This is a genomic window from Sagittula sp. SSi028 (genome assembly GCF_048553715.1).
Taxonomy (GTDB): domain Bacteria; phylum Pseudomonadota; class Alphaproteobacteria; order Rhodobacterales; family Rhodobacteraceae; genus Sagittula.
In genome coordinates, this window is the sequence record NZ_JBLZNC010000002.1 from 391,066 (window position 1) to 505,446 (window position 114,381).

107 protein-coding genes, 3 tRNA genes and 1 other RNA gene (2 of these 111 cut by a window edge) are annotated in these 114,381 nt (G+C 62.0%); 57 read left to right on the forward strand and 54 right to left on the reverse strand.

The features are described 5' to 3' along the window. Positions 1-24, reverse strand: the 5' portion of a protein-coding gene (gene ftsY / locus ACN5AZ_RS05405) for a signal recognition particle-docking protein FtsY (RefSeq protein WP_419427838.1). The gene continues 1,071 nt to the left of window position 1, outside the view; only the first 24 of its 1,095 coding nucleotides appear in the window; its start codon is at positions 22-24; its stop codon lies off the left edge, out of view. 99 nt (positions 25-123) lie between these two features. Between ftsY and ACN5AZ_RS05410 the strand changes: the two genes are divergently transcribed. Further along, on the forward strand, positions 124-1,008 hold the full coding sequence (locus ACN5AZ_RS05410) for a lytic transglycosylase domain-containing protein (RefSeq protein ID WP_419427839.1): 885 nt from the start codon (positions 124-126) through the stop codon (positions 1,006-1,008). 62 nt (positions 1,009-1,070) lie between these two features. On the opposite strand, the gene ACN5AZ_RS05415 is transcribed toward ACN5AZ_RS05410, so the two are convergent. Beyond that, positions 1,071-2,759, reverse strand: coding sequence for an NAD(P)H-dependent oxidoreductase subunit E (locus ACN5AZ_RS05415; protein ID WP_419427840.1), 1,689 nt, complete (start codon positions 2,757-2,759; stop codon positions 1,071-1,073). A 191-nt stretch (positions 2,760-2,950) separates the two neighbouring features. On the opposite strand from ACN5AZ_RS05415, the gene ACN5AZ_RS05420 reads away from it, so the two are divergent. After that, positions 2,951-3,991, forward strand: coding sequence for an alkane 1-monooxygenase (locus ACN5AZ_RS05420; protein ID WP_419427841.1), 1,041 nt, complete (start codon positions 2,951-2,953; stop codon positions 3,989-3,991). After that, a complete protein-coding gene (locus ACN5AZ_RS05425) occupies positions 3,988-4,392 on the forward strand; it encodes a hypothetical protein (RefSeq protein ID WP_419427842.1) in 405 nt (134 codons plus the stop codon). Before ACN5AZ_RS05420 ends, ACN5AZ_RS05425 begins: the two co-directional genes overlap by 4 nt. Here the strand turns inward: ACN5AZ_RS05425 and ACN5AZ_RS05430 are convergent. After that, the gene (locus ACN5AZ_RS05430) at positions 4,389-5,276 is read right to left on the reverse strand and encodes a LysR family transcriptional regulator (protein ID WP_419427843.1); all 888 of its coding nucleotides are present in this window, start codon (positions 5,274-5,276) and stop codon (positions 4,389-4,391) included. The genes ACN5AZ_RS05425 and ACN5AZ_RS05430 overlap by 4 nt on opposite strands. Before the next feature lie 182 nt (positions 5,277-5,458). Here ACN5AZ_RS05430 and ACN5AZ_RS05435 point away from each other — a divergent pair, with 182 nt between their 5' ends. Both ACN5AZ_RS05435 and ACN5AZ_RS05440 read left to right on the forward strand, forming a co-directional pair. Next, entirely contained in the window at positions 5,459-5,665 is a 207-nt protein-coding gene (locus ACN5AZ_RS05435; protein ID WP_419427844.1) for a DUF1127 domain-containing protein, read from the forward strand. Positions 5,666-5,796: 131 nt separating this feature from the next. Then, a complete protein-coding gene (locus ACN5AZ_RS05440; RefSeq protein WP_419427845.1) occupies positions 5,797-6,576 on the forward strand; it encodes a Bax inhibitor-1 family protein in 780 nt (259 codons plus the stop codon). A gap of 145 nt (positions 6,577-6,721) precedes the next feature. Here the strand turns inward: ACN5AZ_RS05440 and rpmG are convergent, their stop codons facing one another. From rpmG to ACN5AZ_RS05480, 8 genes are all read right to left on the reverse strand, one after another. Beyond that, a complete protein-coding gene (rpmG, locus tag ACN5AZ_RS05445; RefSeq protein WP_419427846.1) occupies positions 6,722-6,889 on the reverse strand; it encodes a 50S ribosomal protein L33 in 168 nt (55 codons plus the stop codon). A gap of 134 nt (positions 6,890-7,023) precedes the next feature. After that, an RNA gene (gene rnpB / locus ACN5AZ_RS05450) (RNase P RNA component class A) lies at positions 7,024-7,433 on the reverse strand. A 75-nt stretch (positions 7,434-7,508) separates the two neighbouring features. Continuing rightward, complete coding sequence (locus ACN5AZ_RS05455; protein WP_419427847.1) at positions 7,509-8,219, reverse strand: alpha/beta fold hydrolase; 711 nt, start codon at positions 8,217-8,219, stop codon at positions 7,509-7,511. A 180-nt stretch (positions 8,220-8,399) separates the two neighbouring features. Next, the gene (locus tag ACN5AZ_RS05460) at positions 8,400-9,362 is read right to left on the reverse strand and encodes an ester cyclase (protein WP_419427848.1); all 963 of its coding nucleotides are present in this window, start codon (positions 9,360-9,362) and stop codon (positions 8,400-8,402) included. Between the two features lie 74 nt (positions 9,363-9,436). After that, the gene (locus tag ACN5AZ_RS05465) at positions 9,437-9,862 is read right to left on the reverse strand and encodes a VOC family protein (protein WP_419427849.1); all 426 of its coding nucleotides are present in this window, start codon (positions 9,860-9,862) and stop codon (positions 9,437-9,439) included. Positions 9,863-9,873: 11 nt separating this feature from the next. Then, the gene (locus tag ACN5AZ_RS05470; protein ID WP_419427850.1) at positions 9,874-10,752 is read right to left on the reverse strand and encodes an alpha/beta hydrolase; all 879 of its coding nucleotides are present in this window, start codon (positions 10,750-10,752) and stop codon (positions 9,874-9,876) included. Further along, a complete protein-coding gene (locus ACN5AZ_RS05475) occupies positions 10,749-11,489 on the reverse strand; it encodes an alpha/beta hydrolase (protein WP_419427851.1) in 741 nt (246 codons plus the stop codon). The genes ACN5AZ_RS05470 and ACN5AZ_RS05475 overlap by 4 nt, the downstream gene beginning before the upstream one ends. A 63-nt stretch (positions 11,490-11,552) precedes the next feature. Continuing rightward, entirely contained in the window at positions 11,553-12,800 is a 1,248-nt protein-coding gene (locus ACN5AZ_RS05480; RefSeq protein ID WP_419427852.1) for an MFS transporter, read from the reverse strand. Positions 12,801-12,928: 128 nt separating this feature from the next. Between ACN5AZ_RS05480 and thrS the strand changes: the two genes are divergently transcribed. The 5 genes from thrS (at position 12,929) to ACN5AZ_RS05505 (ending at position 17,745) form a co-directional block, all read left to right on the forward strand. After that, positions 12,929-14,875, forward strand: coding sequence for a threonine--tRNA ligase (thrS, locus tag ACN5AZ_RS05485; RefSeq protein WP_419427853.1), 1,947 nt, complete (start codon positions 12,929-12,931; stop codon positions 14,873-14,875). A 387-nt stretch (positions 14,876-15,262) separates the two neighbouring features. Then, entirely contained in the window at positions 15,263-15,562 is a 300-nt protein-coding gene (locus ACN5AZ_RS05490; RefSeq protein ID WP_419427854.1) for a DUF2282 domain-containing protein, read from the forward strand. A 61-nt stretch (positions 15,563-15,623) separates the two neighbouring features. Next, positions 15,624-16,472 carry a DUF692 domain-containing protein gene (locus tag ACN5AZ_RS05495; RefSeq protein ID WP_419427855.1) on the forward strand — a complete coding sequence of 283 codons (849 nt, stop codon included), beginning with the start codon at positions 15,624-15,626 and terminating at the stop codon, positions 16,470-16,472. After that, complete coding sequence (locus ACN5AZ_RS05500) at positions 16,469-17,203, forward strand: putative DNA-binding domain-containing protein (RefSeq protein ID WP_419427856.1); 735 nt, start codon at positions 16,469-16,471, stop codon at positions 17,201-17,203. The genes ACN5AZ_RS05495 and ACN5AZ_RS05500 overlap by 4 nt, the downstream gene beginning before the upstream one ends. A gap of 8 nt (positions 17,204-17,211) precedes the next feature. Beyond that, on the forward strand, positions 17,212-17,745 hold the full coding sequence (locus tag ACN5AZ_RS05505) for a DoxX family membrane protein (RefSeq protein WP_419427857.1): 534 nt from the start codon (positions 17,212-17,214) through the stop codon (positions 17,743-17,745). Here the strand turns inward: ACN5AZ_RS05505 and ACN5AZ_RS05510 are convergent. Further along, entirely contained in the window at positions 17,739-18,059 is a 321-nt protein-coding gene (locus ACN5AZ_RS05510; RefSeq protein WP_419427858.1) for an arsenate reductase family protein, read from the reverse strand. The two genes, ACN5AZ_RS05505 and ACN5AZ_RS05510, sit on opposite strands and share 7 nt — an antisense overlap. A gap of 262 nt (positions 18,060-18,321) precedes the next feature. On the opposite strand from ACN5AZ_RS05510, the gene ACN5AZ_RS05515 reads away from it, so the two are divergent. Together ACN5AZ_RS05515 and ACN5AZ_RS05520 are read left to right on the forward strand one after the other, a co-directional pair. Further along, complete coding sequence (locus ACN5AZ_RS05515) at positions 18,322-18,528, forward strand: cold-shock protein (RefSeq protein ID WP_419427859.1); 207 nt, start codon at positions 18,322-18,324, stop codon at positions 18,526-18,528. A 113-nt stretch (positions 18,529-18,641) separates the two neighbouring features. Continuing rightward, the gene (locus tag ACN5AZ_RS05520; RefSeq protein WP_419427860.1) at positions 18,642-19,010 is read left to right on the forward strand and encodes a hypothetical protein; all 369 of its coding nucleotides are present in this window, start codon (positions 18,642-18,644) and stop codon (positions 19,008-19,010) included. A 3-nt stretch (positions 19,011-19,013) separates the two neighbouring features. Here the strand turns inward: ACN5AZ_RS05520 and ACN5AZ_RS05525 are convergent, their stop codons facing one another. Continuing rightward, positions 19,014-19,919: a LysR family transcriptional regulator gene (locus ACN5AZ_RS05525; RefSeq protein WP_419427861.1), complete on the reverse strand. Its 906-nt coding sequence runs from the start codon at positions 19,917-19,919 to the stop codon at positions 19,014-19,016. Between the two features lie 125 nt (positions 19,920-20,044). On the opposite strand from ACN5AZ_RS05525, the gene metF reads away from it, so the two are divergent. Further along, a complete protein-coding gene (gene metF / locus ACN5AZ_RS05530) occupies positions 20,045-20,911 on the forward strand; it encodes a methylenetetrahydrofolate reductase [NAD(P)H] (protein WP_419427862.1) in 867 nt (288 codons plus the stop codon). 75 nt (positions 20,912-20,986) lie between these two features. On the opposite strand, the gene ACN5AZ_RS05535 is transcribed toward metF, so the two are convergent. From ACN5AZ_RS05535 to ACN5AZ_RS05550, 4 genes are read right to left on the reverse strand one after another with little or no spacing between them, the layout of a single operon-like run. Further along, positions 20,987-21,832, reverse strand: a complete 846-nt coding sequence (locus tag ACN5AZ_RS05535) for a fumarylacetoacetate hydrolase family protein (protein WP_419427863.1) — start codon at positions 21,830-21,832, stop codon at positions 20,987-20,989. A gap of 26 nt (positions 21,833-21,858) precedes the next feature. Next, positions 21,859-22,536, reverse strand: a complete 678-nt coding sequence (locus ACN5AZ_RS05540; RefSeq protein ID WP_419427864.1) for a GntR family transcriptional regulator — start codon at positions 22,534-22,536, stop codon at positions 21,859-21,861. 2 nt (positions 22,537-22,538) lie between these two features. Then, positions 22,539-23,276 carry an SDR family oxidoreductase gene (locus ACN5AZ_RS05545; protein ID WP_419427865.1) on the reverse strand — a complete coding sequence of 246 codons (738 nt, stop codon included), beginning with the start codon at positions 23,274-23,276 and terminating at the stop codon, positions 22,539-22,541. A gap of 23 nt (positions 23,277-23,299) precedes the next feature. Then, complete coding sequence (locus ACN5AZ_RS05550; RefSeq protein WP_419427866.1) at positions 23,300-25,081, reverse strand: IlvD/Edd family dehydratase; 1,782 nt, start codon at positions 25,079-25,081, stop codon at positions 23,300-23,302. Positions 25,082-25,307: 226 nt separating this feature from the next. Here ACN5AZ_RS05550 and ACN5AZ_RS05555 point away from each other — a divergent pair, with 226 nt between their 5' ends. Beyond that, entirely contained in the window at positions 25,308-26,219 is a 912-nt protein-coding gene (locus tag ACN5AZ_RS05555) for a sugar kinase (RefSeq protein WP_419427867.1), read from the forward strand. A 29-nt stretch (positions 26,220-26,248) separates the two neighbouring features. After that, on the forward strand, positions 26,249-27,004 hold the full coding sequence (locus tag ACN5AZ_RS05560) for an SDR family NAD(P)-dependent oxidoreductase (protein WP_419427868.1): 756 nt from the start codon (positions 26,249-26,251) through the stop codon (positions 27,002-27,004). 56 nt (positions 27,005-27,060) lie between these two features. Here ACN5AZ_RS05560 and ACN5AZ_RS05565 read toward each other — a convergent pair whose 3' ends face one another. From ACN5AZ_RS05565 to ACN5AZ_RS05625, 13 genes are all read right to left on the reverse strand, one after another. After that, positions 27,061-27,999 carry a 2-hydroxyacid dehydrogenase gene (locus tag ACN5AZ_RS05565; RefSeq protein WP_419427869.1) on the reverse strand — a complete coding sequence of 313 codons (939 nt, stop codon included), beginning with the start codon at positions 27,997-27,999 and terminating at the stop codon, positions 27,061-27,063. Next, on the reverse strand, positions 27,996-29,177 hold the full coding sequence (locus tag ACN5AZ_RS05570) for a pyridoxal phosphate-dependent aminotransferase (protein WP_419427870.1): 1,182 nt from the start codon (positions 29,175-29,177) through the stop codon (positions 27,996-27,998). The genes ACN5AZ_RS05565 and ACN5AZ_RS05570 overlap by 4 nt, the downstream gene beginning before the upstream one ends. 76 nt (positions 29,178-29,253) lie before the next feature. Further along, positions 29,254-33,654, reverse strand: a complete 4,401-nt coding sequence (locus tag ACN5AZ_RS05575; protein WP_419427871.1) for a translocation/assembly module TamB domain-containing protein — start codon at positions 33,652-33,654, stop codon at positions 29,254-29,256. Beyond that, the gene (locus ACN5AZ_RS05580) at positions 33,654-35,477 is read right to left on the reverse strand and encodes an autotransporter assembly complex protein TamA (protein WP_419427872.1); all 1,824 of its coding nucleotides are present in this window, start codon (positions 35,475-35,477) and stop codon (positions 33,654-33,656) included. The genes ACN5AZ_RS05575 and ACN5AZ_RS05580 overlap by 1 nt, the downstream gene beginning before the upstream one ends. Before the next feature lie 151 nt (positions 35,478-35,628). Continuing rightward, entirely contained in the window at positions 35,629-36,603 is a 975-nt protein-coding gene (locus ACN5AZ_RS05585; RefSeq protein WP_419427873.1) for a 2-hydroxyacid dehydrogenase, read from the reverse strand. 144 nt (positions 36,604-36,747) lie between these two features. Further along, complete coding sequence (locus tag ACN5AZ_RS05590) at positions 36,748-38,211, reverse strand: mannitol dehydrogenase family protein (RefSeq protein ID WP_419427874.1); 1,464 nt, start codon at positions 38,209-38,211, stop codon at positions 36,748-36,750. 33 nt (positions 38,212-38,244) lie between these two features. Continuing rightward, entirely contained in the window at positions 38,245-39,018 is a 774-nt protein-coding gene (locus ACN5AZ_RS05595) for an L-iditol 2-dehydrogenase (RefSeq protein ID WP_419427875.1), read from the reverse strand. After that, positions 39,015-40,037, reverse strand: coding sequence for an ABC transporter ATP-binding protein (locus ACN5AZ_RS05600; RefSeq protein ID WP_419427876.1), 1,023 nt, complete (start codon positions 40,035-40,037; stop codon positions 39,015-39,017). Before ACN5AZ_RS05600 ends, ACN5AZ_RS05595 begins: the two co-directional genes overlap by 4 nt. Before the next feature lie 13 nt (positions 40,038-40,050). Then, positions 40,051-40,881, reverse strand: a complete 831-nt coding sequence (locus tag ACN5AZ_RS05605) for a carbohydrate ABC transporter permease (RefSeq protein WP_419427877.1) — start codon at positions 40,879-40,881, stop codon at positions 40,051-40,053. 52 nt (positions 40,882-40,933) lie between these two features. Then, positions 40,934-41,800, reverse strand: a complete 867-nt coding sequence (locus ACN5AZ_RS05610; protein ID WP_419427878.1) for a carbohydrate ABC transporter permease — start codon at positions 41,798-41,800, stop codon at positions 40,934-40,936. A 137-nt stretch (positions 41,801-41,937) separates the two neighbouring features. Beyond that, positions 41,938-43,239 carry an ABC transporter substrate-binding protein gene (locus tag ACN5AZ_RS05615; RefSeq protein ID WP_419427879.1) on the reverse strand — a complete coding sequence of 434 codons (1,302 nt, stop codon included), beginning with the start codon at positions 43,237-43,239 and terminating at the stop codon, positions 41,938-41,940. A gap of 143 nt (positions 43,240-43,382) precedes the next feature. After that, entirely contained in the window at positions 43,383-44,408 is a 1,026-nt protein-coding gene (locus ACN5AZ_RS05620) for a LacI family DNA-binding transcriptional regulator (protein WP_419427880.1), read from the reverse strand. Positions 44,409-44,516: 108 nt separating this feature from the next. Next, on the reverse strand, positions 44,517-46,196 hold the full coding sequence (locus ACN5AZ_RS05625; RefSeq protein ID WP_419427881.1) for a thiamine pyrophosphate-dependent enzyme: 1,680 nt from the start codon (positions 46,194-46,196) through the stop codon (positions 44,517-44,519). Positions 46,197-46,336: 140 nt separating this feature from the next. Here ACN5AZ_RS05625 and ACN5AZ_RS05630 point away from each other — a divergent pair, with 140 nt between their 5' ends. The 3 genes from ACN5AZ_RS05630 to ACN5AZ_RS05640 all read left to right on the forward strand — a co-directional run bounded on the left by ACN5AZ_RS05630 (position 46,337) and on the right by ACN5AZ_RS05640 (position 53,758). Continuing rightward, complete coding sequence (locus ACN5AZ_RS05630; RefSeq protein WP_419427882.1) at positions 46,337-47,575, forward strand: metallophosphoesterase family protein; 1,239 nt, start codon at positions 46,337-46,339, stop codon at positions 47,573-47,575. Next, positions 47,575-51,009 carry an AAA family ATPase gene (locus tag ACN5AZ_RS05635; protein WP_419427883.1) on the forward strand — a complete coding sequence of 1,145 codons (3,435 nt, stop codon included), beginning with the start codon at positions 47,575-47,577 and terminating at the stop codon, positions 51,007-51,009. The genes ACN5AZ_RS05630 and ACN5AZ_RS05635 overlap by 1 nt, the downstream gene beginning before the upstream one ends. A 307-nt stretch (positions 51,010-51,316) precedes the next feature. Then, entirely contained in the window at positions 51,317-53,758 is a 2,442-nt protein-coding gene (locus ACN5AZ_RS05640) for a M10 family metallopeptidase (protein WP_419427884.1), read from the forward strand. A 69-nt stretch (positions 53,759-53,827) separates the two neighbouring features. Here the strand turns inward: ACN5AZ_RS05640 and ACN5AZ_RS05645 are convergent, their stop codons facing one another. The 4 genes from ACN5AZ_RS05645 to ACN5AZ_RS05660 form a co-directional block, all read right to left on the reverse strand. Next, entirely contained in the window at positions 53,828-55,084 is a 1,257-nt protein-coding gene (locus ACN5AZ_RS05645) for an aspartate kinase (RefSeq protein ID WP_419427885.1), read from the reverse strand. Positions 55,085-55,193: 109 nt separating this feature from the next. Continuing rightward, on the reverse strand, positions 55,194-55,838 hold the full coding sequence (locus ACN5AZ_RS05650) for an SDR family oxidoreductase (RefSeq protein WP_419427886.1): 645 nt from the start codon (positions 55,836-55,838) through the stop codon (positions 55,194-55,196). Between the two features lie 57 nt (positions 55,839-55,895). Next, complete coding sequence (locus ACN5AZ_RS05655) at positions 55,896-56,327, reverse strand: DUF1178 family protein (protein WP_419427887.1); 432 nt, start codon at positions 56,325-56,327, stop codon at positions 55,896-55,898. A 47-nt stretch (positions 56,328-56,374) separates the two neighbouring features. Further along, entirely contained in the window at positions 56,375-57,565 is a 1,191-nt protein-coding gene (locus ACN5AZ_RS05660; RefSeq protein ID WP_419427888.1) for a 3-deoxy-D-manno-octulosonic acid transferase, read from the reverse strand. Positions 57,566-57,773: 208 nt separating this feature from the next. Between ACN5AZ_RS05660 and ptsP the strand changes: the two genes are divergently transcribed. Then, complete coding sequence (gene ptsP, locus ACN5AZ_RS05665; RefSeq protein WP_419427889.1) at positions 57,774-60,014, forward strand: phosphoenolpyruvate--protein phosphotransferase; 2,241 nt, start codon at positions 57,774-57,776, stop codon at positions 60,012-60,014. Positions 60,015-60,346: 332 nt separating this feature from the next. Here the strand turns inward: ptsP and ACN5AZ_RS05670 are convergent, their stop codons facing one another. Both ACN5AZ_RS05670 and ACN5AZ_RS05675 read right to left on the reverse strand, forming a co-directional pair. Further along, positions 60,347-61,108, reverse strand: coding sequence for an EcsC family protein (locus ACN5AZ_RS05670; protein ID WP_419427890.1), 762 nt, complete (start codon positions 61,106-61,108; stop codon positions 60,347-60,349). A 43-nt stretch (positions 61,109-61,151) separates the two neighbouring features. Continuing rightward, positions 61,152-61,637, reverse strand: coding sequence for a GNAT family N-acetyltransferase (locus ACN5AZ_RS05675; protein ID WP_419427983.1), 486 nt, complete (start codon positions 61,635-61,637; stop codon positions 61,152-61,154). 129 nt (positions 61,638-61,766) lie between these two features. Here ACN5AZ_RS05675 and ACN5AZ_RS05680 point away from each other — a divergent pair, with 129 nt between their 5' ends. Beyond that, positions 61,767-62,372, forward strand: coding sequence for a flavin reductase family protein (locus ACN5AZ_RS05680; protein WP_419427984.1), 606 nt, complete (start codon positions 61,767-61,769; stop codon positions 62,370-62,372). Between the two features lie 62 nt (positions 62,373-62,434). Here the strand turns inward: ACN5AZ_RS05680 and ACN5AZ_RS05685 are convergent, their stop codons facing one another. Continuing rightward, positions 62,435-64,039, reverse strand: a complete 1,605-nt coding sequence (locus ACN5AZ_RS05685; protein ID WP_419427891.1) for a SulP family inorganic anion transporter — start codon at positions 64,037-64,039, stop codon at positions 62,435-62,437. 227 nt (positions 64,040-64,266) lie between these two features. On the opposite strand from ACN5AZ_RS05685, the gene ACN5AZ_RS05690 reads away from it, so the two are divergent. The 4 genes from ACN5AZ_RS05690 to ACN5AZ_RS05705 all read left to right on the forward strand — a co-directional run bounded on the left by ACN5AZ_RS05690 (position 64,267) and on the right by ACN5AZ_RS05705 (position 67,280). After that, positions 64,267-65,007 (forward strand): sulfite exporter TauE/SafE family protein, encoded by a 741-nt coding sequence (locus ACN5AZ_RS05690; protein ID WP_419427892.1) that lies wholly within the window; start codon positions 64,267-64,269, stop codon positions 65,005-65,007. 66 nt (positions 65,008-65,073) lie between these two features. Beyond that, complete coding sequence (locus tag ACN5AZ_RS05695) at positions 65,074-65,943, forward strand: S-methyl-5'-thioadenosine phosphorylase (RefSeq protein WP_419427893.1); 870 nt, start codon at positions 65,074-65,076, stop codon at positions 65,941-65,943. Between the two features lie 42 nt (positions 65,944-65,985). Continuing rightward, complete coding sequence (locus ACN5AZ_RS05700; RefSeq protein WP_419427894.1) at positions 65,986-66,651, forward strand: DUF2927 domain-containing protein; 666 nt, start codon at positions 65,986-65,988, stop codon at positions 66,649-66,651. Positions 66,652-66,656: 5 nt separating this feature from the next. After that, a complete protein-coding gene (locus ACN5AZ_RS05705; RefSeq protein ID WP_419427895.1) occupies positions 66,657-67,280 on the forward strand; it encodes a LysE family translocator in 624 nt (207 codons plus the stop codon). A 30-nt stretch (positions 67,281-67,310) separates the two neighbouring features. On the opposite strand, the gene ACN5AZ_RS05710 is transcribed toward ACN5AZ_RS05705, so the two are convergent. Next, positions 67,311-67,484 (reverse strand): hypothetical protein, encoded by a 174-nt coding sequence (locus ACN5AZ_RS05710; protein ID WP_419427896.1) that lies wholly within the window; start codon positions 67,482-67,484, stop codon positions 67,311-67,313. 274 nt (positions 67,485-67,758) lie between these two features. Between ACN5AZ_RS05710 and ACN5AZ_RS05715 the strand changes: the two genes are divergently transcribed. Further along, positions 67,759-68,298: an adenine phosphoribosyltransferase gene (locus tag ACN5AZ_RS05715; protein ID WP_419427897.1), complete on the forward strand. Its 540-nt coding sequence runs from the start codon at positions 67,759-67,761 to the stop codon at positions 68,296-68,298. Between the two features lie 68 nt (positions 68,299-68,366). On the opposite strand, the gene phaZ is transcribed toward ACN5AZ_RS05715, so the two are convergent. Further along, positions 68,367-69,638, reverse strand: coding sequence for a polyhydroxyalkanoate depolymerase (gene phaZ, locus ACN5AZ_RS05720; RefSeq protein WP_419427898.1), 1,272 nt, complete (start codon positions 69,636-69,638; stop codon positions 68,367-68,369). 132 nt (positions 69,639-69,770) lie between these two features. Here phaZ and ACN5AZ_RS05725 point away from each other — a divergent pair, with 132 nt between their 5' ends. Continuing rightward, positions 69,771-71,582 (forward strand): PHA/PHB synthase family protein, encoded by a 1,812-nt coding sequence (locus ACN5AZ_RS05725; protein WP_419427899.1) that lies wholly within the window; start codon positions 69,771-69,773, stop codon positions 71,580-71,582. Between the two features lie 129 nt (positions 71,583-71,711). Then, positions 71,712-72,161, forward strand: a complete 450-nt coding sequence (locus ACN5AZ_RS05730) for a phasin family protein (RefSeq protein ID WP_419427900.1) — start codon at positions 71,712-71,714, stop codon at positions 72,159-72,161. A 191-nt stretch (positions 72,162-72,352) separates the two neighbouring features. Here ACN5AZ_RS05730 and ACN5AZ_RS05735 read toward each other — a convergent pair whose 3' ends face one another. The 6 genes from ACN5AZ_RS05735 to topA form a co-directional block, all read right to left on the reverse strand. Next, entirely contained in the window at positions 72,353-74,674 is a 2,322-nt protein-coding gene (locus ACN5AZ_RS05735) for a mechanosensitive ion channel domain-containing protein (protein WP_419427901.1), read from the reverse strand. Positions 74,675-74,812: 138 nt separating this feature from the next. Further along, complete coding sequence (locus tag ACN5AZ_RS05740; protein WP_419427902.1) at positions 74,813-75,436, reverse strand: CoA transferase subunit B; 624 nt, start codon at positions 75,434-75,436, stop codon at positions 74,813-74,815. Continuing rightward, positions 75,436-76,140 (reverse strand): CoA transferase subunit A, encoded by a 705-nt coding sequence (locus ACN5AZ_RS05745; protein ID WP_419427903.1) that lies wholly within the window; start codon positions 76,138-76,140, stop codon positions 75,436-75,438. The genes ACN5AZ_RS05740 and ACN5AZ_RS05745 overlap by 1 nt, the downstream gene beginning before the upstream one ends. Positions 76,141-76,256: 116 nt before the next feature. Beyond that, the gene (locus ACN5AZ_RS05750; RefSeq protein ID WP_419427904.1) at positions 76,257-76,760 is read right to left on the reverse strand and encodes a superoxide dismutase family protein; all 504 of its coding nucleotides are present in this window, start codon (positions 76,758-76,760) and stop codon (positions 76,257-76,259) included. 90 nt (positions 76,761-76,850) lie between these two features. Continuing rightward, positions 76,851-77,396, reverse strand: coding sequence for a L,D-transpeptidase (locus ACN5AZ_RS05755; protein WP_419427905.1), 546 nt, complete (start codon positions 77,394-77,396; stop codon positions 76,851-76,853). A 152-nt stretch (positions 77,397-77,548) separates the two neighbouring features. Further along, the gene (gene topA / locus ACN5AZ_RS05760; RefSeq protein ID WP_419427906.1) at positions 77,549-80,212 is read right to left on the reverse strand and encodes a type I DNA topoisomerase; all 2,664 of its coding nucleotides are present in this window, start codon (positions 80,210-80,212) and stop codon (positions 77,549-77,551) included. 178 nt (positions 80,213-80,390) lie between these two features. Between topA and ACN5AZ_RS05765 the strand changes: the two genes are divergently transcribed. Continuing rightward, on the forward strand, positions 80,391-80,798 hold the full coding sequence (locus tag ACN5AZ_RS05765; RefSeq protein ID WP_419427907.1) for a hypothetical protein: 408 nt from the start codon (positions 80,391-80,393) through the stop codon (positions 80,796-80,798). A 5-nt stretch (positions 80,799-80,803) separates the two neighbouring features. Here the strand turns inward: ACN5AZ_RS05765 and dprA are convergent, their stop codons facing one another. Next, entirely contained in the window at positions 80,804-81,970 is a 1,167-nt protein-coding gene (gene dprA, locus ACN5AZ_RS05770) for a DNA-processing protein DprA (protein WP_419427908.1), read from the reverse strand. 97 nt (positions 81,971-82,067) lie between these two features. Beyond that, positions 82,068-83,489: a metalloprotease TldD gene (tldD, locus tag ACN5AZ_RS05775; protein ID WP_419427985.1), complete on the reverse strand. Its 1,422-nt coding sequence runs from the start codon at positions 83,487-83,489 to the stop codon at positions 82,068-82,070. A 218-nt stretch (positions 83,490-83,707) separates the two neighbouring features. On the opposite strand from tldD, the gene coxB reads away from it, so the two are divergent. The 11 genes from coxB (at position 83,708) to ACN5AZ_RS05830 (ending at position 93,700) form a co-directional block, all read left to right on the forward strand. After that, a complete protein-coding gene (gene coxB / locus ACN5AZ_RS05780; RefSeq protein ID WP_419427909.1) occupies positions 83,708-84,619 on the forward strand; it encodes a cytochrome c oxidase subunit II in 912 nt (303 codons plus the stop codon). A 79-nt stretch (positions 84,620-84,698) separates the two neighbouring features. Further along, the gene (cyoE, locus tag ACN5AZ_RS05785) at positions 84,699-85,634 is read left to right on the forward strand and encodes a heme o synthase (protein ID WP_419427910.1); all 936 of its coding nucleotides are present in this window, start codon (positions 84,699-84,701) and stop codon (positions 85,632-85,634) included. Next, complete coding sequence (locus ACN5AZ_RS05790) at positions 85,634-85,828, forward strand: hypothetical protein (RefSeq protein ID WP_419427911.1); 195 nt, start codon at positions 85,634-85,636, stop codon at positions 85,826-85,828. The genes cyoE and ACN5AZ_RS05790 overlap by 1 nt, the downstream gene beginning before the upstream one ends. Continuing rightward, positions 85,818-86,405: a cytochrome c oxidase assembly protein gene (locus tag ACN5AZ_RS05795; RefSeq protein ID WP_419427912.1), complete on the forward strand. Its 588-nt coding sequence runs from the start codon at positions 85,818-85,820 to the stop codon at positions 86,403-86,405. Before ACN5AZ_RS05790 ends, ACN5AZ_RS05795 begins: the two co-directional genes overlap by 11 nt. Positions 86,406-86,425: 20 nt before the next feature. Beyond that, positions 86,426-87,265, forward strand: coding sequence for a cytochrome c oxidase subunit 3 (locus ACN5AZ_RS05800; RefSeq protein ID WP_419427913.1), 840 nt, complete (start codon positions 86,426-86,428; stop codon positions 87,263-87,265). A 118-nt stretch (positions 87,266-87,383) separates the two neighbouring features. Continuing rightward, entirely contained in the window at positions 87,384-88,058 is a 675-nt protein-coding gene (locus ACN5AZ_RS05805; RefSeq protein ID WP_419427914.1) for an SURF1 family protein, read from the forward strand. Next, the gene (gene thrC / locus ACN5AZ_RS05810) at positions 88,058-89,446 is read left to right on the forward strand and encodes a threonine synthase (protein ID WP_419427915.1); all 1,389 of its coding nucleotides are present in this window, start codon (positions 88,058-88,060) and stop codon (positions 89,444-89,446) included. Before ACN5AZ_RS05805 ends, thrC begins: the two co-directional genes overlap by 1 nt. After that, positions 89,443-90,705 carry a M16 family metallopeptidase gene (locus ACN5AZ_RS05815; RefSeq protein WP_419427916.1) on the forward strand — a complete coding sequence of 421 codons (1,263 nt, stop codon included), beginning with the start codon at positions 89,443-89,445 and terminating at the stop codon, positions 90,703-90,705. Before thrC ends, ACN5AZ_RS05815 begins: the two co-directional genes overlap by 4 nt. Further along, entirely contained in the window at positions 90,705-91,289 is a 585-nt protein-coding gene (locus ACN5AZ_RS05820; RefSeq protein ID WP_419427986.1) for a GNAT family N-acetyltransferase, read from the forward strand. The genes ACN5AZ_RS05815 and ACN5AZ_RS05820 overlap by 1 nt, the downstream gene beginning before the upstream one ends. 123 nt (positions 91,290-91,412) lie before the next feature. Continuing rightward, a complete protein-coding gene (locus ACN5AZ_RS05825) occupies positions 91,413-92,231 on the forward strand; it encodes an MBL fold metallo-hydrolase (RefSeq protein ID WP_419427917.1) in 819 nt (272 codons plus the stop codon). A gap of 38 nt (positions 92,232-92,269) precedes the next feature. Continuing rightward, entirely contained in the window at positions 92,270-93,700 is a 1,431-nt protein-coding gene (locus ACN5AZ_RS05830; RefSeq protein ID WP_419427918.1) for an FAD-binding oxidoreductase, read from the forward strand. On the opposite strand, the gene ACN5AZ_RS05835 is transcribed toward ACN5AZ_RS05830, so the two are convergent. Further along, complete coding sequence (locus tag ACN5AZ_RS05835; RefSeq protein WP_419427919.1) at positions 93,701-94,477, reverse strand: lytic transglycosylase domain-containing protein; 777 nt, start codon at positions 94,475-94,477, stop codon at positions 93,701-93,703. Positions 94,478-94,888: 411 nt separating this feature from the next. Here ACN5AZ_RS05835 and ACN5AZ_RS05840 point away from each other — a divergent pair, with 411 nt between their 5' ends. The 17 genes from ACN5AZ_RS05840 (at position 94,889) to ACN5AZ_RS05920 (ending at position 108,481) form a co-directional block, all read left to right on the forward strand. Next, positions 94,889-95,095, forward strand: coding sequence for a hypothetical protein (locus ACN5AZ_RS05840; RefSeq protein ID WP_419427920.1), 207 nt, complete (start codon positions 94,889-94,891; stop codon positions 95,093-95,095). Between the two features lie 121 nt (positions 95,096-95,216). Then, a complete protein-coding gene (locus ACN5AZ_RS05845) occupies positions 95,217-95,423 on the forward strand; it encodes a hypothetical protein (RefSeq protein WP_419427921.1) in 207 nt (68 codons plus the stop codon). 97 nt (positions 95,424-95,520) lie between these two features. Next, positions 95,521-95,700: a Flp family type IVb pilin gene (locus ACN5AZ_RS05850; RefSeq protein ID WP_419427922.1), complete on the forward strand. Its 180-nt coding sequence runs from the start codon at positions 95,521-95,523 to the stop codon at positions 95,698-95,700. Positions 95,701-95,854: 154 nt separating this feature from the next. Beyond that, entirely contained in the window at positions 95,855-96,703 is an 849-nt protein-coding gene (gene cpaB / locus ACN5AZ_RS05855; protein ID WP_419427923.1) for a Flp pilus assembly protein CpaB, read from the forward strand. Positions 96,704-96,889: 186 nt separating this feature from the next. Then, positions 96,890-98,314, forward strand: coding sequence for a type II and III secretion system protein family protein (locus ACN5AZ_RS05860; protein ID WP_419427924.1), 1,425 nt, complete (start codon positions 96,890-96,892; stop codon positions 98,312-98,314). Positions 98,315-98,318: 4 nt separating this feature from the next. Then, positions 98,319-98,999, forward strand: a complete 681-nt coding sequence (locus tag ACN5AZ_RS05865; RefSeq protein ID WP_419427925.1) for an OmpA family protein — start codon at positions 98,319-98,321, stop codon at positions 98,997-98,999. A 286-nt stretch (positions 99,000-99,285) separates the two neighbouring features. After that, positions 99,286-100,521, forward strand: a complete 1,236-nt coding sequence (locus ACN5AZ_RS05870; protein WP_419427926.1) for an AAA family ATPase — start codon at positions 99,286-99,288, stop codon at positions 100,519-100,521. A 17-nt stretch (positions 100,522-100,538) separates the two neighbouring features. After that, positions 100,539-101,975, forward strand: coding sequence for a CpaF family protein (locus tag ACN5AZ_RS05875; RefSeq protein ID WP_419427927.1), 1,437 nt, complete (start codon positions 100,539-100,541; stop codon positions 101,973-101,975). Between the two features lie 24 nt (positions 101,976-101,999). Further along, positions 102,000-102,965 (forward strand): type II secretion system F family protein, encoded by a 966-nt coding sequence (locus ACN5AZ_RS05880; RefSeq protein ID WP_419427928.1) that lies wholly within the window; start codon positions 102,000-102,002, stop codon positions 102,963-102,965. Positions 102,966-102,982: 17 nt separating this feature from the next. Beyond that, complete coding sequence (locus tag ACN5AZ_RS05885) at positions 102,983-103,954, forward strand: type II secretion system F family protein (protein ID WP_419427929.1); 972 nt, start codon at positions 102,983-102,985, stop codon at positions 103,952-103,954. 142 nt (positions 103,955-104,096) lie between these two features. Continuing rightward, positions 104,097-104,684 (forward strand): tetratricopeptide repeat protein, encoded by a 588-nt coding sequence (locus ACN5AZ_RS05890; RefSeq protein ID WP_419427930.1) that lies wholly within the window; start codon positions 104,097-104,099, stop codon positions 104,682-104,684. A gap of 109 nt (positions 104,685-104,793) precedes the next feature. Further along, positions 104,794-105,648, forward strand: coding sequence for a tetratricopeptide repeat protein (locus ACN5AZ_RS05895; protein WP_419427931.1), 855 nt, complete (start codon positions 104,794-104,796; stop codon positions 105,646-105,648). Positions 105,649-105,655: 7 nt separating this feature from the next. After that, the gene (locus ACN5AZ_RS05900; RefSeq protein WP_419427932.1) at positions 105,656-106,159 is read left to right on the forward strand and encodes a prepilin peptidase; all 504 of its coding nucleotides are present in this window, start codon (positions 105,656-105,658) and stop codon (positions 106,157-106,159) included. A gap of 85 nt (positions 106,160-106,244) precedes the next feature. Next, positions 106,245-107,558 (forward strand): ATPase, encoded by a 1,314-nt coding sequence (locus ACN5AZ_RS05905; protein ID WP_419427933.1) that lies wholly within the window; start codon positions 106,245-106,247, stop codon positions 107,556-107,558. A 180-nt stretch (positions 107,559-107,738) separates the two neighbouring features. Then, positions 107,739-107,815 (forward strand) — tRNA-Met (locus ACN5AZ_RS05910). 313 nt (positions 107,816-108,128) lie between these two features. Further along, positions 108,129-108,350 (forward strand): hypothetical protein, encoded by a 222-nt coding sequence (locus tag ACN5AZ_RS05915; protein WP_419427934.1) that lies wholly within the window; start codon positions 108,129-108,131, stop codon positions 108,348-108,350. Then, a complete protein-coding gene (locus ACN5AZ_RS05920) occupies positions 108,347-108,481 on the forward strand; it encodes a hypothetical protein (protein ID WP_419427935.1) in 135 nt (44 codons plus the stop codon). The genes ACN5AZ_RS05915 and ACN5AZ_RS05920 overlap by 4 nt, the downstream gene beginning before the upstream one ends. Positions 108,482-108,552: 71 nt before the next feature. Here the strand turns inward: ACN5AZ_RS05920 and ACN5AZ_RS05925 are convergent. The 6 genes from ACN5AZ_RS05925 to ACN5AZ_RS05950 form a co-directional block, all read right to left on the reverse strand. Further along, positions 108,553-108,627 (reverse strand) — tRNA-Glu (locus ACN5AZ_RS05925). Between the two features lie 71 nt (positions 108,628-108,698). Beyond that, positions 108,699-108,773: transfer RNA gene (locus ACN5AZ_RS05930), tRNA-Glu, on the reverse strand. A 160-nt stretch (positions 108,774-108,933) separates the two neighbouring features. Further along, the gene (gene recJ, locus ACN5AZ_RS05935; RefSeq protein ID WP_419427936.1) at positions 108,934-110,679 is read right to left on the reverse strand and encodes a single-stranded-DNA-specific exonuclease RecJ; all 1,746 of its coding nucleotides are present in this window, start codon (positions 110,677-110,679) and stop codon (positions 108,934-108,936) included. A 372-nt stretch (positions 110,680-111,051) separates the two neighbouring features. After that, positions 111,052-112,023, reverse strand: a complete 972-nt coding sequence (gene glpX, locus ACN5AZ_RS05940) for a class II fructose-bisphosphatase (protein ID WP_419427937.1) — start codon at positions 112,021-112,023, stop codon at positions 111,052-111,054. 219 nt (positions 112,024-112,242) lie between these two features. Next, positions 112,243-113,529 (reverse strand): homoserine dehydrogenase, encoded by a 1,287-nt coding sequence (locus tag ACN5AZ_RS05945; RefSeq protein ID WP_419427938.1) that lies wholly within the window; start codon positions 113,527-113,529, stop codon positions 112,243-112,245. 92 nt (positions 113,530-113,621) lie between these two features. Continuing rightward, positions 113,622-113,960: a hypothetical protein gene (locus tag ACN5AZ_RS05950; RefSeq protein ID WP_419427939.1), complete on the reverse strand. Its 339-nt coding sequence runs from the start codon at positions 113,958-113,960 to the stop codon at positions 113,622-113,624. A 100-nt stretch (positions 113,961-114,060) separates the two neighbouring features. On the opposite strand from ACN5AZ_RS05950, the gene ACN5AZ_RS05955 reads away from it, so the two are divergent. Next, positions 114,061-114,381: the 5' portion of a TetR/AcrR family transcriptional regulator gene (locus ACN5AZ_RS05955; protein WP_419427940.1), read on the forward strand. The gene runs 267 nt beyond the window's last position; the window shows 321 of its 588 coding nt (coding positions 1-321); the start codon lies at positions 114,061-114,063; its stop codon lies beyond the right edge, outside the window.

The window sequence follows — 114,381 nt, forward strand, 5'->3', positions numbered from 1 at the left end:
TTTCAGCTTCCCGAAAAAGGACATGGCCGCGGCTCCGACAAATTGTTTTTCCTCACCTAATACGCGCAGCCCCCTAATGAAAGTCTCAGTTGACGCTGCGGGCTGCGCAGGTCTTATAGGCATATGTTCCGGTGGGTGTTGATCGTTTGGGTCTGTCTTGCGGCGGCGCCCGTGCGCGCCGAGCCGGGAACCCTGTGTTCCAGCGGCACCCACGGGCAGGTTCAATGTATCCGCCCGTCGCACTTTGTCTTCGACACCTGTCAGGCGCTGGAGTATTTCGCCCGCCACAACGGTTTGGACCCGGGCTTTTTCACGCGGCTGATCTGGCAGGAAAGCCGGTTTGACCCCAATGCGCTTAGCCATGCGAACGCTATGGGCATTGCGCAATTCATCGCCTCCACCGCGCGGCTGCGCGGGCTGCACGATCCCTACAACCCAGCCGAAGCTCTGGAATTCTCTGCAGAATACTTGGGCGAGATGAGCCGAAAATACGGCAATGTCGGTCTCGCCGCAGTGGGCTACAACGGGGGGGAACGCCGCGCCGAAGGGTTGATCGCGAAAACTGGCGGGCTGGCGCGCGAAACGGTTAACTACGTGCGCATCATCACCGGACTAAGCGCAGAGACATGGCGCGACACACCGCCAGAAGCACATGATTTCCGGCTTGATGGGGATGTGCCGTTTCAGCAGGCCTGCCATGCCCTTGCCCGCGACCGCCGCCTGACAGCCTTTCCCGACCCCGAGCCCGTCCTGCCCGATTGGGGCGTGCAAGTGGCCTTTGGTGTGACGCGCGACGCAGCGCTGTCGAAATTCCGCAGCGCCACGCGCGCCTGTCGCACAGCGATCGGCGGCGAGGACCCGTTTCTCGTCTGGGAGAAAAGCCGCGCCAGCCCGCGCGGCGGATACTATATGGCGCGCCTCGGCCGCAGCAGCCGTGACGCCGCGTGGCGGCTGTGCAGCCAGCTAAAACGCAGTGGATGCGTCTGCGCTGTGTATCGCACAGATTAACGTTATGCGATTATTTCCCCCGACCTTGGCATCTGTGAGCGGGGAAAATTACACAAAACCGATTATTCGATCTCTTCAGGGAAATGTCGCATGGTCAGGCGGATCGGGTTTGGCGCCGCCTGACCCAAGCCGCAAATCGATGCGTCCGCCATCGCGGTGCACAGCTCTTCAAGCAGCGGTTGATCCCATGACGGCGCGCTCATCAGCTTCACCGCCTTTTCACAGCCGACGCGGCAGGGCGTGCACTGACCACAGCTTTCATCCTCGAAGAAACGCAGCATGTTCAGCGCCGCATCCCGCGCGGAATCCTGATCCGACAAGACCACGACTGCCGCCGATCCGATAAAGGTGTCTTCCTCCTGCAAGACATCAAAATCCAAGGGAATATCGGCTTTCGACGCAGGCAAAAGACCAGAGGACGGACCACCGGGTTGGTAGGCCTTAAAGCTATGTCCCGCAGCCATGCCACCCGCCGCCGCGATCAGATCGGTGATCGTCGAGCCTGCTGGCAACTGGTACATCCCCGGGCTGCGCACACGTCCTGATACCGAAAAAGACCGCAGCCCACGCCGCCCGTTCTTTTCGACCGAAGACAGGATTTCCGGCCCTTCGCGGCAGACCTTACAGACCCAGTACAAGGTTTCGACATTGTGGACCAAGGTGGGGCGGCCAAACACGCCAACCTGCGCAACATAGGGCGGGCGATGGCGTGGAATGCCGCGCTTGCCTTCGATGGATTCGATCATCGCGCTTTCCTCGCCGCAGATATAGGCCCCGGCCCCGCGTCGCAGATCGATATAGCCCGCAGACACATGACCTGCGACCTCCAACGCGCTGATTTCACGACGTAAAAGCGCGATGATGGCGGGGTATTCGTCGCGCATGTAGATGAACACACGCTCCGCCTCGACCGCCCAGGCCGCAATCAGCATTCCCTCAAGAAAAACATGAGGTTCCCGCTCAAGGTGCACGCGATCTTTGAAGGTGCCGGGCTCGCCCTCGTCCCCGTTGACCGCCAGATAGCGCGGCCCGTCTGCTGCACGCACAAAGCCCCACTTCTTGCCGGAGGGAAACCCCGCCCCACCCAAGCCGCGCAGACCCGAGGAGAGAACACGATCCTGCACCTCCTCCCAATTGCCATCGGCGCGCAAAGCCGCCAGCGTCTGGTAACCACCCTCCGCCTCATAGGCGGCCAGCCCTTGGTAGTCGGGCATATCAGGATGGGTGTGCCCTGCGGCAATCGCGGCGTGGGTTTTGGCCTCCGTCGCGTTTAGAATGTGGTGGTGGCCCAGTTCCAGAACCGGTGCGCTGTCACAACGCCCCATGCAGGGTGCGCGCAGCACCCGCACCTCAGCCGGGTCCAAGCCCTGCTCCAACGCCGCTTGAAGCTGCTGCGATCCTGCAAGCTCACACGACAGGCTGTCACACACGCGAATCGTCAGGGCGGGTGGCGGTCTCTCGCCTTCCTTGACCACGTCAAAATGCGCATAAAAAGTTGCGACCTCGTAAACCTCGGCCATGGACAGGCGCATCTCCTCGGCCAAGGCGCGCAGATGCGCGGCGGACAGATGGCCATAGGTGTCCTGTATCAGATGCAGATGTTCGATCAGCATGTCGCGGCTGAGCGGACGCCCCTCCAGCAGGGCGCGGACCTCGGCCAGCGCCGTATCGTCCAACTGGCGTCCCTTTGGTGTTCCGCGCCCTTTGCCCGGAGCCGTTTTCCACACACCTTTGCGCTGATCCAGTGCCATGCCTTGCCTCTTGCCGTTGGACGTGAGGTCACCCTAGCCGCCAATGCCGTGATTGCGCAGAGGAAAAGCGACGTCTTGCGACAAAGCAACGCCTATCCGCCGCGTCGAAAACAGCCGATGCGTGACGAAAGGTTCCGATACGCGCTAAACTGTTGTCGCCCGCATCAAGCCCGCATCAAGAAGGTCTCCGCATGGTCCGCTTTACATTGGCAAGCTTTGGCATGGTTGCGCTGCTCGCGTTGGCGATTGCGCTGGGGGGTGGGTTCGCATGGGCTGCGCTGTGCTACATCACCGTGTTCACCTATTTTATGGACAAACTCGGGGCTTTGGTCGCCCCTGACCGGCCCGGGTCGGAATTCCCTGCCGGTGACGGGCTGGCGGTTGCATTGGGGATGGTCCATTTTCCGCTGCTGTTCGGCGGCGTGGCGGCGCTGACGCTTGGCCCTGCGGCATTGCCTGAAAAACTGGCACTGTTTTTCGCGCTGGCGCTGTTTTTGGGACAGGTCAGCAACTCTAACGCTCATGAGCTGATCCATCGCCCCAATCGCTGGATGCGGCGCCTTGGGGTCGCGGTCTACGGATCGGTGCTGTTCGGCTTTCATGCGTCGGCGCATCCGCGCGTGCATCATATCTTTGCCGCCACCCCGCGTGACCCCAATTCAGCCCCCTTGGGACAAGGGTTTTGGCGGTTCGCACAGCGGGCATGGCGTGGCGCGCTGGTCGAGGGCTACCGCGCTGAGCGCAAGCTGCGCCCCACGGGCCCGACGCCCTATTCCGCCTATGCGGCTTTGGCCGCCGCGTCGCTGGCAGGGGCCGCCATGATCGGTGGCCTGCCCGCGGTTGCTGTGTTCTTCGCGCTGGCGGTCTATGCGCAGTTGCAACTGCTGCTGTCGGATTACGTCCAGCACTACGGGCTGCAGCGGCGCGAGATCACGCCGGGGCGCTTTGAACCCTTCGGCCCACAGCACAGCTGGAACGCACCGCATGGGTTTTCCTCGGCGCTGATGCTGAATGCCCCGCGCCATTCCGATCACCACAGCCGCCCCATGCGCCCCTATCCGGCGCTGGAACTGGACTGCGAGACCATGCCGATGTTGCCACATTCCGTGCCGGTTATGGCTGTGGTTGCGCTGATCCCGCCGGTGTGGCGGCGGATCATGGACCACCGCGCCCGCCGTTGGGCCAACGCCCCCCTTGCCGATCCCCGCGAATCTGCCAAGGTTGCGTCATGACCTCACTTCGCGCCCTTTCCGTGTTTGCCTTGCTCGCGCTGCCCGTTCAGGCGGCCGAGCCCATGTCCGCGCAGGAATTCGACGCCTATGTCACGGGCAAAACGCTGCATTACGGGCTGGGGGGCGACGCCTACGGGGTCGAGGAATACCTTTCCAACCGCCGCGTGCGCTGGTCCTTCATGGACGGCGACTGCAAGGATGGCAGCTGGTACGAAGCCGCTGACGGGCAAATCTGCTTTGTCTACGAGGACAGCCCAGAGGCCCCGCAATGCTGGCTGTTCTACCGCGAAGGATCGCGGCTGCGCGCAGTGTTCGAGGGCGACACCAGCGCCACCGTGCTTTACGAGGCTGAACAGAACACAGAGCCGATGCTGTGCTACGGGCCGAAAATCGGCGTCTAGACAGTCTCGCGCAGCCGTTCGCGCGGCGTGTTTTCCGCCCCCGCCTGCATCATCCCCTGCCGGATGTAATCGCACAGGATCTGGGTGATGCCTTTCTTGCCTTTGCCTTCATACAAGTTAATCAGCTGCGCCCCCAGCGGCGGCAGCATGTCGTCCTCGATGTAGTCGACAAAGGCCGGCACATGGCCGTGTAATCGCGCCGACACGGCCAGATCCGCGCTGACGGTGGCATCCACGGTCATATCGCTGTCGGAATCGACCGCCAGCTCCCACGGCAGGTCCGCCCCATCCAGCGCGCCCAGAACATGTTCACGAAACCCGCAGGACCGGCAAAAGGCCACCCGAAGGGGGCGCGCCTTTAACGCCTGCCCGTTCAGCGCGCCAACCCAGCGCAGCGGCACCTCCAGCAGGGTTTCGCCACCCTCCCCCACCTGTGGTTCAGTGGTCAGGATCACATCCACCAGACCACGGGCGAACTGCGCCTTGAGCGATTTGGTAAACGAGCTGATCAGACGCACTTTGACACGGGGATGTGTGCGGCCCATGCGCTGCAACACCTGCGGAATCACCGGGTAGACAATATCGGTCGGCACGCCCAGCACGATCTCCCCCTCCCATTCCTGACAGGTCAGCCGTGTGTAGATCTCATCATTGAGTTCAACCATGCGCTGCGCATACCCCAGCAACTGCGCCCCCGCCGGGGTCAGCGTGACACCGCGCCCCGCACGATCCAGCAACTGCAGCCCCAGCATATCTTCGAGCCGTTTCAACTGCATCGACACCGCAGATTGCGTCAGGTTCAGGAAACCTGCTGCCCGTGTCACACCGCCAGCTTCGGCCACCGCAACAAAGGACCGCAGCACGGTAATATCCAGATTGCGCATTCATCACCTCCTGTGATGCGACCCCTCAAGAACATTCACTTTTAGAATGTCAGCCTAGCGCCTACATATCAACCACGGAAATGATATCCGGCAGGATCGCACAAATTTTGATGATAACGTCGAAAATTTAAGCATTCCCGCCCCACCACGAAACGACCGACCACGAAGAAAGGAAGAGAACGATGCTTTTGTCCGTTTCCCCCGTCATGCACCCCTCGCCCCGCCGTTCGTCCCAACTGTGGACACGGCTGACAACATGGACAGAAACCGCCCACCAGCGCGCGATGCTGCGCAATCTTGATGCGACGGCTCTGCGCGATATGGGGATCGACCCCGAGGCCGCACTGGCCGAGGCACGTCGCCCATTTTGGGATACAGCCGCCCGTTGATGCGACGGAAACGCATCTGTCGCGTTTTCGACACGGGTTAATCTTGAAAAAACCTGCCTCTTTGACAATATCAGAAACAACATCTCTGGGACGCCCTGTCCCGGGGCGGTTGGTTCTAATCGGAGGCTTTAATGGCTGAATTTGACACAATCGGGGTCCGGGGCGTATCCGGCTCCCGCGCGGCCCAGATTGACGAGGGTCTGCGCGCACATATGAATAAGGTCTACGGCACAATGTCCGTAGGCATGCTGATCACTGCGCTGGCGGCATGGGCGATCTCTGGCCTGTCTGTCACCTCGGTGCCAAATGAATATCAGATCGGCGCTGACCGCTATTTGACCGAAATCGGTTACATGCTGTACGTCTCGCCCCTGAAATGGGTGCTGATGTTCTCACCGCTGGCGTTCGTCCTTTTTGGCTGGGGCGCGTTGATGCGTCGCGGCTCCGCTGCTGCGGTGCAACTGGGCTTCTTCGCCTTTGCTGCAGTGATGGGCATCTCCATGGGCACGATCTTTATGATCTACACGCCCTACTCCATCGCGCAGACGTTCCTTGTAACGGCCGCCGCCTTTGCGGGTCTGTCGCTCTATGGCTACACGACAAAGCGTAACCTGTCCGGTCTTGGCACCTTCTTCATGATGGGTGTGATCGGTCTGCTGATCGCGATGGTCGTGAACCTGTTCCTGCAGTCGCCCGTCATGATGATGGCGATCTCCGCGATTGGTGTGGTGTTGTTTGCCGGTCTGACCGCATTCTACACCCAAGACATCAAGAACACCTATGTTGCCCACGCGGCGCATGGCGATCAGGAATGGTTGGACAAGGCGGCCTTTGACGGCGCGCTGAGCCTGTACATCTCCTTCCTGAACATGTTCCAGTTCCTGCTGATGTTCATGGGTCAACAAGAATAAGACTGCCCCGCAGCTTATCCTATCCAAGGGCCGGTCCACGCGACCGGCCCTTTTTCGTTGCCAAGGCACGCACCCGCACCCGGCAAACAAAAACGGGGCCGTGCAGCGCACGACCCCGTTTCACGGTCCAGTCAGGACAGCAAGATTACTTGATCTTGCCTTCCTTGTATTCAACGTGCTTGCGCGCGACCGGGTCGTACTTACGCACAACCATCTTTTCGGTCATCGTCTTGCCGTTCTTTTTGGTCACGTAGAAGTGGCCGGTGCCTGCGGTCGAGTTCAGGCGGATCTTGATCGTGGCTGGTTTTGCCATTGGTAAGTCTCCCGGGGTTGTCCCTAGCAACGCCGGGGGAGCGCCCCGCGCGTGAAATAAGATATGAAGCCTGCCTTTTACTGTCCGCGCCACCAGAGTCAACTGCCCTGACCGCGAATGTGACGCGAAATTAAATGTGCGGAGGACCTATAAGCCGGATTTTGTTCCCCACCGCCCGAAAGCGGCGGTTCGACGACCATTCCTCTGGGCCATATGTTGCCACATGGCTCTAGCTGCCAACCCGGATCTCTCGGGCCAAGACAGCCCTGCCCCGATATCCCCGAAAGGATCAGTCGGGCGCGAGATCCCTACACGGCATTGCTCCCGGTGGGGCTTGCCAAGCGGGCGATGTTGCCATCCCCCCGGTGGGCTCTTACCCCACCGTTTCACCCTTACCCGCTGGCGAACCAACGGGCGGTCTGTTTTCTGTGGCGCTTTCCGTCAGGTTGCCCTGCCCGGGTGTTACCCGGCACCGATGTCCTGGTGAGTCCGGACTTTCCTCTCGGGGTGTGTGACCACCCAAAGCGGCCGTCCAGCCCTCCGCGCGCCTGACATAGAAAGCCCGCCGCACAAGGGCAATCCCCAAAGCAGCCCGTGTCGGTGAAATTCCCGCAGGCGGTCAGCGCAGCATCAGCGGCATAGCCAGCCAGTCGCGCAGGGCCTGCGCCGTGTCTTCGGGCTGTTCCAGCAGTGCGAAATGCGCCGCGTTCTCGATCACCCGAAGGGCGGCATTGGGAATAAGTTCTGCCATGAACTGATGGCGCTTGACCGGCAGTTGACGGTTCTCGGCACCGCAGATCACCATGGTGGGCACAGTAATGCGCCGCAAAGTGCCCTGCTGGTCGCGCCTGCGTTGCAGCGCGCGCGTCTGGCGGATCAGCACCTCGATGCCCATGCCCTGTGCCATGTCGCGGATCAGCCCCGCGACCTCGCCACGCCAAGGGCCCGACACCAGATCATCCAGATGCAGCGCCTCGGTGATGGCGCTGTCGAACTTGCCCGCTTTGGCGCGGATCAGCAGGGGGTCGCGCTCCGCCGCCTGCTGCGGCGTGTCCGGCAGCGGAGAGCTGTCGAGCAGACATAGGCGCGTCAGCCTGTCGGGCGCACGGCGCAGGATTTCCAACGCAACGACGCCGCCCAGACCGCAGCCCGCCAAGGCAAAGCGTTTCGGCAGCTGGTCCAGCAGGTTAGAGGCGATTTCCTCGACCCGTTCGCCGCCTGTGATCGGGGCCACGGTCACCGCATACTTGCGAGAAAGATCGGACAATTGCGGCCCGAACAGGCGCGCGTCACACAACATTTCGGGCAAAAATACGATCGGTTCAGGCATGCGTGATGCTCTCGATCATGGCTGCTTGACCCGTCACTGCTTTCCCCACTTCGGCACCCTGAATGGCGCGTCTTTGGCGGGCAAACTATCATATGCCGCAGCGGGCGAAAGGGGGAAGCCCCGCGGCACCTGCAGCTTTTTGCGCTTTGCGCCTTTGCTGGCGGGGCGTTGTCCAGATTTTCAGCCGGTCTCGGCAAGGATTTGCATCCAGACGGCGACGGCATCGAACAGCACCCATTCACGGCGCAACCCGTCAGGGCCGAATTCGGCCTGAGCGATCCCCGCAACATGGACCCGCGCCTGTGTCGGCGCCCCGAACCAGCCCCAGCCCGCGTGCTGTCCGGTCAGGGACCAGCGCAGGGCGGCGCGCGGCGGCATGGCGGGCGTCTCCTGCCCCATCTGATGGTGAATCCTGAAGTCCGCGTCCGGAAAAGCCTGTCGCACGGACTGCCAGAACCCTATCGCGGCGCGCACCCCATGCGCCTCGGCCCCGCCGGGGCTGACCTGCAGAACACCGGCGGCATAGTGTTGCTCGGCCCTTGAGTTGTCGCCGGACATGACGCGCCCGAGCAAGTCGCCATAGGCCCCGCCCCAGCTGATATCGTTGCCGCGTCCGGTGTAGGGGCCGGGCACATCCGTTTCAGGACAATAGGCGGGATCATCCTGCGCCGCATCCTCCAGCCGTGCCTGTGCCAGCCGTTGGACATCCAGCCCCGCCTGTCGCGCGATATCTGCGGTATCGACCACCTGCCACGCATCGCTGACCCGCTGGGCCTTGGCGAACTGGTCGACCATGCTCCGGTAGCGCAACATCCGCCCCGTGGCTGGCCCCAAAGGCCCGTCCCGCAGGTGCCGCCCTGCCACCACGACCCGACAGGATGCGGCAAAGCCGCGCCGCTCTGACCCGGTGGCGATGACATCCTCGACCATGACCCGGCGATCCGGCAGGGCAGACAGATCCCCTTGCCCCATCTGCCACACGTCCTGCGGCCCTTGGGCGATGCCGCGCGCGTCGCGGTAAATCACCGCCGGATGGAAAAACCTGTCACGGACAGCAGGTGGCGCATGCAGCGCCCAGACGGACGCCACCCCCTTGCGCATATAGTCGGGAAAATCTTTGTAACCTGCGTCTTCGGCCTGCATGGCTGCTCCACCACATTCGGATCGTGGTAAAGGCATCGGTCAAAATGGTGGACAAAGCGTAACCAGCGCTTTGGTTAATACCCCGCCCAGCGAAAATGCCCCTCGGGCGAAAGCGCTGAAAACGGGTTATGAGCCACCTCCCAGATATGCCCCTCCGGGTCTTCGAAGTAGCCGATATGGCCACCCCAGAACACATCATGCGCCTCCCTCAGGATCGTGGCCCCCGCAGCCTTGGCAGTGTCGAGGGTCTGGGCCACCTCGCCCCGCTGACGCACGTTATAGGCGTAGGTGGCAGAGCCTGTGCCCAGCCGGTCCACAGGCACCCCCATATCGCGGGCCAGATCGGCAATCGGATACAGGCCCAGCGCCTGTCCGATCAGATCAAAGACGACAATCCCCTCCTCTGACGGAACACGCTGCCAGCCCAGCGCCTCGTAGAAAGCGGCCGCTGCCGCGACATCATGGCATCCCAAGGTGATCAGGCTGATGCGCTGTTCCATGGCAGATCCTTTCAGTGCGGCAAACCCGCGACCCATTGCAGTATCTCGCGCGCGAGCCCGTGAGTGCGCGAGGGCGACATGGCATCCCCCGCAATAACGTGATGGTCGGGGTCATCGCCTTGCTGGGTCACCACCGGCAAAACGCGGGCCGCAGCGCCCCATTTCTGTGCCACGATGCGCGTTTCCACGTGATCGATCAACCTGTCGCGATCATCAAAGGCAAACAGAACCGGCGTTTTGATACGACTATGGTCGATGCGGCGCGACGCCTGTACCGCTTGCGCCATGGGCAGCACCGCTTGCGTCGGGTAACGCGTCGTCCAGTAGCGCGCATGCGCGTCGTTGCGCGGCGTGAACCCTCGCGTGCGCCCTGCCGCCAGCGGCAGCCAGTAGCGCGCCAAAGGCCAGTTCAGCAGCCGCGCCTTGCGGTCACGCAAGCCATAGTTCGGAGAGATCATGACCGCGCCAGCCACCTGCTGTTCCGCCAATGCCAGCGTCAGCAAGGGGCAGCCGGTCGAGCATCCCATGACCAAAACCTGCTCGCCCACGCGTTGGCCGATGGCCAGCGCCTCGGCCACATCATCGCGCCAGCCGCTCAGCGTGGCCTCTGCCATGGCCGGACCGGTGCGCCCGTGGCCTTGCAGACGGGTGAACACCAGATTGGCCCCCAGCCCGCCCGCTACCAGATCGGGCAGCGGGCGCAGCTCTTCGGAGCTGGCGGAAAACCCGTGGACGTAGACCACTGCCCACGGCGCGCGCGTCTCTGGCGCGTCGTGCCAGATCACACGTTTGGCCACGCCGGGGCGTATGTCGGGCACGGCGGCCTCCACCCCGGCCAGATAGGAGTCAATCCCACCCGACAGGCGCGCGGGATCAAACCGCCGCGTCATTTGGCGACAGCCGTGATCGCGTCTTCGATCATGGTCAGGCAGGCGGGCGTGGAAAAGCGGTGATCCGCACCTTTGACCAGCGTCAGCGTAACATCCGGCCCCTCGATATGGTCGAGCAGCGCCAGCGCGGTCTCGCGCGAGACGGCCTCGTCCTCGGTGCCCTGCAGCAGCCGCACCGGACCACGGACGCGCAGGGCCGACCGCAGCACAAGATGCTTGCGCCCGTCCTCGATCAGCTTGCGGGTGACCACATAAGGGTCTTCATACGCCGACGGCATCAGCAGCTTGCCCTTTTCCATGACGGTGCGGCGCTCGTCTTCGGAGAAGCCGGCCCAAAACCCGTCCTCGGTAAAATCGGGGGCCGCGGCGATGCCAACAAATCCCACGACTTGGGTCAGACGGCGCAACAGGATGCTGCCGATCCAGCCCCCCATGGAAGATCCGACCAGAACCACGGGCCCCTCTGTCACATGGCGAATGACAGCCTCTGCATCGGCGGCCCAATCCCCGATGCAGCCGTCCTCGAACACGCCGCCGGATTGGCCGTGGCCGGCATAGTCGAGCCGCAGGAAGGCGCGACCCTGCGCCTCGGCCCATGCCTCAAGATGCACGGCCTTTGTGCCTTCCATGTCGGATCGGTAGCCGGACAGGAACACCACACAAGGCCCTGCCCCTTTGGTGAAGGCATAGGCAATCGAATCGCCACGCGGGCCGGTGATAAATTCAGTCTGGGCCATGGGTCCTCTCCGTTCGTCGCGGCCACCATAGCCGCGTGATCGGCGGTTCCAAGCCCCCTTTGGTCAGCCGCCTTCGACCTCGTCCAGCCCCAGCGCCAGCATCCCGCCGAGAACCGACAGCACCGCAAATCCCGCCAAGGCTGCCTGCGGCCCGATAAAGGCCAGCGCCCCACCAAGCGCACCCACCACCAAAAGCAGCGTGCCGATCAGGGTGTTGGCCAGCGCGGCATAAGACGAACGGTGATCTTCCGGCGCCATGTCCACCAGATAGGTGGACCGCCCCTGCCGCACGCCCTTGTAGGCAATCATCAGGCCAAACAGGGTCAGCGGTATCACCCAGATCGGCTCTGCCAGTCCGGCCAGATCCAGCGCCACCGCCAGCGCCATAAAGGCCGCCGCGATAAAGCCAGAGAGCGCCAGCACCCAACGCGACGACCGGTCCGCCAGCCGCCCCCAAATATAGGAGGACACAAAGGAGGCCGAGGCAGAGGCCACCAGCATCGCCCCCAGACCGCTCAGCGCTGCATCCCCACCGCCAAGCAGCACAAAATACGGCGGCGCAAGCGCCGTCACCGTCAATGCGCCCCGCGTATATATGAAGCGGCGGAATTGCTTATCCTCGCGCAGCGGGGTCAGATTGATGCCGCCCTGATCGCCGTCCACAGCTGATGGTTTTTCCTCGAGACGGGAAAAGAGCAGCGCTGCAACGCCCCAAAGCGCCGCTGCCAGCGCGATGGCCGCAATAACGGGCCCTTGCTCTTGGCCGGGGCCAAAGATCAGGAAGGCGGCAAAGGCCAGAACCGCCAGCGATGCCGCCGTGGCAGCGGTGCCTGTCACCGCGCCGCGCCGCTGGTTCGGGACTGTCTTGCCCAGAATATCCTTGTAGCTGACCGAACACAGCGCCCGGCTGACCGCCAGAACCGCCAAGGCTGCGGCAATGACCACACCGGCCAGCCACCCCTCCAACAGCAAAGCCGCGATTGCAATGACCGCCGCCATCAGCCCCTGCCCCGCCGACCCAGTGACCCAGGCCCATTTGCGATGCGTCATTGATTCGACACGGCCCGCCAGAATGATCTGTGGCAACAGCGCCCCCGCCTCGCGGATGGGGACGAACAATCCGGTGATGGCTGTCGGCACGCCGATGGCCCCGCCCAACCAGCTCAGCACCAGTTTGGGATCAATCAGACCGTCCGCGACCTTTGTCATACTCAGGCTGATCATATGGCGCAGGCCGTTGCGGGCCTCGGTTTCGGGGGCGTCCTCTGCCCCTGTCAATTCGTCGTAAACCTCGGTCACGGTATTGGTCATATGCGTCTTGCCCCTTGCGCATGCGTCTGCGGTTGACAGCCTCCATTCGCGGCGGCATTCAGGCGCAACACACCATAACCCGCAACCGGGCGTTCCGTGGGCGCCAAACCGACGAGGAGACGAGGCCGATGGCCCAGATTTCCCTGACTTTCCCAGATGGCTCGAAACGCGACTATGACAAGGGCATCACCCCTGCAGAGGTCGCCGCGAGCATTTCCAAATCGCTTGGCAAAAAGGCCATTTCCGCACAGGTGGACGGCCAGCATTTCGATCTGCAATGGCCGATCGAGACCGATGCGTCTATTGCGATCAATACCTTGGCCGATGACGCGCCCGCGCTGGAACTGATCCGGCACGACCTTGCCCATATCATGGCGCGCGCGGTTCAGGAGATCTGGCCGGACGTCAAAGTCACCATTGGTCCCGTCATCAAAGACGGCTGGTATTACGATTTCGACCGCGCAGAGCCCTTCACCCCCGAAGATCTGGGCGCGATCGAAAAGAAGATGAAAGAGATCATGAACAAACGCGATCCTGTCCGCACCGAGGTCTGGGAGCGTGATGTTGCGATCAAATACTACGAAGACCGGGGCGAGCCCTATAAGGTCGAGCTGATCGAAAGCATCCCCGGCAATGAGCCGCTGCGCATGTACTGGCATGGCGACTGGCAGGATCTGTGCCGCGGTCCGCACCTGCAGCACACGGGCCAGGTGCCGGGAGACGCGTTCAAACTGATGTCGGTGGCGGGTGCCTATTGGCGCGGCGACAGCGACCGTGCCATGCTGCAACGCATCTACGGCGTGGCCTTCAAGAACAAGGAAGACCTGCGCAAGCACCTCAACATGCTGGAAGAGGCCGCCAAACGCGACCACCGCAAGCTGGGCCGTGAGATGGACCTGTTCCACATGCAGGAGGAAGCACCGGGCCAGATCTTCTGGCACCCCAATGGCTGGACCATCTACACCGAGCTGCAGGACTACATGCGGCGCGCCCAGCGCCGTGGCGGCTATGTCGAGGTCAACACCCCGCAGGTCGTCGACCGCAAGCTGTGGGAAAAATCCGGCCACTGGGACAAGTATCAGGAAAACATGTTCATCGTCGAAGTTGACGAGGAACATGCCCGCGAAAAGGCGGTGAACGCGCTCAAGCCGATGAACTGCCCCTGCCATGTGGAGATCTTCAAGGTCGGGCTGAAATCCTACCGCGATCTGCCGCTGCGCATGGCGGAATTCGGCTCTTGCGCGCGGTACGAGCCTTCGGGCGCGTTGCACGGCATCATGCGGGTGCGCGGCTTTACGCAGGATGACGCGCATATCTTTGCGACCGAGGATCAGATCGCCTCGGAATGTCAGAAGTTCATCGACTTTTTGTCCAGCGTCTATCGTGACCTTGGCTTTGAAAAATTCGATATCCTGTTCTCGGACCGCCCCGAGACCCGCGCCGGTTCGGACGAGGTCTGGGACAAGGCCGAAGGCGCGCTGCTGGATGCGACCCGCGCCGCCGGGATCGAGCCGATCATGAACCCCGGCGAAGGGGCGTTCTACGGACCCAAGCTGGAATTCTCGCTGACCGACGCCATTGGCCGTGTCTGGCAGTGTGGCACCTTCCAAGTCGATTTCGTGCTGCCCGAACGGCTGGACGCAACCTACATCGGGCAGGATGGTGCAAAGCACCGCCCTGTGATGCTGCACCGTGCCTGCCTTGGATCGTTCGAACGCTTCATCGGCATCCTGATCGAGGAACACGCGGGCAAACTGCCCTTCTGGCTGGCACCGCGTCAGGTCGTGGTGGCGTCGATCACCTCCGAGGCGGATGATTACGTCCACGAGGTCGTGGCGCAATTGCAGGCCGCCGGTGTCCGCGCCGAGGCCGACATTCGCAACGAAAAGATCAACTACAAGGTCCGTGAGCACAGCCTTGGCAAGGTGCCGGTGATCTTGGCCGTGGGTCATCGAGAGGTCGAGGAACGCACCGTCTCGGTCCGGCGTCTGGGCGAAAAACAGACATCGGTTCAACCGCTGGCCGAACTTGTGCCTCAACTGGCCCATGATGCCACAGCGCCTGACCTGCGCTGAAACTTTCGTTAAAATGACATGTAAGGGCGTCCTGATCGGGGCGCCCTTCGTCGTTTCTGCCTGCCGAAGAACAGCCATGCATCTGTAACAATGCTGACGTTCCGCGTGAACATAGCGCGTGTTACTATCGTCGTCCGGTCAACCTTGTAACAAATGAGCGATTCTAGCGGCCTCTTTTGAACGTGTTTTTAACGTCTACTAGCGATTAACCCTCTGTATCCTAAAGGGGTTCAAAGGATTTCCTTGTTTCAGCCCCGGATCGGATTCTGACAGAGCTGTGACCCACGGCTCCGTGACTGGAACCCGCGCCGCCCGCGGGGCAACTTTGGTTCACCACCAGCAGGGGACGCTGGCGGCATCGCCAATACGTCTGAGGAGACACTTAAAATGACCGCACGCATCAAAACCGCTGCCCTGATGGGCGCATTCGCAGCACTGACCACCGCTTCCGGCGCACACGCCGCAGGTCAGGAAAAGTGCTTTGGCATCTCTTTGGCCGGTGAGAACGGCTGCGCCGCAGGCCCCGGCACCACCTGCGCCGGCACCTCGACCGTGGATTATCAGGGCAACGCCTGGACGCTGGTCGACGCGGGCACCTGTGCCGACATCGAACTGCCCGCGATGGCAGACGGCACACCGCGCATGGGCTCGCTCGAAGAGCTGGACCGCGACCTCCCCGAGGCGTGATCGACATTCGGATCGGGGGTGATCACGCCCCCGACCCACCAGACCCGACCGGAGGGGCACCATGTTTGACCAGACCAATCACCTGCCCGCAGCACCCGGCATCGGCTACAAGCCGCAGCATTACAGCGATCTGGTGACCGATCCCGGCCCGGTCCGCTGGCTGGAAATCCATGCGGAAAACTACATGGGGGCCGGTGGCCGCCCCTTGGCGCAACTGCGCGCGCTGGCAGAGCGGTTTCCAATGTCCGTTCATGGCGTCGGCCTGTCCATCGGGGGCGAGGCGCCGCTGGACCGCGAGCATCTCGCCCGCCTGAAACACCTGCTTGGCTGGCTGCAACCGGCAAGCTTTTCGGAACATCTTGCATGGTCGACCCATGACGGGGCCTTTCTGAACGATCTGCTGCCCCTGCCCTACACGGCACAAACGCTTGGGCAGGTCTGTGACCACATCGATCAGGTGCAATCCACACTCGGCTGCCAGATGTTGCTGGAAAACCCGTCTTCTTATCTGGCCTTCACGCAAAGCACGTGGGAGGAGCCGGAGTTTCTACGCGAAATCGCCCGCCGCACCGGCTGTGGCCTGCTGCTCGATGTAAACAATGTGTTTGTGTCGGCCACAAATCTGGGCTTCTCGCCGCAGGGCTACATTGATGCCTTTGCACTGGAAAAGGTGGGCGAGGTCCACCTTGCCGGGCATGAGGCCGATACCGACGACCATGGCGCACCTTTGTTGATCGACAGCCATGGTAAACCCGTTGCCGATCCGGTTTGGGCGCTGTTCGACTACACCCTGGCCCGCTCCGGCCCGCGCCCTGCCTTGATCGAATGGGACAATGACGTACCGGACTGGCCCGTCCTCGCGGCAGAGGCACAGCGCGCCGCAACCGCGCTTAGCACGGTGCAGCCATGAACGCGCAATTCACAAAAGCGGTTCTTACGCCAGACGCCAATCTGCCGGATGGCTTGACCGATGGCGCAGGCCGTCCCGCCGGACGCCGTTTTGCCGTCTACCGCAACAATGTCGCGGTCTCGCTGCGCGAGGCGCTGGAAACCGGCTTTCCCGCTGTGTGCAGCCTGCTCGGGGCGGAAAACTTTGCCAATGTCGCGCGCATGTTCCTGCATGATAATCCGCCGGATGATCCGCGTATGATGTTCTACGGCAAGGGGTTTCCGGATTTCCTCGGCGCGCTGCCGGCCCTGTCGCACTTGGGCTATCTGGGGGACGTCGCCCGGCTGGAACTGGCGTTGCGCGACAGCTATCACGCCGCCGACGCCGACCCGATCCCGGACCACGCGCTGCAGGCTTTGACGCCCGAGGACATGCCCCGCATTCAACTGCGCCTTGCCCCGTCTTTGCGGCTTCTGTCCTCACCTTGGCCCGTGGTGCAAATCTGGCAACGCGCGTTGAACCCACAGGCACCAAAGCCCGCGCCCGTGGCAGAGGATGTGTTGATAACGCGCCCTGCCTACGACCCGCAACCGCATGCGCTGCCCTCGGGCGCTGCACATTTCATCCACAGCCTCGCCCAAGCTGCGACGCTAGAAGACGCGCTGGACCCAATGGCAGAGGATTTCGACCCCTCACCGATCCTTGCGCTGTTGCACCGCGACGCCGCCATCACCCAACTGACCCTGAAATGAGCCCTGCCATGATCGCACTCTATACCTCTGTCACCCGCCAACTGGACCGCATCGACCTGTCCTTGATGGCCCGCATTGTTTTTGCCGCGACGTTGGCGGGATATTTCTGGAAAAGCGCGGCGACCAAACTGTTTGACCGCAATGAGACAGGCCTTGCGGACCTGCTGTCGCTGAACCCCAATGTCTATGCGCAGATCTTTCCCAAGGCGTTCGAGGCCGCTGGTTACGATCCCTCTGCCCTGTCCGGTTTTCACGCGCTGATCGCATGGGCCGGTACGCTCGCAGAATATGTTCTGCCTCTGCTGATCATCATCGGATTGCTGACGCGTTTGGCCGCTTTGGGCATGATCGGCTTCGTGATCGTGCAGACCGCCACCGACATCTGGGGACATGGCGCGACCGCCGGTGCCTTGTTCGATGGCCGCTACCAGTTGCTGGACGAACGTAGCCTGTGGATTGCGCTGTTCCTTGTTCTGGTCTTCAAGGGCGGCGGGCTTTTGTCCATTGACCGCGCCGCCGCCAAACGGTTGTCCGCTTACTGAGCCGTCAGGGCCGCTTGCGTGGCCTTGTCCCAGCCCAGATACAGGCTGTCGCCGTCGGCAATGAGCGGCCGTTTCATCAAGGTCGGATGCGCTGCGATCAAATCCAGCGGCGCACCGGCCCTCGCGGCCTCGTCCAGAGCGCGCCATGTGGTGGACCGAGTGTTCAGCAGCTTGTCGCCAAATTGGTCGTATGCCGCCTGCAACAGAGCTGTCGGGACGCCATCCGTGCGGACATCGACAAACTCTGCACGCCCGTCCAACGCCTTTAACGCTTTGCGGCAAGTATCGCAGGTCTTCAGCCCATACAGTTTCATTCCAGTCTCCTTGGTGGTCTGCCGCGCATGTCTGCCCCGCTATCCGGCAAACCGCGTAAAAATTCACGGACAGCTTGAACCACGCGGCAGTTTTTCTTGCAAATGTTACATAAGGTCGCTCCAATTTAGGGGTGGTATTTGAGGAACCGCGCATCCGGCCCGATTATTTCCGGGCACTCCGGCGCCAGAGGCGAATATCGCGGGGATGCCTCCCCCTATTGGTTCGAGGCGGCAGATAGACTTGGAAAGGAGCACGGGAATTATGCCCAGCGGCACCGTGAAATGGTTCAACACCACCAAAGGCTACGGCTTTATCGCCCCCGAGGAAGGCGGCAAGGACGTTTTTGTTCACATCTCGGCGGTCGAACGGTCGGGATTGACGGGCTTGGCCGATAATCAAAAGGTCGCCTATGAGTTGCGCGAAGGGCGCGATGGCCGCACCATGGCATCGGACCTGCAGCTTTTGTAACGGCCCTTGCGCACCGGGCTGCTGCCGGGGCGCGGTGACACAAAATTAAAGCTTCTCCCTGATCGTGCTGTCGAACGGGGCGCCGCCTTGCACCCCGGTGTGGGAGCGTCGACATGCCGGTTCTGGGATCAAACGTTATTGCGGGCACGGTGGGCCTGTCTTTCATGGGCGCGCTGGTGGTCGGCGCACAGTTTCTACCGCCGCTGACACAGCCGGACCCTGTGGCCTTCCCCGAGTTCAGCCAGTTTCGCGCCTTGACCGGCGACAACGCCGGCCTGGTCGAGGCGCGCAGCGGTTCTGGGCGCGGCGCGATCATCGACCCCGGCAGATTTTGTCGCGACACCATGCGCGGCGTGGATTGCGGCTGTTTCCGTGATGCCGCGATCGAGGTTCTGTCCGGCGGTCAACGACGCGCCGCCGGATGGCAATACGCCAACGACTGGCAGCTTGCGCAGGTCCAAGCAGAGCAAAGCTGCCGCTAGGGATCAGGCCGATTGCAGGCGCCGTGCCTCTTGCCCCGCCAGCGCGATCAGCTTTTGCATATAGGGCTTGTCCAGATCCTCGCGGCGCACAGCGGCATAGAGACGACGGGTCAGCCCCTCCTCAGTGATCTGGCGCGTCACATAATCAGAGGAATATTTGACCTCGCGCACCACCCAATCGGGCAGCACCGATACACCGCGATTGGACGCAACCAGCAACAAAATCACCGCCGTCAGTTCGACCTGCCGGATGGAGGCAGGTTCAACCTTGGCGGGGGTCAACAACTGGCTGAAAATATCCAGCCGTGCGCGGTCAACCGGATAGGTGATCAAGGTCTGCCCGCGAAAATCGGCGGCCTCGATATACTCTTTTGCCGCCAATGGATGCTGGCTGGAGGCGACAAACACCGGAGCGTAATCAAACAGCGGCACGAACTCGACGCCCGGCAGATCCTCCGGATCCGAGGAGATCACCACATCAACCTCTTCTTTCATCAAGGCTGGCAAGGCGTCGAAGGCCAGACCGGGCCGAATATCGACGTCCACGTCGTTGAATTCGCGACGGAACCCCTCGAGCACCGGAAACAGCCATTCAAAACAGGCGTGACATTCGATCGCGATATGCAGCCGCCCCGCATGACCTGCGCGCAGCCCCATGAATTCGTCCTGCAGCGCTTCGACCTGCGGCAAAACCTGTTCAGCCAGCCGCAGCAGACGCAGCCCCGCCGCCGACAAGGTCATCGGTTTCGACCGGCGCACAAACAATTCCACACCGGCCTGATCCTCCAGCCCCTTGATTTGGTGGCTCAGCGCGCTCTGTGTGATGTTCAGGACATCCGCCGCCTTGGCCACACCGCCATAATCGTGGATCGCCTTGATGGTGCGCAGGTGGCGGAATTCGATATGCATGTTCGCCTCATGTTGAACTTGAGTTTTATGAGTTTGCCTCAATATGCATGCCGTGCCATATAGAGTACAAGACGCAAATGCCCCCGCGAGTGTCGCAAATGCACTCCGATCCGAAAGAGACCGATATGACCCGCCCCGAGATCAGCCTTGAATTCTTTCCGCCGAAAAACATCGAAGGCACCTTTCGCCTTTGGGATTCGGTGCAGGTTCTGGCCCCGCTGGCCCCGCGCTTTGTGTCGGTGACCTATGGCGCGGGCGGCACCACCCGCGATCTGACCCGCGATGTGGTGGCCACGATCCACAAACATTCCGGCCTGCGCACGGCGGCGCATCTGACCTGTGTCGATGCCACCAAAGAGGAAACCCTGCAAGTCGCGCGCGATTTTGCAAAGGTCGGCGTGTCCGACATTGTGGCCCTGCGCGGCGACCCACCCAAAGGGTCGGACGGTTTCACCCCCCATCCCGAAGGGTTCAACAACTCGGTTGAGCTGATCAGCGCGCTTGCCGACACTGGCGATTTCACCATTCGCGTTGGTGCCTACCCGGACATTCACCCCGAAGCAGCCAGCGCACAGGCGGACATCGACTGGCTGAAGCGCAAGATCGACGCCGGCGCGTCCGAAGCGCTGACGCAGTTTTTCTTTGAATCCGAGACGTTTTTCCGTTTCCGGGATGCATGCGCCAAGGCGGGGATCGACCAATACGTCACCCCCGGCATCCTGCCGATTGAAAACTGGAAAGGCGCGCGCCGCTTTGCCGAAGGCTGCGGCACCAAGATCCCCGCATGGGTCATCGACGCCTTCGAGGCGGCCGAGCGTGACGGGCGCACGGACCTGTTGGCCACGGCGATCTGCACCGAGCTGTGTGACGAGCTGATCGAGGGCGGCGTGGACAAGCTGCATTTCTACACGCTCAACCGCCCGGAGCTGACCCGCGACGTATGTTTCGCGCTGGGGGTCACGCCGGAAACCACGCTGGAACGCGTGGCCTGATACCATAGCAATACCACTCACGGAAAACGCCCCGACACATCCTGTGCGGGGCGTTTTGCTGTGTGGCACTGGCGGTTACTCGGCGGCGACGGCCTCTTGGCGCTGGGTGCCCAGACCTTCGATGGACACTTCCATAACGTCGCCGGGTTTGAGGAAGCGCTGGGGCTTCATGCCCATGCCCACGCCCGCCGGAGTGCCTGTGGCGATGATATCGCCCGGCTTCAGCTTCATGAACTGGCTCATGTGCGAGATGATTTGCACCACGCTAAAGATCATGTCGTCTGTGGATTCGTCCTGCACCGTGGTGCCGTTCAGCTTCAGCGACACGCGCAGATCCTGCGGGTTTGGCACCTCGTCGGCGGTGACCAGCCACGGGCCTGTCGGGCCAAAGGTCGGGGCGGACTTGCCCTTGACCCATTGGCCACCGCGTTCAATCTGGAAGCTGCGTTCGGACATGTCATTCACAACGCAGTAGCCTGCGACGTAATCCAGCGCGTCCTCCTCGGAGACGTAAAGCGCCTCTTTGCCGATGACGACACCCAGCTCGACCTCCCAGTCGGATTTCTCGGAGCCACGCGGGATGATGACGGCATCGTTCGGCCCGGACAGTGCCGAGGTGGCCTTGTTGAACAGGATCGGCTCTGCCGGCTTGTCCATGCCGGTTTCTTCGGCGTGTTTGGCGTAGTTCAGACCGATGCAGTAGAAATTCGGCACCGACGCCAGACAGGCGCCAATGCGGCCCGGCTCGGACACAACGGGCAGGCTGTCCACATCGATGCTGCGCAGTTTGGCCAGTGCGTCCAACGACACGGTCTCGCCCGCGAAGTCGGTGACATGGGCGGACAGGTCACGCACCGCCCCCGTATCATCCAGCATTCCCGGCTTTTCCTGACCTTGCGGTCCGTAGCGTAGCAATTTCATGTCTCTCTCCCTTGGGTTCGGTGAAATCAGCGGGCGCTGTCCGGCCCGGTGGTCTGTGAGGCGCGCGCCTTGAAATAGTCACGCACATTGTCGTGCAGCCGCTCCAGATGGGCGGCCAGTGTGGCATCCACCCGATCCGCATCGCGCGCGCGCAGGCCCGCGACGATCTCGGCATGTTGTTGCAGAACGCGGTCGCGCGCCTTTTTGCGGGTGGCGGACAGGAAACGCGCCCGCCAAAGCCGCGCCACAAGCGCGCGATGCGTTTCTGCCAGAACCGGGTTGTGCGCGGCCTCGGCGATGGCGCGGTGAAAGCGCATATCCATCTCGAACAGGTCCAGCTCGTCAGCGCGGTCGTAGTCCTGTTCCATCTGTCGGGCCAGCGCGGCAATGCCTTCGATGTCTTCGCAGGTGGCCCGCGCACAGGCCAGACGGGCCGACAGACGTTCCAGCCCGCTCATGACCTCGATGTTATGGGCGATGTCCGCGAAACTCGGGTCAGCCACAACCGGCGAGCGCGCAGGCCGCAGCAGCAACAGCCCCTCTTGCGCGAGAATGCGGATCGCTTCGCGCATGGGGGTGCGGCTGACGCCCAAGGCGCTGGCATGGTCGCGCTCCTTCACAGGGGCGCCGGGGGCCAATGTGCCGCGCAGGATGTCGCGCCGCAGGTGGTTGGCCAGCTGTTCCGACAGCGTCGCGTCCGTCATCGTCATCCGCGTCCGATATAGGGCATGTTGGTGGCCATGACGGTCATAAACTGGACGTTGGCCTCGGGCGGCAGGCTGGCCATGTGCCAGACCGCGTCCGACACATGCGAGACATCCATCACCGGCTCAACCGCCATGGACCCGTCGGCCTGCGGCATGCCGGTCGTCATGGATTGCGCCATCTCGGTCAGCGCGTTGCCCACGTCGATCTGTCCGCAGGCGATGCCAAAGGGACGCCCATCCAACGAGATCGACCGCGTCAGCCCCGTAATGGCATGTTTCGACGTGGTATAGGGCGCAGAGCCCCAGCGCGGCACATCCGACGACACAGAGCCATTGTTGATGATCCGCCCGCCCTGGGGCGACTGGGCGCGCATCTGGCGAAAGGCCGCGCGCGCGCATAAAAACGCGCCCGTCACATTGATGTCGATGCAGCGCTTCCAGTCGTCTGTGGGTATCTCGTCGATGGTTGCGCCAAAGGCCGACACACCGGCGTTGTTGAACAACACATCGACGCGCCCCCAGACCCCCGCCAGCTTGGCAAAGGCTGCATCGACCGCCGCCTCGTCCGCCACATCGCAAGGGATCACCAGCGCAGCGTCATGGCCCTGCGCCACGTCTTCGAGCGGGGCTTTGCGCCGCCCCAACAGGCCGACGCGCCAGCCTTCGGACAAAAAGCGCTGCGCACAGGCGCGCCCGATCCCGCTTCCCGCGCCGGTGATGACGATGGTTTTGTCCATGGAGCCCTCCCCCCCTCTCAGGCCTAGTGATTGTCGCGCGGCAGAACGTGACGGATCTTTTGATAGGCGGTGGCCAGCTCCAGACAGCCGCCCTCGGCCAACTGCCCCACATGCTGGCGGTAGATTTCCTGCCACGGGGTCTGGTTGACGATCTCCGGCGGGGTCCATGCGTCGATGCGCGCCTGCCATTCTTCGGGCGCAACAAGCGCGTCCATCCGGCTGGCGTTCAGGTCCAGCCGCACGCGGTCGCCCGTCTGCAAGTAGGCCAGCCCGCCCCCGACCATCGCCTCGGGCGAGGCATTCAGGATCGACGGGCTTTCGGAGGTGCCCGACTGCCGCCCGTCCCCCACCGTGGGCAGGTGGTTGATGCCCGCGCGGATCAGCGCATCCGGTGGCTGCATGTTCACCACCTCGGCAGAGCCGGGATAGCCGACGCAGCCCACGTTGCGGATGAACAGGATACAGCTTTCATCAATCTCCAACGCGGGATCGTTGATGCGGTCGTGATAATCTTCGGGGCCTTCGAACACGATGGCGCGGGCCTCATGCACCCCTTCGTTGCCCGGATGCGACAGGAAGCGGGCGCGAAAATCCTCGGAGATGACCGAGGTCTTCATCAAGGCGGATTCGAACAGATTGCCTGACAGCACCTTGAATCCGGCCTGTTTGCGCATGGGCTGGTCATAGGTCTTGATCACATCGGTGTCGCGGCTTTCCCAGGTGGCAAGGTTCGCCCCCATGGTCTGGCCCGTGGCGGTCATGGCACCGTCGTGAATGCGGCCCGCTTTGCGCAGCTCGCCCATGACGGCGGGGACACCGCCCGCGCGGAAGAAGGACTCGCCCAGATACTCGCCTGCGGGCTGCATGTTCACCAGCAAGGGCACGTCGTAGCCGATGGTTTCCCAATCCTTGACGTCCAACGGCACACCGGCATGACGCGCAATCGCCTGCAGATGCGGCGGCGCGTTGGTCGACCCGCCAATGGCCGCATTCACCACAATCGCGTTCTCAAACGCCTCGCGCGTCAGAATATCCGAAGGCTTCAGATCCTCCCACGCCATTTCAACGATGCGTTTGCCGGTCTCATAGGCCATGGCCATCCGTTCGCGGAACGGGGCGGGAATCGCCGAATTGCCCGTCAACGACATGCCAAGCGCCTCCGCCATGGCATTCATGGTCGAGGCTGTCCCCATCGTGTTGCAATGGCCCAGCGACGGCGCCGAAGAGCATACGCGCGACATGAATTCATCATAGTCGATCTTGCCCTCCGCCAGCAGGCGGCGGCTTTCCCAAACGATGGACCCGCTGCCTGCGCGTTTTCCCTTCCACCAGCCGTCCAGCATCGGCCCGCCATTCAGCGCCAGCGCGGGCAAGTCCACCGTGGCCGCCCCCATCAGCATGGCGGGGGTCGTCTTGTCACAGCCTGTGGTCAGCACCACCGCGTCGATCGGGTAGCCGTGCAGCACCTCCACCAGCGACAGATACGCCAGATTACGGTCCAGCGCGGCGGTCGGGCGCTTGCCGGTTTCCTGAATGGGATGGACCGGAAATTCCATCGGGATGCCACCGGCCGCGCGGATGCCCGCCTTGATCCGGTCCATCAAAAAGACGTGGATCTTGTTGCACGGCGCCAGATCGCTGCCGGTGTTGGCGATGCCGATCACGGGGCGTTCGGACTGCAGCTCTTCGCGGGTGTATTCCTGATTCTGGTAGCGTTCCAGATACAGGGCCGTCATTCCCGGATTGTTCGGGTTATCGAACCATTCCTGGCTGCGGAACCGCCGTCCGGCGCGCGTGTCGGTCATCTGTCCTCCTGCCCCGGGGGGCCTTGGTTGCCCTGTAAATTCGGGCCTGTGCCGGTCCCGAATCCGGCCATTTCCTATGTGCTAGCGCATTTGGTATACCAAATGCCACCCCCGCGATATGAGGCGATCCGGTTGACAACCCCCTCGTGGGGCGGGCATGTCCAAAATGGTATACCATTCTGGGGCCCGTGCCGCGCCCCGTTCTGTTTCGCGCGAAGAGGTTGATATGACATCATTTTTGTCACTGGGTGAGATTATGGTCGAGCTTGCCCCGGCACAGGGCGGCCTGATGCGCCAAGGCTACGCCGGGGATACGTTCAACACGGCATGGTACGCGCGCCGTCTGTTGGACGATGCTTGGACCGTGTCCTACGGCACGGTGATTGGCGAGGATGCCGTGTCAGACGCCATGGCCGATTTCATCGCAGCCGAAGGCGTGGCCACCGATGCGCTGGCCCGCCACCCTGACCGGACCGTCGGGCTCTATATGATCTCTTTGCAAAATGGCGAGCGCAGCTTTTCCTACTGGCGCGGACAGGCTGCCGCACGCACGCTGGGCGATGATCCCGCACGGCTGCGCGCCATGCTGAGTGGGCGCAGCTATATCCATTTCTCGGGGATCACGCTTGCCATTCTGCCGCCGGAAGCGCGCCAAAGCTTTTGCGACGCCCTGGCAGAGGCACGGGCCAACGGGGCGCATGTCAGCTTTGACACCAACCTGCGCCCGCGCCTTTGGGAAAGCCGCGATGCCATGATCGCGGGCCTGACCCTCGGGGCCTCTGTCGCGGATACGGTGCTGCCCTCTTTCGATGAAGAAGAAACCATCTTCCCCGACCAATCGCCGCAGGACACCATCAGCCGCTACGCCAAGGGCGGTGCCACATGCGTTGTGGTCAAGAATGGCTCTGGCGCGGTGCAGGCCTGGTCCGCGGATGAGGGGCATCTGGAAATCGCGCCCCCCGTGGTGACACAGGTGGTCGACAGCACCGCTGCCGGCGACAGCTTTGCCGCCGGGTTTCTGGCCGCCCGCGCCACGGGTGCCTCGCTGCAATCGGCCACGCAGGCGGCATCGCTGCTCGCCTCCGAAGTGATCCAGAAACGCGGCGCGCTGGCGCATGATCTGTTCACCGACACCTGACCCGCGCCATAAGCCCCAAAAGGACCCACATGCCCGAATTCGCCCTATACCCCAGCCTGCAAGGCAAGACCGTGTTCATCACCGGAGGCGCCTCCGGCATCGGCGCCGAAATGGTCACCGCTTTTGCCGCCCAAGGCGCCAAGGTCGGCTTTGTCGATTTTGATGCCGACACCGCCGAGGCACTGGTGGCGGCAACGGACGGCACCGTCGCTTTTGAATTCTGCGACCTGCGCGACATCGATGCCCTGCGCACCGCATTCGCCAAACTGGCCGACCGCCTCGGACCGGCCACCGCGCTGGTCAACAACGCCGCCCGTGACGACCGCCATGGCTGGCAAGACGTGACACCGGAATATTGGGACGAGCGGTTCTCAACGAACCTGCGGCATATGTTTTTCGCCATGCAGGCAGTGGTGCCCGGCATGATCGAGGCGGGCGGCGGATCGATCATCAACCTCGGGTCGAACTCGTGGTGGGAGAAGGTGCCCGGCATGCCCGCCTATACGGCGGCGAAATCCGCTGTACACGGGTTGACCCGAAGCTCTGCCAAAGAGTTCGGCGCCCACCGCATCCGCGTCAACGCCGTGGTCCCCGGCTGGGTGATGACCGAGCGCCAGAAAGAGTTGTGGGCCACGCCCGAAAAGCTGGAAGATCACCTGAAGGGCCAATGCCTGCCGGATCTGATCGAGCCGGTCTATCTGGCACGGATGGTTCTGTTCCTTGCCTCCGATGACAGCGCCATGTGCACCGCCAGTAATTTTATGGTCGACGGCGGGTCTATCTAAGGACGGGTGGCGGCGGGGCACAGCCCCGCCGTGCCCCCAGCACCACGAAACAGCACTCACCCCACCGGGGTCAGCAGCGGCTCCCCCGCGAGGAATGCCGCGATGTTGGCGCACTGCAGCTCTGACATGGCCCGTCGCGTGGCCACAGTGGCCGATCCCTGATGCGGCTGCAGCAGCACATTCGACAGGCCCAGAAAGCGCGCATCAATCTGCGGCTCGTTCAAAAACACATCCAACGCGGCCCCCGCCAGCCCACCGCTTTCCAGCAGATCCAGCATCGCCGCCTCATCCACCGTGGTGCCGCGCGAGATGTTCACCACCACCCCATCGGGGCCAAGCGCTGTCAGCGCGCGGCGGTCCACGTGGTTCACCGTATCCGGGCCGCCAACCAAGGCGATCACCAGCCAGTCGACCTTGGCCGCCATATCCGCAACAGAGCTGTGATACTCCCAGCCCGGCGTGTCCTTTTGTGACCGTGAGGTATAATGGATGTCCATTTTAAAGGCCGCCAGCCGGTCCGCGATTTCGCGCCCGATACGACCCAGCCCGACAATGCCCACCGATGCGCCGGACAGCTTGCGCGCCAACGGCAGGCCTCGCTTGCCCCACTCCCCACTGGCGACCAGATCATGGCCCTGCACCATCTGGCGTGCCCATCCCAGCATCAGCCCGACGGTCAGATCGGCCACATCATCGTTGAGCACATCCGGCGTGTTGGTGACCGCAATCCCCCGCTCGGACGCAGCACCCACATCGATCGCATCATAGCCCACGCCAAAATTCGCAATCAGGCCGAGCGCCGGCAACGCCTCCATCGCCTGCGCATCAAAGGGCGCATGCCCCTTATAAGCCACCGCGCATACAGCATTGCGGGCTTGGGCATCGCAGGTGCCAATCGCATCGGGGCCAGAGACCTCGACCACCGGGGCGAGCGCCCTGATCCGGGCGCGCTCCTCCGCGTCAAAGCCGTCGCCCACAATCATGATATGTGTCATGTCCGGTCCTCCAGAACCTCTGTGATCCGCTGCAGGGCCGCGCGGATGTTGTCTTCGGAATTGGCGTAGGAGAGACGCAGATAGCCCTCTCCCATTGCGCCAAAACTGGTGCCCGCCACGGTGGCCACACCGGCGTGTTCGAGCAACAGCGTTTGCGCCTCCATCGCGCGCAGGCCGGTTCCCGAGATATTGGCAAAGGCATAGAACGCCCCGCCGGGGTCAATGCAACTGACACCGGGGATCGCGTTCAGCCCGTCGACGATCACCTGCCTGCGCGCATCGAACGCGGCATTCATGTCCTCCACGGCGGTCTGCGGCCCCTCCAGCGCGGCGATGCCTGCGGCTTGCGTGGCGGCATTCACACAAGAATGGTCGTTGACGCAAAGCCGGGTGGCATGGTCGACCAGACCTTCGGGCCAGACCGCAAAGCCCAGCCGCCAGCCCGTCATGGCATAGCGTTTCGACCACCCGTCCAGCACGATCAGCCGGTCGCGGATCTCGGGATAAGACAGCAGGCTGGTGTGGCTGCGCCCGCCATAGAGCATGGTCGAGTAGATCTCGTCCGACAGGATGGCCACCTGCGGATGCGCCGCCAGTCCGGCCACCAACCGGTCGATCTCGGCCTTGGGGGTGACACCGCCTGTGGGGTTGGCGGGCGAATTGATGATGATCAGCCGCGTGCGTGGCGTGATCTGGGCCAGCACTTCGTCTGCGGAGAAGCCAAATCCGTTCTCTTCGCGCAAAGCCATGGCGACGGGGGTCGCCCCGCTGTAGCGGATCAGCGACTCATAGATCGGAAAGCCGGGATCGGGGTAGATGATCTCTGCCCCCGCTTCGCCAAACATGGTGATGGCAAAGAACATCGTGGGCTTGCCGCCGGGGACAATCACCACGTGATCGGGGTTCACCTGAGTGCCGTGACGGCGGTGCAGATCGGCGGCCACTGCCGCGCGCAGGTCCGGCGTGCCGTTGGCGGGCGTATAGCCATGCGCCCCGTCGCGCAGCGCGCGCACAGCCGCCTCGACCACATGGTCAGGCGTGGCAAAATCCGGCTGGCCGATGCCCAGATTGATGATGTCCCGCCCCTGTGCGGCCAGCTCTGCCGCACGCGCCAGCACCACAAAGGCCGATTCCGTTCCCAGCCGCGACATCGACGCGGCAAGCTTGAGTTCCGTCATATCCCCTCCTCCAAGGCTTGTCGCATTTGGTATACCAAAGCCGGAGGTGTGCAACCCGAAGGTGCCGGAACGGGAGTCAGTAATCCTTTTCGAAGAACACCCCGAGGCCGCTGTCCCCATCCGACCCCACGCGCCCGCGCACTGTCACATTGGGCGTCAGCGTCAGGTTCAGGTTGACCTCGCTGCCGCCATCGGCCCCCACGGTCACATCGGTATAGACATTGTCGCTGAGGTATTTGCCAACGCTGGCCTCGACCGTGCCGTCGTCATTGGTGCCAATGTCCAGATCATCGACCCCCAGATCGGAGCGAATGCTGTCCTGAATGCCCAAGCCCCCCTGCCCCGACAAGGTGCGGATCGCCGCGGCCAACTGGACCGCTTGCAGCGGCGACAGGTTGGTCACCGACGTGCCGAACAAGAAAAATGCCAGCGCTTCGTCTTCGGGCATATCAGGGGAGGCGGTGACCTCCAGCTCGGGTTCCGTGACCTCACCGCTCAGCGAGATGGTGATCGTGGTGTCCTCGACCTCTGTCGTGGCGGCGAAATTGACAATCGGGGTGAAGCTGCCGCGCATGGACACGCTGCCTTCGGTCAGGTCCAGCCTGCGCCCCAGCAGATCCAGCCGACCACGCACCAGATCGAATTGCCCCACCGGAACGATATCCGCCGTGGTGCCCGTCAGACGCAGCGACCCGCCCAGTTCGGCATCCAGCCCGCGCCCGCGCACAAAGATCCGGCTTGGTGCGTTTACCTGCACATCCAGCGGATAAGGGCGCGAGGTGCTGGCGGTGGCCTGCGTGTCAGCGGTCTGTTCCAGCCCCGCAAACAGCAAGGTCTGGCGCACATCGGCGGGCATGTCCTCGTGTCGCAAACCGTCCAGCGCGGAATAGCTGGGGCCGATGCTGGGCACGCTGACATCGACCTGTCCCAGATCGATCTGGCCCGCAATCCGCGCACCGCCGGTCAGCGGACCTTCGACGGTGATGCGGCCGTCGGCGGTGGTCTCGAACAGGTCGTCCTGCCGCAGTACCGCGTCATCCAGCGTGATCACCAGATTGGCCCCGTAGGGATCAGACAACACGACAGGCCCCGTTGCCGCCACGCGTCCGCCGCTGGCCAGTTCACCCCGCATATCGATTTCGGCCCGCCCGCCGGACAGGGTCACACCGCCCGTCAGATCGTTCACCGCCTGATCCAGCGCCGTTGCAGAGAACCGCGCGCCCGAGGTCGACAACCGCCCGCTGACATTTTCCAGCGCGGGTGCGCCGTTGACGGCCACATCGACGTTCAACAACCCCTCGACCACGTTCGGCGCCAACCGCCCGTTGGCAAGCGCCAGCGGGGCCGTTCCCGTCACGCCAAGGTTCATGGTGGCAAAGTTCTGCGCCACGGTGCCGTTGACCTGCGCACCAATCCCGCCGGGACCGGAGCCATCAAGATCAACCCGCCAGTCGCCGCCCGAATGCGCCGCAGTGCCGGACACCCGCAGCGTGCCGGGCAAATCACGCACCAGCCGTTCCAGCCCCGCCACCGACAGTTGCAGCGACAGGTTGGATGCGTTCGATGCCAGTTGGCCGCTCACCGATCCGTCGATGGACGCGCCATCCACGGTCAGACGTTCGATGCGCAGCGCCCCGCCCGCATCGCGTTGGACATTCAGGGCCACGTCCGTCCGACCCGCCAGAAACGGATCGAGCGACGCATTGCCGATGCCCAATCCCTGTGCTGTCAGATTGCCCGAGACAGCCACAGGCCCATCGGGCTGCACCACATTCACAGCCGTGTCGAAACTGGCAGAGCCGGACAGCGACTGCCCCGACAGACCATTGAACACCGACAGGCGCGGCAGGTTGCCCTGCGCCTGCCCATCGATCTGCAACTGTCCGTCGCGCAGGCCCGCCACCGTTCCGGTGAACCCCGCCTCCAGCGGACCGGAGACCGCCAGTTGCTGCACGTCAATCACACCCTCCGCATCGCGTGTGGCGTCAATGTTCACCCGTGTCGTGCCCGCCAGCAGGCTGTCCGCAGCAGGCACCGACAGACGCAGCCCCTGCCCCGTCACACTCCCGCGCAGGTCCAGCGGACCGTCCAGAACCTGGCCCGACGCCGCAAGATCGGCATCGACAGAGCCCGACAGAGCGCGCCCCGCCAGACCGGACAGCGGCTGCAGCCGCACATCATTCACCAGCAAACGCCCATCTACGGCAAGATCCTCGACCCCGGTGCCGGACACCGTGCCGTCGAGCGTGATCTCTCCCCCGCCGTCACGATCATAGCCGAGGTTTTCCAGAACAAAGACGCCATCCGTCCCGCGCCGCAGATCAAAGCCCAGATCTGTGGCGTTCTCCAACAGCGGGTCGATGGCATCCAGACCGACCGATACATCCACACCGCGTGCGCTGACCTCTGCATCAAATTGCTGGGCGCCGATGCGGCCCTCGCCCTCGACCCGCAACAGCGCAGCCCCCGCCAGTGACCGCCCCGCCAGATCGGAAAACGCGGACAGGCGCCCCACATCCGCGACCAGCAGACCATCCACCGCCGGACCGTTTTCCGCAGATGGATTCACCGTCCCGTCGTAGGTCAGATCGGCCACCTCGGGGATCGTGCCATCAAGGTTGATGCGCCATAGATCGCCCTCCTGGACCGCCTTCAGCGACAGATCGGTCTGCGCCTCGACACCCGGGAAATAGATCGTGCTGTCGCGCAGGGCGATGTCCAGATCCGCCTGCCCCGCACCGCTGGCCAATTGGGCGGTGCCATCGATGCGCGCCGCCTGAGTGACGATGCGCAGCAGCTCCGCATAAAGACCCGTATCATCGCGCCGTGCCTCCAGCCGTGCGGTGCCGACGCCTTCCAACAGCGGATCAACCCGTTCGATGCCGGTTTCCAAAGCCCGCGTCGTACCATCAAGAACAATGTCGAAGGCGCCGGTCAGCGGTGCGGCCTCGCCCGTCAGAGACAGTTCCGCCGCCCCGTCCAGCGCCACACCGGCCAATGTGGCAAAGCGCGACAGGTTATCGGCTTTCACCACCAGATCGGGGATCACCCGCAGGTCCATTGCCTCCAGCCCGTCGAGCGTGACCTGACCTGTCAGACCATAGTCCCCGCCGGTCAGATCGATATCGCGCAGGATCAGCGGCGTGGCCGATTGCCAGTCAAAGCCCAGCTGCCCGCGCAGCGCGGGACCTACGGCCTCGGCCAAGGCGGGATCGTCCAGCGCGATCCCCTGCAACTGCAGATCCAGATCACCGCTGACGGCCTGCGTGTCGCGCAGGATCTCGCCCGCGCCGCTCAGCACCACGCGGTCCATCTCGCCAAGGTTATCGCGGTCCAGCCCGTCGACCTCGGCGCGCAGGGTCCAGCCGTTGCCCGCGCTGGCGTCAAAGGTGCCTGCCAGCGTGGCGGCCTGCACGCGGGTGTCGCCACCGCCAAAAGGCAGCACAACCGTTTCGCCCGACGGCGGGGTAATCTCGCCCGTCAGGTCCAGTTGTTCAGGCCAGCCGTCAGCGCCGATGCGCGCATACCCGTTGAGCAACAGCGCATCCGATTGCAAGCGCAGCTCGTTCAGCTCCACCTCGCCTGTGGCATCGCGCAACACCTCGGCCACCAGTGCCACGTCGTCGCCCAGAAACTCGTCATATTGGCTGTCGACCAAGGCCGCCAGATCGCCGCCGATATCCAACCGGAACCGGTTCGTGCCTGCATCACCATCGGCGCGCAGGATGATATCACCGCTGATACGCTCCTGCCCGTCCGTGGCCAGCGTCAGCGCGGCCTCGAAATCATCCAGCGGCGCCTCACCTTTTAAGGTAAGGGCCATCGACGGGGCATCAGGCACCTGCAGCGCTGTGACCACCAGACCGCCCTCCGGCTCTGTCACCTCAAGGTCCAGACCCAGAACGCGGCTGTCGTTGGCGTAGCTGCCATCCAGCGCGATGGTGCCGCCACGGTCCAGCCGCTCGATCTCCAGTTGCGCCGCCCCCTCGCCGCCCGCCAGCGAGGCGGAGCCCGTGACCGACAAAACCGCCGCTTCGCCGATCACCGGCGCGCCCAATGTAACCTCTGCCACGCTGAGCTGTTCAAGGATCAGGGCCACCGGCAGATCCGGCAGGGCAAAGCTGCTCTTGGCCTCAGGGGTCGGGGTTTCCTCGGGGGCGTTGGGCAGACGCGGCAGGGATAGCGACTGCATCGAGATTTCCTCGATATCGACGCGGCCACGCGCCAGTGCGCTGCGGTTCCATTGCAGGCCGACATCCTCGGCCTCCAACCAGATGCCCTGCGGGTCGGCAATGGTGATCCGATCCACCGTCGCCCGCGACGACAAGGCGCCCGCGAAGCCTTCGAGCCGAACAGTCATGTTGTCGTTCGACAGCGCGTCTTCAAGCAGTCCTTGGATAAAGCCGCGGTCGTCATCATCCTGTGCCGCCGCCGCCAAAGGCCACAGCACGCACAGGCAAAGTAGTAGCTTACGCATTAGAATGCCTGCCCGATCCCGATATAGATTTGTACGCCATCGCCCGTGTCGCCTGACACCGGCCCCGCCAGATCAACGCGTAGCGGTCCGACCGGCGTGTCATAGCGCACGCCCAGCCCCGCGCCCGCGTGCCATGACCCGCTGTCATCGTAAAAGCTTTCCGGACCGATGTAGCCGGTGTCGTAAAAGGCAACGACGCCGATCTTGTCTGTGATCCCCGCGCGCAATTCCCCCGACAGGCCGATAAAGCTGCGCCCGCCCAGTTCGACCCCGTTGTCGTAGGTCGCATCGAGCGATTCATAGGGCTGCCCGCGCACGGTGCCGCCCCCGCCAGAGTAGAACAGATAATCCGGCGGCGCGCTTGCCCCGTCCGGACCGCTCAGCGCGCCAAGCTGGAACCGCAGCGCGGCGACCAGCCGGTCATCGTCGAGAAACCCACGATAGCCGCGCGCGTCCAGCATGAAGCGAAACCCGTTTTCCGCCCCCGAAGGCGCATCCGAAGACACGCGGAACGGCTCTGCGTCGATGCGGATATAGCCGCCCTCTGTGGCATCCAGCGCCACATCGCGCGTGTCCCACGTCAGCGCCGTGGGCATCGCAAACACATCCAGCGTCCGCGTCGGTTCATTGGGCAGATACAGGTCCGTGACTTCTGAACGCGACAGGGTAAAGCCCAGCTCGCCGGTCAGCGTGTCCGAGAATTCCTGACTGACACCGATCCCGAATTCCAAAGTGTCCGAGACATAATCCGGCTCATCCTCGCGCGAGATCGACGCGGTAGCATAAAATGACGTATCCGCGCCGTAGACCGCAGGCTTTTCAAACCGTGCCGACAGTTCATAGTCGGGTTTGATATCGTCGGAAGTGCTGCCCAGATGGCTGGCCTCGCCCTCGATGCGGAACCGCTCCGCCCCGCCAAAGACGTTGCGGTGCAGCCAGAAGCCCGACAGGGTCAGCCCGTCGGAAGATGACACTTCGACACCGGCACCGATCCGACGCGGTTTGCGGTCAGTAACATCGACCAGAATATCCAGCGTCTCGCCCTCTGTCGGGCTTTCCTCAAGCGTGACAGAGCGAAAGGTGCCGACTTCGCGCAGACGTTCGGCCGCCTTGTCGACCGCATCGGGGTCAAACACCTCGCCCTGCGGGATCCCCGCGATCTGGCGGATGCGCGGCGCCTTGACCGCGCTTTCGGTGGTGACAATGACCTCGCCAAAGCGGTAGCGCCGACCGGGGTCCAGCCGCACATCCACATCCAGCAGCTTTTCTGCATGACGGGCCGTGATCTGCTGGCTTTCGATGCCCGCCTCGGCGTGACCCGCGGCGCGCCAGCCGTCCACCGCATTTTGCGCGGCAGATCGCACCACAGGGGCCAGCGCGCGTTCGCCGCTGGCAAAGCCTTCGGTGGGGTCTGTGTCGGGGGCCCCGGGGGCGACACGGGCCAGACCAAAGCGGAACTTTTGCCCCGTCTCGACCCGCACAACCACACGCCCGATCGTGTCAGGCGCATCAAAGGGCGGAATGCTCGCCGCCTCTTGTCCATCGACGGAAATTCGCACCACGGGGCCGTAATAACCTTGGGAATACAGCGCCTCGACCAGTTGGGTATAATCGCCGCGCGCCGCCGCCAGAATGTCTTGCGGGCCTGTGTCTTCCTCGCTGGACAGGCCCGCAAGAAGCGACACGGCCTCAAGGTTGGCACGCAACTCTTCCGAAGCATCGGCATTGTACTGAAAATCCACTGCGTCAAAGGCATATGCGGGCAAGGACCCCAGACAACTCAGGGCGACCGTGCCCAAGACCATAAACCGCTTCACCCGCATTACGTCCCCCAAGACCTGCCTGCCTTTATTCTTCGTCCCGAATCCTAGAGCAGTTTCGCCCCAGAGACAGGACGAAAACCGCGATTCGGCAGAAATACGCGCAGAATTGTGATCAAAGATGCAGGACGCGCTGACCTACACTCCCCTTGCGTCACCTGACAGCGTTCGGCGGGGTGGTGCCGTCAAAATAGGCCAAAACATTGTCCATCGCGCAATGGCCCATCGCCTCGCGCGTCTCGGTCGTGGCGCTGCCCAGATGCGGCAGCAAAACAAGGTTCGGACAATCCAGCAGCACAGGGTTCAAATTTGGCTCGCCCTCGAACACATCCAGCCCCGCGCCGCCCAGATGGCCTGCTTTGATCGACGCGACCAAGGCGGTCTCGTCAACCACCTCTCCCCGCGCGGTGTTGATCACAAACGCCCCCGGCTGCATCGCTTCCAAGGCTGTCGCACCGATCAGATGACGGTTCTCTGCCCCGCCGGGGCAATGCAGCGACAGGGCGTCCACGCGCGGCAGCAAAGCGGCCAGATCGGCCACCTGTTCCGCGCCAAATTCGTCCAACACGTCCTGCGGCACGGCAGAGCGGTTCTGCACGAGGATTTTCATCCCGAACCCGTGGTGCGCGCGGCGGGCCATTTCGCGCCCGATGCGGCCAAAGCCCACGATGCCAAGCGTCATGCCCGACACTTTGCGCCCCACCAGATGGGTTGGACGCCAGCCGGTCCAAGCCCCGGCGCGGACCTCACGCTCGCCCTCGCCCGCGCGGCGGGCCACGGTCAGCAACAGCGTCATGGCAATGTCGGCGGTACAATCGCTCAGCACATCGGGCGTGTTCGTGACCGTCATACCCGCCGCCTGTGCGGCGGCCAGATCGATATGGGACACCCCCACCCCGTAGTTCGCCAACAGTTTACAGCGTGGGGCGTCGAGCCCTGCGAACACCTCCGCGCCCAGCGGGTCGGTCACGGTGGGCAGCACCGCATCATGGGTCTGCATCGCGTCACACAATGCCGCCGCATCCATCGGCTGGTCGCTGTCGTTGAATGTCACGTCAAAGCGCGCCGCCAGCGCCTGTTCGACGGCCTCGGGCCATTTGCGGGTGATCAGGATCTTGGGTCGGGACATATCAGGCCTATCGCGGTGTTCATTTGCCGCGCACCTTAACAGCCTGTTCCATAACGAAAAGCCCAAGCCGCCCAAGAATGACGAACGCGCGCCCCGCAAAATGACGGGGCGCGCGTATCCACTGGCCTAAGGTGCTTTCGCGGATCAGCGGGACAGATATGCCCGCAGAGTGGCCCGCGCGCCATCACGCCACAGCGCCGTCAACCAGTGTTCAAAGGCCTGTGCAAAGGCCGCGTTGTCGCCCAGATCATCGTAGACGTGGCGCTGCGCCAGCCATTTCGACGGATCGTCCTTGGCCTGCATTGCGGCCTCGGTCAGATCGGACCAGACCGGATCGTTGGGTTCGATATCGGTGCCATCTTCACGCTGCCCGATACACATGCGCGCCCAGAGCGCCTCGACCAATGCAAGACCGTCCAGCGTGCCACCGGCAGCAATGGCATCGCGCAGGATCGGCAGGACAAAGCCCACATGGCGCGACGACCCGTCAAAGGCCACACGGCGCGTGGTGTCATGGATCATCGGGTTGGAGAACCGCCGCGCGATCAGCTTGGCGTAATCCTGCGGGTCCATATTCGGCACTGCGTGGACGTAGGGCACGATGCACTCGGCCTCGACCTTGGCAAAGAAGGCACTCACGTCATCATCCTGCATGCAGGAGGCGATGGTCGGCAGGGACAGGACCTCGCCCGCGTTGGCCAGCACCTGATGGCCCGCATTCAGAATGCGGATCTTCATGGTCTCGTAGCTGTGCACATCGTCGGTAAAGGTCGCGCCTGCGTCTTCCCAAGCGGGACGCCCGGCGCAGAATGCGTCCTCGATCACCCACTGGCGGAAATTCTCATGGGTGACGGGGGCGGCATCTTCGATCCCCAATGCCTGCGCTGCCTCGATTTCCTTCGGGCCGGTCGCGGGAACGATGCAGTCCACCATGGAATTGGGGAAGGTGCAGTTGGTGTCGATCCAGTCTGCCAGTTCGGGATCAACGTGGCGCGCCAATCCCACAATCGTCTGCCGCAGGATGTCACCGTTGCCCTGCAGGTTGTCACAGCTTTGCAGCGTGAAGGGGCCGGTGCCTGCTGCCCGCCGCGCCCGCAGCGCCGCGATGATCGCGCCAAAGGCGGTGCGCGGCGTGTCCGGATGCGCCACATCGTGGCGGATGTCATCATGATCCGCGTCAAAGGCCCCGCTGGCGGTGACGTAATAGCCGCCCTCGGTGACAGTCAGCGCCACGATGCGGATCTGCGCATCCGACATGGCGGCGATCAGCGGGCCGTTGCCCTCGGCGATCTCGATATAGTCGATCATCGCGCCGGTGACTTCGGCGGAGGTGCCAGCCGGATCCAGTTCGATCAGCGTGGTCAGGCAATCCTGCGCCCGCAGCCGGTCCCGCATGGCCGCATCATAGGGGCGCACACCGGCCCCAAGGATCGCCCAGTCCTGCGCCTGCCCCGCTTGCATCAAACGGTGCAGATACCACGCCTGATGGGCCCGGTGGAAATTACCAAGACCAATGTGCACGATGCCCGGCGTCAGGGCCGTGCGGTCGTAGGTTGGGCGCGCAATGCCCTCGGGCAGATCGGCCAATGTGGCGTTCGAGAGTTTCATATCGCTATCCTTTGCGGACCTGTGACAGGCCCGTCAGCTCATCCAGTTGCCGCCGTCGACGTTATACGTCTGGGCGACGATGTATTCCGCGTCGTCCGAGGCCAGAAAGACCGCCATTCCGGTCAGATCCTCTGCCGTGCCCATGCGGCCATAGGGAACAGCCGCGCCGACTTCGCGCTTCTTCTGCCCGGGGGCTTTGCCCTCGTATTTGGCAAAGAAGGCATCGACCCCGTCCCAGTGTTCGCCATCCACCACACCCGGCGCGATGGCGTTCACGCCTATTCCGTGTTCGATCAGGTTCAGCCCGGCCGACTGCGTCAGCGAGATGATCGCCGCCTTTGACGCGCAGTAGACCCCGACGAGCGCTTCGCCCCGCCGCCCTGCCTGACTTGCCATATTGATGATGCGCCCGCGAATGCCGCGGTCGATCATGTGCCTGGCCACCGCCTGCAAGGTGAACAGCGCCCCGCCGACATTGATCGCCATCACCCGGTCGTAATCCGCCCGGGTGATCTCGGTGATGGGCGCGGCGGTAAAAATCGCCGCGTTGTTGATCAAGATGTCGATCTGGCCCAGCCGGTCGACCGTCTCGGCCACGCCGGCGTCAATGCTCGCCTGATCCGTGACGTCGAGGCGCACCGCAATCGCGGCCTCGCCGATATCCGCCGCTGCCTGTTGGGCACGGTCCATATCGATATCGGCGATGGCCACACGGGCCCCTTCGGCCACATAGGCGCGGGCAAAGGCCAGACCGATGCCGCGTGCGGCTCCGGTGATCAGCGCCGTTTTGCCCGCAAGCCGTGTCATGCCAGCGCCGGTTCGTCCGCCAGACGCAGGCCATCCGCACCGAAGCGGTGGATCACATCAGAGCGCGGCGTCAGGTAGATCTTGTCACCATGGTTCAGGGACACTTCGCCATCCGCACGCACTGTGATCGTTTCCGCCAGGCCCGTTTCATGGATGTGGAAGAACGTGTCAGAGCCGAGGTGTTCGGCCACACCGACCACACCGGACCACAGACCGCTTTCGGCGGAGACATCGATATGCTCGGGGCGCACGCCGATGGTGTGGGCGTTGTACTTGGCGGCCTCGGGGCCTTCGATCAGGTTCATCTTGGGCGAGCCGATGAAGCCCGCAACAAAGGTGTTGCGCGGTGCGCGGTACAGCTCCAGCGGAGAGCCGACCTGTTCGATGTTCCCTGCCCGCAGCACGACGATCTTGTCAGCCATTGTCATGGCTTCGACCTGATCGTGCGTCACGTAGATCATGGTGGTGTTCAGACGCTTGTGCAGCTCCGAGATTTCCAGACGCATGCCCACACGCAGTGCCGCGTCGAGGTTGGACAGCGGTTCGTCGAACAAGAAGGCGCTGGGTTCACGCACAATCGCACGACCAATGGCGACACGCTGGCGCTGACCACCGGACAGCTGGCCCGGTTTGCGGTCCAGATAATCCGTCAGGTTCAGCGCCTCTGCCGCCTTGGCGATGCGCAGGTCCTGTTCGGTCTGGTCCATGCCCGCCATCTTCATCGGGAAGGCGATGTTCTTGCGCACCGACATATGCGGATACAGCGCGTAAGACTGGAACACCATGGCCAGACCGCGTTTTGCGGGCGGCAGTTTGGTGGCGTCGTTGCCATCGATGATGATCTGGCCTTCGGTGATGTCCTCAAGGCCCGCGATCAGGCGCAGCAGCGTGGACTTACCACAGCCCGAAGGGCCGACGAACACGGTGAATTCCCCGTCTTCGATGGTCAAGTCCAGTGGCGGAATGACCTCGGCGTCTCCGAAACGTTTGACGACTTTGTCGAGTACGATGCGACCCATAAGTCTCTCTCCCTTATTTCACCGCGCCGAAGGTCAGGCCGCGGACAAGTTGTTTCTGGCTGAACCAGCCAAGAATGAGGATCGGCGCAATGGCCATGGTGGACGCCGCCGACAGCTTTGCAAAGAACAGCCCCTCGGGGGAGGAATAGCTGGCGATAAAGGCGGTGAGCGGGGCCGCCTTGGCCGCGGTCAGGTTCAGCGTCCAGAAGGCTTCGTTCCACGCAAGGATCAGGTTCAGCAGAACCGTCGAGGCGATCCCCGGCAGCGCCATCGGCGTCAGCACATAGAGGATTTCCTCTTTCAGCGTGGCACCGTCCATCCGCGCGGCTTCAAGGATCTCGCCGGGAATTTCGCGGAAGTAGGTGTAGAGCATCCACACGATGATCGGCAGGTTGATCAGCATCAGGACAATCACAAGACCCAGCTTGGTGTCGAGGATGCCGAATTTGATGAAGATCAGGTAGATCGGGTACAGAACACCCACCGCCGGCAGCATCTTGGTCGAGAGCATCCACAGCAGGATGTCCTTGGTCCGCTTGCCGGGCACAAACGCCATCGACCAGGCCGCAGGCACCGCGATGATCACGCCCAGCAGCGTCGAGCCGCCTGCAATCACAATCGAGTTCCACAGGAAGCGACCGTAGTTCGAACGCTCCAGCACGACGGCATAGTTTTCCAGCGTCCAGTCAAAGAACAAGAACAGCGGCGGGTCGTTGATGGCCTGCGCCTCGGTCTTGAACGAGGTGAGAATGGTCCAGAGGATCGGGAAGAAGATCAGCAGACCGATCGCCCAGGCGATGGCGGTGTTGATCGCCTTGCGTTGTGTTGTCACAGCACGGGCCATGGGTCAGCTCCTTTCGCGTGTCTGGGGGTGGTGGGACGGGGGGTGGCGGGGATCAGTTGTCAAGGTTCTTCCCCACGATACGCATCAGGAAGACCGCGATGATGTTGGCCAGAATGATGGCATAGACACCGCCCGCCGAGCCCAGTCCGACGTTCTGGCTTTCAAGAACGCGCTGGTAGATCAGGTAGGTCAGGGTTTTGGTGCCGAAGGAGCCGCCAGTGGTAACAAAGATCTCGGCGAAGATGCCCAGCAAGAAGATGGTCTGGATCAGGATGACCACCGAAATTGCGCGGCTCAAGTGCGGCAGGATGATGTACCAGAAGCGTTTGAGAATCGGCGCGCCGTCCATCTCGGAGGCTTCGAGCTGCTCACTGTCCAGCGACTGGATCGCGGTCAGCAGGATCAGCGTCGCAAAGGGCAGCCACTGCCAGGACACGATCAGAATGATCGATTGCATCGAGGCCTCGGACAGCCATGAAATCGGCTCTGCCCCGAAGAATTTCCAAAGGTGGGCCAGAACGCCGTTCACGGGATCCATGAACATGTTCTTCCACACCAGCGCCGACACGGTCGGCATAACAAAGAACGGTGCGATCACCAGAATGCGGACGGGCCCCTGCCCCCACATCGGCTGATCCAGCAGCATTGCAATCAGCACGCCCAGAATAGTTGTGATGACGAGCACGCCCCCAACGATCAGCAGGGTGGCCTGAACCGACGGCCAGAAGGCCGAAGAGGACACAAATCGGGTGAAGTTGTCGAAGCCGGTCCAGCCCAGATCCCCACCGCGCAGCGGAAGATACTTCCGGAACGAGAAATAAAGGGTCATGGTGAGCGGGACGAGCATCCATCCGAGCAGCAGGATAACGGCGGGGGCCATCATCAGCCGGGCGGCGGAACGCGAATGCTGGGTTGCCATTGGGTCCTCCATCAAGACAGCCCATGCTGTCCCGGTCGGTGGTCTTTAAAATTGTCGGAGCGGAGTGCCATGCACGCAAAGGGTGCCGGCGGATATGCGAAGGGGCGGCACAACAGGCCGCCCCCTGCAATTAGGTCTTAGTAGCCTGCGGCTTCGATGGCGTCGGTGGTGATCGCCTGAGCCTTTTCCAGTGCTTCTTCAGCGGACTGCTGGCCTGCCAGCGCTGCCGAGAATTCCTGACCCACTTCGGTCGCAAAGCCTGCGAATTCGGGGATCGCGACGAACTGGACGCCCTGGTAGGGAACCGGATCAACCGACGGGTTGAGCGGGTCTGCCGAGTTGATGGCGTTCAGGGTCATCTTGGCAAAGGGGACTTCCTGATACTCGGGTGTTTCGTACAGCGAGGTGCGTGCACCCGGAGGAACGTTGGCCCAACCTTCTTTTTCAGCAACCATGGCGATGTACTCTTTCGAGGTCGCCCACTTGATGAATTCCTTGGCTGCTTCTTCGTTGTCGGTGCCCGCCGGGATGCCCAGCGCCCATGCCCACAGCCAGTTGCCCTTCTTGTCGACGCCTTCGGAGTTCGGCGCCAGAGCAAAGCCGACTTTGTCAGCCACGGTGGAATCGTCGGGGTTGGTCACGAAGGACGCCGCAACAGTCGCGTCGATCCACATGCCGCATTTGCCCTGCTGGAACAGCGACAGGTTTTCGTTGAAACCGTTGGTCGATGCGCCCGGAGGGCCGTAGTTGTTCATCAGGTCGAGGTAGAAGTCCAGCGTGGACGCCCATGCTTCGCCGTCGAACTGGGGCTGCCAGTTTTCGTCGAACCAGCGCGCGCCAAAGGAGTTGGACATCGCGGTCAGGAACGCCATGTTCTCGCCCCAGCCGGCTTTGCCGCGCAGACAGATGCCGTAGGTTTCTGCGTCCTTGTCGGTCATCGCCGCAGCAGCTTCTTTGATGAACTGCCATGTGGGCTCTTCGGGCATGTCCAGACCGGCTGCTTCCATCAGGTCGGTGCGGTACATGATCATGGACGATTCACCGTAGAACGGTGCTGCGTACAGGGTGCCGTCCAACGACAGGCCGTCGCGCATGGCAGGCAGGATATCGTCGGCGTCGTATTCTTCGCCCAGATCGTCCAGGGCGACCAGCCAGTCGTTCTTGGCCCAGATCGGGGTTTCGTACATGCCGATGGTCATCACGTCGAAGGCGCCGCCTTTGGTGGTGATGTCGGTGGTCACGCGCTGACGCAGCACGTTTTCTTCCAGAGTAACCCACTCGACCTCGTGACCGGTCTTTTCTGTGAAGTCAGCGGTCAAACCCTGCATGCGGATCATGTCGCCGTTGTTCACGGTCGCGATGGTGATGGTGTCAGCGGATGCTGCGGTCGATACAAGCGCGAGCGCTGTCGCCGCACGAAGTGCGCCTTTAAGGTACATCTTGCTCCTCCCTATTGGTTCAGATGTGACACCGAAACCGTACCTCTGGAATGAGCGCGACGTCAATTATTTTTTTACGCGCGGCAACTTTTTCATTTTCACTCGCAGCATTAAATGGGGCTTTGCGGGCAGTTTTCTTTCGCTCAGGCGGATTCCCGCATCACGAGACGCCCGTCGAAGACCTTGGCAGCATAGGGAAAATCATCCCCCTCTATCGCGCGAAAAAGCGTATCAACCGCCTCGCGCGAGACGCTGTCATAGTCCTGAGCGATGGTGGTCAATGGCGGGCATGTATAGCGCGAGAACGGATGGTCATCCTGTCCCGCGACCCGAATCGCACAATCATCGTCACGACCGACCTTAAGCCCCAGCTCGTAACAGGCGGTTAAAAATCCGATGGCCAGACGGTCGTTGGAGCACAGAACCGTATTGGTCTTCATCTCGCCCGACATCAGAACACGGTGGCCACCGCGTCGGCCGATCTCTTCGAAATGCCAGCCGTCGCCTTCGACGCTAAGCACCTGTGGCGTCTGGCCCAGCGCATGCATGGCCTCGGTATAGCTATGGCGGCGTTTGCGTGCGTTGGGGTTGGCGGGGTTGGCCATCTCGAAGAAACAGGGCGGCTCGCCGGTGCGGCACAAATAATCGACGATCAGACGCGTCAGCTGCGGATTGTCCGACCCGACAAAGGCCCGCCCCGTATCCGGCAGGATACTGTCGAACAGCACAGTGGGCACCTCCTGCGCGAAGGCGCGGATTTTCTCGCTATCGGACGACCGCCCCAACGGTGCCAGCAGCGCACCGGCCGGCTTCAGCGCCAGCAAACTGTCCAGAATGGCGTTCTCTGTCTCTTGCTCGCCATGGGCGGAAAAGATCGTCGGGCTGTAACCCATGTCCACGCAGCGCTGTTCGATGTTACGTGCGAATTCCGCAAACACCGGATCGGCCAGATAGGGCACCAGAATGCCCACGGTCTTGGTCTGTTTGCGATTTTGGTTAATGGCAAAGATGTTGGGCCGGTAATCGTAGGTTTCCAACGCGGCCTCGATCTTGGCACGGGTCGAGGCGCGCACACTGTCGGGGTCGTTGAAATACTTGGACACCGTCGGGCGGGAGATGCCACTGAGCGCGGCGAACTCCTCCATGTTTCTGATCCTCACCTGAGCCATTGGCACACGTCCTCCCTCGCGCCTTTGCGACGCGCCTTTTTCTTATCGCGTGCGGTACCGTTACTTGTCGCGCGCCAAAAATCAACTTTCTTTGGGGAAAGCGCGGCGTTAATTGCTGCTTTGACGGGCAGTTTCGCGCAGGCTGCTGAGCGTTGCACGGGGGCTGATCGCCTCTGCCGAGATGTCCAGATCCAGCACCGCACCGGTCGTCGAGGCCTGCGCCGCAGCAAAGGCATCGGCAAAATCCTCGGTCCGTTCGACCCGCTGCGCGTAATAGCCGTAAGCCTTTGCCAGCGCAACAAAATCCGGCGATACCATATCCGTGCCAGACACCCGCCCGGGATAGTGGCGTTCCTGATGCGCGCGGATGGTGCCATAGATCCCGTTGTTCAGGATCAACACGATCGGCTGCGCCCCGGCTTGCGCGGCCGTGGCAAGTTCCTGCAACGTCATCTGGAAATCACCGTCTCCGGCAAAGCACACCACTGTGCGGTCGGGGTGGGCGATCTTGGCGGCAATCGCGGCGGGCAGCCCATAGCCCATGGCCCCCGATTGCGGCGCAAGCAGCCGCTGCCCTGCCCCGTAGCGAAAGAAATACCCCGGCCAAATGGCGAAATTGCCTGCGCCATTTGTCAGGACCGCATCCTTTGGCAGCACCTTTTGCAAATGCGCGATCACCTGCGTCATATCCACCGGCGACGGCTGTGGTGGCAGATCGAACCCCGCTTTGTAGGCCACGCGCGCCTTGCGGAACCAACCGTCATCCCGCCGGTCCAGCGGACCGCCTTCGACCATTGTCATGGCAAAGTCGGACGGGTCCGCGTGAATGCCCAAAGCAGGCTGGTAGATCTTGCCCAGCTCCGCATCGCTGGCGTGCACATGGATCAGGGTCTGGCGTGGTGTCGGCACCTGCAGCAGGCTGTATCCGCCGGTGGAATTCTCGCCAAAGCGCACGCCGATCCCCAAAATAACATCCGCCTCGCGGATCAGCTTCGCGGTTGAGGGCCACATGCCGACACCCGCATGCCCGGCAAAAGCCTCCGAGTGATTGTCGAACTGGTCGATGTAGCGAAAGACGCCCACGGCGGGGATCTGGTTTTCCTCGGCAAAGGTCTGCAGCGCGGCGCGGCCCTCATCGCTCCAGTTGCTGCCACCGAACAGGATCAGGGGGCGCTTTGCCGCCTCCAACAGATCACGGGCATCGTTTTCGGCGGCGATGTTGACCGCAGGGGCCGCGATGCGCGCAGGACCGGCCAGCGCCGGGATATCCGTCACCTGTGACAGCACATCCTCTGGCAGGGCCACCACCACCGGCCCCGGACGCCCCGAGGTCGCAACCGTCCAAGCGCGACCGACAATTTCCGGGATACGGTCGGTTTGGTCGATTTCCACCGCCCATTTCGCCATGCTGCCGAACACGGCTTTGTAGTCGATCTCCTGAAAGGCCTCGCGCCCCTTCATGTCCGTGGCCACCTGCCCGACAAACACCAGCATGGGCACCGAATCCTGCATCGCGGTGTGAATGCCGATCGAGGCATTGGTCACCCCCGGCCCGCGTGTGACCAGACAGATGCCGGGCTGCCCCGTCAGCTTGCCCCAGGCGGCGGCCATGAAACCGGCCCCGCCTTCGTTGCGACACAGCACGAAATCAAACGCCCCAGCGGTGTCGTGCATCGCATCCAGCACCGCCAGATAGCTTTCACCGGGCACGCCAAAGGCCTTGCGCGCGCCGAGATTGACCAGACATTCCACCAATAGCTGTCCGCCGTGCCGCTGTGTCGCGCTCATGTCTGATCCCTCCGGTTGTGATGTGCGCCACCTTCTGCCCATCAAGGGCAAAGCGCAACGGGCGAAAATGCACCCCCGAAGTCACCGCCGTTGCACCCCGCCGCAGGCCGCGCCATAGTCGCCGCAAGCAGGAGCGCATTTTGATAAAACTCATTCATACCGCAGACATACACTTGGATTCGCCGCTGAAATCTCTGGCGCTCAAGGACGAGGCATTGCGCGAGCGGGTGCAGGCCGCAACCCGCACAGCCCTGCGCCGTATCGTAGACTGCGCGCTTTCAGAACAGGTCGCAGCCGTGCTGATCGCGGGCGATCTGTTTGACGGCGCGGAACGCAGCGCACGCACCGCTGCTTATCTGACGTCCGAGCTGGACCGACTGCGCGCGGCGGACATTCGGGTCTACTATATCAAAGGCAATCACGACGCGGAGAACCCGATCACGGGGGAGACCGCCCTGCCCGACAATGTGCATGTGTTCACAGGCCACGGCGGCAAGGACGAATTGGCCGACGGACTGTGGATTCACGGCGTTAGTTTCTCCAACCGGCATGCGCCTGACAGCCTGCTGCCAAAATTCTCCGCTCCCGTGGCGGGGGCAGTCAACATTGGCATGCTGCACACTTCGTTGGCTGGCGCTGCAGGCCATGACGTCTACGCGCCCTGCACCCTGTCCGATCTGACGTCGAGCGGCTTTGACTATTGGGCGCTGGGGCACGTCCACAAACGCAACATACATGCCACGGCGCCTTGGGTCGTCATGCCCGGCTGCCCACAGGGCCGCGACATCGGCGAGGCAGGCCCGCGATCAGCCACCTTGATCACCATTGATGACGGTCGCATCGACACCACCGAGATCCACACATCGGCGGTGGAGTTCACCGCCCTGCGCGTCGACGTCTCTGGGTGTCCAAATAGCGATGCGCTGCGCGACCACCTGCGCCATGCGGTGCAGGATCACGCAGCGGACCTTACCTCTGACACCGGCATTGCGCGCATCACACTGCAGGGGCAGACAGAACTGCATTGGGACATCCTGCGCGACCGCGATCTGTGGACCGAAACACTGTCCCAACTGTGTCGCAGCACAGACAGGCTGTGGCTGGAAAAGACCAAATTCGACCTGCAACCGCCAAGCCAGCAGGCCGAGGCGCAGGCCACTGCCACGGCAGAGCTTGCCACGCTGATGCAGCAGATCGCCGCCGAGCCCGCCATGGTTGCCGCCTTTCAATCGGACATGCAGTCGCTGCTTGACGACTTGTCCGCCGCACGGCGCGAGGCGCTGATGCCCGATGATGCCAGCACGCAGCAATTGGTGCAGGATCTGGCGCGCGACGGGGCGGACCGCGTTCTGGCCCGCATGAAAGGGGCGGACATCTGATGCGCCTACGCCAGCTTTCCCTTGATCTGTTTGGAAAATTCACCGGCCACAGCTATGATTTTGGCGACGGGGCCAGCGGGGATTTCCACATCATCTACGGCCCGAACGAGGCCGGCAAAACCACCACAATGGAAGCGGCGCTGCGTCTGCTTTACGGGTTTCCGCGCAGCGACCCCTATGATTTCCAGCACCAGCGCAAGAACCTGCGCCTGTCCGGCGTGCTTGATCTTGATGGCCGCGATCTGACGCTGACACGGGTGACCGGCAAAAACGCCCTGACCGATTCCAACGGCGCCCCCCTGCCCGAGCAGACCCTTGCCAGCCATCTCGGCGGTCTGAGCGAGAAAGACTACCGCGCCCTTCTGTGTCTGGATGACGAGACCATCGAAACCGGGGGCGAGGAGATCGCCGCCGCCAAGGGCGATATCGGGCGGCTGTTGTTTTCGGCCGCGGCGGGGATTGCAGATCTTAGCCATGTGCTGACCGATATGCGCAAACAGGCGGACACTTTGCACCGCAAACGCGCCAGCACCACCGAAATGGCGCGGCTGAAAAAGGAAATCGCCGAGATCGACCGCCGCATTCGCGACAGCGACACCTCGGCGGCCAGCCTGCGCAAGCTGCGCCAGACCCATGCCACCGCCCAAACCACCGAGGCACAGGCCCGCCAGACGCGGGATGCGTTGCACCGCGAGGTGGCGCAGATCGACAGCCTGCGCCGTGCCCTGCCGCTCATGACAGAAGGCGACGGGCTTGATGCGGCGCTGGCGGGCAAGGATGCCTTTCCCGACCGGCTGAGTTTTGACCCCGAGCGGCTTATAAAACTGGCCAGCGCACAGGCCCGCGCGGAGGCGGATCTGGACCGGCTGGGACAAGCCTTGGCCGAGGCACAAGAGGCGCGTGACGGGCTGCACATCGACCCACAGGCCGCAGAGCTTGCCGATCGGTTGGCCGCCCTGACCGAGTTGCGCGGCCGTTACCTATCAGCGGTGCCTGATCTGCCCAAACGCCGAGCCGCGCGCGATGCCGCCGTCGCACAGATGGCGCTGCTGGCCCGTGACCTTGGGGCGGCGGGGGACTGCGATCCGACGTCATTGGTGTTGGGCTCCGCCGATCTGGGCCGTCTCGACGCTGCGCGCGACCGACTGAGGCAGGCCCGCCGCGACCTGCACACCGCCGCCGACGAAACGACCGCCAGCCAAAGCGCGCTGGATCAGGCGCGTTCCGTCGTGGACGGCTTGGCCACGCAGGCCCCTGCCGGCAGCGCGGTAGCGGATATTCTGGACCGTCACGACGCAGACAGGCTTGCCCCCGCCTATGCCAGCGCTCGCGCCCAGTTGCGCTCGGGGCGTGATACGGTGGCAGAGGCGCTCGCCGCGCTTGGGCGCGGGGCCTGCCGCTTTGATAAGCTGCCCGATGCGCCGATGCCCCTGTCCAGCGCCGAGACGCTGGTCGCCCAGCGCGAGGATCTGGCACAGCGCGCCGCCCGCGCCCGCGATACGCAGTTGGGACAAAGCGATCTGGCAGAGCGTCTGGCCGCGCGCGCCGCGCAATATCACCAACGCGGCACCGTATCGGATGCCGATGCCACGCAGGCGCAGGCAGAGCGTGACCGCGCATGGCAGGCCCATCTTGCCGCGCTGACAGCGACCACTGCCGACGCTTTTGCCAAGACATTGGAGCGCACCGATCAGCTGGCGCAGGCGCGACTGGCGCAGGCGCAGGATCTGGCAGAGCTGCGCAAGACCGAGCTGGATCGCGCAGAGGCCCTGACCGCAGCGCGCCAAGCCACCCGTCAGGCGGAGGAGCTGGACCGCCAGATTGCAGCAATCGACGAGACCGTGGCCGAGGCCTGCGTCGCCGTGGGCCTGCCCGCGCTGTCCCCTGCCGCCTTTGCCGATTGGCTGCGCGATCTAGAGGCCGCCGCCGCCGCGTCGCGCACAGCAGACCGGGCAGCAGCAGAGCTCGCCCCGGCTCTCGCCCGGGCAGAGACATTGCGCCAGGACCTGCTTGCGCATTTGCCACAAGAAGACCCTGACTTTGAGGCCGCACTTGATCACGCCCGCACCTTGGCCCGCGACGCCAGTCGCGAGGCCGGTCAACGGCGCGAGGCAGAGGCCACCATGCGCCGCGCCACAGAGGATCTGGCCACCCGTGAAACCCGCGAAACGCAGGCGGAGCGGGCATTAACGCAGGCGCTGGAGGAATGGCGCGCGCTGGTCGGGGCCCTGTTTGACGGGCGCATCCCCCCCGACGGGCTGGAGCCGGACCTGACCCCCCTGCGCGGCTTGCGCGAACAAGAGACCACCCGCGCCTTGGAAGACCGCCGCATCACCGCCATGCAGGACGACCAGACGCAATTCGCAACCGCTGTGTCAGACCTCGCACGTCAACACGCCCTGACCGAAGACGGCGATGATCTGGCGGTCCATGCCGCGCTGGAAGACCGCGCCCGCAGTGCCACAGAGGCACTGCGCCAACGCGAAGAACTGACACGGCGCATCACCACGCTGCAGGACGACATAACGAAAGCCCGCGCGCTTCGAACGCAGGTAGACCATGATCTGAAGGCCTTGGCCCATGGGCTGCCGGGTGTGCCGCAGCCGCCCACGCTGGACGCCCTGCGCATCGCAGAAACCCGCGCGCGCGAGGTTATCGCCCAACGCGCCCGCCGCGCCGAAATTGATCGGGCGCTGACCACGGAACTGGGCACCAGTGATCGTGACGATTTACGGGCCATGTTGGACGGCCGTCAGATGCCCGAACTGGATGCGCAACTTGCAGCGGTGCGCGCGGACCTTGCTGCGGCCGAGGCGCAGCTTGAACAGGCAATCGCGGATCGTTCGGCTGCAGCGCGCGATCTGGCCGCCATCACCAGTGACGCCGATATTGCCCGACTGGTCGAACACCGCAGCACGTTGGAGCTGCAACTGGAAGAGGCGGCGCTGGATTATCTGCAGATGGACTTCGGCCTGCGCCTTGCCGAAGAGGCCATCCGCCGTTACCGCGACAGCCACCGCAGCGGTATGATGGACGCCACGCAAAGCGCCTTTGCCGCGCTTACAAATGGCGCCTACACCCGCCTCGTGCCGCAAACCCAAGGCACGACAGAGGTGCTGCAGGTCATCGACGCCCAAGGGGCCGCGAAACAGGTGGCCGATCTGTCCAAAGGGACGCGGTTCCAGCTGTATCTGGCCCTGCGCGCCGCCGCCTACGAACAGCTCGCCGCCAGCGGCACGGTGCTGCCGTTCTTTTGCGACGATATCTTCGAGACCTTTGACGAGGACCGCACCCGCGCGGCCTGTCGCCTGATGGAACGGATCGGTCACAGCGGTCAGGCTATCTACCTCACCCACCATCGTCACGTGGTCGACATCGCCCAAGAGGTGTGCAGCACACCGCCTCAGGTCCATTACATTCAAGGCGCTCCTTGAGCATCTTGGTCGGAGGGCGCGGCCCAGACAGGCCATGCCCTGCTAAGCCACAGATTTAATGCGAATTTTAGGAACCCCGGCGTCACGGATGGAAACATCCCCGCAGGGCGCGCCGATACTGTGCGCGAACTATGACCAATGCCGCAGACAGGCTGCATTCCGGTCAAATCGGCTTCTAAATTTCTAGGCAGAGGTTACCTCGACCGGTCAAAGCACCGTGTTTTCAGGATGCGAAAAGCACCGCCAATCCGATCAGAAGGGTCGTTCCCCAAACGAATTGTCGCGCCTGCAGGGGCGCGTCCGACTGATGAGCCCGACCATGTGCTTTTTGTGCCAATCCCGCGACCCGAACCTGACCAGCTACGACAGCCACCTTGGCGATGCGGCCTCCGAACAGGTCAATCAGGTGTCTGCAAGCCTGCCCAGCTACACGCTGGATCAGGCCGCCTATCAGCTGACCCATGGCTATTGGGCTGCGACCGGTCGCGATTGGCGGGCCTTTGATGTCGACACCGGCGATACGCTGACCTTTAATATCACCGGGTTGGATTCCACAGGACGCGCCACCGCGCTGGACGCTTTTGCCGCGTGGGAGGCCGCCTCCGGTCTGCGCTTCGAGCTGTCAAGCTCCAGCAGTGCGGATATCATGCTGGGGGACGATTACGGCGGGGCCTATGCCTACTCCTATGTGGCGGGCAATACGATCACCCAATCGCATATCAACGTGAATGCAGGCTGGCAGGCCTACGGCGGCTACTACCTGCAAACCTATATCCATGAAATTGGCCATGCGCTGGGGCTTGGCCATGCGGGCAACTACAACGGCGGTGCGGATTTCGGATCGGACGCCCATTATCAACAGGACAGCTGGCAGTATTCGGTGATGTCCTATTTCGGCCAGTGGGAAAATCCCTACACCGATGCCTCGACCAACTATGTCGGCACATTGCAAATGGCCGATATGGTCGCGATCACCGCATTGTATGGCACGGCCACGAATGTGAACACGGGCGATACGGTCTATGGCGATGGCACCTCGCTGACGCAGACGGGCATGGATCTGTCCACCTCATGGGCTGTGACGCTGAACGATTCTGGTGGGACCGACACGATTGATCTGGCCAGCCGGAACAAGGCACAGCGGCTGGACCTGCGGGCCGAGCAGTTTTCAGACATCAACGGCGAGACCGGCAACCTTGGCATCGCGCGCGGCACCGTTATCGAAAACGCCATAACCGGCAGCCGCGCCGATCACGTGACAGGCAATGCGGGCGACAACCATATCCAGACCGATGGTGGCGATGATACGGTCATAGCCTCCACCGGCAATGACACGCTGGACGGCGGCTCGGGCCAAGACCATGTGGAAATGTGGGGAAATTTTTCCGACTTCGGGATTGCGACAGCAACCAGCCTGACCCTCACCACCAACGAGTCACAAACCACCCTGCACAACATCGAGACGGTTGGCTTCGTCGACGGGACTGCGGTGGTGGAGCAGACCGCTGCACAGACCGTTCTGCGCTTTACCCGATCCGGCGACAGCCATGTCAGCGTGCAAGTCACGGTGGATGTGGGGGATGCAACAGAATGGGCCACGCAAACCGATCATTTCGACAGGGACGGCACGCATTTGACCCGCGTGACCGCCTATGACGACGGGCGGATCGAGACCGAAGACATGACCGCCCCCTCGGATCCCGAGCCCAGCACAGAGACATTGACCGACGACAGCGGAACCGAGGATTGGACCAGTTGGACCCGCACATGGGATGCAGAGGGCAACCTGACCTCCAGCATCAAAACCATGGATGACGGATACAGGGTATCTACAAACTATGTGGATGGGGTCGCACGGAGCACGACAACCGAAGATCTGGCCGATCTCAGGGGCTGGGACCGTCAGGTGCAGGCGTTTGACGACACCGGCCAATTGACCACCACAGAAACAACCTGGGATGACGGGCGGTTCATGACCGATACCTTCGCCCAAGGCAAACTGAGCCAGCGCACCATCGAGGATCTGGCCGATTCTCACGCGTGGGAATCCTATACAGACACCTTTGCCAGTGACGGCAGCCTCAGCGCGCGGCTCATGAATTTCGACGTCGGCTATCAGGTGGAACGCCATTATGAGAACGGCCAACGCACCAGCACCACGGTGCGCGATGTCGACGATACAATCGGCTGGTCCTCCTATACCGACTATTTCGACGACACAGGGCAACGGGTGCGGCAGTTTGTGACGCGCGATGACGGCATGGGCGTCGAAAGCATGTTCGACAGCCACCGCCTGAGCAGCCGAACCTTGCATGACGAGATGGACGCCGCCGTCTGGCAAACCGCCACGAATTATTTCGACGCTGCACGTAACGTGGTCCGGCAGGTGCAGCTTCTCGACGATGGGCGTGGCGTTGATATCGGCTACACCGACGGGCAACGGACCGAAACCACGGTCAGCGATCTTGCGGATGATTTTGCATGGACCAGCTATTCCGATCACTTCGATCTTGATGGCGCATTGATCCGCAAAACCATATCGCGCGACGATGGGCGAGAGGTCGAAACCCTGTTCGAGGACGGCATCAGAACAGAGATGACCGTGGTCGATGGCGCCGACCTATACAGCTGGCAAAGCTACACAAACCACTATTCCGACACGGGCGACATGCTGCGCAGGGTGATCACAACAGATGATGGTGAGGAAATCACCGTCCTGTTCAGTGAACCCGTGAGCGACATCGCCTGACCGGACGGACAACGCAAAACGCCCGCACATCATTGCGCGGGCGTTCTGAATAACATCATTGGGCCAGTATCAGGCTTTTTCCAACTCAAAGGCGTCGTGCAGCGCCTGAACGGCAAGCTCCATATACTTGCGTTCGATCAGAACCGAAATCTTGATCTCGGACGTGGTGATGACCTGAATGTTGATGTTTTCGTCTGACAGGACCTTGAACATCTTGGCGGCCACACCTGCGGCAGAGCGCATGCCGATCCCGACGACCGACACTTTGGCGACCTCGGTTTCCGCTTCCATGCTTTCGTATTTCAGCGTGCCCGCCGCCTGCGCATCTGCCAGCGCCTTTTCCGCGCGTTTGACCTGATTGACCGGGCAGGAGAACGTCATATCGGTCACGCCGCCTGCGTGGCCCTTGTAGTTCTCTTCGGACACGTTCTGTACGATCATGTCGACGTTGACGCCCGCATCGGCGAGGGTGCCAAAGATTGCCGCCGCGATGCCGGGACGGTCCTCGATGGTGACGAGGGTCATCTTGGCCTCGTCCCGCGAATAGGCCACACCGGCCACAACATTGGATTCCATGATATCCTCCTCGTCGCAAACCAGCGTGCCGGCCTCGTCGGATTGTTCTTCAAAGCTGCTCAGAACGCGCAGTTTCACCTTGTAGCGCATGGCCAGTTCGACCGAACGGGTCTGCAGGACCTTTGCCCCAAGCGAGGCCAGTTCCAGCATCTCCTCAAAGGAAATCCGGTCCAGCTTGCGCGCCTTTTCACAGATGCGCGGATCGGTGGTGTAGACCCCGTCCACATCCGTATAGATGTCGCAGCGTTCCGCACCAAAGGCCGCGGCAAACGCCACTGCCGTCGTGTCAGAGCCGCCACGTCCCAACGTGGTGATCCGCCCCTCGGGCGAAATCCCCTGAAAGCCCGCGACAACCGCGACACGCATCCCCTCGCCGAATTTGGCGGTGATGTTGTCGGTCGGAATATCCTCGATGCGGGCATTGGCATGGGCCGAGGTGGTCAGAACCGGCACTTGCCAGCCCTGCCAGCTGCGCGCGGGCACGTCCATTTCCTGCAGGGTCAGCGCCATCAGGCCAGCCGTGACGTTTTCGCCCGACGAGACGACCGCATCATATTCGCGGGCGTCGAACAGGGGCGATGTCTCTTCGACATAGCCGACCAGCTTGTTGGTTTCGCCGGACATGGCAGAGACGATGACGATCACGTCATAGCCTTTGGCAACTTCGACACCGACGCGCTTGGCAGCGCGGCGGATGCGGTCCAACGTGGCGACAGATGTGCCGCCGAATTTCATCACGAGAACGGGCATGGCCTCCCTTTCCTTGGGTCGGATGGGGCTTTACGCCGAGGGATGCGGCTGCGCAAGGGTCAACCGCATTTGGTATACCAATTTCACGACGTCAAAATGCCCCCACCCGTCAATAAGGATGGGGGGTGCCGTCGTATGTCTCGAAACAGCCGGTATTTTCCAGCGAAAGCTCTGTCACGCGGGCCACCAGACCTTCGGCCGATTGCTCCGGCGTGATCTCGGCGCTGTCGCCGCCCATATCGGTTTGCACCCAGCCGGGGTGATAGATGCCCACAGCGATGCCTTGGTCCTTGAGGTCCGTGGCCAGATTGCGACCAAGGTTCAGAACCGCCGCCTTGGACGCGCGGTAGATATAGTTCTTGCCCGGCGCGCGGGTGTCCGACGCCATCTGAGAGCTGATGATCCCGATGCGTGGCGCGTCAGACAGTTTCAGATTGGGCAGCAGCGCCTCGATCGTCAGGAACACGCCGGTCACATTTACGGCAAATCCCTTGGCCCACATGTCGGCGTCATAATCGTCACCGATGGTCATGCCCTTATCGAGAAACACACCGGCATTGCAGACAAGCGCATCCAGCGGCTGGCCCTCTAGCCGCTTTGCCAAGGCCTGAACCGAGGCCGTGTCGGTTACGTCGAGCGGCAGCAGCCCTTCCTCGTCACGCGCGGTGCCTTGCACCTCGTTACCCGCCTCGGCAAAGGCATGGCGCATCGCCGCGCCGATGCCACGGTTTGCACCTGTAATCAGAACTTTCATTCGCGTCTCCTGTCGCAGTTGCAACAGAGGTTAGAACGATTGCTCCGGTCGGAAAGGTTAATTGGTTTTGCGCGTCGGCACGAAGGGCAAGGGCGCGATCTGGATGCCGTCGTCGATCAGGGCCTTGGCCTCTTCGGGCTTGGCCTCGCCCCAGATCGCACGTTCGGGGGCGTCGCCGCTGTGCATTTTGCGCGCCTCGGTGGTGAAGTTCCGCCCGACGTAGTCGGTGTTTTGTTCCACATGCGCTTTCAACGCGGCCAACGCCTGTTGTGCCGGGTCTGCTGCGGGTTCTGAAAGCGGTGCAGGTTTTGCTGCGGCTGTGTCGCCGTGGTTCACACGAGGGGCCATCAGCGCCTTTTCCACCTCGGCAGAGCCGCACACGGCGCAGGCCACATGCCCCGCCGCCCGCAGCTTGTCGTAGGCTGCAGCGGATTGGAACCAGCTGTCGAAGCTGTGTCCCTGATCGCATTTCAAGGCAAATTGGATCATTCCAAACCCTCAATCGTCCCTTTAATCTAAGTTTATTACCGCCGCGTTCAAGCGTTTGGCAGATGTGTCAAAATCTGCTGGCACAGCGCATCTGGCGACACATCCGTGTGCAGCGCGGCCTGTGCGGCGGCCCCCACGACGGATTGGCGACGGCTGCTTTGCAGGTCAAGCAAGCCACGCGCCAAATCCTCGGCATCTGTGATGTCGACCGACGCGCCCGCCGCGCGCAGCCGCCCAAAGGCCGCGCGAAAGTTGCGCACATCCCCGCCATGCAGCAATGCCGCGCCGAAGGCTGCCGGTTCATAGGGCGTGTGCCCGCCGCGATCCGTCAGCGTGCCACCAATGAACACACGCCCGCAGGAGGCGTACCACAGCGCCATTTCTCCCATCGTATCGGCCAGATAGACCTCGCCAACCGTGGGATCATCACCACGTGACCGCTGCCCGACGCTCAGGCCCGCCGCCTCGATCTGGCGGCGAATGTCATCGGCCCTGCGCGGGTGGCGCGGAGCCAGAACCAGTCGCAGGTCAGGTTCTTCAAGCTTGGCAATCAACTGCGCCGATAGGACGGTCTCTTCCTCTCCGGCATGGGTCGACGCCGCAAGCCAAGTGGCGCTGCGGTCAAGACCCGCGACCGGGGTGACCTGCGGAGGCGTGTAAAAGGCCTTGAGATCCACGACCGGCCCCATGGCCTGCGCCGATGCGCCCAGCGCGCGGAGCCTGTCCGCTGACCCCTGATCCTGCGCCGACACAAAGGCCAGCCGCCCGAGGATACGCCGTGCCAGTCCCGGCAGCTTGCCCCAGCCGCGCGCAGTGCCCTCGCTCATGCGCGCACCGATCACCATCACTGGTCCGGGGCAGGACAGAATGCGATGGGGCCAAAGCTCTGCTTCCAGCGTAAGATGCGCTGTGACGCGCCAGTCACGCATGACACGGCGCGTGACCCAGGCCAGATCGACCGGCGCCACATGCGCCTCCACCCCGTGCAACCCCCACTCGGCCACCATCCGGCAGCCCGTGTCGGAATTGGTCGTCACCAACCAGCGCTGCTTGGGACGTGCGGCGACCAGACGCTCCAGCACCGGCCGGAAGGAGGACAGCTCGCCGTTCGAGGCCCCGTGCAGCCAGATATGCCCCCCCTGCCCGCCTGAAGGCTGCGGCACACGCAGGCGCGCGCGCCCGTGCCGGAACACGACCAGCAGCGCAAACAGGCTGAGCAGGCATCGGTAAAGCAGCATAATTCCGGTCCAAGTCTTTGCGGCGAAGTACGCGGCACCGCCGCTTTAGGCAAGCCTGACACCGTCTTGCGACAAACAGGATGCAAAAGATGCGGCAACGACTCTACCCATGCGGGAAAAATCACCCATCAATGGCCGAAAGCCGTTTCCAAATGCCGCCGGATTGCTCTATCCCTGCGGACTGTAGCTGAAGGAATTTCCGTACACCATGTCGCCCAATACAGAATCGGAAAGCCGCAAGCTTCTTGGCAGGCTGCGCGACACGATGGCCGAAGACGCTGCCGGACAGGCACGTCTGGACAAGATCACCCATCTGACAGCCGACAGCATGGGCACCGAAGTCTGCTCCATCTACCTGTTCCGCGATCCCGAAACGCTGGAACTGTGCGCGACCCAAGGTCTGAATGAGGCCGCCGTGCACCAGACCCGCATGAAGCTGGGTGAGGGTCTGGTGGGCCGCGTCGCCCGCAGCGGCAAGATGGTGAACGCCGCCGATGCCCCCTCGGCACGCGGGTTCCGCTACATGCCGGAGACCGGCGAAGAGATCTATTCCAGCTTTCTGGGTGTGCCGATCCAGCGGCTGGGCGAAAAGCTGGGCGTGCTGGTCGTCCAGTCCAAAGAGGCGCGCGAATTCTCCGAAGACGAGGTCTATGCCCTCGAAGTGGTGGCGATGGTTCTGGCGGAAATGGCAGAACTCGGCGCCTTTGTCGGGGAAGGTGCTGCGCTGAAGCAACGCCACACCCAAGCGGTTTTGTTCCGTGGGGCGACCGGACAGGAAGGCACCGCCATGGGGCAGGCCTGGCTGCACGAGCCGCGCGTGGTGGTCACCAATCTGGTGGCCGACGATCCCGACACCGAACGCACCCGCCTGCAAGAAGCGGTGGGCGAGCTGCGGGTGTCTGTGGACGAGATGGTCGCCCGCGCGGTCGGCGATCAGGATCAGGTCGACGTTCTCGAAGCCTACCGGATGTTTGCCAACTCCAAAGGCTGGCTCAAGCGGATGGAAGAGGACATCGACCGTGGTTTGTCCGCCGAGGCCGCTGTCGAAAAAGAACAATCGCAGGCCCGTGCCCGCATGGCGCAAGTGACCGATGGCTACCTGCGTGAACGGCTGTCGGACCTTGATGACCTGTCCAACCGCCTGCTGCGCATCCTCACCGGACAGGGCCGCGAAACCGGTGCGGCCATGCCGGACAATCCGATCCTGATTGCCCGCAACATCGGCCCCGGCGAACTGCTGGAATATGGCCGCTCGCTCAAGGGCGTGGTGCTGGAAGAGGGATCGGTTGGATCGCACGCGGCCATCGTGGCGCGTGCCTTGGCCATTCCGCTGGTCATCCATGCGGAGCGGATCACCAACGAAACCCTGAACGGCGATCTGGTGCTGGTGGATGGCGATCAGGGGATCGTCCATCTGCGCCCCGATGACACCGTGGTCAGCGCCTTCCGCGACAAAATCGCGATGCAGGCCAAGGCGCAGGAACGCTATGCGGTTTTGCGCGATCAGGACTGCGTCACGGCAGATGGCTGCAGGGTCAATCTGCATATGAACGCCGGTCTTATGGCAGACCTGCCGTCGCTGGAGAATTCCGGTGCAGAGGGCGTGGGCCTGTTCCGTACGGAGCTGCAGTTCCTCGTGCGCAACCAGATGCCACGACGGATGGAGCTTGCCTCGCTTTATGCGCGGGTTCTGGACGCGGCCAAGGGCAAGCGCGTGGTGTTTCGCACGCTGGACATCGGGTCGGACAAGGTCCTGCCCTATATGAAGCCACAGGAGGAACCCAACCCCGCGTTGGGCTGGCGCGCGATCCGTGTCGCGCTGGACCGCCCCGGCGTGATGCGCATGCAGCTACAAGCCCTGATGCGGGCAGCGGACGGGCGCGCCTTGTCGATCATGTTCCCTTTCATCGCCCAGTACGAGGAATACGCCCGCGCCCGCGCCGAAGTGGACACCGTGTTGGCCCGCGAGAAACGTTTGGGCCATATCGTGCCCGAGCGGCTGGAAATCGGCTGCATGCTGGAAACACCCTCGCTGGCCTTCGCGCCGGACCGGTTCTTTAAAGAAGTGGAGTTCCTGTCGATTGGCGGCAACGATCTTAAACAGTTTTTCTTTGCCGCCGACCGCGAGAACGAACGCGTGCGCCGCCGCTACGATTCGCTTAACACCTCGTTTCTGACCTTCCTCGAAGGGATCGTTGCCCGCTGCGAGGCGACCTCCACCGCGTTGTCGTTTTGTGGCGAGGATGCAGGCCGCCCCGTCGAGGCACTGTGCCTTGCCGCCATCGGGGTGCGCACGCTGTCCATGCGTCCGGCGTCTATCGGTCCGGTGAAATCGCTGCTGATGCGCTATTCTCTTGGCGACGTGCGCCGCGTGATCGACGAATCCCGCTCGCGCGGCGACCAATCGGTCCGCGAAGCGGTCATGGAATTTTTGCGCGCACACGCTTGATCCAAATGTGACCGGCATGTCTGGAACGGACGGTGGCGATTACGGAAAAAGCGCTCCGACCCGGGCGTTTTGCGCCGGATCGGAGCGCTTAAGTACTGCCGACTTTTAGATGTCCCCTACCTTCTGGTCAGAGACGCTGACCGCACTTCTGCGCGGCAGCAGCCCCACCCCAAGCAGGTCCCACCCTATTTCAGTGGCCTGTCGCGTAGCATTCAGGGGCGGGCGCCATTCGGGGTCTTCTGCACCCCGCGTGGCCAAAGATTTACGCCTCAGCCCCTAAGAAGAAGTTACCGAAAATATGAAATTCAATTTTCTAACTTTGACAGAACATGTCAGAGACGGGTGACTTTGGACCGCGCCAAAGCCTCGCGCAGACCTTCGAGCAGTTCTTCGCGCGGGGTGTTGCTATCTTCGGCCAGACGCAGCAGTCCGAAATGCACATGCGCCATGTCCTGATAGTACGAGGTATAGGCGTAGTTCACCGCAGCCCCCGCCGCAGCCCCCAGCACAGGCACTGTTTGCGTGGCCAGCTTCTGCCCCAGAACCGTGGCCACACGCGGGGCCACACGTGCGATCAGCGCATTCACGCTGGCCCCGGTGATCGACACCCGCGCGGCCAGAAACCCCAGATCCGCCCCGTCGTCCTCGGACAGGGGACCAGAGGTGGCGAACACCATCAGGCATTCCTTCATCACGTCGGGATCATCAGGATCGAAACCATGCTCCTTGGCGATGGCCAGCATGGCCCGCATCAGCACGGTCACCGTGACAGGCATTTCCGCCAAGGCCGAAGGCAGGCCACCCACGCCACCGGCGGCCCCCATCGCCGTGGTCAGCGCCGTGCTGAACCAGCCCTTCTGATCGGGCACCACGCCGCGCGATTTGTTCGCCGCCATCAAGGCCGAGCTCAGCGCCCGTTCCGCCACGAATTCCAGACGGTCCTTGACGCTATCGGGGAGCTTTTCCAGCAGGTTTTCCGCCTGACCGCCCACGATATTCAACAACTGCATGCCGACAGAGCTGGCGGATGTGTAGCGGTCCGCCAGAGCACGAAGCTGGGCGTCCACGGGAACAACGGGCGTGATTTCGGTCATCTGCGATCCTCCTGATCTACAGATGGCCACCCGCGCGCCACAGTCAAGCGGCGCGCTCAACCTCTCCGCGCAGATCCGCCCAAGCGCCGGGCACCAGTTCCAGCCCTAAAATGCGCGCGGGGTTGGTCGGCGGCGGCATGTCAACGCCGCTCAACTGGGCAAAGCCAAAGCGTTCGTAATAAGGCGGATCGCCCACCAACAGCACCCGCGCATGGCCCAGATCCGCAGCAATACCCAAGGTCTCTCGCATCAAAAGACCGCCCAGACCTGCGCCTTGTGTCACCGGATGCACTGCAATCGGCCCGAGCAGCAGAACCGGCTCTGCCCCGATACGCACCGGCCAATACCGGATCGCCGCAACCAAGGCCCCCGTGCCATCGCGCGCCACCCGACACAGAGGGGCGACAGGCTCCACCCCGTCGCGCAACCGGTACGAGGACAACGCCGTCCGCCCGGGCGCAAAGGCCTTGTCATAAAGCGCCTCGACCTCCCACCAGTCATCCGCTTGTTCCACCGCCGTTGTGTACAAGGCCGCCTGCCCCCGTTTCGGATAAATCCACCCCAGTGATGCCGCCTGACCGCTTTGCGACAGAAAACGTGCATCCATGCCTTAAACCGCCTATCACTCTGGAAAATGCACTGCAAACAGGAGCCTGCCTTGTTCTACCGCCCCGAAACCGGTCACGGCTTGCCGCACAACCCGTTCAACGCCATTGTCACCCCCCGCCCCATCGGCTGGATTTCGACACGAGGGGCCGACGGGCAGGACAATCTGGCCCCCTATTCGTTCTTCAATGCAGTGGCCTATTTCCCGCCGCAGGTGATGTTTGCCTCCACCTCGGCAAAGCCCGACCGGGGCGACACCAAGGATTCCGTGGCACAGATCCGCGACACCGGCGTCTTCTGCGTCAATATCGTGGAATATGCCGCGCGCGATGCGATGAATGCGACCTCTGCCCCCTTTCCTGCGGGGACCGATGAATTCGCCGAAGCGGGCATCGCCAAGGCGGATTGCGACACCATCGACTGCCCGCGCGTGGCGGATGCGCCCGCCAATCTGGAATGCAAGCTGACCCAGATCGTGCAATTGCCCGGCGAGGCCAATTTCGCCGTCTTCGGTGAAGTCACCGGCGTGCATATGCGTGACGATTGCCTTGTTGACGGGATCTTTGACGTGCGCACATACCGGCCTCTGTCGCGGATGGGCTATCAGGACTACACCTCTATCAGCGAGGTTTTCTCGCTCAAACGTCCCGGCACCTGATCGCGGCACGAAAAAGGGGCGGTCCTCAGCGCCCCTTTCCTGTTCCAACATATGCTGCGCGCTTAGTGACCGCCAAGGATCCCCGTGCGCACGTTGTAATCCACAGCCAACTCGTAGGTCGGGTCATCCGCCGAATCCACCATGAGATGGCCCGCCTTTGATAGCAACCGGTGGCAGTCACGGGACAGATGGCGCAACTGGATCTGCTTGCCCTGCGCTTCGTATTTTGCGGCGACCGCCTCGATCGCCTGCAGCGCGGATTGATCCACCACACGGCTGTCGGCGAAATCCACCACGACCAGCGACGGGTCCCCTGCGGTGTCGAACATCTCGACAAAGCCGTCGGAGGAGCCAAAGAACAACGGCCCCTGCACCTGATAGACCTTGGCCCCTTCGGGGGTGGTGTATGTTTTCGCGTGGATGCGGCGCGCATTGTTCCACGCATAGGCCAGCGCGGAAACGATCACACCCACGACAACCGCGACCGCAAGGTCCGCGTAGACCGTCACAACGGTCACCAGCACGATCACAAAGGCATCGATCAGCGGCACCTTGGACATGATACGAAGGCTGTTCCATGCGAATGTCCCGATCACCACCATGAACATCACCCCCACCAGCGCGGCCAGCGGGATCAGCTCGATCAGCGGCGATGCGACAAGGATGAAGGACAGCAAAAACAGCGCCGCAGCGATGCCCGCGATGCGGGTGCGGCCGCCGGATTTCACGTTGATCATCGACTGGCCGATCATGGCACAGCCGCCCATACCGCCGAAAAAGCCGGTGACCACATTGGCCGCGCCCTGCGCCATACATTCCTGCGAGGCACCGCCGCGCTGGCCTGTCATCTCGCCCACAAGGTTCAGCGTCAGCAGCGATTCAATCAGACCGATGGCGGCAAGGATCACCGCATAGGGCAGGATGATCTGGAAGGTCTCCATGTTCAAAGGGACGGCGGGAATGTGGAACGCCGGAAAGCCCCCTTCGATCGAGGCCATATCCGCCACACGCGGCGTATCAAGCCCGAAGACAATGACCACCACGGCGGTGATCGCGATGCCGGCCAGCGGCGCAGGCACCAGATTGGTCAGCTTGGGCAGGCCCCAGATCACGGCCATGGTCAGCGCGACCAGCCCCAGCATCAACATCAAAGGCAGGCCCGACAGGTATTCCGCGCCGCCTGTGGACGGGTCGCGGAACTGCGTCAGCTGTGCGAGGAAAATGACAATCGCCAGACCGTTCACAAACCCCAGCATCACCGGATGCGGCACCAGCCGGATGAATTTACCCCACTGCAAGGCCCCTGCAATCAGCTGCAAAATCCCCATCAGCACGACGGTTGCGAACAGGTATTCCACGCCATGCTCGGCCACCAGTGCTACCATGACCACCGCCAGCGCGCCGGTCGCCCCCGAGATCATGCCGGGCCGCCCACCAAGGATCGCGGTGATCAGACCGACCATGAAGGCCGCGTAAAGCCCCACCAGCGGGTGCACCCCTGCAACAAAGGCAAAGGCCACCGCCTCGGGAACCAGCGCCAGTGCCACAGTCAACCCCGACAGGATGTCGGTCTTGATCTGGCCGGGGGTCAACGCGGTGGTGGGCGACACCCGCAGATCGGGCATTGTGATACTGTCGGCGTAGCGCGCCAGAACGGTTCGTTTCATAGAAGTCCTTTCTTGTGCAGCAAGAAGGCGCGGATCGGGGCGTGGAATCGTCCCAAAGCCAGCAAAGCCGCATTTGGTGCCGCCATAGCGAAAACCTTGCCAAAGTGCACGGCTTTCCTAGCTTTAGCGCCCAAGGTGTTGCAAATCGTGCCGTTGCGGCGGACACATTTGCAGCCGGGGGCTTTGGCCTGCCATAGGTTTGAACATATCTGAAAGGCCGCGACGACATGCTTGAAATCATCTTGCTTTACGTGGCGGCGCTGGTCGTGGGCTTTTCAAAGGGAGGGCTGGCGTCAGCCGCGGCCATCGCGGTTCCGATGCTGTCGCTGTTCATGAATCCGGTTACAGCCGCCGCCACGTTGTTGCCCGTGTTTGTCGCCACCGACTGGATCGGCGTCTGGCTGTATCGCAAGCATTACTCCCGCCGCAATCTGACGATCCTTGTGCCTGCCATCTTGCTGGGCGTGGCGATTGCCACCGTGATCACGCCTTACACGCCGGAGTGGGCCTTGTTGCTGTTCACCGGCGCCATCGGACTTTGGTATGTGGGGCGCAACTGGCTGCGCCGCGCGCCCGCCCCTCAGACGCAGGCCGATGTGGGCGCGGGGGTGTTCTGGGGCACGATCACTGGCATCGCGAGCTTTATCACCCATTCCGGCGCGCCGCCTGCGCAGGCGTATCTTCTGCCGCAAAAGCTGCCCAAGCTGGAATTTGCAGGCACCATTGCCATTGCCTTTGCCATCGGCAATCTGGTCAAACTGCCCGCCTATTGGTCCATCGGACAGTTCGACGGGCTGCGCTGGGGGTTGATCGCGGGGCTGTGCGTCGCGGGCATCATAGGCACCTTCGGGGGCCGCTGGCTGACCGCCCGCCTGCCCGACGCGCTGTATAAGCGGGTGATCGAAGTGCTGTTGTTTGTTTTGTCACTTGTGTTGCTCGTCAAGGGGGGCAGCGCACTGTGGGGCTAGCCCCTGACCTTGAACGCACGCGATATCGGTTGTTTACTAAAGCCGATCCAAGCAGCGAGGCCCGCCATGACAAAGACGATGATCGCCGTGATTGGCGGTAGCGGACTGTACCAGATCGACGGGCTTGAAGATGCGCGCTGGCAAAGCGTGGACACCCCTTGGGGAAGCCCGTCGGACGAGATCCTGACCGGACGGTTGAATGGCGTGGAGATGGCGTTCCTGCCGCGTCACGGGCGTGGACACGTACATTCGCCAACCACCGTCCCCTATCGCGCCAATATCGACGCCTTGAAACGGCTGGGGGCCACGGATGTCATTGCCGTCTCCGCCTGCGGCTCTTTCCGCGAAAGCATGGCGCCGGGGGATTTTGTCATCGTTGACGACTTCATCGACCGTACCTTTGCGCGTGAGAAATCGTTCTTTGGAACCGGCTGCGTGGCGCATGTATCGGTGGCCCATCCCACCTGCCCGCGTCTGGGCGCGGCCTGCTTTGACGCGGCACAGGCGGCAGGGATCACTGTTCATCGCGGCGGCACCTATCTGGCCATGGAAGGGCCGCAGTTTTCCACCCGCGCGGAATCGCGCATGTACCGGTCGTGGGGCTGTGATGTGATCGGCATGACCAACATGCCGGAGGCCAAGCTCGCCCGCGAGGCAGAGCTTTGCTACGCCTCTGTCGCGATGGTCACGGATTACGACAGTTGGCATCCGGACCATGACGCGGTGGATATCATGGACATTATCCGCATCCTCAACGGCAATGCCGACAAGGCGCGCGCCATGCTGCGCGGCCTGCCCGAACGGCTGGGCGTGAACCGCGCCCCCTGCCCTCATGGCTGTGACCGCGCGCTGGAGACCGCCCTGATGACGGCGCCTGACAAACGTGACCCCGCGCTGATGGCACGTCTTGATGCGGTGGCAGGTCGCGTCCTATAGCACCGCAGCATGAGGGCGCTGTTTTACATCCGATGGTTTTGCATGGCTCTGACCATGGTTTGCATGCTGCCCGCGACCCGCACGCAGGCGGCACAGGATTTCGTCGTCACCCAAGGCCGGTTGAGCGACACGGATTTCTATCGTCTGGTGGCCTGCGCCGCCCCGCCCGGAGAAGCCTGCGCGCGCGCAATGCTGCACTGGCCTGCGGACCGCCCCGTCACGCTAGAGATCGCATCGATGGACCGCGCCTTTTTGGGGGGCAAGGCAAAACGCGCCGAAGCTGCGCTGGTCCGTGCGGTCCAATACATCAATGATGCGGGCGCAGGTATTCAGGTCGCCCCGGTCCGAGACGGACAACCTGCGGACATCACGATCCATTTCCTCGACACCGACGGGCGGGCGCCGCTTGCTGGCACCGGGATCGAAGGCGCGGACGGGCTGACCGTGACCGGCGCGCGGGTCATCGTCTGGTCACGCAGTGACACGCGTGAAATCCAGCGCGCCACCATCCTGTTCGGGACGCGGCTGCACATCCGCCACTACGAATCCGCCATGCTTGAGGAAGTCACACAGGCGCTGGGCCTGTTGACCGACATTCGCAATCCCGTCTACGAAGGCGTCTCGATCTTCAGCCAAGACAGCAATGATACCAAACAGTTCTCGTCTCAGGATCTGATGGCCCTGCGCCGACATTACCCGCCGGAGTGAATGCGATGGACCTTTTGACCTGGGCCGGTTTTGTGGGGGCCTCAATCGCCTTGCTGATGATCCCCGGCCCGACCGTGTTGCTGGTCCTGTCCTACGCTTTGTCCAAAGGCCGCGCGGTGGCTGTGGCGTCGGCCACGGGGGTGGCCTTGGGGGATTTCATCGCCATGAGCCTGTCTCTGGCGGGACTTGGCGCGCTGGTTGCCGCATCGGCGGCGCTTTTTACCCTGTTGAAATGGGTGGGCGCGGTCTACCTGATCTGGCTGGGTGTGAAACTGATCCGCTCCGCCCCACAGCCGGGCGCCGAGCTGCCGCAGACCCAGATCAGCGGGAAAGCCGTGTTCTGGCACAATGCTGCGGTCACTGCGCTGAATCCCAAAAGCATCGCCTTTTTCATCGCCTTTGTCCCCCAGTTTGTGAACACGGGCGCACCGCTGCTGCCGCAGTTTGCGATCCTTGTGGTGACGTTCGTAAGTCTGGCTGCGGCGAATGCGCTCGCCTATGCGCTGGCGGCTGACCGGCTCAGGGGCTGGATCACCCGTCCCGCGGCCTTGACGTGGATCACCCGTGCCGGTGGTGCCACGCTGATTGCGATGGGGGCGCTGACAGCCACGCTGCGCCGTGCGACATGAATCACGCGGAACCATATCCGCGCGATCACGTTAGCCCTTGTCTTTATGCTCTTTCAGGAAGTCGCGAATAAACCTGCGCACCTCGCGCGAGGCGGAGGTGTCCAGATCCTTGCACAGGGCCACAAAGGCGTCGCGATCCTCGCGATCAAGGCGCAGCACCAGCTGACTGTCCTTGTTGTTTTTCTTTTTGTTGTCCTTGCCCACGGCGATCTCTGGTCTAGTTCACTCTTTGTTAGTGCATTGTATATACATTGCACAGTAGTTTTGTATATCGGAGACATAAACCATGACACCGTTTTTCGCAAAGTCCCTGTTCCTGAACGACCGGCTGGACGGCAACCGCCCCAAACTGTCGTGGATTGCGCGCCGCTTTTACACCAGCCGCCGCCGCAACCGCGGCTAAACTCAAGCCACCGCTTGCGAAGAGACCGCCCACAGGCTACCGCTTGGGCGGTTTTTCTTTGCCCGGAGGCCCAACATGCCCCCCCGTCCCCAGATCGAGGACTACATCCGCGCCATTCACGATTTCCCGCACGAGGGGATCGTTTTTCGCGACGTCACTACACTCTTTGCCGACCCGCGCGGCTTTCGCATGGCCATCGACCAGTTGCTGCACCCCTATGCGGGTGTGCGCTTTGACAAGGTCGTGGGCCTTGAGGCGCGCGGCTTTATCTTGGGGGGCGCGGTCGCCCACCAACTGTCCGCCGGTTTCGTGCCCGTGCGCAAAAAGGGCAAGCTGCCCGGCAAAACGATCGAACAAAGCTACAAGCTGGAATACGGCGAAGCGACGGTCGAACTACACGACGACGCCATTCTGGCAGGTGAAAAAATCCTGCTGGTCGATGATCTTCTGGCGACCGGCGGCACCGCCGAAGCCGGCATTTCGCTGGTGGAACGGCTGGGCGGCGAAGTCATCGGCTGCGCCTTCATCGTGGACCTCCCCGATCTGGGCGGTCGAAAGCGGCTGGAAGATATGGGGATGGAGGTACATGCCCTCGTCTCCTACGCAGGCGCGTAATCCCGACAGATACAAAAACGGCGCGGGCCTTCTCAGGTCCGCGCCGTTTTACGTTTAGCATTAAAGCCTTAGCTGAGTGAGACCACGTTCCCGCCCTCGGCTGTGGCGTCACCGCTGTTCTCATCGATGAAGTTCAACACAAGCGGGCGGATATTGTTGCGCCAGCTTTTGCCCGCAAAGATCCCGTAGTGACCTGCGCCCGGCTCCACATGCGAGGCCTTCTTGCTGTCCGGCAGCCCCGAACACAGTGCAAGCGCCGCGATACATTGCCCCGGCGCGGTGATGTCATCCTTGGCCCCTTCGACGGTTTTGACAGCCACATTGGTGATGGCGGCCATGTCGACCTTATGCCCTTTGACGACAAATTCGTTCTTCGCAATTTCGCAGTTCTTGAAGATCCGCTCGACCGTGGACAGGTAGAATTCGGCGGGCATGTCCATGACGGCAAGGTATTCGTCATAGAACCGGTTGTGGGCGTCGTGATCCGATGCCTCGCCCCGGCTGACGCGCATGATCTGGTCCTGAAACGCCGTCCCGTGACGATCCGAATTCATCGACATGAACGAGGCGAGTTGCAGCAGCCCTGGATAAACCATGCGGCCCACTCCGGGATATTTGAATCCGACGCGCTGGATCATCGTCTCTTCAAGCTGGCCCATGGTGACGCGGTGCCCGAAATCGGTAACGTCGGTTGCCACGGCATTGGGATCAATCGGCCCGCCGATCAGCGTCAACGTGCGCGGCTGCGCCTCTGGCTCAAGCTCGGCAAGGTAGGCGGTTGCGGCCAGCGTCAGCGGCGCGGGCTGGCACACGGCAATCACATGCGAATCCGGCCCGAGATGGCGCATAAAGTCCATCAGATAGAGCGTATAATCCTCGATATCGAAGGAGCCCGCCGAGACAGGGATGTCACGCGCGTTGTGCCAGTCGGTGATATACACCTCGGCATCGGGAATCAGCGACAGCACGGTGGACCGCAGAAGCGTCGCGTAATGGCCCGACATCGGCGCAACCAGCAAGATCTTGCGCGGCTGCGGCGCGCGTCCCATCACATCGAAATGGATCAAATCGCCGAAATCTTTTTCGACGACGGTTTTGATCTCGACGAGGTGGTCCTTGCCGTCGGGACAGGTGATCGACCGAATCCCCCAGTCAGGCTTGACGATCATACGCTCGAACGTGCGCTCCGTGACCTCGCCCCAGGCGGCCATCCATTGCAGCGCAGGGTTGGGCATCGCGGCAAAGACAGGGTAGGACGCCATCGTGCGCGCCGTCGCCCCAAGCCATTGGTTCGTATTGCGCATCGTTTCCATAAGATCGTAGGTCAACATGTAGCGCATGACTGCCACTCCTATTATCATGGGACCATTGCACCGTGTTTCGTCTGCAGTGGTCCGGCACAGCCTGCCGCACATCCGCAAGACGCGAAGGGCATATGCTGCGAGTGCAAAGCATAAGGGGGGGAGAGTTAAATGACAACAAATACGGTGGTGCCGAGCGAAAACCGCGAAAAGCTCGAGGCGAATTTGAAACGTATCGACGAGCTGTCGCAACGGCTTATCAACGCTTTGACCGCACGACATCCGACCCCGAACGCGCTGAATGCCCCCGACAGCACGTTATATGCCAAGGCCGCGCAGGCCTATATGCACGAATGGATCACCAATCCCGCCAAGCTGATCGAACAGCAAGTGGGCTATTGGGGGAAAACCGTCACCCATTTCATAGAGGCGCAGCAGGCGCTGGCCGCAGGCAAGCTGGAGGCCCCCGCCCCCAAGCCGCAAACCGGCCGCCCGGACAAACGGTTCCAGAACCCGCTGTGGGAGACCCATCCCTATTTCAACTACATCAAGGAACAATACCTGATTAACGCCGAGGCGATCCGCGGCGCGGTCGATCTGATCGAAGACCTCGACCCCATCGAGAAAAAGCGCCTGTCGTATTTCAGCAAACAGATCGTGGATATGTTTGCGCCGACGAATTTCCTTGCGACCAACCCTGACGCGCTGATGCGCGCGGTCGAGACCGAGGGGGAAAGCCTTGTCAAAGGGCTGGAGAACCTCGTCGCCGATCTGGAAGCGAACAATGGCGAGATGATCGTGCGGCTGGTGGATGAGGGCGCCTTTGAGGTTGGCGGCAACATTGCCACGGCCGAAGGCGACGTGGTCTTTCGCAACAAGATGATGGAGATCATCCAGTACAAAGCCACCACCGAGACGGTGCATGAAACGCCCATCGTCCTGTTCCCGCCGTGGATCAACAAATTCTACATCCTCGACTTGAAGCCCAAGAACTCGCTTATCCGCTGGATCGTGGATCAAGGGTACACGCTGTTCGTCGTCTCCTGGGTCAATCCCGATCATGGTTACCGCGACACGGGCATGGAACATTATGTCGAGGACGGTTTCCTCAAGGCGATCGAGGTCGCCAAGGACATCTGTGATGTCCCGAAGGTCAACGCCGTGGGCTATTGTATCGCCGGAACCACCCTGTCGATCACGCTTGCTCTGATGAAAAAGCGCGGTGACAAATCCGTCAAATCCGCGACGTTTTTCACCGCGCTGACGGACTTCAGCGATCAGGGGGAATTTACCCCCTTCTTGCAGGAAGACTTTGCCGAGGGCATCGAACAGGAAATCACCCAAGAGGGCATCCTGCCCCATTTCATCATGGCGCGGACCTTTTCGTTTTTGCGGTCCAACGATCTGATCTACGGCCCCGCCATCCGGTCCTATATGCTGGGAGAGACCCCGCCCGCGTTCGATTTGCTGTACTGGAACGGCGATGGCGCGAACCTGCCCGGCAAGATGTTCACCCAGTATCTGCGCGGTCTGTGCCAGCGTAACGAATTTGCCGAAGGCCGGTACGAGCTTTGCGGCGAAACGCTTTCGGTGAAGGACGTGGACGTGCCGTTGATGTCGATTGCAACCGAAACCGACCATATAGCGGCGGCGCGGGACGTCTATCGCGGTGTTCAGATGATGGGATCGAAGTCCAAGACCTTTGTTCTTGGGCAGTCGGGTCACATCGCGGGGATCGTCAACCCGCCGGGCAAGGATAAATACGGCCACTACCTGAACGACAACCTGAGCGAGAGCTTTGACGACTGGAAGGCCCACGCCGAATACCATGTGGGGTCGTGGTGGCCCCATTGGGAAAAGTGGCTTAAGAAACGGTCCGGGAAGAAAGTCCCTGCACGCATAGCGGGTGATTCTGGCTACGACGTGCTGGAAGCAGCACCGGGATCTTACGTTAGGTTAAAAGCTGCCAAACAATTTCAGTGACTTGGCCTTGTCTCTTTGCTGCAGCGCAGAAAAAACTTGAAATGCTGCGTCGCAGCATTCATATTATTGGCAGACGCTGAGACACGGGGTGGGCCCGCTGCGCAGCGGAGAGACAAGGAACTCACTACAATGGCACAGACCCAAGATTTCACCGCGATGATGAAAGACATGATGGGCGCATTCCCCGTCGACACCAAAGCGATGGAAGATGCGTTCAAAACCACCGCATCCATGAACGAAAAGCTTTCCGCCGTGGCGCTGGAAGCGGCTGAAAAGTCCACCGAGCTGTCCGCTGCATGGACCAAGGAAACGCTGACCAAGCTGTCCGCGATGACCTCCGCCAAGTCCGAGCCCGCAGATTACGCCAAAGCGATGACCGATTTCGCATCCGCTCAGGCCGAAACCGCAGCCGAGAACATGGCCGCTTTCGCCGAGATCGCGAAAAAGGTCCAGATGGACACCGTGGAACTGATGATGGCCGCCGGTAAGGACATCTCGGAAGACATGACCGCCGCAGCCAAGAAAGCGTCGGAAGAGATGACCGCATCCGTGAAGAAAGCCACCGAAGCGGCGAAATAATACCGCGCCTCATCTGAGGCACGGAAAACAGCTTTGCGCCCTCTCCTCCCATTTGGCGCAAAATCCTGAGGCGGTCACTTCGGTGGCCGCCTCTTCTGCTTTACGCACTGGCTCGGGTGACAAAGTCTCCGACCTTTAAAAGAAAACCGCCGCAAAGCACGGGGCCTGCGGCGGTTTCTTGTCAGTGGTGATCAGCGCCCGTCATCACCGGGCGGTTCGTCATCGGGGTCTTTCTCGATATCACGGGCAGCACCGCTGTCTTTGGCCGGTGGCTCTGCCTTGACCTCGATCACCTCTTTGGGCGCTTCTTCGATGCGAATGGGCGCTGCCGGCGCGCGACCTTGTTTGTCCTCGCCAAAGTAGATCGTCTGATGCGGGAACGGGATGTCGATGCCACGCTCGTCAAAGATCCGCTTGAGGATCTCGTTATAGGCGCGGCCCAGCCCCCATTGCGTGCCGGGCACGGTTTTGATCCGCGCGCGCACCACCAGCTCGGACGCGCCAAAGCTGTTGAGACCGAACCACTGCAGATCCTCAAGGATATTCTTGCCGTGGTCGGGATGGTTGCGCAGTTCTTCAAAGCCATCGAACATCGCCTGTTTCGCGTCATCGATATTCTCGCGGTAAGCAATGCCCATATCCGTGACGCAATAGGCAAATTCACGCATGTAGTTGGACACCATATCAACCGAAGAAAACGGAATGATATGGAACGCGCCGTGCAAATCGCGCAGCGACACAGAGCGGATCGTCAGACGTTCAACGGTGCCCGTCGTCCCCCCTGCTGTCACCACATCACCGACATTCATGGCGTTTTCCAGCTGGATGAATACGCCGGTGATAATGTCCTGCACCAGCTTTTGCGCGCCAAAACCAATGGCCAGACCCAGCACACCGGCAGAGGCGATCAGCGGCGCGATGTCGATGCCGACCTCGGACAGCACAAACATCAAGGTGATCACCACCAGCACAATCGTCACCGCATTGCGCAGCAGCGACAACAAGGTGCTTTCACGCGCGGTCGGCACCGATCCGAATTCCGGGTTCAGCCGGAAATCCACCCAAGAGTTCACCGCCAGCCAAACAAGGAAAGAGAACAGCAAGATGAACAGGATCGACACGATCGTGCCCGTCATTTGCACACCAACCTGGCTTTCCATCCAGCCTTGGGCGTCGACGATGCCCACTGTGCTGAGCGTGAACAACACCACCGCGGCAAAGATCAGCAGCTTCACCGCTGTCAGAACCCGCGGCACAAAGGCGTTCAGCCGCCGCTCCAGAAGCGGCAACCGTTCGGACACGCCAGAGGGGACGTGGATGCCCCGCGCGACGATCCGGCTGACAATGTTCGACACGATGAAGGCCACGACAATGGCGCCCAGCACCTTTGCCGATGCGCCCAGCATCGGGAACAGGACACCACCGGGGCGCGCCAGCACCACCGCCAGCAGCACAGCAAGATAGACCAGCGCGGCCACATACCAGTTGCGCGCCAGCACACGCACAAAATGCCCCGCCTCTGCCATGCGGTTGCCCAGCAGCCAGTCCGCCACGGGCTTGCGGTAGCGGATCACCTGCACCATCACGATAAGGATCGCCAAGGCCGAGATCACCGTCGATACGCCGCGACCCGTCATGAAATTGACGTTCTGGTTGATGATCGGCACCACCAAAAGCTGGCCGTAGCCCAGCAAACTGATGATAAACGCGCTCCACCGGTTCAGCTTGCGCGCACCTGCGTCGGGCATGGGAATGGGGCGCAGCTCTGACGTTGTGGGCGACAGGATCGCGCGGGTGACCATCTTCACCGTTTCAACAATCAAAAACGCGTTCAGATACAGCGATTGACGGATGCCGATTTCGCCCACCGAGCCAAAAACCAACAGCGCCAGCAGATAGCCAACGCCCCATGCGATCACGACCACCACCGCGTCGATCAGCACCGATCCGATGATAATCATGGCCGTCTGCATCGGGCCGCGTTCATGTGCAGCCGACCCCATCCGGCGGTACAGCTGCTTGGAGGTCACGCGCAGCAGATTGTAGATCACAACCGTTGTGATGATCACCAGCGCCAGTTCACGCAAGGAATCCCAGATCACTTGCGGATCGATGGAGGTAGCATCGCTCAGCACACGTGGCGCGCGTTCGAGATGCTGCCAAAAGCCTGCCAAAGTCGTGCCGACCTGCTCCGCCGCGTTCTGGGTGGCCCGCGCCACACGCCTGCTGATCGAGACTTCCTCTTCGGCGGCGACCTCGGCGGCCTCGGACGGCAGATCCTCGGCGGTGCCTTCCCCTACACGGGTCAGCGCCTCGATCAACGCTTCGCGCGTGCTTTCATCGCTGAGCAAATCCGCAAGGGCGCTGGCCTGTTCCGCGCTCAACGCACTGTCGGCGGCCTCCGTGGCTGTGGTGCTAGCGGTCTCTTGTGCCTGCGCCGCGAGAGGCGTCATGGTCAAGACCATCAATCCCAGAATAAAGGCGGAGAGCGCCCGCCAAACATACAATCTCATCGCTTCTTCCGTAACTTGTTCTTAACACATTGACCTAGCGCCATTGCCCGAACGTCAAGCCATGCACATGCAGGGCTGTGAACGCGAACGGCGACCCCTATAGGGTCGCCGCAGCCGGTTCATCTTTGACGTGCAGGATCAGACGATGGTCGCCTCGGTCGCGGCGCGCAGCTCTTCCTCGGTCACACCATCGGCGGTTTCCACGATCTTCAACCCGCCCTCGACCACGTCGAGCACCCCGAGATTTGTGATGATGCGGTCCACCACACCCTTGCCGGTCAGTGGCAGGGTACATTCTTTCAACAGCTTCGATTCGCCGTGCTTGTTCTGGTGATCCATCACGACGATGACCTTGCCGACACCGGCCACCAGATCCATCGCGCCGCCCATGCCTTTGACCAGCTTGCCCGGGATCATCCAGTTTGCCAGATCGCCGTTTTCCGCGACCTCCATAGCCCCCAGAATGGCCGCAGCGATCTTGCCACCGCGGATCATCCCGAAGGACGTCGCGCTGTCAAAGTAGGACGTGCGGTTCAACTCGGTGATCGTCTGCTTGCCCGCATTGATCAGGTCGGGGTCTTCTTCCCCCTCAAAGGGAAACGGCCCCATGCCCAGCATGCCGTTTTCCGACTGCAGGGTGATGTCCTTGTCACCGACATAGTTCGCCACCAGCGTCGGGATACCGATGCCGAGGTTGACATACATTCCGTCGTCGAGCTCTTGCGCCGCGCGCGCGGCCATTTGGTTGCGATCCCAAGGCATTATGCGTCCTCCCGCGTGCGCACGGTGCGCTGTTCGATGCGTTTCTCGTGATCGCCCTGGATCAGGCGGTGCACGTAGATGCCGGGCAGATGAATGTGATCGGGGTCCAGTGCGCCGGGTTCGACGATCTCCTCGACCTCCATCACGCAGACCTTGCCGCACATGGCCGCTGGCGGGTTGAAGTTGCGCGCGGTCTTGCGGAAAATCGCGTTGCCGGTGGTGTCGGCCTTCCACGCCTTGACGATGGACAGATCGGCAAAGATCCCCTCTTCAAGGATATAGTCCTGACCGTTCCAGGATTTCACATCCTTGCCTTCCGCGATCACGGTGCCTACGCCGGTTTTGGTGTAGAAGCCCGGAATGCCCGCGCCACCGGCGCGCATGCGCTCGGCCAGCGTGCCTTGGGGGTTGAATTCCAGCTCAAGCTCGCCGGACAGATACTGGCGCATGAATTCCGCGTTCTCGCCCACATAGGACGACATCATCTTTTTGACCTGACGGGTGGCCAGCAGCTTGCCCAGACCAAAGCCATCGACACCGGCATTGTTCGACGCAACGGTCAGATCCTTCACCCCGCTGTCCGCGATGGCATCGATCAGCAGCTCTGGAATGCCGCACAGCCCGAAGCCGCCCGCTGCGATCAGCATGCCGTCTGTCAGCAAACCGTCGAGCGCCTCCTGTGCGGAGCCGTAGACTTTCTTCATGGAACCCTCCCTGAATGACGTTGCGAAAGTTTTCGCCGCTCTGCAGCGTAGAGTCAACGCGGGCCAAGCCTCTGCGCCTGATACAAAAAGTGACAGGCGCAGAGGCATATGGTGGCTTAGCCGCCCAAGATCCCGCAGGCGACACGGTCCCCTGCCCCGCCAATCGGCTGCGTCAGGTGATCATCCGCGTTCTCGTGGATGATAAAGGCCGCGCCGTCCTCATCCAGCAGGGTCTCCAACGTGACGAGGGATGTAAAGGCCTCCATCTCGCCGATACCGTCGGAGGCCACGAAAAGGTTGGGCAGATCGCCCATTTCGGGGCCATCGGGGTTCAGCAGCCCATGACCGCCCTCGATTTTGCCCACATGCCCGCCAGAGGTGGTAAAGCCTTCGGACGGATCACAGGTGCCTTCGGCATGCAGATGCAGCCCGTGTTTGCCGGGTTCAAGCCCCTCGACCCGTAGGTGGATCAGCAGGCCGTTGGGCCCTTCGGTCAGGGTCGCCTCGCCGATGGGCGCGCCCTCCAGACCGATGATGTCGCTGGTCACGGGGGCGGCGGTTTGGGCTGTAGCAGCCGTGGCGCACAGCAGGCCAAGGGCAGTAAGTGCGGCGCGTGTCATGAGTGGTCTCCTTTGATGGTGCGCCAAAACAAAGGCGCACCGGATCAACTCCGGCGCGCCTTGTTTGTTCACAAGATCATAGGCTTAGGCTTAAATCAGCCGAACCTGCGCCCCGATGGGGACCAGCTCGAACAGCTCGGCAATCTTTTCGTTGTACAGACCAATGCAGCCGTCCGACGACCGTCGCCCGATCTTGCGTGTGTCATGGGTGCCGTGGATCAGATAGGCGGGCCAATCAAAATACAGCGCATGGGTGCCCAGCGGATTGTCAGGCGCACCGCCCGCGACCGGCTTCCAATCGGGGAACCGCTCCATCTGGCTGGCGGTCGGCGTCCAACTGGGTCCGACCTTTTTGCGCACGATCTCTGTATAGCCGCGTTTCGTCAGTTCGTCGGTTTTTGGCACCGATGTCGGGTAAATCCGGTAGTCCGACCCATCCCCCGACCAGAAATGCAAGGCGCGGCTTTCGGTGTCGCAGACAATCGACGCCTTGCCCAACTGGCTGAAGTGGTCGCGCCAGTCCTGCATGGCGAAGCTGGATACGTTGCGGCGGATGTCGGTGGCGCGCGCTGTGGCAGGCACAACCAAGGCGGCGGCAGCCCCGGTGATGATCAGTTGACGACGAGAAAGTGTCATTTTGCCCCTCATTGCTTGAAAGCTGTTGAGGGTTAGATGCGTGCGTCACGCATCAAAGGAAAATCACAGCTCCGAGATCACCCGCGTGAGTGCAAGGAAGCCACGCAAACGGGCCGAAAACCGCCACCGTCCACACGGTGACGGCCCTTTGTTTAGTCCTTGGCGGCCGGCTTTTTAGCCGGTGCTTTCTTGGCCGTGGTCTTTTTCGCTGCGGTTTTCTTGGCGGCAGGCTTCTTGGCAGCTTTCTTGCCGCCCTTTTTACCTGTCTTTTCCGCAATCAAAGCCAGCGCTTCGTCCATCGTCAGCTTTTCGGGATCGGCATCTTTGGGCAGCGTGGCGTTCACCTTTTCCCATTTGACGTAAGCGCCGTATTTGCCGTCATAGACCGCAATCTTGCCGCCATCGGGGTGATCCCCGACCTCTGCCAGAACCTTGGCCGCACCGCGACGCCCGCGCCCCGGATTGGCCCGTTTGTCCGCCAACATTTCGACTGCAAGGTTCATGCCGGTCTCGAAAACCTCCTGCAATTCCTTGAGGTTGACGTAGACCGGTTTCTCTTCGTCGGGCAGCTGGTGCATGATGTACGGCCCCCACGGACCCAGCGCGGCCTTGATGACGCCCCCCTCCGGGTGCATGCCGATTTCACGCGGCAAGGTCAGCAGCGTTACCGCCTTTTCCAGCGTCATCTCGTCAGGCGCCCAGCCCGGCAAAGGCTTTTTGGACCGGTCCATCGGCAGGTTCGAGCGATGCGGTTTTTCCTTTGATCCCGGCACCTGTTCGCCGCGCTGAAGATAAGGGCCGTACTGGCCGAACTTCAGCCAGATCTGGTCGCCTTGGTCCTCGCCCAGCAAAATATCGTCGGCACCATCGCCGGTGATCGGACGGGTGTAGGTGCATTCGGGGTAGTTGCCGCAGCCGACAAAGCCACCGCTGCGCGAGGTTTTCAGATGCAACTGACCTGCGCCACAGCGCGGGCAGACACGCGGATCGGTGCCATCCTCGCGCGGGGGGTAAAGCTGCGGGGCCAGTGCCTCGTCCAGCACGTCCAGCACCTCGGAGATCCGCAGATCAGAGGTCTCTGAAATCGCGGCAGAGAAATCACGCCAGAAGCGGTTCAGCACCTCCTTGTAGTCCAGATCACCGGCGCTGACATCGTCGAGCTGGTTTTCCAAGGCAGCTGTGAAATCGTATTCCACGTAGCGTTTGAAGAAGTTCTGCAAGAAGATCGTAACAATCCGCCCCTTATCTTCGGGGATCAGACGGTTCTGTTCCTTGCGGACATAATCGCGGTCTTGAATGGTGCTGATGACGCTGGCGTAGGTCGAGGGGCGGCCAATGCCCAGCTCTTCCATCCGTTTGACCAGCGTGGCCTCGGTGTAGCGCGGTGGCGGCTGGGTAAAACTTTGCTGCCCCACCACGGCGCCCTCGGCGGCCTTGACCACCTTGGCGTCGCCCTTGGGCAGGCTCGCGGCGCCGCCCAGTTTGGCAGGCTCCCCCTGCATGACCTGCGGCAAACGGCGATCATCGTCCGACCCGCTTTCGACGTCGTCGCGGCCTTCCTCATAGACCTTCAAAAAGCCGTCGAATGTGATGACCTGACCCGTCGCGCGCAGACCGACCTGCGCATCGTCAGAGCCGATTTCGACCGTGGTGCGTTCCAGCTTGGCCGATTCCATCTGGCAGGCCAAGGTCCGCTTCCAGATCAGATCGTACAGCTTGCGCTGGTCCGCATCACGCAGTTGCAGCTTTTCCGCGTCCGCCGCCATGTCGGTGGGGCGGATACATTCGTGCGCTTCCTGTGCGTTCTTGGCCTTGTTCTTATAAATACGAGCCTTTTCGGGCACATAGGCCTTGCCATAACGCGCCTCGATCGCGGCCCGGGCAGAGGTCACGGCCTCCGGCGCCATGTCGATCCCGTCGGTCCGCATGTAGGTGATATGGCCCGCCTCATACAGGCGTTGCGCCGTGCTCATGCATTGTTTGGCACCCATGCCGAATTTGCGGCTGGCCTCTTGCTGAAGGGTCGAGGTCATGAACGGCGCCGATGGATTGCGCGTGGCGGGCTTGGCTTCCACGCTGGTCACGCTCAAGGCACGTGATGTCACAGCCTGCACGGCAAGCTCCGCCGCTTCCTGCGTGGGAATGTCGTACCGGTCGAGCTTTTGGCCCCCCAGTACTGTCAGGCGCGCCTCATATTCCTGACCGCGCGGGGTCACCATCTGGGCGCGGACCTGCCAGTATTCACGCGGGTTGAATGCCTCGATCTCGGTTTCGCGTTCGACCACAAGCCGCAGACATACCGATTGCACCCGACCGGCCGAGCGCGCGCCGGGCAGTTTGCGCCACAGCACCGGCGACAGGTTGAAGCCCACAAGATAATCCAGCGCACGGCGCGCCAGATATGCCTCGACCAGCGGCGCGTCGATCTCGCGCGGGTTTTTCATCGCCTCGGTGACGGCCTGTTTGGTGATCGCGTTAAAGGTCACACGGCTGACATGGGTCGATTTCTTGATAGACCGCCGCTTTGTCAGCGCCTCTTTGAGGTGCCATGAAATCGCCTCGCCTTCGCGATCAGGGTCAGTCGCGAGGATCAGTTCGTCATCGGTTTTCAGCGCTTCGGCGATGGCTGCGACGTGTTTGCGCGAATCGTTCGGCACCTCCCACGTCATGTCGAATTCATGCTCGGGGTCGACCGATCCATCTTTGCGCGGCAAATCCCGAACATGCCCGTAAGAGGCGAGAACCGTATAGTCGGACCCCAGATACTTGTTGATGGTCTTGGCCTTGGCCGGGGATTCGACGACAACGACGGGCATCTGGTTGTGCTACCTCTACTGTTAACTCTGCAAACCACCCGGCAGGCGGTTTGCGGCGCTTGATGTGGGGTTTAAGGGGGTGTTGTCAATGACATGACTTGCGCCCCACGCGCCGTCCCCACAGACTGCCCATATTTATAGCCTTGTCCATGGACCTCTTATGCGACCCTTCATTCTTGTGCTTTTTTTGATCTGTGCCCTGCCTTTGCATGCATGGCACAGCCCCGCCCGCGGCACGGCAGACCGCGCCGATCTGATGGATGCAATGCGCCCCCATATCGAATGGATTTTCGGGGCGCCCATTGTATTTGTCGTTTCCGACCTGCGGGTCGACGGCGATGCAGCCTTTGCCATCCTGACCCCGCAACGCCCCGATGGCCGCCCGCTCACGCGCAATGATCTGCGGCACCCTGCGCCCGACGGCGAGAACCCTTTCGACTATGACGGTGCGTCGGTTCAGGCGCTGCTGAAGCGGTCCGGCGACACATGGGTCGCGGTGCATTGGGCCATCGGCGCGACCGACGTCTGGTGGTTCTGGGACGGCTATTGCAGCGATTGGTCGGGGGTGCTGACCGAATTGTGCTAAAGGCATTACCTTTTGGTAATCAGAGAGAGGAACCCGCCGGGCTGGCGTTTGACTTGACCCTCCAGCTCAAGCTCCGTCAACACGGAGGCGATGTCACCCGCGCCGGAGCCGATGTCGCGCATCAGCTGATCCTCGGCCGTGGGGGACGGGCCGAGCCGGTCCAGAATTTGCCGGTGCAAGGACGCAACGCGGCGCAGGTTAGGGCGCGGCGCAGGCTCTTCCATCGCGGTGGGCGCAGGTGGCGGTAAATCAAAGCTGCCCTGATCTGGCCCCTCCAGCGGTGGCAGGGCTTCCAAGACATCATCCGCGTGGCGTACCAGACGGGCGCCATCACGGATCAACAGATTGCATCCGGCGGCGCGGGCATCCAGCGGATGGCCCGGCACGGCAAGCACCTCTCTCCCCTGATCCAGCGCACCGCGTGCGGTGATGAGCGACCCTGATTTGGCGGCTGCCTCCACCACTACAACGGCCCGCGACATACCTGACACGATGCGATTGCGGGTCGGGAAATGACGCGCCATCGGCTGCATCCCAATGGGCTGTTCGGACAGAAGCGCCCCGCCCTGTTCCACAATATCTTCCGCCAGTTTGGCGTTTTCTGATGGGTAGATCACATCGACACCGCCCGCGAACACCGCCACGGTGCCTTGCCCCAAAGCCGCCTCATGCGCGGCGGTATCGATGCCGCGCGCCAGCCCCGACACGATGCAATAGCCATTGGCCGCAAGATCGCGCCCCAGACTGCGCGCCATGCGCCCCCCCAAGGACGACGCATTCCGAGCACCAACCAGGGCAATCATGGGACGGTTCAATATCCCGGCATCCCCGCGCACCCAAAGCAGCGGAGGCGCGTCCGGCAGTTCCGCCAGATCTGCGGGATACTCCGCTGCGCCCCGTGCGATCAGACGGGCGCCTGCCTGCTGGCCTGCGCGCAGCTCTGCCTCTGCTACCGATTGCGGGCAGGCCTCGTAATCCTTGACCCCGGCGGTGCGCGCCACCTCCGGCAGTGCAGCCAAAGCGGTGCGTGCATCACCGTGTTCGGCCATCAGCCGCCAGAATGTCGTGGGACCCACCCTGCGAGAGCGCAAGAGGCGGAGCCAGTCCACACAGATATCTTCCGTGGTGGGTGGGAGTGGGGGGTGAGTGGAAGAGTAGCTGTCGTCGCGCATCCTGTCCCCGCCGTCTTGCACGAACAGCTATAGCGCGAGACAGGTTAATCAGCGGTAAACCGTTCCGCGCGATTTTGCGCTAACTTCCACGCAACACTCAGGTGCCGGAACCGCCAACCGTCAGCCCGCCGATCATCACCGTCGGCTGGCCCACACCCACTGGAACCCACTGCCCCTGCTTGCCACAGTTGCCCATACCCGGGTCCAGCGCCATGTCGTTGCCAATGGCGCGGATGCCGTTCAGCGCAGTCGCCCCGTCGCCAATCAGAGTCGCCCCTTTGACCGGCGCACCAATCTTGCCGTCTTTGACGCGGTAGGCCTCGGTACAGGAGAACACGAACTTGCCGTTTGTCGTGTCCACCTGCCCGCCGCCGAAACCAACGGCCCAGATCCCGTCTTTCAGATCGGCCACGATGTCCGCCGGATCGCTGTCACCGCCCAGCATGTAGGTGTTGGTCATGCGCGGCATCGGAATATGGGCATAGCTTTCGCGCCGCCCGTTGCCCGTCGGCGCAACCCCCATCAGCCGCGCATTCTGGCGGTCCTGCATGTAGCCCACCAGCTTGCCATCCTCGATCAGGACATTCTTACCCGAAGGCGTGCCTTCGTCATCAATGGTGATGGAGCCGCGCCGATCCGGGATCGTGCCGTCATCCAGCACGGTCACCCCTTTGGACGCGATCTGCTGCCCCATCAAACCGGCAAAGACCGACGCCCCCTTGCGGTTCGCATCGCCTTCCAGCCCGTGGCCAATGGCCTCGTGCAGCAGAATACCGGGCCAGCCGGGCCCCAACACAATATCCATGACACCGGCAGGCGCCGGCTCCGCCTCAAGGTTGACGAGCGCAATGCGCAGCGCCTCGCGCGTTTTGCCCTGCCAGTCCTGCGGCGCAAGCAAGCCGTCCAATGTGACGCGTCCGCCGCCACCTGCGGTGCCCGCCTCGCGGCGGCCCTGATCCTCTACGATGACAGAGACATTGACCCGCGTCATCGGACGCACATCTGTCATCAGCCCCCCTTCGGGACGCAGAATGGCGACCTCTTGCAGGGAGGCGGAAATTGTCGCGGTCACCTGCACCACACGCGGGTCCAGCGCGCGGGCAAAGGCATCGATTTCCTTCAGCGTATCGACCTTGACCGGAAAGCTCGCGCCCTCGATCGGATCGGCGTCCGTGTACAATGTCCGATTCGTCCCCGCAGGCGGGGGTGCCATCACCCCGCCACCGGACCCGATGGCCAGCCGCGCCGTCTCGGACATCCGTTTCAGCGCCTGTTCAGAAATATCGGTCGAATGCGCATAGCCCGCGACCTCGCCCCGCACGGCGCGCAAACCAAATCCTTCGGATGCGTCATAACTTGCAGTTTTTATGCGCCCATCATCCAGAACCAGCGATTCAGACCGACGCCGTTCCAGGAAAAGCTCGCCATCTTCGGCCCCTAGCAGCGTTTCACGCAGCTGGGCCAAGGTGCGATCCAGGTCCAAAAGTGTCTCGAAAGGGCGAAAAGTTGCGTCAGGCATCTGGACCTCGGAGTTGATCTGGATCAAAAAAGCGGCGCTTTGCCGCAAGTGCCATGCTTCCACGGGTGGACAGAATATGGTTTCTAGGCCGGCAGAACGCAACGGTATGTCATGAGGAAGAGGTCGGGACTGCAATTCTGGACCTCAACCTCATGTATCCATTGGAAATTTCCGGGTCGGCGGGCCCGTGTGCAACTCGAATCGATCAGGGTAGAGACATGAACCTCAAGACGATGATGACGGGCCTCGCGGGTGCCCTTGTCGCCGCGCCGGCGCTGGCGCAGGACCTGCCGGTCATTGGCCGGCCCGAACAAGGCGGCCTTGGCTTCCAGCCTGCGGCGACCGAACTGGCCCGTGATCTGCAGTGGCTCGACGGTATGATCAACGTGATCATCATCGCGATCTGCCTGTTTGTGATCGGCCTGCTTGCCTTCGTTTTCATTCGCTATAACCAGAAAGCGAACAAGACACCGGCGACCTTCACACATAACTCCCCGATCGAGGTGGCATGGACCATCGGCCCGATCGTGATCCTTGTGTTCATCGGTGCCTTCTCGCTGCCGGTGCTGTTCAAACAGCAGGAGATCCCCGAGGGTGACATCACCATCAAGGTCACAGGCTACCAGTGGTACTGGGGCTATGAATATGTCGGCGAAGATCTGGCCTACGACAGCTACATGATCGGTGCGCCCGGTGCGGACCTGAGCTACATGGGCGACGATGTGCCCGCAGCCACCGCTGACTACCGCCTGAACGACGGCATCGTCGACCAGCTCGAAGCGGTCGGTCTGTCGCGCGACGAATGGCTGCTGGCCACTGACACTGCCGTGGTTGTCCCGGTTGGCGCAACCGTGGTCATGCAGGTCACCGGTGCAGACGTGATCCACTCCTGGACCATCCCCGCCTTCGGCGTGAAACAGGACGCCGTTCCCGGCCGTCTGGCAGAGCTGTGGTTCGAGGCAGAGCAGGAAGGCATCTACTTTGGCCAGTGTTCCGAGCTTTGTGGCATCGCGCACGCCTACATGCCGATCACCGTCAAGGTCGTCAGCCAAGAGGCGTATGACGCATGGTTGGCCAACTCGGTCGAAGCGGGCTGGTACACAGACGTCCGCGACGTCCTGACCAACTGATCCTTGATCTGAAAAGACAACGACGCGGCGATCCCCTCGCCGCGTCACCCCATGTGACCCAGCGACCGAAAGCCCGGACATGAGCGACGCAAGCTTTGACACTGACATGACCAACACGCAGGACGCAGAATTCGGCGATTATTTCGCGCTGCTCAAACCGCGTGTTATGACGCTGGTGGTGTTCACGGCATTCGTCGGCCTGCTGGCGGCGCCGGTGGCGATTCACCCCTTTCTCGGCTTCTGTGCCGTGCTCTTCATTGCATTGGGCGGCGGAGCTTCCGGCGCTTTGAACATGTGGTATGACAGCGACATCGACGCCGTCATGAAGCGCACCGCAAAGCGGCCCATTCCCGCAGGAAAGGTCACCCGTGAAGAAGCGCTGGCCTTTGGCCTCACGCTGTCGGTGTTTGCCGTGGTCTTCCTTGGCCTCGCGACAAACTGGCTGGCTGGCGGGCTTCTCGCCTTCACCATTTTCTTTTACGCCGTGATCTACACCATGTGGCTGAAGCGCGCGACGCCGCAGAACATCGTGATCGGCGGCGCGGCTGGTGCCTTCCCTCCGATGATCGGCTGGGCGGCGGCCACGGGCGAAATCTCCACCGCGTCGGTGCTTATGTTCTGCCTGACCTTCCTGTGGACCCCGCCGCATTTCTGGGCGCTGGCGCTGTTTGTGCGGATGGATTACGACAACGCCACCGTGCCGATGTTGACTGTCACCCACGGGCGTAAATCCACGCGCAACCACATTCTGGTCTACACCATCCTGCTGGCGGTCTTTGCGATTGGCCTTGGCTTTACGCAAGTGGGCGGACCCGTCTATCTCGCCACCGCCATCGTTCTGAATGCCTTATTCCTGAAAGGCGCCGTCCAGATCTGGCGCCGGGATGAGGACGCCTCTGAAGCGGATAACTTCAAGGTGGAAAGATCTTTCTTCAAACTCTCTTTGCTTTACCTCTTTGCGCATTTCGGCGCGATCTTGGTAGACACCGGCCTGAGCCGGTTCGGAGTACTCTAATGGCGATCACCAAAGAACATGAGCTGCACAAGCGGCGCCGGTCCCGCAACGTGGGGCTTGGCCTGACGCTGGTGGCCTTTATCGCGATCGTTTTTGGCATGACCATGGTCAAGGTCAGCCGCGGCGATTTCGCCATGCAGCCCACCGCGAATTCCACCGTTATTGGTCAGGAGGCTCCGGAAGATGGCAATTGACCCGAAGATGAAAACCCTCGCCCAGACGGTTGGGGTCGTGGTGACGATGGGTGCGCTCGCCTGGGCGTCGGTGCCGTTTTACGACTGGTTCTGCCGTGTCACGGGCTTTGGCGGCACGCCATCGATTGCCGATGCGTCCGGGTCTGAAATTCTCGACCGCACGATTACCGTGAAATTCGACGCATCGCGTGAACGCGGCATGCCGTGGGAGTTCAAACCCGCGCAGACAGAAATGACGGTGCGAATCGGCGAAGAGGGGCTGGCCTTCTACGAGGCCTACAACCCCACTGACCGTCCGGTAGCCGGTCAGGCCGCTTATAATGTGGCTCCCTATCAGGCCGGCGCATACTTTAACAAAATTGAATGCTTCTGCTTTACCGAGCAGGTGCTTCAACCGGGGGAACGGGTGCAAATGCCCGTGAGCTTCTTTGTCGATCCTGAAATCGTCGAAGACAGCGATGCCAAATATGCCAAGCATATCACCCTGTCCTACACTTTCTACGAGATCGATTTGCCCGAAAACGTGCAAGCCGCGCTCGACACTGCTAATGACGATGCTAAGGCATCCGTGAACTAACGCCTGAACGAGGGAACGCCATGGCGCATGCAAAAAATCATGACTATCACATCCTGAGCCCAAGCATCTGGCCGCTTCTGTCGTCGGTGTTTGCGTTCATCATGTTGTTCGGCGCTGTCGTCTGGATGGCAGGGAACGTAACCATTCTGTTCGGAGCGCTCAGCTTCAGCGGACCGTGGATGTTCCTGATCGGTTTTGTCGGCACACTTTACGTGATGTTCGGCTGGTGGGCCGAAACCATCAAGGAAAACGGCATCGGGGATCACACGCCGGTCGCGCTGATCGGCCTGCGCTACGGCTTCATCCTGTTCATCATGTCCGAAGCCATGTTCTTCTTCGCGTGGTTCTGGTCTTTCTTCAAACACGCGCTGTACCCGATGCACCCGGAGGGCCTGTCCCCCGCGGTTGACGGCCAGTGGCCGCCTGCCGGCATCGAAACCTTTGACCCGTGGCACCTGCCGCTGATCAACACGCTGATCCTGCTGTGCTCCGGTGCGGCGGCGACTTGGGCGCACCATGCGCTGGTTCACGGCAACAAGCGTGACGAGATCAAACAGGGTCTGATCATCGCCGTCGTTCTCGGCCTGATCTTCACCGTGTTCCAGGCCTATGAATACAGCCACGCGGCTTTCGGCTTCTCCGGCAACATCTACGGCGCCAACTTCTTTATGGCGACCGGCTTCCACGGCTTCCACGTTGTGGTGGGCACCATCTTCCTGTTCATCTGCCTGATCCGCGTGATGAAGGGACACTTCACCCCCGAAAACCACCTCGGGTTCGAAGCGGCCGCATGGTACTGGCACTTCGTTGACGTGGTCTGGCTGTTCCTGTTCGCAGCCGTCTACATCTGGGGCGGCTGACCGTAGGTCGGGGCTTTGCCCCGACGCGACCAGACGCCACGGGGTCTTGCACCCCGCGCCACAAACGGTAAACCAAGGCGCGCCCACCGGCGCGCCTTTTTCCGTTAACGGAGCCCGCATGTCACGTTTCCTTGCCCCTGCCCTGATTGGCCTGCTTGGCGCTGCCACCCTCGCGTGGCTGGGCACTTGGCAGATTCAGCGTCTCGACTGGAAGCAGGGCATCCTTGATGAGATCGAAACCACCATCACAGCTGCCCCCCAACCCCTGCCCGTCATGATCGACCCGGAAGCACAGCGATACATGCCGCTGGAGCTGTCGGGCACCGTCGGGTCCGAGGCGCTTTATGTTCTGGTGTCGCAAAAACACATCGGCGCAGGTTGGCGCGTGATCTCTGCTTTTGAAACCGATGACGGGCGGCGCGTGCTGCTCGACCGTGGCTTCACCCCGATCGAGGCGAAAGACAGCCCGCTGTATCAGGGGAATGCAACTGTGATCGGGAACCTGCACTGGCCCGATGACCGCAACCCCTCCACGCCGGAAAACGATGCCGACGACAACACGTGGTTTGCCCGCGATCTCGGACAGATGGCGGAGGCGCTGCAAACGGAACCCCTGCTGGTGGTGGCGCGCCAAGTGACGCCCCCCGACGCGCAGATCACCCCCCTGCCCGTCGACACATCCAGCATTCCAAATGATCACCTGCAATACGCCATCACATGGTATTCCCTCGGGGTTGTGTGGCTGTTGATGACCGGCGTCTGGATACGCCGCATTGCGAAAGGCAACGACTGATGCGCTATATCTCTACCCGTGGACAGGCCCCCTCCCTGACCTTTGAAGAGGCGATGCTGTCCGGTCTGGCCCGTGACGGCGGACTCTATGTGCCCGAAACAATTCCCCAGATGTCGGTGGAGGACATCCGCGCCCTGCAGGGATTGAGCTACGAGGAATGCGCCTTTCGCATCATGCGGCCCTTCGTGGGCGATGGCTTCACCGACGAGGTCTTTGCCGATCTGATCGCAAAGGCCTATGCCGGTTTTGGTCACAACGCGCGCGCGCCGCTGGTGCAGCTTGCGCCGAACCATTTCTTGCTGGAACTGTTCCACGGTCCGACCCTGGCGTTCAAAGACTTTGCCATGCAGTTGATCGGCCAGCTGTTCCAAGAGGCGCTGGAACGTCGCGGCGAACGGGTCACCATCGTCGGCGCGACCTCAGGTGATACCGGATCGGCCGCCATCGAAGCCTTCAAGGGCCTCGACAATGTCGATGTCTTCATCCTCTTTCCGCATGGCCGCGTGTCCGAGGTGCAGCGCCGCCAGATGACCACCCCGTCCGAGGGGAACGTTCACGCGCTGGCGATGGACGGTCATTTCGACGACTGTCAGGCGCGGCTCAAGGATATGTTCAACCATTTTGAATTCCGCGACTCTGTGCGGCTTGCCGGTGTGAACTCGATCAACTGGGCGCGTGTTCTGGCGCAGGTTGTCTATTACTTCTCTTCTGCGGTCAGCCTCGGCGCGCCGGATCGCAAGGTCAGCTTTACCGTGCCCACGGGCAACTTTGGCGACATCTTCGCGGGCTACATTGCCAAGCGTATGGGCCTGCCCATCGACCGGCTGGTGGTTGCGACCAACCAGAACGATATTCTGCACCGCTGCCTGACCGGCGGCGACTACCAGACCTCCGACGTGCATCCTTCGATCTCGCCTTCGATGGACATTCAGGTAAGCAGCAACTTTGAACGCGCTTTGTTCGATGCCTATGATCGCGATGGCTCTGCCGTGGCGCAGCTTATGGATGAGCTGAAGGCCGGTGGTTTCACCGTCAGCCAAGGCGCGCTGCAGGCGCTGCGCGAACATTTCGACAGCGGCCGTGTGTCCGAGGACGAAACCCTCGCCACGATCCGGCAGGCGCAGGAAACCATGGGCGAGTTGCTGTGCCCGCATTCCGCCATTGGGGTGCGTGTGGCTGAAACCCTGCGCGCCTCTGACACGCCGATGATCACGCTGGCCACGGCGCATCCGGCGAAATTCCCCGACGCGGTTGAACAGGCCAGCGGCATTCGCCCCCCCCTTCCAAACCGGATGGCGGACCTGTATGAGCGTCCGGAACGGGTGACGCGGGTGGCAAATGACCTCGGCGCACTCGAGTCTCTCATTCAGGAGCGCATTACCAAGTGACTGTTCAACTCACCACGCTGCCCAACGGCCTTCGGGTCGTGACCGAACATATGCCATCCATGGAATCCGCCGCTCTCGGGCTGTGGATCACCGCCGGAGGCCGGCACGAGCGTGAGGAGCAAAACGGCATTGCGCATTTCCTTGAACACATGGCGTTCAAGGGCACCGCCAAACGCAGTGCGTTACAAATCGCGGAACAGATCGAGGATGTGGGCGGCTATATCAACGCCTACACCTCGCGCGAGGTGACGGCCTATTACGCCCGTGTGCTGAAGGCGGACACAGAGCTGGCCGTGGATGTTCTGGCCGATATCCTGTTGAATCCCGTCTTCGACCAGCGCGAGATCGAAACCGAACGTCATGTGATCTTGCAAGAGATCGGACAGGCGGCTGACACGCCTGATGATGTGATTTTCGACTGGTTGCAGGAAAAGGCCTATCCCGACCAGCCCATCGGGCGCACCATTCTGGGCGAGGCCGCCCGCGTCCAGCAATTCGGGCGCAGCGATCTGGAAACCTTTGTTCAGGAACATTACGGCCCCGGCCAGATGATCCTGTCTGCCGCCGGTGCTGTGGATCACGACGCATTGGTGAAACAGGCCGAACGGTTGTTTGGCGACCGCGCACCGCGCGAAAGCCGCGTCTACGACACCGCGACATTCCACGGTGGCGAGGCCCGCCGCAGCAAGGATCTGGAACAGGCGCATATGGCGCTGGCGTTTGAGGCGCCGGGTTACCGCGACAAAGGGTTCTACACCGCACAGATCTACGCGATTGCGCTGGGGGGCGGCATGTCGTCTCGTCTGTTTCAGGAAATCCGTGAAAAGCGCGGCCTGTGCTACACGATCTTTGCCCAGTCCGGTGCCTATGCGGACACCGGCATGACCACGATCTATGCCGGCACATCGGGTGCAGAGCTGCCAGAACTGATGGACCTGACGCTTGACGAGATGAAGCGCGCTGCCGAAGACATGTCCGATGCCGAGATCGAGCGCGCCCGCGCCCAGATGAAAGCGGGCCTGTTGATGGGGCTGGAAAGCCCGTCGTCGCGCGCCGAACGCATGGCCCGCATGGTGCAGATCTGGGGCGAGGTTCCCGCCATCGAAACAACAGTCGCCCGAATTGATGCGATCACCCGTGACCGTGTTCTGGCCTTTGCCGAACAGCAGGCTGTGGATGCGGCAGCGGCGCTGGCGCTATATGGTCCGGTCGACAAGGCCCCCACGCTGGAGGATCTGTCCGCACGGCGGGCCGCGTGATGATTGCCTTCCGGCGTAAATTCCGGATCGAGACAGAGCGGCTGACGCTGCGTCCGCCAATGCATGCGGATTACCCCGGCTGGTCGTCGCTGCGCGCTGAAAGCCGGGATTTCCTCACCCCGTGGGAGCCAAGCTGGTCGCAGGACCATCTATCGCGCAAGGCATTTACCAACCGCGTCTACTGGGCGTCTCGTTCGATCAACGCCGGTACAGCCGTGCCGCTGTTTCTGGTCCGCCGCGAAGACGAGGCGCTGTTGGGCGCGATCACCCTGGACAATATCCGGCGCGGCCCAGCACAGGCGGGCACCCTGGGCTATTGGACCGGCCAGCGCCACGCGCGCAAAGGCTATATGGCGGAGGCGATTGCCGCCGTCAGCCACCACGCTTTTGAAAAGCTGGGGCTGTCGCGGCTCGAAGCAGCCTGCCTGCCGGAAAACGCCGCCTCGCGCGGGTTGCTGGAACGGTCCGGTTTCAAATACGAGGGCGTCGCGCAAAGCTATCTGCAGATCAACGGGCGCTGGCGCACTCATGTTCTATACGCCAGTTTGCGCATGGATCGGCGCGGACGCACCGACATCGGCTAAGCCGCGCGTGAAACGCATTCTTTGCGGGCAGCACCCTTTTGTGATCGCCTTTTGGTCTAACCGGCGTTTTGGATTTTGCGGGAATGCGGCTAACGTGACCTGACATATTGTCAGGAGCCTGCCATGCCGCGACTACTCACTGCCTTGATTGCCTGCCTTTTGCTGCCTGCGACAGCCGAGGCCCAGCAACGCCGATTGTCCCATTGCATTGCCATCGCCGATGCCGCGCCGGGGCTGCAATACCTTCACAAAGCGTCTTGGCAGGCCCCTGTCCCCGACGAACACGTCCGGCTGCATTACATCACCCACGCGAGCTTTCTGTTGCAGACAGAGGGCGGGATGAATGCGGTGACCGATTTCACCGGCTACATCGGCAATGTTGATATGATCCCCGATGTGGTCACGATGAACCACGCCCATTCGACCCATTGGACCGCCAACCCCGATCCCGCCATCCCGCATGTGCTGCGCGGATGGGGGGAGCCTTTTGGCAGCGGGATCACCCATCATCTCGATCTCGATGAGATGCTTGTGCGCAATGTGTCCACCGATATCCGGTCAGGCACCAGCGTCGAGGAAGACGGCAATTCAATCTTTGTGTTCGAGGTCGCGGGCCTGTGCATCGGGCATCTGGGGCATTTGCATCATATGCCCAACGACGAACAGTTCGCAGCCCTTGGCCGGTTGGACGTGGTGATGGTGGCTGTGGACGGGGGGCGCACCCTGCCCCTGTCGGAGGTGATCCCCCTGCTGGAACGGCTGCGCTCTTCGGTGGTGGTGCCGATGCACTGGTTTTCGGATTACGGGCTGGAGCGCTTTATCGATCAGGTGTCCGACAGCTTTGCCATCGACCGGCGCGATGGGCCCAGTATGGAAATCAGCCTGCGCACCTTGCCCCGCGAACCCACTGTTGTGGTGCTGCGACCCTCTTACCTGCGCTAGACCCTTGCATCCTGCGGGGGCCGGTCTAAGCCTAACCCATGACCTATGACCAGCCCCCTGCCCTACACCCTGCCGATGCCGCCTTTGCCGACAGCCTGTCCGCGCAATTGCCGCAGGATACGATCCGCAAAACCGAGCCGCGGCATATCGAGGAACCCCGCGGCCGCTGGCAGGGGTCATCGCAATTCATCGCCCTGCCGCGCAACACTGCGGATGTGGCGACGATCCTGCGGGCCTGTCACGATGCGCGCGTCGGCGTGGTGCCCCTCGGCGGCGGCACAGGGCTGGTCGGTGGGCAAATCGCTCCTGACGGCGCCCCGCTCCTGTTGTCGCTGGAACGTATGACGGCCATTCGGGACATCCGCCCGTCCGAGAACGCCATGACCGTCGAAGCAGGCGCCATCCTTGTGGATGTGCAAGAGGCGGCGCAGGACGTGCAACGCCTATTCCCTTTGTCGCTGGCCTCGCAAGGGTCGGCGCGGATCGGCGGGCTTTTGTCCACCAACGCAGGGGGCATCAACACGCTGCGCTACGGCAATGCCCGCGATCTGGTGCTGGGGCTAGAGGCGGTGCTGCCCGACGGTCAGATCTGGCACGGCCTTAAACGCCTGCGCAAGGACAACACCGGCTATGATCTGCGCCACCTTTTGATCGGCGCAGAGGGCACCTTGGGCGTGATCACTGCCGCCTCGCTGAAACTGTTTGCGCGCCCCGCCGCAACCGGAACCGCCTTCCTTGCCACGCCCTCGCCCACGAGCGCGCTGCAACTTTTGGGCTTGGCGCGTGATATGTTGGGCGACAGCGTCTCCGCCTTTGAACTGATCCACCGGCAGGGCTTCGACTTTCTGTCGGAAACCCTGCCCGACATTCGCCAACCTTGGGACACCCCGCCGGAGTGGAGCATTCTGATCGAATTGGGCACAGGCCCCGCCATAGACCCCGCGCGCGCGCTGGAGGATCTTTTTGCCGCGGCCTTGGAACAGGGTCTGTCCGACGACGGCGTGATTGCCCAATCCGCACAGCAATCGCAGGCGTTCTGGGACGTGCGCGAACATATCCCCGAGGCGAACCGCCGCATCGGTGCCGTGTCGAGCCACGACATCTCGCTGCCTCTGGACGAGATCGCGGGCTTTATCCCACAGGCCAAGGCCGCGCTTGCCAAGATCGGGGATTTCCGGATCAACTGCTTTGGCCACCTTGGCGACGGCAATCTGCACTTCAACGTCTTTCCGCAACGTGGCGGACGCCGAGAGGATCACGCCCACCTGCGCGAGGCCATCAAAACCTGCGTGCATGACATCACTCATGCTCTGGGCGGGTCGGTCAGCGCCGAACACGGGGTCGGTCGGCTCAAGACCGGCGATCTCGAACGCTACGGGGATCGGGCAAAACTGTCCGCGATGCGGGCGATCAAAGGGGCGCTTGACCCTCATGGCATCATGAACCCGGGCGCGGTGATCCCACGCTGATTACTGCGAGACGCGGAACACGCAGCCGTCAGACACCAGTTCGGGCGGCGTCAGGCACAGACCGCGCGCCACATCAAAGGCAGCCAGCACTTTTGGCACGTAATCCCGTGTTTCCGCGAAATTCGGCACACCGCCGTGGGTGCCGATCGAATTCTCGCCCGCATTATATCCGGCAAGAACAAGGATCGGATCGCCGTCGAATTTCTCCATCAGGAAGTCGAGGAATTTGATCCCGCCGCGGATGTTCTGATCGGGGTCGAGCGAATCTGTAACGCCAAAGCGGCTGGCGGTATCCGGCATCAACTGCATCAGCCCTTGCGCGCCCGCATGGCTTTCGGCGGCGGGGCGTCCGCCCGATTCCACATAGATCACCGCAAGCGCCAAGGCGGGCGAGACGCGGGTGCCCACGGTCTCGCGCAGCAGACGGCGCCCGTGTGCGGCGGCGATATCCTGTATATCCTGCAGGCGCGGCGCGGCCACGCGGTTACCGCCCGGTCCTTTGCCCAGCGAGGCAATCGCCGGAGCCAGCCGCCCCGGTGCGCTGGCCTCCAGCGCGGGCGAGACCACATCCCAAAACCAGCTATAGCTGCCGCCGCTTTTCTTGCGGGCCGGGGTTTTGCCGGTCACGGCGGCGGGTTCTGCGACGGGCGAGGCTCCGGGCATCGGAGGCACAGCCGGATTGGCGCGCGGGGCCACCTGCACGGTGATGCGTTTTTCACCGGGTTTGGGCGGCTTGACCCGCCGTGCTGAAAAATCGCCGCTAATTTGCTGCGCCATCAAGGCACAGGGCAAACATAGCGCCACGGCCAGCGCCGCTGTTCTGATTATTCGGTGTCCCATGGGCTGCTCGATCCCTGCCGGGTTTTGTTTTGCCCAGTGTCGCACAATCTGACCGAAAAAACCATCAGTGTTGCCAGATTGAAAACGCCTGTGCCCAAACACCCTGTTCGAAAGGATATAGCGCACCGGATTTCAAACAAATGTTCCACAAATTTCCCAGCAAAATAAATGCCTTATCAAACTTAGTAAATAAAAACGCGAGAAATCTAAAAAGACTACATTCGGGTCAAACATTCGCCCCAAACCGGCGTCAAAACATCTTCATACCGACGAGGGACAGGGAATGAGAGAGCCCGCCAAACATCCCGAGTTGGTGACGAAAAAACAGTACACCTACGGAGAGAGACCATGCTTAACTTTATCAAGAACTTCCGCGAAGACGAAGCCGGCGCAGTGACCGTTGACTGGGTTGTCCTGACCGCAGCCGTTGTTGGCCTGGCCGTTGCCGCATACTCCACCATCGAAGCCAACTCCCTGACCCTGATCGACGCAGCCGCTGGCCGCGTTCTGGAAGAGAACACCTTCCCGGGCGCCGGCGCAGGCGACGGCAGCTAATTTTGGAGGCTACGTCATAACATTGACGTTACACAAATTCTTGTTGGCGTAGGCTAATAAGCCTCGCCAACGTCTAAAAGGTGAAACTGCAGTAGTTTGCAGGCAAAATAGAGAGCTAAACATGTTCAACTTTATCAAGAACTTCCGCGAAGACGAAGCCGGCGCAGTGACCGTTGACTGGGTTGTCCTGACCGCAGCCGTTGTTGGCCTGGCCGTTGCCGCATACTCCACCATCGAAGCCAACTCCCTGACCCTGATCGACGCAGCCGCTGGCCGCGTTCTGGAAGAGAACACCTTCCCGGGCGCCGGCGCAGGCGACGGCAGCTAATTTTGGCATCAGCCATACTTTAAAAATACGAGGCGCGTGCGGCATGCGCGCGCCTTGCATTTGTCTGAAAGTCTCTTCCATCATGGGGAACCTGCGCATGCTGACGTCCTTGAACCGCTTCTTCCGCGACGATTCCGGCGCTGTAACCGTCGACTGGGTTATCCTGACCGCCGCCATCGTCGGCTTCTGCATCACAGCCTACACTCTTATGGAAGATGCCACGCTTGATCTGCGCGATGGTGTCGCCACCGAGTTGACCGTTCAGAACGACTTCTGATTTCGCCGCTTTCCGGGACATGAAAATGTCCCTTTTCCGCCCTGCGAAAGCGGCAATCGGGTGACAGATTGTAAACAATCGCGGGTCTTTGCCCGCTTCACCCAAGCCCCATGGCCGGCACCCCCGGCCCTCCACGCGATCCATGAGGTTTCCCATGCGACTTGTATTCGGACTTGTGCTCCTTGTCGGCATCGGCCTTGCCGGTTTCGCCGTCTACATGGCGCAGAACTACATCGGCGCTTATGAAAACGCGCTGGTTCAGGCGCGCCAGAACCAGGTGGCCTCTGTTCCCACGCAGATGATCTACGTCTCGACCAAGGAAATTCCCTACGGTCACGAGATCACCGAAGAAGACATCAAACTCGCCCCCTGGCCCGAAGAGATCCTGCCCGAAGGCGTGTTCACCGAAAACAGCCCCCTGCTGGGCCCCGGTATCGAACGCCGCGTGGCCCTGCGCAACATTGAACCCTTTGAGGCAATGTTGCCCACCAAAGTCTCTGAGCCGGGCGGCTCTGCCGGTCTGACGTCTTTCCTTGAACCCGGCGAGACAGCCTTTGCCCTGAAGGTCGATGTGGCCACGGGCGTGTCCGGCTTCCTCCGCCCCGGCGACCGTGTCGACATCTATTGGACAGGCAAAGTGAACGCGGGCGGTCAGTCCGGCAGCGTCACCAAATTGATCCAGACCGGCGTGCGTCTGATTGCCGTAGACCAAAAGGCGGAAACCAACGCCAATGCCACAATCATTGCCCGCACGGTCACCGTGGCCGCATCCCGCGAAGTGGTCAGCGTTCTGACCCATGCGCAATCCACCGGCAAGTTAACCCTGTCACTGATCGGGGTCACGGACACCGCGCTGGTCGAGGAAAGCATCGAAGTCGATCAACTTTCGATGTTGGGAATCGTCGCTGAGGCACCGCAACTGGCCCCGAAAGAGGAATCCTGTTTCACCCGAGTCCGTCGTGGCGCTGACGTGGTGCAGATCCCGATCCCCTGCACAAACTAACGACCTTGTATCAGGGCCCCCACCGGGGCCCTTTTGCGTATCTCGCGGCCTGCCTGTGACCTGTTGTCCACATAAAGCGAAGGCCCGAAAACCTTGATTCTTGCAATAAATGTCGTTCTGGCCCACAGTGTCGGAAAATACAGGCGTTAAGACCTGTTAACGAGGCGTGATCGAAAGGCAGGTCACATGAAAATTGACGGCTTTATGAAGGCGGCCCTGCTGGGTCTGTCCTTGGGTGCTGCAACTTTGTCTGCGCCCGCCCATGCGGATTCGATCCGCGTGGTCCGCACCGGAACCGAGTCGGTGCTGAACGTGCCAATGAACCGCGCAGTCGTGGTCGAAAGCGATGTGCCCTTTGCCGAGCTTTCGATTGCCAACCCTGCGATTGCAGATATTTCGTCGCTGTCGGACCGGACGATCTATGTCCTGGGCAAGACACCGGGCACGACAACACTAACGATCCTTGACCCGTCAGGGCGGCTGATCACCAACGTGGACGTGCGCGTTGCGGCGGATGTGACAGAGTTCAAGGAACGTCTGCAGCAGATCCTTCCCGACGAAAAGATCGAAGTGCGCACCGCCAATGACGGTATCGTCCTGTCCGGGACGGTGTCCTCGATCGCGCGGATGGAACGCGCGCTGGATCTCGCACAAAGATATGCGCCCGAACGCGTGTCCAACCTGATGGTTGTCGGCGGCATCCAGCAGGTCATGCTGAAAGTCCGCTTCGCCGAGATGCGTCGTTCCGTGTCCAAGGCGCTGCGTGCGTCGCTGGCCACGGGCGGATCTACGTTTGGGGGCGATCTCGGCGTCGAGCTGGGCACCGGAAACGCGGGCCCTCTGGCGGCTGTGGATTCGGTCGCCGACAAACTGTCGCCACGCGCGCTGGGCACCGAAGGTGCGGTGATCTTTGGCTTCAACGCAGGCGGCCTTGAAGTCGGCATTCTGCTGGAAGCCCTGGAAACCAAGGGGATGGTGCGCACACTGGCGGAACCGAACCTGACCGCCCTGTCCGGTCAGGAAGCAACCTTCCTTGCGGGTGGCGAATATCCCGTGCCCGTGGCGCAGGGTGATGACTCTGTCACCATCGAATTCAAACCTTTCGGCGTCGAGCTTGCGTTCATTCCGCGTGTGATCGACGGCGATCTGATCAATCTGGAACTCGAAGCTGCCGTGTCGTCGATTGACACCAGCAATGGCATCACCTTCTCGGATGTGACCATCGCAGGTTTCTCGCGGCGCGAAACATCGACCACGGTCGAATTGCGGGACGGCGAAAGCTTTGCCGTTGCCGGTCTGCTTCAGGAAGAATTCAGCGATCTGAACGGTCAGGTGCCGTGGCTGGGCGATGTGCCCATCCTCGGCGCCCTGTTCCGGTCCGCTGAATACGAACGCGACCAATCCGAACTGGTGATCATCGTCACCCCGCATCTGGTCGAACCTGTCCGCGGCGAGGCACTGGCCCTGCCCACGGATCGTGTCACCTTGCCCACCGAACGCGAGCTGTTCCTCAACGGTAAGATTTCCGGCGGAAAGACACCGCGCACCGGTGCCGCAGGCGAGATTGCCAAACAGGACTTCAACGGCTCCTACGGCTACGTAATGGATTGAGATCATGGCTGAATTGACCCATCCCCGCATGATCCGAACGGGTCTTTTCACTGCTTTGGCCGTTGTCTTGGCCGGATGCGCCGCCGAAGACACGATGCACGAAGGGTTTCGTGACGTCGGCGCCAGCGTTGACACCGGCTATTTCGGCAACGCGACCATGAACAACCATCAGTATATGACGGGTGAAAAGAGCTACGCCTACGAGCTGTCACAGCGCTTTGCCTCCGAGGTCATGACGACCGTGAACTTTGCCTTCAACTCGTCGGCTCTGGACCAAGGTGCAATTGACACCCTGCGCGAACAGGCCCGCTGGATCCGCCAGTTCCCCGAGGCACGCTTTCGCGTCTTTGGTCACACGGACAAGGTCGGGTCGAACAGCTACAACAAATCGCTGGGCATGGCGCGCGCACGCGCTGTCGTGAATTTCCTTGTCAGCCAAGGGATTGAGCGCTCGCGGCTCGAAGCCGTGGTGTCCTATGGCGAGACCCAGCCGCTGATCGTGACCGAAGGTCGGGAACGTCGCAACCGCCGCACCGTGACAGAGGTGTCGGGCTTTGTCGGACGCCACCCCACAGTGCTGGAAGGCAAATACGCCGAGATCATTTATCGCGAATACGTGAACAGTGCAGAGCCTCAGACATCATTGGGCGAACAGTCCGGAGCCGAGCTTCAGATCGGGAACTAACCTCAGGAACGACTGAAATTATGAAGGGCTGCCAATATGTTGGCGGCCCTTTCTTGTTTTTGTGGCCATGGTAAACGCCCGGATTGCAGCATTCACCATTCGGGCGGAAACCGCCCCGGCGTCCAGAAACTCCGCACAATTGGGGAAATTTGGCCCCAATCTCGCCGCCTTTCCCAGCCAATTTACCTCAACGAACCAGTGCGCCGGGACGACTCGGTGGCCGCGTTTACGAAGGTCGGCAGAACGCCGCACCCCATTCGGGACGCGAGAACAAAGGACGAGAGGCATGACCAGTACGACCGCAGATCCCGCTCCGATCGTGGCCTGCACCATCAGCCGGGACGTACAGAATTTCGACCTGCTGATCGAAGACATGGAATCCCTCCTGGGCGAAGGATGGGGCGACCTCGGCTTTAACGAGGCGCTGGCGTTCTTGCGCCAGCCAGAAGCAAAAGACATCGAATTTGTGGCCCTTGCCATTGATGCCATCGACGAGGGCGAGGTGTCGGATCTGACCGCCATCATCGCAGGTGCCAAGGCCATGGGCGTGAAGGTCGTATTGATTGCCGAGGATGTTACACCAGCCTCACTGCACCAGTTGCTGCGCAGCGGCGCTGACGAATTCATCCCCTACCCCCTGCCAGAGGGAGAGTTGGAAGCCGCTGTTGAACGGCTGCGCGCCCCTGCCCCGGTCGCAGAGCTGCCCGTGGCGGAAGCCACCGGCGTAAAACTGCAAGGCGACGGCGATGGCATTTTGATCGCGGTCCAAAGCCTTGCGGGTGGCTGCGGCGCGACAACCGTGGCGGTCAACCTCGCCTATGAGCTGGCCAATTCCACCGCTGGCGGCAAAACGCCCAAGGTCTGCCTGATGGATCTGGGGCTGCAATTCGGCTCTGTCGCGACATATCTGGACCTGCCGCGCCGCGAAAACGTGTTCGAGATGCTCTCCGACATCGAACATCTTGATGGCGATACCTTCTCGCAGGCCCTTGTCTCGTTCGAGGACAAGATGCAGGTGTTCACCTCGCCCGCAGATATCCTGCCGCTGGACTTCGTCGGCCCGTCAGAGGTGGCTAAACTGCTGGATGTGGCGCGCGAGCATTTCGATTACGTCGTTGTCGACATGCCCGGCTCGCTGGTGCAGTGGACGGAAACCGTGCTGACCGAGGCGCAGGTCTTCCTTGCCATGGTCGAACTGGACATGCGGTCGGCCCAGAACACGCTGCGGATGAAACGGATGCTGCAATCCGAGGATTTGCCGTTTGACAAGATCCGCTTTGCGCTGAACCGCGCCCCGAAATTCACCGATCTCCAAGGCAAAAGCCGCGTCAAACGCATGGCCGACAGCCTCGGCATCGCCTTGGACCAACAGTTCCCCGATGGCGGGCGCGCCGTGATGCAGGCCTGTGATCACGGGCTGCCGCTGGCCAATCACGCAGCCAAGAATCCGCTGCGCAAGGAAATCGCCAAACTGGCCGAACAGCTAAACGCAATCGCGGCGGATGACGCCGAGGCCGCGTAATTTCCAAAGGTTGACCCATGTTCTCACGGTACAAAAAGCCAGACACCTCGACACCGGTTGCTGCAGCCGCACCCAAGGCGGCCGCGGCGCCGAAACCCGCGGCGCAACCCACCGCGCAGCGCAAGGTTCAGCCCAAGACCATTCCCGCCCAATCTGCGCCCGCCGATAAGGAAAAGAAGCGTAAGGAGCGTCTGGGCGAGGTAAAGCTGGAGCTGCACCGCGCCCTGCTGGAAAACCTCAACCTTGCGGCTCTCGATCAGGCGTCCGAACACGAGTTGCGTGAGGAAATCGCAGAGATCGCAACCGAATCCCTGCAGGAAAAAGGGCTGGTGCTGAACCGTGAAGAGCGGCGCACCATGATGAACGACCTCTATGACGAGGTGAAAGGTCTTGGCCCTCTCGAAGCCCTGCTGAAGGACGAGACGGTCTCGGATATTCTGGTCAACGGCCCGCATCAGATTTTTGTCGAACGCAACGGCAAGCTGGGCCTGTCGGACATCACGTTCAAAGATGAAAAGCACCTGATGCGGATCATCGACAAGATCGTATCCGCAGTGGGTCGCCGCGTTGATGAATCCAACCCCTATGTGGACGCCCGCCTGTCTGACGGGTCGCGTTTCAACGCAATGGTTCCGCCGATTGCCATCGACGGCTCGCTCGTCTCGATCCGTAAGTTCAAAAAGGACAAGCTCGGGATCGACGATCTGGTGCAATTCGGCGCCTTTACCGAGGAAATGGCCGTCTATCTGCAGGCGGCCGTGGCCACACGCCTGAACATCATCGTCTCCGGCGGTACCGGCTCTGGTAAGACGACCACACTGAACGCCCTGTCGTCCTTTATCGATGACAGCGAACGCATTCTGACGATCGAGGATACCGCCGAACTTCAGCTGCAGCAGACCCACGTCGGCCGCATGGAAAGCCGCCCGCCCAACGTCGAAGGCAAAGGCGCGGTCACCCCCCGCGACTGTCTGAAAAACGCGCTGCGGATGCGTCCTGACCGGATCATCGTGGGGGAAACCCGTGGCGAGGAAGTCATCGACATGCTTCAGGCCATGAACACCGGTCACGACGGATCAATGACCACGATCCACGCCAACTCTGCCCGGGATGGTGTGGCACGTCTGGAAAACATGATTGCCATGGCGGGGATCGACATGCCGCTGAAGGCCATGCGCTCGCAGATCTCGTCGGCTGTGAACCTGATTGTGCAGGCCTCGCGCCTGCAGGACGGCTCGCGCCGCATGACCTCGATCACCGAGATCACCGGCATGGAAGGCGATGTGATCTCTATGCAGGAAATCTTTCGCTTCCAGCGGGTTGGCCTGACGCCGGACAACAAGATCCTTGGTCATTTCACCGCCACCGGTGTGCGTTCCGCCTTCTCCGAACGCTTCCGGATGTGGGGCTACGATGTGCCCTCTTCGATTTACGAACCTTTCCGTCCCGAATAACCCTTTATTGCGAGTACTCCGCCCATGCTCACTGCAGCACCTGTCATATACGGCATGATTTTCCTCGGGGTCGTCGTTCTGGTGAACGGCGTCTACCTTGTCGCCTTTGGCAAGTCGATTTCCATGTCCAACCGGGTCAACCGGCGTCTGGAAATGCTGGACAAGGGCGAACGGCGCGAAGACGTTCTGGCCAAGCTCCGCAAGGAGATGGACCAGCATATGGAAAGCCGGTCCTTGCCCATCTATTCGCTGCTGGCGGACAAGGCGAACAAGGCCGCGCTGGCCTTCACCCCCCAACAGCTGATGATGATGATGGGCGCCGCGTCGGTGTTTGCCTTTGTCGGCCTGACCATCGGCACCGAAACCGCAGCGCCGGTGCGCGCCATCGTGGCGGTCGTCATGGGCGTGGGCGGCGTTTACATGTGGGTCGGTCACAAGGCCAAGAAACGCCTCGCCATGATCGAGGAACAGCTTCCCGATGCGGTGGAGTTGATGGTGCGCAGCTTGCGCGTGGGCCATCCTTTCACCTCTGCGATCACGGTTGTGTCCAAGGAAATCAAAGACCCGCTGGCCACCGAATTCGGCATCATCGCTGACGAATCCGCCTATGGGCGCGATATCGGCGAAGCGCTGAAACACATGGCGGAACGGCTGGACATGCAGGATATGCGCTTTCTCGCCGTGGCCGTGGCCATTCAGCAGCAGGCAGGTGGCAACCTCGCCGAGATCCTCGAAGGTCTGGCCAAGGTCATCCGCTCGCGCTTTCGCCTGTTCCGCCGGGTGAAGGCCATCACCGCCGAAGCGCAGTGGTCCGGCAAATTCCTCTCCGGCTTCCCCATCGCCGCGCTGATCTTCATTCAGGTCGCAAAACCCGACTACTACGACGAGGTGCTTGATCACCCGTGGTTCATCCCCGCCTGTTTCGTGGTCGGCATCATGCTGGTCCTCAACATGCTGGTGATGCGCTGGCTTGTGGACATCAAGGTCTGACCCAAGGAACTCTGCTCATGTTTGACCAAATCAATACCATGATTACCAATGTGCTGGGTCCGGCCGGTCCTTTGATCCTGGTCGCCGGTCTGGGGATCCTGCTGATCCTGTCGACCATTCCCTTTATCATGAACCAAAAGCCCGATCCTTTGGACAAGCTGAAGGAAGACGGCAAATCCAAAATGGACGCGCAGGCGCGCGCTGTTCTGCGCGACAAAAAGCGCAACGAGAAGCTCAACAAATACGCGCAATTCCTCGAGCCTCAGGACGAAAAAGAACTGTCGGAAATCAAGCTGAAGCTGATTCAGGCCGGTTACCGGTCCAAGGATGCTGTTCAGATCTACTACTTCCTGCAGTTTGCGCTGGGTCTTAGCCTGCTGGCCGCCGGTGTGACCTACTATCTTTTGTTCATCGACCCCGAAACAGCGACGATGAACACCAAACTGATGTATATTCTCGGCCCCGGCGTCGTGGGCTACATGGGGCCGAAATACTGGGTCAACAAACGTATGGCCGCGCGCCAGGAGCAAATCCAGAACGGGTTTCCGGACGCGCTTGATATGATGCTGGTTTGCGTCGAGGCAGGCCAGTCCATGGAACAGGCAATCCTGCGTGTGGCCAAGGAAATCCGCGCGTCCTACGTGGCCTTGGCCGAAGAGTTCGAGATCATCAGCCACGAGATGAAGGCCGGTAAGGACCGCACACAGGTGCTCAACGACATGGGCGAGCGTTGCGGCTCTCAGGATGTGTCCAGCTTTGTGACCATGCTTAATCAGGCGCAGACCTTCGGTACCTCGATCTCGGATGCGTTGCGGGTCTACGCCTCTGAAATGCGGGACAAACGCGTGATGCGCGCCGAAGAGGCGGCCAACAAACTGCCCACCAAGATGACGCTGACCACGATGATGCTGACCGTACCGCCGCTGCTGATCATCCTCGTCGGACCATCGGCGGTGGGCATCGCCAACATGGGTGCCATCACTCAGTAAGCATTTGCCACGTTTCATGAAAAGGCGTGCCCCCGCGGGCGCGCCTTTTTTTCTTGCAGGTCCCTGCCTCACAGTCTGGTGCATTGTCACGCCCGCTGTTTTGCGGCACCATAGGCTTGAGCAGTCAAACAACGGCACTGAAATGCCCCGACCCACGCATGACATTCGACGGACAGGTCCGGCGCTTTTTGCGCTGTGCCTTGTGCTGGCCTGCGCCGGCTGCGCCAAGGATCGCGATGCGCTGCCTGACAGCCCCTTTGCCCCGACGATTGACCCCGATGGCGACGCCGTGGACGGCTTGATCGTTGGCCACCGGCTGATGCAGGCGGGGGAAAATCACATGGCGCTGGAGGCCTTTACCCGCGCTGCCGCAGAGCGCGGCCTGACCGCCGAAGTGCTTGTCGCATTGGGCTCGGCCAATCTGGCGCTGGGCCGCATGAACCAGTCAGAAAAGCTTTTGCGCCGCGCGATCGAAGTTGACCCCGCTTGGCCTGAGGCGTGGAACAACCTTGGTGTTGTCCTGATCGAGCGCGACAAGCTGGGCGAAGCGGCACAGGTGTTTGAACGCGCCTATGCGCTGGACAATGGCGAAAGTGACGCAATTCGCGACAATCTGCGCTTGGCGCTCGCAAAACTTGAAAATAAACACTATGGTGATGAAAGCACCGAGGCTTTCAAACTGGTTCGGCATGGCAACAGCCAATATCAGATCCGCCGCAACGACGTTTGACCGACGGTTCGCCCCCAAACGGGCGCAACAATACACCGCGCAAAGCGGACATAAGCATAACCGTCGCAAAGACGGGACAGAGGCAGAGCAGTAAGAGGACGCAGGCACCATGCGCCATACTATCGTTGTTCCTATGTGCGTGGTCGCCATGGCCGCGCTGACGGCGTGCGAAAAAACCATCGACAAGGCCGAAGTCGATAGGGCGTTTCAGGGCGTGAATGTCATTGATGAAAGCAACCTCAACGAGGTGATGCTCTCTGTCGGCGATCCGAACGAAGCGGTCAGCTACTTCCAACGCAGCGCCGCTGCCTCGCCCGAGCGGATTGATCTGCAACGCGGGCTGGCGCAGTCACTGGTGCGCGCCAAACGCATCCCCGAGGCTGTGGCGGCCTGGACCAAGGTCACCAACCACAAAGAGGCCACCAATGCCGATCAGGTGGAACTGGCCGATGCGCTGATCCGCAGCAACGATTGGGCGCGCGCGGAAACCGTTCTGCACGCGGTGCCCCCGACGCATGAGACCTACAAACGCTACCGGCTGGAGGCGATGCTGGCCGACAGCAAGCAGGACTGGAAGAAAGCGGACAGCTTTTACGAGGTCGCCATGGGGCTGACCACACAGCCCGCATCGGTGATGAACAACTGGGGCTATTCCAAACTGACGCGGGGCGAATTCAACGAGGCCGAGCGCCTGTTCACCCAAGCGATCCGCGCCGATGACAGCCTGTTCACCGCCAAGAACAACATGGTTCTCGCCCGTGGGGCGCAGGGAAACTACACTCTGCCCGTCATGCCCATGAGCCAGACAGAACGCGCAGAGCTTTTGTACACCATGGGCCTGTCTGCGGTGAAACGTGGGGATGTGCAGATTGGCAAAGGTCTGCTGCGCGAAGCAGTGGAAACCCACCCGCAGCATTTCGACACCGCCGCGCGCGCGCTGACCGCGCTCGAAGACGGGTCGTAAGCCTGTGATGTCGATCACCATTCAATCGGCGGCGTGGTTCCTCCCCTTCGCTTTGCCGATATGCGTCTACATCATGTTCACCGACATGAAACAGATGCGCATTCCGAACCACGCGGTGATCGCGCTGTTTGGCGTTTTTGTCATCGTCGGGCTGATCGCGTTGCCCTTGCAGGACTATCTGTGGCGCTACGCGCATTTCATCGTGGCCTTGGTCGCCGGTATGGCGCTGACAGCCGCGCGCGCAATGGGGGCCGGTGATGCCAAATGGATCGCCGCCATGGCCCCTTTTGTGCATCTTGGCGATCTGAGCTTTGTGATGATCCTTTTTGCAGTCACCTTGCTGGCGGCATTTATCGGACATCGTCTGGCCAAACTGTCGCCGCTGCGCCGTCTGGCCCCGGACTGGGTCAGCTGGCAGGCAGGCAAGAAGTTCCCCATGGGCCTTGCCCTTGGCCCGGCTCTGGCGATCTACCTAGCGCTCGGCATGTTCTACGGCCAGCCTGCGCCGTAAGGCCCGCCAAACTCCCTGCTCCCGCCCTGATCGTGCCACAATGCTCGGTCATTCTGGCAACAAATCCACGGGCAGGACATTATCGATGAATATGGAGACCGGGGCCGTGCTGGCCCCTCCCGCACCCAAACGGATCGAGGACATGGGCCTGTCCCCTGTCATGATGCGTGACATCATCCTCAAGACACTGTTTCGCAAGAACACCAACAAGGTGACCGACCTCGCCCGCGCGGTCTGTCTGCCCCTGCCCGTGTGCCAAGAGATCATCGACATGGCGCGGGGTCAGGGCCTGATGGAGGCGATGGGCACCTTGGGGGCCGCAGGCGAGGTATCGTCGGAAATGCCTTACCAGCTCACTGACACCGGTAAGGCACGGGCGCTGGATGCGCTCGCGCAATCCGAATACTTTGGCCCCATGCCTGTCCCGCTGGAAGATTATCGCGCGCAGGTGGCGCGCCAGTCCATCCGCAACATTCAGATCACCCGCGATCAGCTGACCGGCGCGATGGGACATCTGATCCTGCCGGATGATCTGATCTCGAACCTCGGTCCTGCGGTCAGCTCGGGTCGGTCGATCCTGATGTACGGCCCGCCGGGAAACGGGAAATCCTCGATCTCGAACGGGATTCGGGACGCGATGGGGGATGAGATCTATGTCCCGCGCGCGCTGGAATATGCAGGCCAGATCATATCGATGTACGACCCAATCGTGCACACCTTGTCCGACAAGGATGCCCAAGACACCAGCGCCCTGCGCCAAAGGGCGCGTTTTGACCGCCGCTATGTGCTGTGCAAGCGGCCAACGGTGATCACCGGCGGCGAGCTGTCGCTCGACATGCTCGACCTTGTCTACAACCCCACAGCACGCACCTACCAGGCCCCGCTGCAGCTGAAATCCACCGGCGGCATCTTTATCGTCGACGACCTTGGCCGACAGGCGGAGCCGCCGCAGAAACTGGTAAACCGCTGGATTGTCCCGCTCGAAGAAAGCAAGGACATCCTTGCGCTTCAATCGGGTGAAAAGTTTGAGGTCCCTTTCGACACGCTGGTGATCTTCTCGACCAACTTCCACCCCAACGAGATCTTTGACCAGGCGGCGCTGCGGCGGATCTTCTACAAGATCAAGATCGACGGCCCGAGCCAGGAGAACTTCCTAAAGATCTTTGCCTTGGTGGCGCGGAAAAAGGGCATGCAGCTCGACGAAGCCTCCCTCGTCTACCTGCTGAAGCACAAATACCCGACGATCAACAACATCTACGCCAACTACCAGCCGGTGTTTTTGATCGACCAGATGATCGCCGTCTGCGATTTCGAGGGCATCCCCTACAAGATGAGCCCCGACCTGATCGACCGCGCCTGGGGCAACATGTTCGTCAAAGACGAGCACATCGTAAAGTAACGCAAGGATGGCCCTGATCGCCTTGGTCAGGGCTGCGCAACTTGCTGTATTCATGCAGAATTATCGCCGCCATCGGGCCCGTCAGATAGGCCCGCCCACAAAGATGAAAAAACATCGCGGATTTCTGTGATTTCCGTCTTGACGCCGCCCGCCCCTACCCTTAGACCCCGCCCACGGTCCGGCGCGGTAGCTCAGTTGGTTAGAGCGAACGACTCATAATCGTTAGGTCGGGGGTTCGAGTCCCCCCCACGCCACCACCGTTCCCCACATCAGTACGTGAATATTGCGGTCTGATCTGCACTTACTGACTGGACGTCGCCTAATGGTTGACAGGTCGCCTCGGCGCAGCGCTTAGTATCAAAATACGACTACATTTGCGGAACGGCCTAGCCGCAGCGCATGGCCAGTATCCAACCGAATTTCCGCTATTCCATAGCCGTAAACGAATATGGCTTTTACTGCTCGCCCAACCTTTACAAGGCCCGCGAGGTTCCACAGATCTTGGCGAAGGCAAGGTCTACGAGCCGAACACAATCAAGCTCATACGGCGCCTTTGCGGAACCCGCCACCATGCCGCTGCAGATAGCGAAATCCTCGGGCAGCGCAATGGGCGCGCGGGCCAAGATCGCAAAGGCCCATATCGAAGGCGAAACGATCGAGGTCTCGGTCAAAACGCTGGACGATCTAATCGACGCTGACCGCCCCATCTCCTTGTTGCAACTGGACATCAAGGCCGCGAGACACCCGCGCTGGAAGGCGCGCGTAACATCCTTACCACGCACGCACCGGTGATCATTCTGGAAGCGCCTAAACCTTGGCAGCAAGGCGACTATCTAGAAACACTGGCAGGACTGTTCCCGGATCAGCGGTATCGCCTGTGCGGCGTGATGGAACGCAACGCTTTCTTTCGCGCGCTCAAATGATTTAAGCGCGCACACCACAAAACGACAGATCGCTGAAGGTACGCAGGGCTTGCTATCTTTGAGGACTAAAGTGGCAGCCCGTAGGGGAATCGAACCCCTCTTTCCAGGTTGAAAACCTGGCGTCCTAACCGATAGACGAACGGGCCACTCTTTCGACGATTTCACCCAGAGGGCACGGTACCGTCACCGTATCCGACGCAATCACCAGAGGTGAAAGTGGCAGCCCGTAGGGGAATCGAACCCCTCTTTCCAGGTTGAAAACCTGGCGTCCTAACCGATAGACGAACGGGCCACTCTGTCGGTGAAGCGTCTTCTAGAAAAAGCCGCCCCCACGCGCAAGGGCTAAATCACACCAAAAGCAAAGTTTTTTCTAACAGCCTCGGTTCATGCCGGAAAATCTAGGGAGCAGACCGAAACTTCCATATGCGACAATAGCTTAGACGCGCCAAACATCAGTCGTGACAGGGGCTCGCATCTTCAAGCCGCAACTGCACCGACTGGCGCCCCTGCCATGTGTTGATGTCCAGCTTTCCCGCCAGGTGGAATCGACGCCCGCCATGCTCCAGAAGCGCAGGCCCCAGCGGGCCGTCCATCGCCCCAAAACAGATGCCGTCCAGCCGCCCGCCCAGTCCATCATCCGCGCGTATCTTCAAATGGCCGCTGCCAACCACCTTGGCAAAGCCGATGCGCACATCCGGCAGCACAAACCGCGGACCCGGCGCCCCCTGACCAAAGGGACCGGCACGTTCCAGATCCTTCACCAGCTCAACCTGCGCCGCCCCGGGCATCAGCATCCCGTCCACGCGAAGATCCGCAGCACCACCCTCGCCCGCGCCCTGCTTGGCCAGCAATTCGGCCAGCCGATCCATTGCGGCCTCCAGCTTGCCTTCTGCCACGGTCAGACCCGCCGCCATACGGTGCCCGCCCCCTTTGATCAGCAACCCCTCAGACGCAAGCCGCTGGATGCTGGCCCCCAGATCAACGCCCGCGACGGAGCGTCCCGATCCCTTGCCTTCGCCGCCCTCAAGGCCGATCACCACCGCCGGACGATTTGTCTGCTCTTTCAAGCGAGACGCCACGATTCCCACGACACCGGGATGCCAGCCCTCGCCCGCGGCCCAGACCAGCGGCGCATCCAGACCGCGCGCCTCGGCCTGGGCCAGTGCCGCCGCCCGAACGGACGCCTCGACCTCGCGGCGCTCCGCGTTCAGCTCCTCTAGGCGTGCCGCCAGCGCCTCGGCCTCGGCAGGGTCTGCGGTTGACAGCAACCGCGCCCCCAGATCCGCCGCCCCGATCCGACCACCTGCATTGACCCGTGGCCCAAGAACAAAGCCAAGGTGATAGCTTTCAGGGGCCCGCTCCAGACGGGCCGCGTCAGACAGGGCCACCAACCCGGGCCGCTCGCGCCGGGCCATCACCTTGAGCCCTTGCTGAACCAAGGCACGATTGACCCCCTTCAAAGGGGCAACATCGGCCACTGTGGCCAAGGCCACCAGATCCAGCAGCCCCATCAGATCAGGCCCTTTGCGCCCCGCCTCGCGCAATTGACGCCCTGCTTCCACAAGCATCAAAAACACCACCGCCGCCGCACAGAGATGCGCCAAGGCGCCATCCTCATCCTGCCGGTTCGGGTTCACCACGGCCACGCAGTCCGGTAAGGTCTCGCCGCCAAGGTGATGGTCCAAAACGATGACATCCGCGCCAACGGCCGCTGCGATCGGCCCGTGGGACAAGGTGCCGCAATCGACACAAACAATCAGATCATGCTCCGCTGCAAGCGCGGCCATCGCCGCATCATTCGGGCCATAGCCCTCGTCAATGCGGTCCGGCACATACAGCGTCGCGCTCAAACCCATCTGCCGAAGCCAATCCACCAACAGCGCGGCCGAGGCACCACCGTCCACGTCATAATCCGCGAATATCGCAATCCTCTGCCGGCCCGTCACCGCAGACAAAAACCTTTCCGCCGCGCGCGTCATATCCTTCAATGATCGCGGGTCCGGCAGCAGGTCGCGCAGTTTCGGCTCAAGGTAGCTCTCGCATTCAGGCGCTGTCACGCCAAGGCGGGCAAGTATGGCGCACAAGGGTCGCGCGAGCCCTGTCTGCTGGGCGATCAATTCTGCCTGCCGCTCAACTTCGACGTTTGGCCCCACCCAACGACGGCCCAACAGGCTGCGCTCTACATCCAGATAGGCCATGACAATCCCCTTTATCCTGCCCCCAGATACCCAAAGCGCGGCCTAAGCAAAAGACCTCTACAGCCACCTGACATCCCAGCCTTGCCAGCCCCTTCCCCCAACCACAAACCTGCAACGCGGAAAGCACAGACGACACTGTCACCCAAAGCCTCGATAGCACCAAAGGCACAGGCTCAAATCACCAGAAAACCCAACAAACCAGATACCGAAACCCATGCGAGGGACATCCCGCACACCACCAGTCCAAAAAGAAAGGCGACAGTCCCCTGCCGCCCACGCCTCCACAAAACCAACCACAGTCCCCGCTTTTCTTTGGCGCAAATACCTCGGGGGAATCCCCGCAGGGGATGGGGGCAGAGCCCCCTTCCGTCCTTAAACCGAATGCTCGAACGGGTTGCGATAATTCATCCGACGGACCGACCCCGTCTTGGACCGCATAAGAATGGTCTCCGTCTCGATCCAGCCCGGAGACCGCTTGATCCCGGAGACCACCGACCCGTTGGTCACGCCGGTCGCGGCAAAGATCACGTGATCGGTCACCAATTCGTCGCGCGCATAGATCTTGTTGAGATCCGTAATCCCCGCCTTGGCGGCGCGGCCCCGTTCGTCATCGTTGCGGAACAACAGACGCCCCCACATCTGGCCTCCCATACACTTCAGAGCCGCTGCCGCCAGCACCCCCTCCGGCGCACCGCCGGACCCCATGTACATGTCGATCCCGGTCTTGTCGGTCTCGGCGCAATGCATGACGCCTGCGACGTCGCCATCGGTGATCAAACGGATTCCCGCGCCGGTTTCACGCACTTCGGCGATCATGGTTTCGTGACGGGGGCGGTCCAGGATGCAGCAGGTGATATCACGTGTGGAACAGCCCTTGGCGGCGGCCAGCGCCTCGACACGTTCTTTCGGAGTCATGTCCAGCGACACCACATCCACCGCATACCCCGGCCCGATCGCGAGTTTGTCCATATACACATCCGGCGCATGCAGCATCGAGCCACGCGGCCCCATGGCAATCACGGTCAGCGCGTTGGGCATGTCCAATGCGGTCAGGGTGGTCCCCTCAAGCGGATCGAGCGCGATGTCCACGCCCGGACCGCCTTGGCCCACTTCCTCGCCGATATACAGCATCGGTGCCTCGTCGCGCTCACCTTCGCCGATCACAACCACGCCAGAAATATCGAGCTTGTTAAGCTCTTCGCGCATGGCGTTCACAGCGGCCTGATCCGCCGCCTTTTCATCCCCGCGTCCGATCCATTCTGCACTGGCAATCGCCGCCTGTTCGGCCACACGGGCCAAACCCAGAGAAAGCATGCGATCGTTAAAATCCTTGGGCTCGGACATTTGGTCTTCCTTTTTGAAAATATCGCCTTCGGGCTTATCCAGCCGCCCAACCGACGACAAGACTGCTGGCGCTAACATGGCCTGCTTCGCGGCGGATTGCGTCACTGACGTGACAGAGGCCCTTAAAACATAGGCATCCCTGCCGGACTGCGGCCAGCGGGCACCACATGGGCAGCGCAAACAAAAAGGGCGGGGAAAATCCCCGCCCTACGTGATGGTTCAAACCTGTTCGATGCGCAGCGCCACGGGGGGCGCCACGACAACCGCCAGACCATTGATCGCAGCCAGCGCATCATCCAGTGCCGCGCGGGTCGTCTTATGTGTGACAACCAGAACCGGCGCCTTGTCATCCACGTGATCGTATTGGCGCATCCGGTTGATCGAGACACCCGCCTCGCCCAAGGCCGCAGCCACTTTGGCCAGCGCGCCCGGTTTATCCACCAATGCTGTGCGGATGTAGTAGGGTGCAGGTGTCGTGGCACGTGCAGGCGTTGCCGCCACCAGATCGGTGGCCCGCTGGCCAAAGGTCGACATGCGCAAACCGCGCGCCACGTCAATCACATCGCCCATCACGGCGCTGGCAGTCGGGCCTTCGCCCGCGCCTGCCCCGCGCATCACGATCTGCCCGACCTGATCGCCATCGATCACCACCATATTCGTGCCACCGGTCAGCTGCCCCAGCGGAGAGGAGGCAGGCACCAGACAGGGCGCCATGGATTGCTCCAGCCCGCGGCCGGTCATACGGCTGACCCCCAGAAGCTTGATCCGGTAGCCCATGTCGGACGCCTGTCGGATGTCCTCGATGGTGATATTCCCGATGCCTTCCAGTTCGACGCCCTCGAAATTGACCTGCGTGCCAAAGGCGATCGAGGCGAGCAGCGACAGCTTATGCCCGGCATCGATCCCGCCCACATCCAGATTGGGATCCGCTTCGAGGTAGCCAAGACCATCTGCTTCGGCGAAGGCCTCGTCATAGGTCAGGCCCGCATCCTCCATCCGCGTCAGGATGTAGTTGCAGGTGCCGTTCATGACGCCCAACACGCGGGTGATCTCGTTTCCGGCCAAGCCTTCGGTCAGCGCCTTGATGCAGGGAATGCCCCCTGCCACGGCGGCCTCGAACCGCAGAACGGCGCCGTTGCTCTCCGCCAGTTCAGCCAGCGCCTGACCGTGATGGGCCAGCAGTGCCTTATTGGCTGTCACCACGTCTTTGCCCGCCTTCAACGCCGCTTCAACAGCAGCCTTGGCCGGGCCATCGCTGCCGCCCATCAGTTCGACAAAGACATCCACATCATCGCGGGTCGCCAAAGTGACGGGATCATCCTCCCAGCCGTAATCCTTCAGCGATACGCCGCGATCCTTGTCGCGATTGCGTGCAGAAACGGCCGTGATGCGGATCGACCGGCCGGAGCGCGATTCCAGCAGCGCGGCTTTCTGGCGCACGATCTTGATGACACCGGCTCCGACGGTGCCCAGACCGGCAATTCCAAGGCGCAAAGGGTCTGACATGGGGCGGTCCTCCGGGTTGGCTGGCGATTAGACGCTTCCCGTTACCCCCAAGCGCTGCGCCCTGCAACCAGCCATGGCAAGGAAAGCCGGACCTATGGCTCTTGCGCCCGCAGTTCGGCGGCTTTTTCACGTAGGCCCGCCAGACGCTCCGCCGTGTCTGCGGATTGGGCCACCTCACGACCCGACAATCCATCGGCCCGCGACTGCAAACCCTCGGCCTGTGCTTCGAGCTGTGTGCGCGCCTCGACCGTGGCCCCGGGTGCAGTGGGCTGGTCCACCAGATCGGCCAAGGGGATAAGCGCGGGATAGGGCGCCTTGCGCACGCCTTCGGATTGCACCGCATCGAGTTGCGGGAATTGCGTGCAACCGGCGATACACAACACGGGGATCAAGCAGGACAGGACAGGCAAACGCATCATACCCCGTTTCATGCCGCATGGCGCGAGGTTAGACAATGCTTGTTCATCACGAGCACGCCATATCCACGATGCAGTGGTTGATCTGAACGGTTGTTCATATAATCATGCGCCTATGGCACGCACCCAAGGTTCCCACGCCCAGATCACCGGCCCGCGCATTCAGGCAGCGGCGCAACAGCTGTTCGCCGATCACGGCTATGCGGCTGTCTCTATGCGCCAGATCGCAGCGCAGGTCGGCCTGCAGGTCGGCGCATTGTACAACTACATCCCCGACAAGCAGGCGCTGCTGTTCTCCCTGCTCGAAGGGCATATGACAGAGCTGCTGGCCACATGGGACGCGCAGCCTGTGCCCGACACGCCCCATGCCCGTCTCGAAAGCTTCGTCCGCTTCCACATCGGGTTCCATCTGGAACGGCCGCAGGCGGTGTTCATC

Coding starts and splice junctions, on each gene's coding strand:
- ACN5AZ_RS05660 (WP_419427888.1), bottom strand. CDS start 57,565: ATGCTGCTTTACCGATGCCTGCTCAGCCTGTTTGCGCTGCTGGTCGTG.
- ACN5AZ_RS05830 (WP_419427918.1), top strand. CDS start 92,270: ATGACCTATGACCAGCCCCCTGCCCTACACCCTGCCGATGCCGCCTTT.
- topA (WP_419427906.1), bottom strand. CDS start 80,212: ATGCCCGTCGTTGTCGTCGAATCCCCGGCCAAGGCCAAGACCATCAAC.
- ACN5AZ_RS05805 (WP_419427914.1), top strand. CDS start 87,384: ATGTCACGTTTCCTTGCCCCTGCCCTGATTGGCCTGCTTGGCGCTGCC.
- ACN5AZ_RS05500 (WP_419427856.1), top strand. CDS start 16,469: ATGAACGCGCAATTCACAAAAGCGGTTCTTACGCCAGACGCCAATCTG.
- ACN5AZ_RS05655 (WP_419427887.1), bottom strand. CDS start 56,327: ATGATCCAATTTGCCTTGAAATGCGATCAGGGACACAGCTTCGACAGC.
- ACN5AZ_RS05430 (WP_419427843.1), bottom strand. CDS start 5,276: ATGCGCAATCTGGATATTACCGTGCTGCGGTCCTTTGTTGCGGTGGCC.
- ACN5AZ_RS05470 (WP_419427850.1), bottom strand. CDS start 10,752: ATGACGCGGCGGTTTGATCCCGCGCGCCTGTCGGGTGGGATTGACTCC.
- ACN5AZ_RS05535 (WP_419427863.1), bottom strand. CDS start 21,832: ATGAAATTGCTACGCTACGGACCGCAAGGTCAGGAAAAGCCGGGAATG.
- ACN5AZ_RS05670 (WP_419427890.1), bottom strand. CDS start 61,108: ATGACCGAAATCACGCCCGTTGTTCCCGTGGACGCCCAGCTTCGTGCT.
- ACN5AZ_RS05610 (WP_419427878.1), bottom strand. CDS start 41,800: ATGGCAACCCAGCATTCGCGTTCCGCCGCCCGGCTGATGATGGCCCCC.
- ACN5AZ_RS05840 (WP_419427920.1), top strand. CDS start 94,889: ATGCTTAACTTTATCAAGAACTTCCGCGAAGACGAAGCCGGCGCAGTG.
- thrS (WP_419427853.1), top strand. CDS start 12,929: ATGGCCCAGATTTCCCTGACTTTCCCAGATGGCTCGAAACGCGACTAT.
- thrC (WP_419427915.1), top strand. CDS start 88,058: ATGCGCTATATCTCTACCCGTGGACAGGCCCCCTCCCTGACCTTTGAA.
- ACN5AZ_RS05465 (WP_419427849.1), bottom strand. CDS start 9,862: ATGGAACAGCGCATCAGCCTGATCACCTTGGGATGCCATGATGTCGCG.
- ACN5AZ_RS05895 (WP_419427931.1), top strand. CDS start 104,794: ATGCGCCATACTATCGTTGTTCCTATGTGCGTGGTCGCCATGGCCGCG.
- ACN5AZ_RS05435 (WP_419427844.1), top strand. CDS start 5,459: ATGCTTTTGTCCGTTTCCCCCGTCATGCACCCCTCGCCCCGCCGTTCG.
- ACN5AZ_RS05880 (WP_419427928.1), top strand. CDS start 102,000: ATGCTCACTGCAGCACCTGTCATATACGGCATGATTTTCCTCGGGGTC.
- ACN5AZ_RS05845 (WP_419427921.1), top strand. CDS start 95,217: ATGTTCAACTTTATCAAGAACTTCCGCGAAGACGAAGCCGGCGCAGTG.
- ACN5AZ_RS05745 (WP_419427903.1), bottom strand. CDS start 76,140: ATGAAGAAAGTCTACGGCTCCGCACAGGAGGCGCTCGACGGTTTGCTG.
- ACN5AZ_RS05755 (WP_419427905.1), bottom strand. CDS start 77,396: ATGACACTTTCTCGTCGTCAACTGATCATCACCGGGGCTGCCGCCGCC.
- ACN5AZ_RS05635 (WP_419427883.1), top strand. CDS start 47,575: ATGCGCCTACGCCAGCTTTCCCTTGATCTGTTTGGAAAATTCACCGGC.
- ACN5AZ_RS05575 (WP_419427871.1), bottom strand. CDS start 33,654: ATGCGTAAGCTACTACTTTGCCTGTGCGTGCTGTGGCCTTTGGCGGCG.
- ACN5AZ_RS05540 (WP_419427864.1), bottom strand. CDS start 22,536: ATGACGGACGCGACGCTGTCGGAACAGCTGGCCAACCACCTGCGGCGC.
- ACN5AZ_RS05860 (WP_419427924.1), top strand. CDS start 96,890: ATGAAAATTGACGGCTTTATGAAGGCGGCCCTGCTGGGTCTGTCCTTG.
- ACN5AZ_RS05495 (WP_419427855.1), top strand. CDS start 15,624: ATGTTTGACCAGACCAATCACCTGCCCGCAGCACCCGGCATCGGCTAC.
- ACN5AZ_RS05605 (WP_419427877.1), bottom strand. CDS start 40,881: ATGGCCCGTGCTGTGACAACACAACGCAAGGCGATCAACACCGCCATC.
- ACN5AZ_RS05585 (WP_419427873.1), bottom strand. CDS start 36,603: ATGTCCCGACCCAAGATCCTGATCACCCGCAAATGGCCCGAGGCCGTC.
- ACN5AZ_RS05555 (WP_419427867.1), top strand. CDS start 25,308: ATGACATCATTTTTGTCACTGGGTGAGATTATGGTCGAGCTTGCCCCG.
- ACN5AZ_RS05890 (WP_419427930.1), top strand. CDS start 104,097: ATGCCCCGACCCACGCATGACATTCGACGGACAGGTCCGGCGCTTTTT.
- ACN5AZ_RS05795 (WP_419427912.1), top strand. CDS start 85,818: ATGGCAATTGACCCGAAGATGAAAACCCTCGCCCAGACGGTTGGGGTC.
- ACN5AZ_RS05835 (WP_419427919.1), bottom strand. CDS start 94,477: ATGGCGCAGCAAATTAGCGGCGATTTTTCAGCACGGCGGGTCAAGCCG.
- ACN5AZ_RS05905 (WP_419427933.1), top strand. CDS start 106,245: ATGAATATGGAGACCGGGGCCGTGCTGGCCCCTCCCGCACCCAAACGG.
- phaZ (WP_419427898.1), bottom strand. CDS start 69,638: ATGCGCTACATGTTGACCTACGATCTTATGGAAACGATGCGCAATACG.
- ACN5AZ_RS05520 (WP_419427860.1), top strand. CDS start 18,642: ATGCCGGTTCTGGGATCAAACGTTATTGCGGGCACGGTGGGCCTGTCT.
- ACN5AZ_RS05695 (WP_419427893.1), top strand. CDS start 65,074: ATGACAAAGACGATGATCGCCGTGATTGGCGGTAGCGGACTGTACCAG.
- cyoE (WP_419427910.1), top strand. CDS start 84,699: ATGAGCGACGCAAGCTTTGACACTGACATGACCAACACGCAGGACGCA.
- glpX (WP_419427937.1), bottom strand. CDS start 112,023: ATGTCCGAGCCCAAGGATTTTAACGATCGCATGCTTTCTCTGGGTTTG.
- ACN5AZ_RS05645 (WP_419427885.1), bottom strand. CDS start 55,084: ATGCCCGTTCTCGTGATGAAATTCGGCGGCACATCTGTCGCCACGTTG.
- ACN5AZ_RS05790 (WP_419427911.1), top strand. CDS start 85,634: ATGGCGATCACCAAAGAACATGAGCTGCACAAGCGGCGCCGGTCCCGC.
- ACN5AZ_RS05950 (WP_419427939.1), bottom strand. CDS start 113,960: ATGAAACGGGGTATGATGCGTTTGCCTGTCCTGTCCTGCTTGATCCCC.
- ACN5AZ_RS05565 (WP_419427869.1), bottom strand. CDS start 27,999: ATGACACATATCATGATTGTGGGCGACGGCTTTGACGCGGAGGAGCGC.
- ACN5AZ_RS05850 (WP_419427922.1), top strand. CDS start 95,521: ATGCTGACGTCCTTGAACCGCTTCTTCCGCGACGATTCCGGCGCTGTA.
- ACN5AZ_RS05820 (WP_419427986.1), top strand. CDS start 90,705: ATGATTGCCTTCCGGCGTAAATTCCGGATCGAGACAGAGCGGCTGACG.
- ACN5AZ_RS05700 (WP_419427894.1), top strand. CDS start 65,986: ATGGCTCTGACCATGGTTTGCATGCTGCCCGCGACCCGCACGCAGGCG.
- coxB (WP_419427909.1), top strand. CDS start 83,708: ATGAACCTCAAGACGATGATGACGGGCCTCGCGGGTGCCCTTGTCGCC.
- rpmG (WP_419427846.1), bottom strand. CDS start 6,889: ATGGCAAAACCAGCCACGATCAAGATCCGCCTGAACTCGACCGCAGGC.
- ACN5AZ_RS05510 (WP_419427858.1), bottom strand. CDS start 18,059: ATGAAACTGTATGGGCTGAAGACCTGCGATACTTGCCGCAAAGCGTTA.
- ACN5AZ_RS05625 (WP_419427881.1), bottom strand. CDS start 46,196: ATGAGCGCGACACAGCGGCACGGCGGACAGCTATTGGTGGAATGTCTG.
- ACN5AZ_RS05410 (WP_419427839.1), top strand. CDS start 124: ATGTTCCGGTGGGTGTTGATCGTTTGGGTCTGTCTTGCGGCGGCGCCC.
- ACN5AZ_RS05550 (WP_419427866.1), bottom strand. CDS start 25,081: ATGACCGACACGCGCGCCGGACGGCGGTTCCGCAGCCAGGAATGGTTC.
- ACN5AZ_RS05870 (WP_419427926.1), top strand. CDS start 99,286: ATGACCAGTACGACCGCAGATCCCGCTCCGATCGTGGCCTGCACCATC.
- ACN5AZ_RS05480 (WP_419427852.1), bottom strand. CDS start 12,800: ATGACCAATACCGTGACCGAGGTTTACGACGAATTGACAGGGGCAGAG.
- ACN5AZ_RS05725 (WP_419427899.1), top strand. CDS start 69,771: ATGACAACAAATACGGTGGTGCCGAGCGAAAACCGCGAAAAGCTCGAG.
- ACN5AZ_RS05915 (WP_419427934.1), top strand. CDS start 108,129: ATGCCGCTGCAGATAGCGAAATCCTCGGGCAGCGCAATGGGCGCGCGG.
- ACN5AZ_RS05640 (WP_419427884.1), top strand. CDS start 51,317: ATGAGCCCGACCATGTGCTTTTTGTGCCAATCCCGCGACCCGAACCTG.
- ACN5AZ_RS05735 (WP_419427901.1), bottom strand. CDS start 74,674: ATGAGATTGTATGTTTGGCGGGCGCTCTCCGCCTTTATTCTGGGATTG.
- ACN5AZ_RS05505 (WP_419427857.1), top strand. CDS start 17,212: ATGATCGCACTCTATACCTCTGTCACCCGCCAACTGGACCGCATCGAC.
- ACN5AZ_RS05730 (WP_419427900.1), top strand. CDS start 71,712: ATGGCACAGACCCAAGATTTCACCGCGATGATGAAAGACATGATGGGC.
- ACN5AZ_RS05875 (WP_419427927.1), top strand. CDS start 100,539: ATGTTCTCACGGTACAAAAAGCCAGACACCTCGACACCGGTTGCTGCA.
- ACN5AZ_RS05615 (WP_419427879.1), bottom strand. CDS start 43,239: ATGTACCTTAAAGGCGCACTTCGTGCGGCGACAGCGCTCGCGCTTGTA.
- ACN5AZ_RS05560 (WP_419427868.1), top strand. CDS start 26,249: ATGCCCGAATTCGCCCTATACCCCAGCCTGCAAGGCAAGACCGTGTTC.
- ACN5AZ_RS05690 (WP_419427892.1), top strand. CDS start 64,267: ATGCTTGAAATCATCTTGCTTTACGTGGCGGCGCTGGTCGTGGGCTTT.
- ACN5AZ_RS05545 (WP_419427865.1), bottom strand. CDS start 23,276: ATGGACAAAACCATCGTCATCACCGGCGCGGGAAGCGGGATCGGGCGC.
- ACN5AZ_RS05490 (WP_419427854.1), top strand. CDS start 15,263: ATGACCGCACGCATCAAAACCGCTGCCCTGATGGGCGCATTCGCAGCA.
- ACN5AZ_RS05595 (WP_419427875.1), bottom strand. CDS start 39,018: ATGACACGGCTTGCGGGCAAAACGGCGCTGATCACCGGAGCCGCACGC.
- ACN5AZ_RS05865 (WP_419427925.1), top strand. CDS start 98,319: ATGGCTGAATTGACCCATCCCCGCATGATCCGAACGGGTCTTTTCACT.
- ACN5AZ_RS05885 (WP_419427929.1), top strand. CDS start 102,983: ATGTTTGACCAAATCAATACCATGATTACCAATGTGCTGGGTCCGGCC.
- ACN5AZ_RS05900 (WP_419427932.1), top strand. CDS start 105,656: ATGTCGATCACCATTCAATCGGCGGCGTGGTTCCTCCCCTTCGCTTTG.
- ACN5AZ_RS05825 (WP_419427917.1), top strand. CDS start 91,413: ATGCCGCGACTACTCACTGCCTTGATTGCCTGCCTTTTGCTGCCTGCG.
- ACN5AZ_RS05440 (WP_419427845.1), top strand. CDS start 5,797: ATGGCTGAATTTGACACAATCGGGGTCCGGGGCGTATCCGGCTCCCGC.
- ACN5AZ_RS05705 (WP_419427895.1), top strand. CDS start 66,657: ATGGACCTTTTGACCTGGGCCGGTTTTGTGGGGGCCTCAATCGCCTTG.
- ACN5AZ_RS05525 (WP_419427861.1), bottom strand. CDS start 19,919: ATGCATATCGAATTCCGCCACCTGCGCACCATCAAGGCGATCCACGAT.
- ACN5AZ_RS05945 (WP_419427938.1), bottom strand. CDS start 113,529: ATGTCAGACCCTTTGCGCCTTGGAATTGCCGGTCTGGGCACCGTCGGA.
- ACN5AZ_RS05715 (WP_419427897.1), top strand. CDS start 67,759: ATGCCCCCCCGTCCCCAGATCGAGGACTACATCCGCGCCATTCACGAT.
- ACN5AZ_RS05620 (WP_419427880.1), bottom strand. CDS start 44,408: ATGGCTCAGGTGAGGATCAGAAACATGGAGGAGTTCGCCGCGCTCAGT.
- ACN5AZ_RS05685 (WP_419427891.1), bottom strand. CDS start 64,039: ATGAAACGAACCGTTCTGGCGCGCTACGCCGACAGTATCACAATGCCC.
- ACN5AZ_RS05420 (WP_419427841.1), top strand. CDS start 2,951: ATGGTCCGCTTTACATTGGCAAGCTTTGGCATGGTTGCGCTGCTCGCG.
- cpaB (WP_419427923.1), top strand. CDS start 95,855: ATGCGACTTGTATTCGGACTTGTGCTCCTTGTCGGCATCGGCCTTGCC.
- ACN5AZ_RS05650 (WP_419427886.1), bottom strand. CDS start 55,838: ATGAAAGTTCTGATTACAGGTGCAAACCGTGGCATCGGCGCGGCGATG.
- ACN5AZ_RS05800 (WP_419427913.1), top strand. CDS start 86,426: ATGGCGCATGCAAAAAATCATGACTATCACATCCTGAGCCCAAGCATC.
- ACN5AZ_RS05475 (WP_419427851.1), bottom strand. CDS start 11,489: ATGGCCCAGACTGAATTTATCACCGGCCCGCGTGGCGATTCGATTGCC.
- ACN5AZ_RS05740 (WP_419427902.1), bottom strand. CDS start 75,436: ATGCCTTGGGATCGCAACCAAATGGCCGCGCGCGCGGCGCAAGAGCTC.
- ACN5AZ_RS05415 (WP_419427840.1), bottom strand. CDS start 2,759: ATGGCACTGGATCAGCGCAAAGGTGTGTGGAAAACGGCTCCGGGCAAA.
- recJ (WP_419427936.1), bottom strand. CDS start 110,679: ATGGCCTATCTGGATGTAGAGCGCAGCCTGTTGGGCCGTCGTTGGGTG.
- ACN5AZ_RS05570 (WP_419427870.1), bottom strand. CDS start 29,177: ATGACGGAACTCAAGCTTGCCGCGTCGATGTCGCGGCTGGGAACGGAA.
- ptsP (WP_419427889.1), top strand. CDS start 57,774: ATGTCGCCCAATACAGAATCGGAAAGCCGCAAGCTTCTTGGCAGGCTG.
- ACN5AZ_RS05590 (WP_419427874.1), bottom strand. CDS start 38,211: ATGAAACTCTCGAACGCCACATTGGCCGATCTGCCCGAGGGCATTGCG.
- ACN5AZ_RS05460 (WP_419427848.1), bottom strand. CDS start 9,362: ATGCAGGCCGAAGACGCAGGTTACAAAGATTTTCCCGACTATATGCGC.
- ACN5AZ_RS05455 (WP_419427847.1), bottom strand. CDS start 8,219: ATGCCTGAACCGATCGTATTTTTGCCCGAAATGTTGTGTGACGCGCGC.
- metF (WP_419427862.1), top strand. CDS start 20,045: ATGACCCGCCCCGAGATCAGCCTTGAATTCTTTCCGCCGAAAAACATC.
- ACN5AZ_RS05425 (WP_419427842.1), top strand. CDS start 3,988: ATGACCTCACTTCGCGCCCTTTCCGTGTTTGCCTTGCTCGCGCTGCCC.
- dprA (WP_419427908.1), bottom strand. CDS start 81,970: ATGCGCGACGACAGCTACTCTTCCACTCACCCCCCACTCCCACCCACC.
- ACN5AZ_RS05580 (WP_419427872.1), bottom strand. CDS start 35,477: ATGCGGGTGAAGCGGTTTATGGTCTTGGGCACGGTCGCCCTGAGTTGT.
- ACN5AZ_RS05750 (WP_419427904.1), bottom strand. CDS start 76,760: ATGACACGCGCCGCACTTACTGCCCTTGGCCTGCTGTGCGCCACGGCT.
- ACN5AZ_RS05515 (WP_419427859.1), top strand. CDS start 18,322: ATGCCCAGCGGCACCGTGAAATGGTTCAACACCACCAAAGGCTACGGC.
- tldD (WP_419427985.1), bottom strand. CDS start 83,489: ATGCCTGACGCAACTTTTCGCCCTTTCGAGACACTTTTGGACCTGGAT.
- ACN5AZ_RS05600 (WP_419427876.1), bottom strand. CDS start 40,037: ATGGGTCGCATCGTACTCGACAAAGTCGTCAAACGTTTCGGAGACGCC.